Annotated in this window: 101 protein-coding genes, 1 tRNA gene and 1 pseudogene (1 of these 103 only partly in view); 45 read left to right on the top strand and 58 right to left on the bottom strand. The window is 46.7% G+C overall.

The window, feature by feature from the left end:
- From ACYVE4_RS09510 to ACYVE4_RS09485, 6 genes are all read left to right on the top strand, one after another.
- Nucleotides 1–614, top strand: partial view of an iron-containing alcohol dehydrogenase family protein gene (locus tag ACYVE4_RS09510; RefSeq protein ID WP_461039361.1) — the 3' portion only. Its footprint begins 490 nt before the window's first position; 614 of the gene's 1,104 nt are visible here — the last part of the coding sequence; its start codon lies off the left edge, out of view; it ends in the stop codon at nt 612–614.
- 25 nt (nt 615–639) lie between these two features.
- Nucleotides 640–1,143 (top strand): signal peptidase II, encoded by a 504-nt coding sequence (gene lspA / locus ACYVE4_RS09505; RefSeq protein WP_461039359.1) that lies wholly within the window; start codon nt 640–642, stop codon nt 1,141–1,143.
- Nucleotides 1,144–1,157: 14 nt separating this feature from the next.
- Nucleotides 1,158–2,009 (top strand): 3-deoxy-8-phosphooctulonate synthase, encoded by an 852-nt coding sequence (gene kdsA, locus ACYVE4_RS09500; protein ID WP_461039357.1) that lies wholly within the window; start codon nt 1,158–1,160, stop codon nt 2,007–2,009.
- A 74-nt stretch (nt 2,010–2,083) separates the two neighbouring features.
- Nucleotides 2,084–2,794 carry a phosphatase gene (locus ACYVE4_RS09495; RefSeq protein WP_461039356.1) on the top strand — a complete coding sequence of 237 codons (711 nt, stop codon included), beginning with the start codon at nt 2,084–2,086 and terminating at the stop codon, nt 2,792–2,794.
- Nucleotide 2,795: 1 nt separating this feature from the next.
- Nucleotides 2,796–3,569 carry a 3-deoxy-manno-octulosonate cytidylyltransferase gene (kdsB, locus tag ACYVE4_RS09490; protein WP_461039354.1) on the top strand — a complete coding sequence of 258 codons (774 nt, stop codon included), beginning with the start codon at nt 2,796–2,798 and terminating at the stop codon, nt 3,567–3,569.
- 11 nt (nt 3,570–3,580) lie between these two features.
- Entirely contained in the window at nt 3,581–4,243 is a 663-nt protein-coding gene (locus tag ACYVE4_RS09485) for a thiamine diphosphokinase (RefSeq protein WP_461039352.1), read from the top strand.
- A gap of 345 nt (nt 4,244–4,588) precedes the next feature.
- On the opposite strand, the gene ACYVE4_RS09480 is transcribed toward ACYVE4_RS09485, so the two are convergent.
- Nucleotides 4,589–5,692, bottom strand: coding sequence for an acyltransferase family protein (locus tag ACYVE4_RS09480; RefSeq protein ID WP_461039351.1), 1,104 nt, complete (start codon nt 5,690–5,692; stop codon nt 4,589–4,591).
- Nucleotides 5,689–8,385, bottom strand: a complete 2,697-nt coding sequence (porU2, locus tag ACYVE4_RS09475) for a putative type IX secretion system sortase PorU2 (protein ID WP_461039349.1) — start codon at nt 8,383–8,385, stop codon at nt 5,689–5,691. The genes ACYVE4_RS09480 and porU2 overlap by 4 nt, the downstream gene beginning before the upstream one ends.
- Before the next feature lie 262 nt (nt 8,386–8,647).
- On the opposite strand from porU2, the gene ACYVE4_RS09470 reads away from it, so the two are divergent.
- Nucleotides 8,648–8,974 carry a hypothetical protein gene (locus ACYVE4_RS09470; protein WP_461039347.1) on the top strand — a complete coding sequence of 109 codons (327 nt, stop codon included), beginning with the start codon at nt 8,648–8,650 and terminating at the stop codon, nt 8,972–8,974.
- Nucleotides 8,975–9,063: 89 nt separating this feature from the next.
- Here ACYVE4_RS09470 and ACYVE4_RS09465 read toward each other — a convergent pair whose 3' ends face one another.
- Together ACYVE4_RS09465 and ACYVE4_RS09460 are read right to left on the bottom strand one after the other, a co-directional pair.
- A complete protein-coding gene (locus tag ACYVE4_RS09465) occupies nt 9,064–9,612 on the bottom strand; it encodes a YceI family protein (RefSeq protein ID WP_461039346.1) in 549 nt (182 codons plus the stop codon).
- A 92-nt stretch (nt 9,613–9,704) separates the two neighbouring features.
- Nucleotides 9,705–10,577: a pirin family protein gene (locus tag ACYVE4_RS09460; protein WP_461039344.1), complete on the bottom strand. Its 873-nt coding sequence runs from the start codon at nt 10,575–10,577 to the stop codon at nt 9,705–9,707.
- Nucleotides 10,578–10,738: 161 nt separating this feature from the next.
- Between ACYVE4_RS09460 and ACYVE4_RS09455 the strand changes: the two genes are divergently transcribed.
- From ACYVE4_RS09455 to ACYVE4_RS09445, 3 genes are all read left to right on the top strand, one after another.
- Nucleotides 10,739–11,095 (top strand): winged helix-turn-helix transcriptional regulator, encoded by a 357-nt coding sequence (locus tag ACYVE4_RS09455; protein ID WP_461039343.1) that lies wholly within the window; start codon nt 10,739–10,741, stop codon nt 11,093–11,095.
- A gap of 311 nt (nt 11,096–11,406) precedes the next feature.
- Nucleotides 11,407–11,814 carry a PadR family transcriptional regulator gene (locus tag ACYVE4_RS09450; protein WP_461039341.1) on the top strand — a complete coding sequence of 136 codons (408 nt, stop codon included), beginning with the start codon at nt 11,407–11,409 and terminating at the stop codon, nt 11,812–11,814.
- A 21-nt stretch (nt 11,815–11,835) separates the two neighbouring features.
- Entirely contained in the window at nt 11,836–14,346 is a 2,511-nt protein-coding gene (locus tag ACYVE4_RS09445) for a PspC domain-containing protein (protein WP_461039339.1), read from the top strand.
- Nucleotides 14,347–14,423: 77 nt separating this feature from the next.
- On the opposite strand, the gene ACYVE4_RS09440 is transcribed toward ACYVE4_RS09445, so the two are convergent.
- From ACYVE4_RS09440 to lepA, 5 genes are all read right to left on the bottom strand, one after another.
- Nucleotides 14,424–15,494, bottom strand: a complete 1,071-nt coding sequence (locus ACYVE4_RS09440; protein WP_461039337.1) for an AI-2E family transporter — start codon at nt 15,492–15,494, stop codon at nt 14,424–14,426.
- A 95-nt stretch (nt 15,495–15,589) separates the two neighbouring features.
- Nucleotides 15,590–16,972: an L-serine ammonia-lyase gene (locus ACYVE4_RS09435; RefSeq protein ID WP_461039336.1), complete on the bottom strand. Its 1,383-nt coding sequence runs from the start codon at nt 16,970–16,972 to the stop codon at nt 15,590–15,592.
- 27 nt (nt 16,973–16,999) lie between these two features.
- Complete coding sequence (locus ACYVE4_RS09430; protein WP_461039334.1) at nt 17,000–17,755, bottom strand: oxygenase MpaB family protein; 756 nt, start codon at nt 17,753–17,755, stop codon at nt 17,000–17,002.
- Between the two features lie 93 nt (nt 17,756–17,848).
- Nucleotides 17,849–18,577, bottom strand: coding sequence for an OmpA family protein (locus ACYVE4_RS09425; protein ID WP_461039333.1), 729 nt, complete (start codon nt 18,575–18,577; stop codon nt 17,849–17,851).
- A gap of 295 nt (nt 18,578–18,872) precedes the next feature.
- Nucleotides 18,873–20,660, bottom strand: a complete 1,788-nt coding sequence (gene lepA, locus ACYVE4_RS09420) for a translation elongation factor 4 (RefSeq protein WP_461039331.1) — start codon at nt 20,658–20,660, stop codon at nt 18,873–18,875.
- A gap of 487 nt (nt 20,661–21,147) precedes the next feature.
- On the opposite strand from lepA, the gene ACYVE4_RS09415 reads away from it, so the two are divergent.
- From ACYVE4_RS09415 to ACYVE4_RS09400, 4 genes are all read left to right on the top strand, one after another.
- On the top strand, nt 21,148–21,624 hold the full coding sequence (locus ACYVE4_RS09415; RefSeq protein ID WP_461039329.1) for an Lrp/AsnC ligand binding domain-containing protein: 477 nt from the start codon (nt 21,148–21,150) through the stop codon (nt 21,622–21,624).
- 119 nt (nt 21,625–21,743) lie between these two features.
- A complete protein-coding gene (hslV, locus tag ACYVE4_RS09410; RefSeq protein WP_461039328.1) occupies nt 21,744–22,283 on the top strand; it encodes an ATP-dependent protease subunit HslV in 540 nt (179 codons plus the stop codon).
- A 157-nt stretch (nt 22,284–22,440) separates the two neighbouring features.
- Nucleotides 22,441–23,919 (top strand): sensor histidine kinase, encoded by a 1,479-nt coding sequence (locus tag ACYVE4_RS09405; protein ID WP_461039327.1) that lies wholly within the window; start codon nt 22,441–22,443, stop codon nt 23,917–23,919.
- Entirely contained in the window at nt 23,873–24,337 is a 465-nt protein-coding gene (locus tag ACYVE4_RS09400) for a response regulator (protein WP_461039325.1), read from the top strand. Before ACYVE4_RS09405 ends, ACYVE4_RS09400 begins: the two co-directional genes overlap by 47 nt.
- A gap of 87 nt (nt 24,338–24,424) precedes the next feature.
- Here the strand turns inward: ACYVE4_RS09400 and dacB are convergent, their stop codons facing one another.
- Nucleotides 24,425–25,972, bottom strand: a complete 1,548-nt coding sequence (dacB, locus tag ACYVE4_RS09395; protein ID WP_461039323.1) for a D-alanyl-D-alanine carboxypeptidase/D-alanyl-D-alanine endopeptidase — start codon at nt 25,970–25,972, stop codon at nt 24,425–24,427.
- A 132-nt stretch (nt 25,973–26,104) separates the two neighbouring features.
- Between dacB and ACYVE4_RS09390 the strand changes: the two genes are divergently transcribed.
- The 4 genes from ACYVE4_RS09390 to ACYVE4_RS09375 all read left to right on the top strand — a co-directional run bounded on the left by ACYVE4_RS09390 (nt 26,105) and on the right by ACYVE4_RS09375 (nt 30,429).
- On the top strand, nt 26,105–27,535 hold the full coding sequence (locus ACYVE4_RS09390; protein ID WP_461039321.1) for an MBL fold metallo-hydrolase RNA specificity domain-containing protein: 1,431 nt from the start codon (nt 26,105–26,107) through the stop codon (nt 27,533–27,535).
- Between the two features lie 79 nt (nt 27,536–27,614).
- A complete protein-coding gene (locus ACYVE4_RS09385; RefSeq protein WP_461039320.1) occupies nt 27,615–28,568 on the top strand; it encodes an acetyl-CoA carboxylase carboxyltransferase subunit alpha in 954 nt (317 codons plus the stop codon).
- Nucleotides 28,569–28,590: 22 nt separating this feature from the next.
- Nucleotides 28,591–29,202, top strand: coding sequence for an HAD family hydrolase (locus ACYVE4_RS09380; RefSeq protein WP_461039319.1), 612 nt, complete (start codon nt 28,591–28,593; stop codon nt 29,200–29,202).
- Nucleotides 29,203–29,277: 75 nt separating this feature from the next.
- Nucleotides 29,278–30,429: a site-2 protease family protein gene (locus ACYVE4_RS09375; RefSeq protein ID WP_461039318.1), complete on the top strand. Its 1,152-nt coding sequence runs from the start codon at nt 29,278–29,280 to the stop codon at nt 30,427–30,429.
- A 218-nt stretch (nt 30,430–30,647) separates the two neighbouring features.
- Here ACYVE4_RS09375 and ACYVE4_RS09370 read toward each other — a convergent pair whose 3' ends face one another.
- From ACYVE4_RS09370 to ACYVE4_RS09340, 7 genes are all read right to left on the bottom strand, one after another.
- A complete protein-coding gene (locus ACYVE4_RS09370) occupies nt 30,648–32,621 on the bottom strand; it encodes a S9 family peptidase (protein WP_461039317.1) in 1,974 nt (657 codons plus the stop codon).
- 88 nt (nt 32,622–32,709) lie between these two features.
- Nucleotides 32,710–34,911 (bottom strand): FUSC family protein, encoded by a 2,202-nt coding sequence (locus ACYVE4_RS09365; RefSeq protein WP_461039316.1) that lies wholly within the window; start codon nt 34,909–34,911, stop codon nt 32,710–32,712.
- The gene (locus tag ACYVE4_RS09360; RefSeq protein WP_461039315.1) at nt 34,860–36,623 is read right to left on the bottom strand and encodes an ABC transporter ATP-binding protein; all 1,764 of its coding nucleotides are present in this window, start codon (nt 36,621–36,623) and stop codon (nt 34,860–34,862) included. Before ACYVE4_RS09360 ends, ACYVE4_RS09365 begins: the two co-directional genes overlap by 52 nt.
- A gap of 85 nt (nt 36,624–36,708) precedes the next feature.
- Complete coding sequence (locus tag ACYVE4_RS09355; RefSeq protein WP_461039314.1) at nt 36,709–37,143, bottom strand: ribose-5-phosphate isomerase; 435 nt, start codon at nt 37,141–37,143, stop codon at nt 36,709–36,711.
- A gap of 142 nt (nt 37,144–37,285) precedes the next feature.
- Nucleotides 37,286–37,699 (bottom strand): RidA family protein, encoded by a 414-nt coding sequence (locus ACYVE4_RS09350; RefSeq protein WP_461039313.1) that lies wholly within the window; start codon nt 37,697–37,699, stop codon nt 37,286–37,288.
- A gap of 176 nt (nt 37,700–37,875) precedes the next feature.
- The gene (locus tag ACYVE4_RS09345) at nt 37,876–38,286 is read right to left on the bottom strand and encodes a response regulator (RefSeq protein WP_461039312.1); all 411 of its coding nucleotides are present in this window, start codon (nt 38,284–38,286) and stop codon (nt 37,876–37,878) included.
- Nucleotides 38,252–39,415, bottom strand: coding sequence for a sensor histidine kinase (locus tag ACYVE4_RS09340; protein WP_461039311.1), 1,164 nt, complete (start codon nt 39,413–39,415; stop codon nt 38,252–38,254). Before ACYVE4_RS09340 ends, ACYVE4_RS09345 begins: the two co-directional genes overlap by 35 nt.
- Nucleotides 39,416–39,673: 258 nt before the next feature.
- Between ACYVE4_RS09340 and zwf the strand changes: the two genes are divergently transcribed.
- From zwf to pgl, 3 genes are read left to right on the top strand one after another with little or no spacing between them, the layout of a single operon-like run.
- On the top strand, nt 39,674–41,173 hold the full coding sequence (gene zwf / locus ACYVE4_RS09335) for a glucose-6-phosphate dehydrogenase (protein ID WP_461039310.1): 1,500 nt from the start codon (nt 39,674–39,676) through the stop codon (nt 41,171–41,173).
- Between the two features lie 5 nt (nt 41,174–41,178).
- Nucleotides 41,179–41,517: a cupin domain-containing protein gene (locus ACYVE4_RS09330; RefSeq protein ID WP_461039309.1), complete on the top strand. Its 339-nt coding sequence runs from the start codon at nt 41,179–41,181 to the stop codon at nt 41,515–41,517.
- Between the two features lie 11 nt (nt 41,518–41,528).
- Nucleotides 41,529–42,257 (top strand): 6-phosphogluconolactonase, encoded by a 729-nt coding sequence (gene pgl, locus ACYVE4_RS09325; RefSeq protein ID WP_461039307.1) that lies wholly within the window; start codon nt 41,529–41,531, stop codon nt 42,255–42,257.
- A 72-nt stretch (nt 42,258–42,329) separates the two neighbouring features.
- Here pgl and ACYVE4_RS09320 read toward each other — a convergent pair whose 3' ends face one another.
- The 5 genes from ACYVE4_RS09320 to ACYVE4_RS09300 all read right to left on the bottom strand — a co-directional run bounded on the left by ACYVE4_RS09320 (nt 42,330) and on the right by ACYVE4_RS09300 (nt 48,222).
- Nucleotides 42,330–42,527, bottom strand: coding sequence for a hypothetical protein (locus tag ACYVE4_RS09320; protein ID WP_461039305.1), 198 nt, complete (start codon nt 42,525–42,527; stop codon nt 42,330–42,332).
- Between the two features lie 136 nt (nt 42,528–42,663).
- Nucleotides 42,664–45,423, bottom strand: coding sequence for a CHAT domain-containing protein (locus ACYVE4_RS09315; protein WP_461039304.1), 2,760 nt, complete (start codon nt 45,421–45,423; stop codon nt 42,664–42,666).
- 65 nt (nt 45,424–45,488) lie between these two features.
- Nucleotides 45,489–46,886, bottom strand: a complete 1,398-nt coding sequence (locus ACYVE4_RS09310; RefSeq protein ID WP_461039303.1) for a S8 family peptidase — start codon at nt 46,884–46,886, stop codon at nt 45,489–45,491.
- 26 nt (nt 46,887–46,912) lie between these two features.
- Nucleotides 46,913–47,632, bottom strand: a complete 720-nt coding sequence (locus ACYVE4_RS09305; protein ID WP_461039302.1) for a tetratricopeptide repeat protein — start codon at nt 47,630–47,632, stop codon at nt 46,913–46,915.
- Entirely contained in the window at nt 47,629–48,222 is a 594-nt protein-coding gene (locus tag ACYVE4_RS09300) for an RNA polymerase sigma factor (protein ID WP_461039301.1), read from the bottom strand. Before ACYVE4_RS09300 ends, ACYVE4_RS09305 begins: the two co-directional genes overlap by 4 nt.
- A 285-nt stretch (nt 48,223–48,507) precedes the next feature.
- Between ACYVE4_RS09300 and ACYVE4_RS09295 the strand changes: the two genes are divergently transcribed.
- From ACYVE4_RS09295 to ACYVE4_RS09280, 4 genes are all read left to right on the top strand, one after another.
- On the top strand, nt 48,508–49,341 hold the full coding sequence (locus ACYVE4_RS09295; protein ID WP_461039299.1) for a PKD domain-containing protein: 834 nt from the start codon (nt 48,508–48,510) through the stop codon (nt 49,339–49,341).
- 41 nt (nt 49,342–49,382) lie between these two features.
- Entirely contained in the window at nt 49,383–49,754 is a 372-nt protein-coding gene (locus ACYVE4_RS09290; RefSeq protein WP_461039297.1) for a hypothetical protein, read from the top strand.
- 1 nt (nt 49,755) lies between these two features.
- Complete coding sequence (locus ACYVE4_RS09285; RefSeq protein ID WP_461039296.1) at nt 49,756–50,160, top strand: hypothetical protein; 405 nt, start codon at nt 49,756–49,758, stop codon at nt 50,158–50,160.
- A gap of 91 nt (nt 50,161–50,251) precedes the next feature.
- Entirely contained in the window at nt 50,252–51,964 is a 1,713-nt protein-coding gene (locus ACYVE4_RS09280) for an alpha/beta hydrolase (RefSeq protein WP_461039295.1), read from the top strand.
- A 6-nt stretch (nt 51,965–51,970) separates the two neighbouring features.
- On the opposite strand, the gene ACYVE4_RS09275 is transcribed toward ACYVE4_RS09280, so the two are convergent.
- Nucleotides 51,971–52,978: a cation diffusion facilitator family transporter gene (locus tag ACYVE4_RS09275; protein WP_461039293.1), complete on the bottom strand. Its 1,008-nt coding sequence runs from the start codon at nt 52,976–52,978 to the stop codon at nt 51,971–51,973.
- A 150-nt stretch (nt 52,979–53,128) separates the two neighbouring features.
- A complete protein-coding gene (locus ACYVE4_RS09270; protein WP_461039292.1) occupies nt 53,129–55,219 on the bottom strand; it encodes a glycoside hydrolase family 31 protein in 2,091 nt (696 codons plus the stop codon).
- A gap of 231 nt (nt 55,220–55,450) precedes the next feature.
- On the opposite strand from ACYVE4_RS09270, the gene ACYVE4_RS09265 reads away from it, so the two are divergent.
- On the top strand, nt 55,451–59,299 hold the full coding sequence (locus ACYVE4_RS09265) for a PVC-type heme-binding CxxCH protein (protein ID WP_461039291.1): 3,849 nt from the start codon (nt 55,451–55,453) through the stop codon (nt 59,297–59,299).
- 73 nt (nt 59,300–59,372) lie between these two features.
- On the opposite strand, the gene ACYVE4_RS09260 is transcribed toward ACYVE4_RS09265, so the two are convergent.
- Both ACYVE4_RS09260 and ACYVE4_RS09255 read right to left on the bottom strand, forming a co-directional pair.
- Nucleotides 59,373–61,193: a M61 family metallopeptidase gene (locus tag ACYVE4_RS09260; RefSeq protein ID WP_461039289.1), complete on the bottom strand. Its 1,821-nt coding sequence runs from the start codon at nt 61,191–61,193 to the stop codon at nt 59,373–59,375.
- 97 nt (nt 61,194–61,290) lie between these two features.
- Nucleotides 61,291–62,850 carry a M28 family metallopeptidase gene (locus ACYVE4_RS09255; RefSeq protein ID WP_461039288.1) on the bottom strand — a complete coding sequence of 520 codons (1,560 nt, stop codon included), beginning with the start codon at nt 62,848–62,850 and terminating at the stop codon, nt 61,291–61,293.
- A gap of 249 nt (nt 62,851–63,099) precedes the next feature.
- Between ACYVE4_RS09255 and ACYVE4_RS09250 the strand changes: the two genes are divergently transcribed.
- Together ACYVE4_RS09250 and ACYVE4_RS09245 are read left to right on the top strand one after the other, a co-directional pair.
- On the top strand, nt 63,100–63,648 hold the full coding sequence (locus ACYVE4_RS09250; protein WP_461039286.1) for an NUDIX domain-containing protein: 549 nt from the start codon (nt 63,100–63,102) through the stop codon (nt 63,646–63,648).
- Nucleotides 63,649–63,819: 171 nt separating this feature from the next.
- Complete coding sequence (locus tag ACYVE4_RS09245; RefSeq protein WP_461039284.1) at nt 63,820–64,458, top strand: LysE family translocator; 639 nt, start codon at nt 63,820–63,822, stop codon at nt 64,456–64,458.
- A 72-nt stretch (nt 64,459–64,530) separates the two neighbouring features.
- On the opposite strand, the gene ACYVE4_RS09240 is transcribed toward ACYVE4_RS09245, so the two are convergent.
- The 3 genes from ACYVE4_RS09240 to ACYVE4_RS09230 all read right to left on the bottom strand — a co-directional run bounded on the left by ACYVE4_RS09240 (nt 64,531) and on the right by ACYVE4_RS09230 (nt 67,932).
- Complete coding sequence (locus ACYVE4_RS09240; protein WP_461039282.1) at nt 64,531–66,078, bottom strand: GH3 family acyl-acid amido synthetase; 1,548 nt, start codon at nt 66,076–66,078, stop codon at nt 64,531–64,533.
- Nucleotides 66,079–66,156: 78 nt separating this feature from the next.
- Nucleotides 66,157–66,933 (bottom strand): 5'/3'-nucleotidase SurE, encoded by a 777-nt coding sequence (surE, locus tag ACYVE4_RS09235; protein WP_461039280.1) that lies wholly within the window; start codon nt 66,931–66,933, stop codon nt 66,157–66,159.
- 153 nt (nt 66,934–67,086) lie between these two features.
- Complete coding sequence (locus tag ACYVE4_RS09230; RefSeq protein WP_461039279.1) at nt 67,087–67,932, bottom strand: AraC family transcriptional regulator; 846 nt, start codon at nt 67,930–67,932, stop codon at nt 67,087–67,089.
- Nucleotides 67,933–68,090: 158 nt separating this feature from the next.
- Between ACYVE4_RS09230 and ACYVE4_RS09225 the strand changes: the two genes are divergently transcribed.
- From ACYVE4_RS09225 to ACYVE4_RS09215, 3 genes are all read left to right on the top strand, one after another.
- Complete coding sequence (locus tag ACYVE4_RS09225) at nt 68,091–69,080, top strand: phytanoyl-CoA dioxygenase family protein (protein ID WP_461039277.1); 990 nt, start codon at nt 68,091–68,093, stop codon at nt 69,078–69,080.
- Nucleotides 69,081–69,257: 177 nt separating this feature from the next.
- The gene (locus ACYVE4_RS09220; RefSeq protein WP_461039275.1) at nt 69,258–70,163 is read left to right on the top strand and encodes a LysR substrate-binding domain-containing protein; all 906 of its coding nucleotides are present in this window, start codon (nt 69,258–69,260) and stop codon (nt 70,161–70,163) included.
- A gap of 63 nt (nt 70,164–70,226) precedes the next feature.
- The gene (locus tag ACYVE4_RS09215) at nt 70,227–71,420 is read left to right on the top strand and encodes a threonine synthase (protein ID WP_461039273.1); all 1,194 of its coding nucleotides are present in this window, start codon (nt 70,227–70,229) and stop codon (nt 71,418–71,420) included.
- Between the two features lie 6 nt (nt 71,421–71,426).
- Here ACYVE4_RS09215 and trhO read toward each other — a convergent pair whose 3' ends face one another.
- Nucleotides 71,427–72,398, bottom strand: a complete 972-nt coding sequence (trhO, locus tag ACYVE4_RS09210; protein ID WP_461039271.1) for an oxygen-dependent tRNA uridine(34) hydroxylase TrhO — start codon at nt 72,396–72,398, stop codon at nt 71,427–71,429.
- Nucleotides 72,399–72,592: 194 nt separating this feature from the next.
- Between trhO and ACYVE4_RS09205 the strand changes: the two genes are divergently transcribed.
- From ACYVE4_RS09205 to ACYVE4_RS09195, 3 genes are all read left to right on the top strand, one after another.
- Nucleotides 72,593–73,243, top strand: coding sequence for a deoxynucleoside kinase (locus ACYVE4_RS09205; protein ID WP_461039269.1), 651 nt, complete (start codon nt 72,593–72,595; stop codon nt 73,241–73,243).
- Between the two features lie 77 nt (nt 73,244–73,320).
- Nucleotides 73,321–73,392: transfer RNA gene (locus ACYVE4_RS09200), tRNA-Arg, on the top strand.
- A gap of 164 nt (nt 73,393–73,556) precedes the next feature.
- The gene (locus ACYVE4_RS09195; protein WP_461039267.1) at nt 73,557–73,763 is read left to right on the top strand and encodes a hypothetical protein; all 207 of its coding nucleotides are present in this window, start codon (nt 73,557–73,559) and stop codon (nt 73,761–73,763) included.
- 32 nt (nt 73,764–73,795) lie between these two features.
- Here the strand turns inward: ACYVE4_RS09195 and ACYVE4_RS09190 are convergent, their stop codons facing one another.
- From ACYVE4_RS09190 to ACYVE4_RS09180, 3 genes are all read right to left on the bottom strand, one after another.
- A complete protein-coding gene (locus tag ACYVE4_RS09190) occupies nt 73,796–74,131 on the bottom strand; it encodes a hypothetical protein (RefSeq protein WP_461039266.1) in 336 nt (111 codons plus the stop codon).
- A 635-nt stretch (nt 74,132–74,766) separates the two neighbouring features.
- Nucleotides 74,767–75,279 (bottom strand): hypothetical protein, encoded by a 513-nt coding sequence (locus tag ACYVE4_RS09185; RefSeq protein WP_461039264.1) that lies wholly within the window; start codon nt 75,277–75,279, stop codon nt 74,767–74,769.
- A 507-nt stretch (nt 75,280–75,786) separates the two neighbouring features.
- Nucleotides 75,787–76,938, bottom strand: a complete 1,152-nt coding sequence (locus tag ACYVE4_RS09180; protein ID WP_461039262.1) for an NAD(P)-binding domain-containing protein — start codon at nt 76,936–76,938, stop codon at nt 75,787–75,789.
- Between the two features lie 461 nt (nt 76,939–77,399).
- On the opposite strand from ACYVE4_RS09180, the gene ACYVE4_RS09175 reads away from it, so the two are divergent.
- Entirely contained in the window at nt 77,400–78,125 is a 726-nt protein-coding gene (locus ACYVE4_RS09175) for a DUF3891 family protein (protein WP_461039260.1), read from the top strand.
- A 198-nt stretch (nt 78,126–78,323) separates the two neighbouring features.
- Here the strand turns inward: ACYVE4_RS09175 and ACYVE4_RS09170 are convergent, their stop codons facing one another.
- From ACYVE4_RS09170 to ACYVE4_RS09160, 3 genes are all read right to left on the bottom strand, one after another.
- Nucleotides 78,324–79,376: a glycoside hydrolase family 43 protein gene (locus ACYVE4_RS09170; protein ID WP_461039258.1), complete on the bottom strand. Its 1,053-nt coding sequence runs from the start codon at nt 79,374–79,376 to the stop codon at nt 78,324–78,326.
- 111 nt (nt 79,377–79,487) lie between these two features.
- Entirely contained in the window at nt 79,488–81,011 is a 1,524-nt protein-coding gene (locus tag ACYVE4_RS09165) for a RagB/SusD family nutrient uptake outer membrane protein (protein ID WP_461039256.1), read from the bottom strand.
- 19 nt (nt 81,012–81,030) lie between these two features.
- Entirely contained in the window at nt 81,031–84,243 is a 3,213-nt protein-coding gene (locus ACYVE4_RS09160) for a SusC/RagA family TonB-linked outer membrane protein (RefSeq protein WP_461039254.1), read from the bottom strand.
- Nucleotides 84,244–84,818: 575 nt separating this feature from the next.
- Here ACYVE4_RS09160 and ACYVE4_RS09155 point away from each other — a divergent pair.
- Nucleotides 84,819–85,241 carry a DUF1810 domain-containing protein gene (locus ACYVE4_RS09155; RefSeq protein ID WP_461039252.1) on the top strand — a complete coding sequence of 141 codons (423 nt, stop codon included), beginning with the start codon at nt 84,819–84,821 and terminating at the stop codon, nt 85,239–85,241.
- A 145-nt stretch (nt 85,242–85,386) separates the two neighbouring features.
- Here the strand turns inward: ACYVE4_RS09155 and ACYVE4_RS09150 are convergent, their stop codons facing one another.
- The 9 genes from ACYVE4_RS09150 to ACYVE4_RS09110 form a co-directional block, all read right to left on the bottom strand.
- Complete coding sequence (locus ACYVE4_RS09150; RefSeq protein WP_461039250.1) at nt 85,387–85,581, bottom strand: SDR family NAD(P)-dependent oxidoreductase; 195 nt, start codon at nt 85,579–85,581, stop codon at nt 85,387–85,389.
- A 465-nt stretch (nt 85,582–86,046) separates the two neighbouring features.
- A complete protein-coding gene (locus ACYVE4_RS09145) occupies nt 86,047–87,477 on the bottom strand; it encodes a family 43 glycosylhydrolase (RefSeq protein ID WP_461039248.1) in 1,431 nt (476 codons plus the stop codon).
- A gap of 118 nt (nt 87,478–87,595) precedes the next feature.
- Complete coding sequence (locus tag ACYVE4_RS09140) at nt 87,596–88,354, bottom strand: acetylxylan esterase (protein WP_461039247.1); 759 nt, start codon at nt 88,352–88,354, stop codon at nt 87,596–87,598.
- 148 nt (nt 88,355–88,502) lie between these two features.
- Nucleotides 88,503–88,820 carry an AtuA-related protein gene (locus ACYVE4_RS09135; RefSeq protein WP_461039245.1) on the bottom strand — a complete coding sequence of 106 codons (318 nt, stop codon included), beginning with the start codon at nt 88,818–88,820 and terminating at the stop codon, nt 88,503–88,505.
- Nucleotides 88,817–90,139, bottom strand: coding sequence for an acyclic terpene utilization AtuA family protein (locus ACYVE4_RS09130; protein ID WP_461039243.1), 1,323 nt, complete (start codon nt 90,137–90,139; stop codon nt 88,817–88,819). The genes ACYVE4_RS09135 and ACYVE4_RS09130 overlap by 4 nt, the downstream gene beginning before the upstream one ends.
- A gap of 13 nt (nt 90,140–90,152) precedes the next feature.
- Nucleotides 90,153–91,448 carry a CitMHS family transporter gene (locus ACYVE4_RS09125; protein ID WP_461039241.1) on the bottom strand — a complete coding sequence of 432 codons (1,296 nt, stop codon included), beginning with the start codon at nt 91,446–91,448 and terminating at the stop codon, nt 90,153–90,155.
- 18 nt (nt 91,449–91,466) lie between these two features.
- Nucleotides 91,467–93,494, bottom strand: a complete 2,028-nt coding sequence (locus ACYVE4_RS09120) for an alpha/beta hydrolase domain-containing protein (RefSeq protein ID WP_461039239.1) — start codon at nt 93,492–93,494, stop codon at nt 91,467–91,469.
- A gap of 223 nt (nt 93,495–93,717) precedes the next feature.
- The gene (locus tag ACYVE4_RS09115; protein ID WP_461039237.1) at nt 93,718–95,331 is read right to left on the bottom strand and encodes a carboxylesterase/lipase family protein; all 1,614 of its coding nucleotides are present in this window, start codon (nt 95,329–95,331) and stop codon (nt 93,718–93,720) included.
- Nucleotides 95,332–95,391: 60 nt separating this feature from the next.
- Nucleotides 95,392–96,297, bottom strand: a complete 906-nt coding sequence (locus ACYVE4_RS09110) for an alpha/beta hydrolase (RefSeq protein ID WP_461039235.1) — start codon at nt 96,295–96,297, stop codon at nt 95,392–95,394.
- 242 nt (nt 96,298–96,539) lie between these two features.
- On the opposite strand from ACYVE4_RS09110, the gene ACYVE4_RS09105 reads away from it, so the two are divergent.
- A complete protein-coding gene (locus ACYVE4_RS09105) occupies nt 96,540–97,778 on the top strand; it encodes a hypothetical protein (protein ID WP_461039233.1) in 1,239 nt (412 codons plus the stop codon).
- A gap of 102 nt (nt 97,779–97,880) precedes the next feature.
- On the opposite strand, the gene ACYVE4_RS09100 is transcribed toward ACYVE4_RS09105, so the two are convergent.
- Nucleotides 97,881–98,621, bottom strand: coding sequence for a LytR/AlgR family response regulator transcription factor (locus ACYVE4_RS09100; protein ID WP_461039231.1), 741 nt, complete (start codon nt 98,619–98,621; stop codon nt 97,881–97,883).
- A complete protein-coding gene (locus ACYVE4_RS09095; protein ID WP_461039229.1) occupies nt 98,596–99,651 on the bottom strand; it encodes a sensor histidine kinase in 1,056 nt (351 codons plus the stop codon). Before ACYVE4_RS09095 ends, ACYVE4_RS09100 begins: the two co-directional genes overlap by 26 nt.
- 192 nt (nt 99,652–99,843) lie before the next feature.
- Between ACYVE4_RS09095 and ACYVE4_RS09090 the strand changes: the two genes are divergently transcribed.
- From ACYVE4_RS09090 to ACYVE4_RS09080, 3 genes are all read left to right on the top strand, one after another.
- Nucleotides 99,844–100,650, top strand: a complete 807-nt coding sequence (locus ACYVE4_RS09090; protein ID WP_461039227.1) for a hypothetical protein — start codon at nt 99,844–99,846, stop codon at nt 100,648–100,650.
- 38 nt (nt 100,651–100,688) lie between these two features.
- Nucleotides 100,689–101,846, top strand: a complete 1,158-nt coding sequence (locus tag ACYVE4_RS09085) for a DUF1624 domain-containing protein (protein WP_461039225.1) — start codon at nt 100,689–100,691, stop codon at nt 101,844–101,846.
- A 264-nt stretch (nt 101,847–102,110) separates the two neighbouring features.
- Nucleotides 102,111–102,680 carry a DJ-1/PfpI family protein gene (locus ACYVE4_RS09080; RefSeq protein ID WP_461039223.1) on the top strand — a complete coding sequence of 190 codons (570 nt, stop codon included), beginning with the start codon at nt 102,111–102,113 and terminating at the stop codon, nt 102,678–102,680.
- A 147-nt stretch (nt 102,681–102,827) separates the two neighbouring features.
- Here ACYVE4_RS09080 and ACYVE4_RS09075 read toward each other — a convergent pair whose 3' ends face one another.
- On the bottom strand, nt 102,828–103,616 hold the full coding sequence (locus tag ACYVE4_RS09075) for an alpha/beta hydrolase (protein ID WP_461039221.1): 789 nt from the start codon (nt 103,614–103,616) through the stop codon (nt 102,828–102,830).
- A 375-nt stretch (nt 103,617–103,991) separates the two neighbouring features.
- On the opposite strand from ACYVE4_RS09075, the gene ACYVE4_RS09070 reads away from it, so the two are divergent.
- Nucleotides 103,992–104,471: a hypothetical protein gene (locus ACYVE4_RS09070; protein WP_461039219.1), complete on the top strand. Its 480-nt coding sequence runs from the start codon at nt 103,992–103,994 to the stop codon at nt 104,469–104,471.
- A gap of 275 nt (nt 104,472–104,746) precedes the next feature.
- Nucleotides 104,747–105,037 (top strand): hypothetical protein, encoded by a 291-nt coding sequence (locus ACYVE4_RS09065; RefSeq protein ID WP_461039217.1) that lies wholly within the window; start codon nt 104,747–104,749, stop codon nt 105,035–105,037.
- 131 nt (nt 105,038–105,168) lie between these two features.
- On the opposite strand, the gene ACYVE4_RS09060 is transcribed toward ACYVE4_RS09065, so the two are convergent.
- The 8 genes and pseudogenes from ACYVE4_RS09060 to ACYVE4_RS09025 all read right to left on the bottom strand — a co-directional run bounded on the left by ACYVE4_RS09060 (nt 105,169) and on the right by ACYVE4_RS09025 (nt 110,932).
- Nucleotides 105,169–105,621, bottom strand: a complete 453-nt coding sequence (locus ACYVE4_RS09060) for a response regulator (protein ID WP_461039215.1) — start codon at nt 105,619–105,621, stop codon at nt 105,169–105,171.
- Nucleotides 105,622–106,114: 493 nt separating this feature from the next.
- Nucleotides 106,115–107,019, bottom strand: a pseudogene (locus ACYVE4_RS09055) (IS982 family transposase).
- A gap of 183 nt (nt 107,020–107,202) precedes the next feature.
- Nucleotides 107,203–108,303 carry a sensor histidine kinase gene (locus ACYVE4_RS09050; protein WP_461039213.1) on the bottom strand — a complete coding sequence of 367 codons (1,101 nt, stop codon included), beginning with the start codon at nt 108,301–108,303 and terminating at the stop codon, nt 107,203–107,205.
- Nucleotides 108,304–108,517: 214 nt separating this feature from the next.
- A complete protein-coding gene (locus ACYVE4_RS09045; RefSeq protein ID WP_461039211.1) occupies nt 108,518–108,880 on the bottom strand; it encodes a hypothetical protein in 363 nt (120 codons plus the stop codon).
- A 57-nt stretch (nt 108,881–108,937) separates the two neighbouring features.
- Complete coding sequence (locus ACYVE4_RS09040; protein ID WP_461039209.1) at nt 108,938–109,036, bottom strand: SUMF1/EgtB/PvdO family nonheme iron enzyme; 99 nt, start codon at nt 109,034–109,036, stop codon at nt 108,938–108,940.
- Between the two features lie 427 nt (nt 109,037–109,463).
- Nucleotides 109,464–109,883, bottom strand: a complete 420-nt coding sequence (locus ACYVE4_RS09035; protein ID WP_461039207.1) for a hypothetical protein — start codon at nt 109,881–109,883, stop codon at nt 109,464–109,466.
- Nucleotides 109,884–110,032: 149 nt separating this feature from the next.
- Nucleotides 110,033–110,404: a hypothetical protein gene (locus ACYVE4_RS09030; RefSeq protein WP_461039205.1), complete on the bottom strand. Its 372-nt coding sequence runs from the start codon at nt 110,402–110,404 to the stop codon at nt 110,033–110,035.
- A gap of 297 nt (nt 110,405–110,701) precedes the next feature.
- Nucleotides 110,702–110,932, bottom strand: a complete 231-nt coding sequence (locus ACYVE4_RS09025) for a hypothetical protein (protein ID WP_461039203.1) — start codon at nt 110,930–110,932, stop codon at nt 110,702–110,704.
- Nucleotides 110,933–111,289: 357 nt separating this feature from the next.
- Between ACYVE4_RS09025 and ACYVE4_RS09020 the strand changes: the two genes are divergently transcribed.
- A complete protein-coding gene (locus tag ACYVE4_RS09020) occupies nt 111,290–112,135 on the top strand; it encodes an outer membrane beta-barrel protein (protein ID WP_461039202.1) in 846 nt (281 codons plus the stop codon).
- Between the two features lie 138 nt (nt 112,136–112,273).
- Here the strand turns inward: ACYVE4_RS09020 and ACYVE4_RS09015 are convergent, their stop codons facing one another.
- On the bottom strand, nt 112,274–112,561 hold the full coding sequence (locus ACYVE4_RS09015; protein WP_461039200.1) for a hypothetical protein: 288 nt from the start codon (nt 112,559–112,561) through the stop codon (nt 112,274–112,276).
- Nucleotides 112,562–112,797: 236 nt separating this feature from the next.
- Here ACYVE4_RS09015 and ACYVE4_RS09010 point away from each other — a divergent pair, with 236 nt between their 5' ends.
- Complete coding sequence (locus tag ACYVE4_RS09010; RefSeq protein WP_461039198.1) at nt 112,798–112,953, top strand: hypothetical protein; 156 nt, start codon at nt 112,798–112,800, stop codon at nt 112,951–112,953.
- Between the two features lie 160 nt (nt 112,954–113,113).
- On the opposite strand, the gene ACYVE4_RS09005 is transcribed toward ACYVE4_RS09010, so the two are convergent.
- Complete coding sequence (locus ACYVE4_RS09005; protein ID WP_461039196.1) at nt 113,114–113,680, bottom strand: RNA polymerase sigma factor; 567 nt, start codon at nt 113,678–113,680, stop codon at nt 113,114–113,116.
- Nucleotides 113,681–113,932: 252 nt separating this feature from the next.
- Between ACYVE4_RS09005 and ACYVE4_RS09000 the strand changes: the two genes are divergently transcribed.
- A complete protein-coding gene (locus ACYVE4_RS09000) occupies nt 113,933–114,079 on the top strand; it encodes a hypothetical protein (protein WP_461039194.1) in 147 nt (48 codons plus the stop codon).
- The last annotated feature ends 1,264 nt before the right edge of the window (nt 114,080–115,343 follow it).

Below are 115,343 nucleotides of genomic sequence, written 5' to 3'. Positions count from 1 at the left end.
CAGTTAAAAAACTCGGTCTCAAATGTGAATGGACCGTTTTCAATCAGGTTATTCTCGATCCCGAATTGATTGCTTCGGTACCTCGCAACTGGTGGTTCTATACGGGTATGGATACCTATATTCACTGTGTAGAATCGGAGAATGGGCGGATGAACAATGCGTATTCCCACGCCTATGCGGAGCAGGCCATGAAACTTTGCCGGGAAGTTTATCTGGGCGATCAGTCAGGCCAAACGACTGAGAATGACGATAAATTGATGGTAGCTTCGCTAATGGGTGGATTGAGTCTGACCTATTCAGAAGTGGGTGTTTGCCATGCATTGAGTTACGGCCTATCGAAGATTTTAGGTACTCGGCACTGCTATGCCAACTGCCTGATCATGAATCATCTGGAGGATTACTACCCACAAGGGGTTGCTGAATTCAGACACATGGTGGCTTATCATCAGATTGATCTCCCACAAGGCTTATCGAAAGACTGGGACGATGACACCCTGACGAAAATGGCACACGTATCGTACAACCTGCCGCACATGTGGCTACACGCTATCGGCGACAATTGGCAGGACGTTATTACTATTGATCTGCTGAAAGACCTGTTTCGTCGGTTGTAAATAAAGCACCCTTGCTGGTAAAAGGATGAGAAACTGGATCAGAATCGCACTTATTGTGCTGGCCGTATCCGTAAATATCGGATGCGATCAGGTATCAAAAACGATTGTGCGGGATAAAGTGAATTATGGCGAAAGTATTCAGCTTTTGGATGATCACCTAATCCTTACGAAAGTTGAAAATTCGGGTGCGTTCCTGAGTTTAGGCGATGAATGGCCGCCATTGCTCAAGAATATGTTGCTTCTTATTCTGCCAATTGCCGCTATAATTCTAGGATTCATCTACCTGCTTGTTAAGTTCAACGCACCGCGCTTATTTGTCGTCGGAGCGAGTTTTATTATCGGGGGAGGGATTGGCAATCTGATCGACCGGATAATCTATGGGTCGGTGACGGATTTCCTGCATATCACTTTCGGAGTTTTTCAAACCGGTATCTTCAACATGGCTGATGTGTCGGTCATGGTTGGGGCCGGATGTATTCTGCTGAATTCGTTTCTGCAATCGCAGAAAGATGACGGCCAATTAACGTAAAACGGTAAAAATCAATGTCTCAGAAAATCGTTCGCGTTGGCGACATCGAGTGCGGGTCAGATGAGTTGTTTCTCATTTCGGGACCCTGCGTAATTGAAGACGAAAAAATCATGATGACAGTAGCCGAACAACTCCGGGAAATCCAGGAGCGTGTCGGTATCAAAATCATCTATAAATCATCGTTTCAGAAGGACAATCGTTCTAGTCTGAATTATTACAATGGCCCCGGTCTCGAAAAAGGAATTCAGACGCTGGCCAAAGTAAAAGAGCAATTCGGCTTCCCCTTGCTAACAGACGTGCATTATCCAGATCAATGTGCGCCCGTTGCTGAGGTAGTGGATGTCATTCAAATTCCGGCTTACCTGTGTATGCAAACCATGCTGGTTGTAGCGGCTGCCAAAACCGGACGCGTAGTCAATGTCAAACACGGCCAGTTCCTGGCGCCGGAGAATATGAAACATCCGGTCAAGAAAATTGAAGATTCGGGTAACGATCAAATTATTCTGACGGAGCGCGGCTATACATTCGGTTACAACGACTTAGTAGTGGACCCGCGCAGTTTCTACCACATGGCGCGCACTAATTATCCCGTTGTTTTTGATGTAACGCATGCCATTCGGAAATACGGTATTCCATCGGCCGATGCGAAAGGCGGAGCACGTGAATACCTGCCTGTATTGGCTCGTGCTGGTGTAGCGGCTGGTGTTGATGGACTATTTGTCGAAACCCACACCTGCCCTTCCGAAGCACTTTGCGATGCGGCCAGCCAGTTAGATATACGCTATCTGGAAGAGTTCCTGAAACCGCTGCTTGAGTTGCACGCTGTCGAAGTGAAATACCGAAATACGTTGCCAGAACTAGCTTAGTGATGTATTGTTGAAAGATATATGATGTATTTGCCAACTTATACATCATATATCTTTCAACATACATATTTTTTATGGTTGACATTGAAAAAATCTTCACCAATCTTGGTGGTCAATTTATAACGCCTGTTAATGAATTAGCCCAAAAACTGAAAAAAGTACGGGCTATCGTATTCGACTGGGATGGCGTATTCAACGATGGGGTCAAGACGGAAGGCGGTAGTAGTTCGTTTAGTGAGGTTGACTCAATGGGAACGAATCTGTTGCGATTCGGGCTTTGGCTACAGCATAAAGGCCAGTTGCCGATTGCGGCCGTTATCACTGGAGTAGACAACGCCTTGGCCGAAACCCTAGTACAGCGAGAACATTTTCATGCCTATTATGCACAGGCCAAGCATAAAATTGATGTACTCCATCACTTGTTGGACCAGCATCAGCTTCAACCTGATGAAGTCGCTTTTTTCTTCGACGATGCGCTTGATTTGTCAGTGGCCGAAAAAGCGGGTGTACGCATTATGATCCGTCGGAAAGCGAATCCGTTATTTATGAATTACGTCATAAATAACGGATTGACGGATTATATTACAGCGAATCAAAGTGGTCAGTTTGCCGTACGTGAAGCCACTGAACTCCTTTTAGGTTTATTAGGCCAATTTGAAACGGTCATGAACGAACGACTTCGTTACAAGCCTCTGTATGACCAATATTACCAGCAGCGACAGGCTATCGAATCAACATTCTGGCGAGTAGGTGCGGCCGGTCCAGAACAGAAAACATACCAATAAGATGATAATTGGAATCATTCCGGCCCGTTATGCGTCGACTCGATTTCCGGGGAAGCCACTGGTTGATATTGCGGGTAAATCCATGATTCAGCGCGTGCTGGAGCAAGTAAAGCAAGCGACGTCATTAGATAAAGTTGTTGTTGCAACGGACGATGAGCGAATTGCTGAAGCAGTTCGGAAACTGGGTGAAGAAGCGGTTATGACACGCACCGACCATCCGAGTGGAACCGATCGGTGTTGGGAGGCTTATGATCGACTTGTTGCGGAAGGGCTTGTGCCGAGTGGCAGTGATTATATTATTAACATTCAGGGCGATGAACCTTTTATTGATCCTATTCAGATTGACGAATTAGCTTCCATTCTGGATGGATCAGTTGAGTTGGCTACGCAAATGGCTTCCGTTGATTCGGCGGATGTCCTCCATGATCCAAAAGAGGCAAAAATTGTCATCAATAGCCGGAAGGAAGCGATTTATTTCAGTCGTGCAGCCGTTCCGTATCTGCGAAATATCGAGCTCAACCAATGGCATCTGCATCATACCTATCATCGACATGTGGGTATGTATGCCTACCGGGCCGATATACTCGAACGACTTACTCAATTGCCGCCTTCTGCACTAGAACAAGCGGAATCATTGGAGCAACTGCGCTGGTTAGAAGCTGGTTATCGGATTAAACTGATCGAAACAACGTACGAGAGTTACTGTGTCGATGAGCCTGACGATATTCGGAAAATTCTTCAAATTCCTTCAATAGCTTCCCGATTCGGTACCTAATTTGTTAGCCTATGTCATCACATCATATTGTTCGGGATAAACAGGAACCCGCACTATTGATCGCCAATGGTGAAGCTTGCCAGCCTGAATTGATCGGTCAGTTATTGGAGTGGAATCCGTTTGTCGTCGTGCTTGATAGTGCTGTTTGGCGAGTGTTTGAATTAGGTATCAAAGTCGATGTGTTGCTGGGTGATTTCGACCGGAATCTAGATTTGGATGCAATTCGTGAACAGCAGTATCCGCTGGAAATCATTCATACGCCCGATCAGGAAAAAACTGACTTGCAGAAAGGTATCGAATTGCTGATTGAGCGGGGCTTTCCGGCGGTTAACATTGTCTGGGCGACAGGTCGCCGGGCCGATCACACCCTTTTAAACCTGACTAGTATTGTACAATACAAAGAGCAGATTCGGATTGTGATGCTCGATGATTATTCCAAAATCTTTCCGCTCGTCGGCCGATTCGAGAAATGGTATGAGGCTGGTACAATCATTTCGCTTATTCCGGTAGGTACTGTAACGGGCTACACCTCAGTCGGTTTAAAATATAATCTACAAGACGCTACGCTCACGATTGGCCATCGTACCAGTGCGAATAATGAAGCTGCTGAAGATGGTTTTGTGAAAATCGAAGCGAAATCGGGCGATTTATTGATTATGGAATGTTGGGATTAAGGAAGGCGATAGAAACGATATTGGAATAGGATTTAAAAGTCAAGTTACTTTTAGGTTCAAGTAAAGTCAAATGGCCATAATTCACACGAACAGCCTTTGCTTTATGAATGAATCTGCCTTGAACCAACTGACAGTGAGTCAGCTAGCTGACTTTGCTCGTTCGTCGACTTTATTTTTAGCTGCAACGCATTGCAGAACGGCTAAGCTGGAATTATATTACATAGAAGGCCAGTTTATTGAACTTAGCTATCGCTTAAAAAAGCTTTCGCAGCAACCAGCAGATTGGCAATTATACTCGGCCAATCATTTTCCAAATACTTCTGCCAACACCAAATATCTGCACATTTATTTGCGACAGATCCAATTACCTATCTCCTTGTAGACTTTCTCGAAGTAGATGTGCAAGCCATGAGCAAGTGCGATCAGCATAAGAAAAAGTAACCAAGGTTGTGTTAGCCCTGCTTTTTGTAATCCCGTTGTAATAACTCCGTTATGAATCAGATAAAAAGCGTAAGAACTACGCCCTAAAGCTTGCATAATGGGTAAGGAAAGCCAATGATTAATACCCGAACTGCCGATCAATAAGCCCTGAAAAAACAAGCTGATTCCCAGAGGGAAAATGTAATTGTAGACAACAAACTCGTTCCAGAATGCGTAATAAGAATCGCGGTTGAGATAGGAAGCGATGGCTTGCCATAGTAGGCAAATAATGCTGATTATTAGCCCTGTATGTATAGGTTTTGAAAAGTCAGGAAGTTGCTTTTTATCCCATCGACGAGCCAGCTGCATACCCACAATAAAGTCAAAGCCTCGTCCAAAAAAAGTATAAAAAGCAATGAATTGGAGTTGCGTGAATAACTCACTTTTGCCTGAGCTTGATAGCCAGCAGAATAGTAGGCCAATACCCCACAGATAGGCAGTAAGTAAGAATATACCCCATCGTTTTAAGACAACAAACAGGAATGGAGCCAGCAGGTAAAAACAAATTTCGACGGTGAGGCTCCAGCTTTGTGGGATTCCACTAAACTTATAACTGGTAAATAATCCGTTTAATAACGTCAGATTAAGGATAGTTAGTCGCCAACTTATTGGTTGATTGAAAGCTATCCGCAAACTGATTGTCAACAGCAGAGTAATGAAGTATAGCGGAAAGATTCGATGAAAGCGCTCCGCTAAATATCGTCGCCAGGACCAGTTTTCCTGGGCAAAATACTCGTTTGCATAACGGTGATAGATCAAAAAGCCGCTAAGGACAAAAAAGACAGATACACCGATATAACCCTGATTAATTAACTGATGAGTGAAAGTGCCGGGTCGTGCTGGATTATGATGGTGCCAAAACACAAGGTAAGCGGCTACTGCCCGAATACCCGTTAAAGCCGGAATATAATCAGCAGATATCGTTCTTTTGAGCGATGATAACGACTGTGTAATAGAGGTTTGGATCAACGTGTAAATAAGATACGACCCTGTAGTCGGGCGCTCTGGTTGTCGCTAACTGGTGCGGATAAATCGATTGTTTCTGGAATGGTAAGTTTGTAGAAGTAAATCCCAGATGGTAATAGATTTCCTGAATTGTCACGTCCATTCCATACAAATTCGCTTTGTCCAGTATGGGGAGCGGTTGTGAGTTGTCTGACAATTCGCCCGGTTAAATCAGTAATGGTAAGTGTAAGCTTATCAGGGAGTTGATTGTGTATGAATTGTATCGAAAAACGCACCTGTTCTCGGAATGGGTTAGGGTACACAGTAAGCAAAAGCCGTTCTTGATTAGCTGTCGGATTTATCAGATCTGCTGGCAACTGTAAGGGAAATAATCGAATTGCTGGATCACCTTGTAACACCATTTGTTGACAGTTAGCTAACGTAAGCTTGTCAGCCGATTGGCTTAAAACACGCCGAATCGTTTCCTGCTGAATTTGCCCAATGGATTTGTATCGTTGTGTATTATCGGTTAGTAGCTGGTAAAAGGTAGTGGTGTACGGATGCATGATATCGGCGTATCCCAAATGGCTGTGTGCAATGGCAGCAATTGCTCCTCGGTTTGGGGCTAGAACCCAGTCGGTAGCAAGAGTAGGGCGACCAAAAAAGAAGTTGCCAATCGCGCAACCATTGATGAGTAGGAGTGGATATTTGCTTTTATTGTGATAACCTAATTGATCGTTGGTGCAGAGCCCTATTTCCAGATCAGTCGCGTCTAACCCCGAATGACCAAAGAAAGTTAGCAGGCGAACTCCTTCATTAACCGCTTGAACAACCGTAGATGATTCGACGGGATCAAGCGTTGTTTTACTTAATCTATGTACCTGCGCACCCAACGACGATTTAATAACCTGTTCCTGGTAGGCATCAACCAGGTGACGAAATAGATTGAGCTCACCAGCCGTCTGGCCACCACTGAGATGCAGGAATTTTTTCTGCCAAAGCGTATCAGAGGTTGGTTTTTCGTACTCCTTTACTTTCTCCAGGTAGTTGATAACTTCCTGTGGTGTAGCTGCATTAATCCGGCCAGTAGGCAGGGCAGGTACATCTGGTTCGCCATCAATTAACCCGGTGGTAAATGCACCATCGGAGCCTGGAAATCCAGCCGTCATCACCTGATCTAGCTCTGACTGGTGCGGATTTCGCCGGATTCCGGGCGTGCTTCGACTGCGACCTGCCAGCAGTAAAAACAAGGTGCCTTTCAGGTTTTGCCTGATCATTTGCCTGGTAAATCGCCGGATCGCTAATGGATGTCGCTCGCCATAGCTGTACTGATCAATCAATTGCTGCATCGTAACGGTCAGTGTGTCGTGACCTCCCCCGATTGCCGTAGCGCGATAAGCGGCATACGCCCGAACGGCATTTTGTACACTATCTCCCGTTGCTAATTGGCCGGGATTCATTAAGGCTTCGTGACTGATAATCAAATAAGTTGGTTTTCGATTCGACCAGTTAGTGAAGTGTACTGACTGAATACTGGGCACCATCGTTGGCGTACTTACGGCCAAAATAGTTCGACTAGTCTCCGTTTGATGAACGATCAGGCGGGCTGAATCGGCTGATAGCCAAGTGGCTCCAATACGGATAGGGGCGTTTGGATCGGTAATATCCCAGAAACTCGTGTTTGGTAATAAATCGGCTACTTCAAGTCGAGATCGTCCCACAGGATTGGCTTCGAGTCGAAGTATATGGAAGGGCGATTTGGTCAAAGTTAGTTTTTGCGGATACCGGAGTCGGATATACGAAACAGAATACGGATCGGTCGACGTGTAGTTGCCTCGCGAAACGGTTGAGACAACTAGTTGCCCATTCAAATTTACAGATGACCAACCCGCACTAAATTGACTGTGAGCTGTAATGTAGCCAGCAAATCGGATACTATCCTGAACGAACTGATTAAGCGTAGTCGGTCCAAGCAGATAATCGATACGATGATTGGTAATATCCCTTCCGATCAACTGGATATCTACTTGTGGATTCGGTCCATTTCGGATCGGATCAGTCAGTTGAAAGGCATTGTGGAATGGTTTGTTTATTTGCTGAATAATACCTGTGTATCCCTCACCGGCTTCGTAATAACTGGATTCCGACTTATTCGATAAACCAGCAGGCCATCCTGGATAATCATCCGTAAAAAGTCGTAATTCTTCAGCCCAGTGGTAGGTTTCCGGGGAAAGATTTGCAAACGCGGTATCCGTGTAAGCTTTCATTCGTCGACCAGGTTGCCCATCTAGTAGCCAGGTCAGAAAATAAGCCGTTGCATCGCTAAAAAGACTGTAATAGGTATGTGGCTGATCCTTGTGTGGTCGATAGAGTAATGAATCCTGTGTGCCATCATTCCGCTGCCCGAAGAATTCCAAATAATCCCTTGCATCGAACTGATTATCCTCTTCTCCGTCTACATAAATCGCCTGTTCGGTCCCCCGGTGAAACAACTGTAGGCTTTTGGGGTCAATTTGATCTATGGGAAATCCCCTTTGTTTCAACTGTGTTTTTGTAATTCGATAAAGCCCGGTTTGCGCTATAGGAATTTTATAATAGGTCTGGGTATAATTGATCCAGCGAGTCGGATCGGGGTCCTTGTCAATTACTTGAGAAGTTGCGGGTAATTGACTGATAGTTAGCAGAATAAATGATGCGTAAACGGTCGTGCGGAACATATAAAAATAAACTAATTCCGCTTAGACGATTACAAACGTCAATAAGTAACCTAGTCGGGAAAGCTATCAGGATATTGGCTTAAGAAATACGGGTTATTGGCTAAATCGTCTAACAATTTCGTATTTAGATTCGTTAATATGTAGCCAGGTTTTAAACTTCTCAGTTTATAAACCATAGCCAAATAACGATAATTGAGACAGAGAACGGCCATCTGACCATAGAACAGACCCGTATTTCCGTCGACTTTAATCCATAGACGCTATGAAAACGAACATGAAAGTATTGGCATTAGCGGGTTTATTGATTCCCGCCTTTTGTACCCTTGATGCAGATAAGGCCACAGCACAAGTACCCGGTCCCAGAAGGGTGGTTGTAGTTCCTAGCGCTCCGGCAGTGCGACAGGTATGGGTTCCGGGCCATTACGTCCGTCGAGGACGAGATTATATTTGGGTAAATGGTTTTTACCGGACAACTCCTGTTCAGTATGCCACCTATTCAAAACCAGCCCGATACAAAACCTGGAATCCCGGTTATTGGCGACAGACCAATCGCGGGCGAGTTTGGGTTGATGGATACTGGAGTTATTAAACACTTATAAAAAAAAGGTCCTGAGCTTAACTCAGGACCTTTTTTGTGTATAAAGTGGAACCTTTTACTATAATACGTATTGTTCGAGATTAAGCGAGTACAGCTTCGAGTTGTTTTACAAGCTGGAGTTCACTATGAATTTTTACTTCTTCACCCAACGCTAACCCCCCTGTTTCCAGCACACCATTAAAATTAATTCCAAAATCGGTACGGTTTAGTTTCCCTGTGACCGTAAAGCCAGCTCGTACACCACCCCATGGGTCTTTCGTAATACCACTGTATTCGACGGCCAATTTGACGGGTTTAGTAACCCCTTTCATCGTTAAATCACCATAGACAGAAAAGGTATCCTCATCCAGCTTCTCCACTTTGGTCGATTGAAAATTTAACTGGGGATAGGTTTCTGCTTCGAAAAAGTCTGAGTTGCGCAGGTGATGATCCCGTTGTTCATTATTCGTATGAATGGAAGCAATCTCTGCGGTAGCCCGTATCTGAGCCGTACTGAAGTCGTCATTCGTTGTGTCGACCTCCACCTGGAACTGTTGGAAAGAGCCCGATATATTGCTGATCATTAAGTGCTTGATCTTGAAACCTAATTCGCTGTGTGTGGGGTCAAGGACCCATTTGGAAGTTGCCATATTCTTGGAAAATTATTGACTTGAACTTGTTGAATAAATGCTTTAGAAATGGCAGGAAACAGAGTCGTTTCCTGCCGTAAATAGTGTAATGCTTACAGGAGAATCCGTTGTGCTGCCGGAACTGTCGAGATATGGTTCATTTTGCCCTGTCGGTAGTCCTGATAGAGCCGCCGAATGTCGTCTTGCGTATCACCAATGAAAGGGCCATGCGACACAATAGGATCTCCTTGCGGCTCTCCAGCGTATAAAATAATTCGGGCTCCGGCTTCACCGGCTGTCAGGCTGAGTTCACTCAACGTCTCTTTTGTATATTTATCCAGCCAGCCCACTTGATTCTGGCGTAAATCTTTGCTGTCATCGCCGACTTGTACATTGCCGTCAAGAGCATACAAAAAAGTGGTGTATGTGGCAGGAATGTGCTGTACCGTAGTCGCTCCGGGTTGTAGGCGGATATCAGCGATAATAAGCGGTGTATAATTCTTAATTGGCGAAGTAAGACCTGCCAGGGAACCACTGTAGACCTTTATTTCTACACCATTCTTTGTTATCGTGGGTACGTTCTTCAATTGAAGATCCTGCACTCGAGGCTCGGCCCAGCGATCTTTTTTGGGCAGATTCAGCCATAGTTGCAACAACCGCATCGACGCATTTCGCTCGATGGTTTCGGTATGGATGATACCACTCCCGGCAGTCATTAGCTGTAAATCTCCACCCGTCATTCGATGGGCACCGTCGCCCATTTCGCCTTCCAGCAGTAACGACACCGTTTCAAAACCGGCATGCGGATGAGGCCCTCCAGCTGGCAGAGCATCCTGTTTGTTAAGCTTGTCATCCATCAGAATAATAAATGGGTCGCTTTCCGCAAAACCGACCTGAATGACTGGGCTAGCCAAATGACCAGCACCTAAAAACCCCGGTTGAGTAGGAGGGGTATATATATTGACAAGTTTTCTATGAACGTTCATGGTATTTCGTGTTTAGAGAAGGCCGTAAATTTTGCCTTCATTGATGATGCAAATTTACGTCGTATACTATACATTTGTAAGTACTATACTCTAGTATAGCCCTATACTCCAGTATAGTGAACTTTGCAAAATTGTCAGTTGAATAATGCTGTTTACATAGTATGGAAGCTACAGAACTAAAGCATGAAGAGTGTGTCAGTATTTTGCGCCCTGTACGGGATGCCCTAGACGTATTGAACGGCAAATGGAAACTGCCGATCATTGTGGCGCTCACCTTTGGGGAGAAACGGTTTGGCGAAATTGCTAAAGAGGTACACGGAATTACCGATCGAATGCTCTCTAAAGAATTACGGGATATGGAAGTCAACGGGTTAGTGAAACGGACGGTGTATGATACTTACCCGGTCAAAGTCACCTATGCGCTAACTCCACATAGCCAAACTCTTGGTGGCGTTATTGAATCTCTCCGTAACTGGGGAGAACTACACCGGAGAAAGATACTTTCCGATGATCTGTAAGAGTAACCGCGGAGCTTTACTTATAGTATTGACTCGTCGTTCCTTCTGAAGTAGCGTACGATCGAACGACTGGAAATTAATACCGAAGCGGTGTTGAATGGAATTGATGACCATTCAACACCGCTTTTTTGCCATTGATACTGAAAAACAGATAAAAACTAAAAGGTACCTTGCATCGCATAGTACCTTTTAGTACCTTTGATGTATTAAATAGCGGAAGAGCGAAAGCGCCAATGAGTGATTTCGCAATAAGGTGTTCATAACTCCGTATCCACACTTTCGCTCGCTCACTTTTTCATCGAAAACGTAACATGAATATTGAAAACGCTCAAGTGCAAATGCGGAAGGGCATTCTGGAGTTCTGCATTTTGCACATCATATCGCGGGGCGAAGTTTATGCTTCCGATATGCTCGACGAGCTGACCTCCGCCCGAATCATGGTTGTGGAAGGTACCTTGTACCCACTATTGACCCGATTGAAAAATGCCGGTCTGCTCGATTATAAATGGGTAGAGTCTACATCTGGACCACCTCGTAAATATTACATTCTGACCGAATTAGGTCGCAGTTCGTTGGAAGCACTCGATGAAACCTGGCATGAGCTCGCCGAATCGGTAAAGGCAATTGTCGATAGAGCTGAACAGTATAAGAAACCGGCAAACGGTTCGACCCCGATTATACCAGTTCCCGATTCTACCAATCCATCCACCAACGCTTAACCTATTCGATTTTCAATAGCCATGAAAAAGACCATAAGTATCAATATAAGTGGCGTCATCTTCCATATCGAAGAGGATGGCTACGATAAACTGAAGAATTACCTGACGACCGTACAGCAGTATTTTTCGACCTACGAAGACAGTCAGGAAATTGTAACCGACATTGAAAATCGGATTGCTGAGAAGCTACTAGCTAAACTGAAAGCGGCTGATAAACAGGCGGTTTCGCTTGAGGATGTCAATGAACTGACGGCTGCTATGGGTACCGTTGCCGACTTTGAGGCCGTTGAAGAAGAAGAAGTTCTTGTGACCAGCGGTGGTCGTAATTCGGCATCAAGCATAGGGCAGGGGGCAAAGAACTCCGGACCTTATCAATCAACCAGTAACCCCATGCCCCATGCTCCAAGCACTACCTTCGAACCTCGTCGGCTGGTGCGTGATTTACGTCGGAAAACGCTGGGTGGCGTATGCGCTGGATTAGCTCACTACTTTAATATCGATGTAGTTTGGGTACGATTGATCTTCCTGGCTTTATTTTTAGCAATGCCTCCATTGGGGCAGGAATTTGGTGCGGGTGTATCTGGTTTTACGTTTATCGTTTATATCGCCATGTGGATCGCCTTGCCAGGTGTCACTACGATTGAGGATGATAAAACCGTCAAGAAATTTTTTCGAAACCCCGAAAATAAAGTACTGGGTGGGGTAGCTTCTGGGATTGCCGCTTATTTTGGGGTCGATACGGGTGTTATTCGGTTATTGTTTGTATTGGGGATTGTCTTCTTTGGCGTTGGATTTCTCTTCTATATTGTGCTCTGGATGATTGCTCCGCAGGCCAATACACTAACGGAGAAGATGGAAATGCAGGGCCAACCCATTACTCTTTCCAACATCGAACACAGCATCAAGCAGAATCTGAATATCCATGACTTGCCGAATAGCGAAAGTACGTTGACACGCATTCTGCTGTTTCCGTTCCGTGCTATTGCTACCATAATTGGTGGATTAGGCAGCGCCTTAGGTCCTTTAATGACGGGCGTTATGGGGATTATCCGAATTTTTGCCGGTGTTCTTCTACTGGTTATAGCGTTCTCATTGATGGTTGCCTGTCTGGCTGCTCTGGGAGCTGCGTTGGGGATCAATCAATTTGGTCCTGGCGGTGATTTCCCTCCGTTTGAGTTTATTCGCGCTGAAGTAACAGCTCCTATGGTTTTATCTGCTTTTCTGGTTGGCTTTATTCCGGCATTTGGATTGGCTATTCTGGGTATCATGTTGATTACCATGCGAAATGTAATTACCAGCCGAACTGCGCTTACCGTTGGCGGTGTATGGCTGGTAGCCTTGGTGATCCTTGGCGGTACCGTTACGCCCGTAATTTCGAGTTTCCAACGTCGGGGAACGGTTGAAGAAACCAAAGTGCTGAATGTGCCAGCGCGCATCCCGACATTCGATATGAAAAACGTCGAAAACGATGCGGATTGGCGCCCATCGATCGATCTGAAAGGGTACGAAGGAGCAACACTCAATCTGGTACAGTATTTCCGATCTCAGGGACGTACGCGAGCTGAAGCCCAGGCAAATGCCCGCCAGATCAAGTATGTATACACTATTAAAGATTCGACGGTTTATTTCGATGAAACGCTGGAATTAGCTCCTAAAGCTCATTTTCGTGGGCAGGATCTGGATATGGATCTGATGATTCCCTACGAAAAACCATTCCGTATGACGAGGGAATTTGCTCGGTTTGTTCGAAATGAATTCGGTGGAAAAGAGATCGATCGGATGGAGTCGAGCATCTGGCAATTCACGAAAGCCGATGGGTTGGTATGTATCAACTACCCACGTGAAAAAGATCGCGATTACAACGACGAAGACGACGATGTAACGGACCTGACTGAAGATGTGCAAAGTGCCGTAACGAATGAACTGGGTGATGATTTCGATCACATTGGCGATCATACCCGGCAGTTTAACGTGCGTGAATTCTCGAAAGTAGATGTAGGTGGAGCCTTCGTCGTTCGCTTCCGGAAGGGCGACAGTTACAAAGTGGTTGCTGATGGGCGTGAAAAAGACCTGGATGATATCGAAGTAAACATTGAAGGAGATAAATTGAAAGTGTCACTTGATAAAAAAGGTATCTTCAACTGGAAAAATCGGAAACGGATTGGTCTGACAATTACAATTCCTAAATCGATTGAAGAACTACAGTTAACAGGTGCTTCAAAAGCAAGCCTGACGGGTTTCGAACACTACGATCATTTGACGATTGGCATGAGCGGGGCCTGCCGTACGGTCTTCGACGGCGACGTAAATCGACTTGATCTTGATCTGACCGGTGCATCAAACGCCGTATTGCGTGGACGTGTCAGTGATCTGGATGCTGAACTAAGTGGTGCCTGCAAACTCGAAGCCAACAGCATGCATATCGACCGAGCAAAGGTTGATGCGAATGGTGCCAGCCACGCCGATTTCGGGCACGTCGGCACGCTGGATTCCAATACATCAGGAGCGAGTAAGGTATCGAGGGGAGAATAGAATGATTGAATAGTTGACTGATAGAATGATTGAACAGGTTTTGCGCCAGCTATTCAATCATTCTATCAGTCAACTATTCAATCATTATCTTTTTCTGCTTCCTTCTCTATTTTTTCTTCCGCCAGAGCGACTTCCTTTTCAAGTTTTTTGTTTTCGCGCTCAAATACGTGAATCAAAACAATAAAGTAGGAGAGAAGAAGTGGGCCAATGACTAAGCCAAGGATGCCGAAAATAGGGACGCCAAGTACTATGCCTGCCAGCGTAATCAGTGGATGAATATCACCCATTCGCTTGGCAAGCATAATCCGCAGCAGGTTATCAATGTTGATAATCACAATCACTCCCACCAATAGAATGCCAACGCCCTGGCCGGTATTCCCCTGCGACAGTTGAATGAGTCCGGCAGGGCCCCAGACAAGCGGAGTTCCCAGGATCGGAATAAAGGCGAGAAAGAAGCCGACCGTTCCCCAAAAACCAGCATCGGGGACCCCAAAAATCCATAAGGTTAATCCAGTTAGAACACCCTGCACCAGACTGACTAACGCCTGTCCAAGTACATTTGCATTCACGTTGTTTTTTAGCGATTCGCCCAGTTCTTTTTGTGTGTCAGCTTTGAAAGGAAGGTATTTCTTCAGCCCCTTCTGGAATAATTCCTGCTGGACGAACATAAAGTAGAGCGCGAAAAACATTAACCCCAAAATGACGATAAAATCCAGCGCTCCACCCGCAATCGAAGGGAGAAGTCGACTGGCGTAAGAACCCGCCTGTTGAGCAAGTGTCCGGATGTTTTGCGGGCTAGTAATCTGATAACCAATAAGATCTTCAAGCCGTTTTACCAGCTTCATAATCTCGTCTGTATGTTGGCTATAGTACTGAATTCGCCCAACCAGCATTAAACTTAAGGTCAGAAAGGGCATAATGATGACGACAAACGAGAAGATAATCAGAAGGGTAACCACCAGTGGGCGATTCCATTTTCGTTTGAGTGCCAGCGCCGTAAACCAGGGACGGAATACTACATATAAAATACCTGCACCCAAAAAGGCAGAGATATAACCGCTCAATCCATAAATAATGAAACCCGCAATAATAATCAGACTGGTGATCAGCAGAACCCGCTGTTGCTGGGGGGTATAAATATTGGTCATAATGTATAGCTGTACTGTATAAATGTACAGAACTGCATTAAAAACTCATTAACCAGTGCGAATTGTTTAGATTGAAGACTGTGCCTAACAGAATACTAACATTCTGTCGCGCTTAAGGCTAGCCCGGCTTCCGATGTCTCTTTGTATTTTGTCGACATATCGCGACCGGTTGCTTTCATTACTTTGATCACCGCGTCGAGAGAAATTTTCTGAAATGAAGCTGCTCCTGAAGTAGCCAGTAAATACGCATTGTAGGCTTTTACAGCTCCCATGGCGTTCCGTTCGATACAGGGAATTTGCACATAACCGCCAATAGGATCGCAGGTCATGCCCAAGTGGTGTTCGATGGCAATTTCGGCGGCTGCTTCAATTGGGCCAATTTGTGGGACTTCCTGAGCGCATCGGGTCAAAAAAGCGGCTCCCATGGCTGAGGCCGTTCCGACTTCACCCATGCACCCCATTTCAGCTCCTGAAATACTAGCGTTTTGTTTGACCAGAAACCCAATAACTGCTGCCGCTAACATGCCTGCCCGTAGCGTGGCGCGGTCGTAATGGAAATGATGTTTGGCCAGATACGTAAGCCCCGGAATAACGCCCGATGCGCCTGATGTAGGTGCTGTAACGACGATGCCGCCAGCCGCATTTTCTTCTGAAGCCGCTAAGCAATAGGCATTTAAGAAGATCAGGAAGCTATCTGACGATTGACTCATTTCCTTCGCCTGCTGGAATAGGATTGGTGCTTTTCGGCTCAATTTAATCGAGCCGGGGAGGGTGCCCTTGTGCCGTAATCCGCGCCGGACGGCTTTGTGCATAAAGTCCAGAATTTGGTCGAGACGAGCATTTACTTCCGCCCGACTGCGATCCGTCAGGGTCATTTCATTAGCCATCAACACCTCATCTAACGTCAGATTATGGCTAGTTAGCTGAGTTTTTAGTTCGGCCATGGTGCTGTACGGATAAGGTACGGATTGGTTGCTGACCACGGTTTCTGGTTCACCTTTTCGAAGAATAAATCCACCCCCAATAGAATAGTATTCTTCTTCCATCAACGGCTCTGTTCCTGCCATTAATGTCAACACCATCGTGTTTGCATAAGGAGAATCATAACGTTTCTTCTCGAAGTGAAGATCCCCAGACTTAACTTCAAGGGTTTGACTACCAACGGGAACAGGATAGTTTACCGACGCATCCCGGAGCAGTTTGAGGAGCGCATCGGGATCGGTCGTTTCCGGTTGCCAGCCCAACAAACCCGCTACAATCGCCCGGTCGGTGCCGTGACCTTTGCCAGTTGCACTTAAGGAGCCATAAAGATGAATATGAATCTCCGTTGCTCGTTGCTGAACATCGGCTGGAAGGTGAGAAAGCCGCTGCCGAAAGTCGAAAGCGGCTTTCATTGGACCAATGGTATGCGAGCTCGACGGTCCCGGTCCAACTTTAAACAGGTCGAAAACGGACGTAGTGATGGGTGAAGTAGTCATTGTTGATGAAATGCCGTAAACTGACAACTATTTGTCTAAGGCTCGAATTTGTTCCAGATAGGCTGTGGGTAAGAGAATCCGTTGTACAACCGACCGTAGTCCGACGGCATTCAACAAGCCATATAAGCCAATCGAATACGTGAGCAACGGCTTTTGTGGCAACTCCAGCAACCGACTTACCTGCTTCGGTACAAGTATTCCCTGTACCTGTCGAAGCAAATCATATCGCCAGTTCCCCAACTCTTCCTTGTATCGCTGGAACAATTTATCAGTAAACTCACTGTGAACCAAATCGCGGTTCAGGTGAACCTCCCGGTCAACTCGCCAATCGGCATACGTAGTTGGCAGATCGGGGACACGCATCCCTGCGCCAACCTCCCGAAAGGTGCTAAACAATTCGTTGCGCTCAGAATCGGTGAGAGGACGTTTCAGGAGTTCATAGGCTCGTTCGGAATAATCGATGAGCATGTAGAGCACATCGCGGTATGCCCAATCAGGAATTTGATAACCCCGTTTTTGCTCGACTCCCTGATGAATTGCGCCCATTCGGGAAATGGCCTGTCGGGCTTTATCATCAGGCGTAAACACAATTTCCTGGGCGTATCGAACTGTTGAAAACAGGCGCCCAATAGGATCGGCGGGGAGTTTACCAGTATAAAATAGCCAGTCAACGGCTCGGTTCAGGGCGAATTCTGCGGCTGATCCCGCAAAAACTAATAAGATTACGTCGGCATCGCCCCAAATCTGGCGAACGATAGAACCGGGTGTTACGAAATAGTTCATTAGCAGTCGATAGTCAACAGTCGGTAGTCAATAGCACTGTTGGTTATGCATCAGCTACTGTCGGCTGACAACTATTGACTATCGACTATAAACTTACATTGCTAATACAACGAATTCAACGCGTCGGTTCTTTCGTTTGTTTTCTTCTGTATCGTTGGGAGCAACTGGCCGTGTACTACCATAACCATTGTGTTGAATGCGTTTTTCGGGAACACCATTTCGAACGAGATAATTGGTAATAATTTTTGCCCTGTTTTCAGAGAGAGCCTGATTTAAACGACGATCACCGACATTATCCGTATGGCCAGCAATCTCGATGGTCATTTTTGGCGACGATATTATTGTCTTAGCCAACTTATCGAGTTGTGGATAGGATTCTGGGCGCAGCACATAACTACTCTGATCGAAATACACATTATCGAGTTTGACGGCCTGATTAACCTGCAAATTCCGGAAAACACTATCAGCTTTGGGATCTTCTTTTTCGAGTCGAACGGTATAGCCATAATCAGGACACGTATCGCAGGAGACAACCATCAGTTCTTCGGTTTCGTAGTAACCGGGCGAATAGGTAATAACATTCAGCGTATCAGTACGGGTCAGCGTAAAGGAGAAGGGCTTATCTAAAGTACTCTTACCCACAAATTTCTTCTTCGCCTGTTTTGCCTGAATCGTAAATTCAGCCGATAGAGATGCCGATGTTTTATCATCGACTGCCGAAATCATGAACACGGTTTGCTGTTTGTTTACGGTAACTGTTTTCTGTCCGTATAGGGTTGACAGCGTGAAAAAACAGATGATTAAAAGAAATAGCGTACGCATTTATTGAAACGGTTAGTTGGGTATACTAACCGCATTACAAAAAAAATGCCGCTTTTTCGTAAGCGGCTTTGGGCATTGCCTGATAGTAAGGTTACGAATTATAAAACCGCTTGACAATTTCACCCGCATTCGATAGTATCCAGATAGGGTGATACGGTTAATTGATTCTATCAACTCTTCACCTAGGTATTGGTAGTCATCAGGTTTGCCTGATAAGTTGGGTGATTCTTAAGCATAGTTTCAGCAGTCGGACTTTTTCACTAAAAAGCCAGCCCATTTCTGAGCCGGCCTTGAGTTAATTTATCTTCAATACTGCCATAAATGCTTCCTGCGGAATTTCGACGTTACCTACTTGCCGCATTCGTTTCTTACCTTTTTTCTGCTTGTCGAGCAGTTTACGCTTACGGGAAATATCACCACCATAACACTTGGCCAATACGTCTTTGCGTAGAGCGCTCAGGGTTTCGCGGGCAATGATCTTCTGACCAATAGCTGCCTGAATCGCGATTTCAAACTGTTGGCGAGGAATTAATTCCTTTAGTTTTTCGCACAGTTTTTTACCCCATTCATACGATTTCGAACGGTGAACGATGGCCGAGAGTGCATCGACCTTGTCACCGTTTAGCATCACGTCGAGTTTCACCATGTCTGATTCGCGGTTGTCCATAAACTCGTAGTCGAGGGAGGCATACCCCCGTGATATCGTTTTGAGTTTATCGAAAAAGTCGAACACGACTTCGGCCAAGGGCATTTCGAACTGAAGTTCAACACGCTCAGCAGTCAGATATACCTGATTTTTTAGGATACTCCGCTTATCCATGCAGAGGCTCATAATCCCACCGACATACTCCGCCTTTGAGATGATCTGAGCCCGGATAAACGGTTCCTCAATATAGTCGATCAGGTTAGGCTCGGGCATGTCAGCGGGGGCCGATACCTGAATATCCTGTCCTTTAGTAGTCATCACCTCGAAACGCACTGATGGCACCGTCGTAATCACGGTCATGTCGAATTCGCGCTCCAGACGCTCCTGTACAATTTCCATGTGGAGCATGCCGAGGAAGCCACATCGGAAACCAAAGCCCAAAGCCGCCGATGTTTCAGGCTCCCATACGAGAGCCGCATCGTTGAGCTGGAGCTTTTCCATGGCGTCCCGAAGGTCTTCGAATTCGCTGGTTTCTACCGGATAAATACCGGCAAATACCATCGGTTTTACTTCGGAGAAACCCTGAATAGCCGCACTGGCGGGATTTTCGATTGTTGTAACGGTATCGCCAACTTTTACTTCTTTGGCCACTTTAATGCCCGAAATCAGGTAGCCTACATCGCCACACTCAATCACATCTTTTGGCTCCTGGGTCAAGCGGAGTGTGCCAATTTCATCAGCGATGTATTCTTTGCCGGTGTTCATGAACTTTACCTTATCGCCCTTGCGAATGCGGCCGTTCTTGACCCGGAAAATAACCTCGATACCCCGGTATGAATTGAAATGTGAATCGAAAATTAACGCTTGCAACGGACCCGTTGGATCGCCTTTAGGGGCTGGAATCCGCTCGACAATAGCGGCTAGAATTTCAGGAACGCCAATGCCTTCTTTTCCCGACGCTGGAATAATATCATCCCGATCGCACCCAAGAAGGTCTACCATCTCGTCCTTAATTTCTTCGGGCATAGCACCCGGTAGATCGATCTTGTTCAGGACAGGTATAATTACCAGGTCGTTGTTTAGGGCCAGATACAGATTCGAAATCGTCTGAGCCTCAGTTCCCTGCGACGCATCGACCAGAAGTAACGCGCCTTCACAGGCGGCAATTGACCGCGAAACCTCATACGAAAAGTCAACGTGTCCTGGTGTATCAATCAGGTTTAAGGTATATAGCTCACCTTTGTGCATGTAGTCCATCTGGATGGCGTGGCTCTTGATGGTAATGCCACGTTCACGCTCCAGATCCATATCGTCGAGCAATTGGGCCTGCATGTCGCGGGCGCCTACGGTCTTGGTGAACTCTAATAATCGATCGGCCAGGGTGCTTTTACCGTGGTCGATATGGGCAATAATGCAAAAATTACGGATATGTTTCACGTTGGAATAACGGAGGATTCTGCTAACTAAAGGGCAAAAATACGCAAAAAAGTCGGGCTTGGGGAAGAAACAAACCAGCTCTGAAAAAACAAACGCCGGACTCATCGGGGAGCCGGCGTGTTCAATTACACTTCATCAACAAACTAAAAACCAAATGCTGTAGGAGGGGGACTCGAACCGCCCACGGTGCAGTTAGCTACAGTACAACTCTGGTGGTCAACCCCAGTCGCCACGAGGGCGGCATTATGCTGCGTTTATCCTTTATCACCACCCCCGAGACAGGAGGGCACGTCTGCCAATTTCGACATCCTACAGTGTGAGAAAAAAGCCAAGAAGACCGGCGTGTGACCCCGCTCGATCAACTTGACAATACAAAGATAGATCAAGATGTATATTCATTGCAAATTTCACATAAAATTTTCGTAAAATTTACAATTCGTTTAAAATTGACGTAGTTTTGTTATGCTTCATCAAATAAATCGCGGAAATGGCCGAAAAAAATTTAGAAATTGATAATACCGACCTGAAAATCCTGAGTTTGCTCATGCAGGATGCCAACATGGCGTACACCGAAATAGGCAAACGTATTTTCGTATCAGGCGGCACAGTCCATGTTCGAATGAACAAACTTCGGCAAATGGGTATTGTTCGAGGCTCTCAACTGGTTATTGACCACGCCAAACTGGGTTGGGATATCAGCGCCTTTCTCGGAATTTATTTAGATAAAAGCTCTTTATACGAAGAAGTTTCCAAGCAATTGGAAAAAATACCAGAGGTAGTCAACGTGCATTATACCACAGGGATTTACAGCATTTTTGCCAAAATCGTTTGTCGGGATACGCAGCATTTACGCGAAGTACTCCACGATAAAATTCAGAAAGTGTCTGGTATTCAGCGCACTGAAACATTTATTTCGCTCGAAGAAAGCATCAATCGGTCGATTCCATTTGCGGAAGAAGAATAGCATAGGGCATAGGTTTGGGGCATAGGGTACAATAAGAGTAAATTGTTTTACCCTATGCCCTATGCCATTGAACCCTAAACCAGCTTACTCGCGTTATACCCTCCAATAACTCAAATTTCATGCAACCTAAAATTCACGCAACAACCGTGGTTGGCATTCGGCACAACGGCCACGTAGCACTGGGTGCCGATGGGCAGGCTACCATGGGTAACACGGTTGCCAAGAGTAATGTCCGGAAAGTACGTGTGCTGATGGGCGGTAAAATACTGGCCGGATTTGCAGGCTCAACAGCCGATGCGTTTACCCTGATTGAACGCTTTGAAGAAAAACTAAATGCCTACGGTGGCAATCTCAAACGGGCCGCTATCGAACTGGCAAAAGATTGGCGGACAGATCGTTATCTGCGTAAACTGGAAGCTATGCTGATCGTGGCTTCTAAAGAAGATCTCTTAATTGTATCTGGAACAGGTGATGTGATCGAGCCTGATTACGACATTGCAGCAATTGGGTCTGGCGGTATGTATGCTCAGTCGGCGGCAATTGCCTTGAAAAAACATGCAACCGAGCTTTCGGCGGAGGAAATGGTTCGGGAGAGTTTACACATTGCAGCAGATGTATGTATCTATACGAACCATAATTTGGTAGTCGAATCGTTATAACATTATAGAGTGCGATTTGCGAAGGATAAATTGCGAAGCGGTTACGATTTCTTCGATTTCCGTCTAATCAATACCCTAAACAGTTACTTCCAAATCGCCTTCGCGTTGGGCTTATTTTCTACCTTTGTCATTAATAGTTGGCCGAACAGTAAACGTTATGAAGATTACCTCCCGATTTGCTCCTAGCCTGATGAACCGACGGATTGCCCTCGGCTTCATTGTAGCTATGGTCATGATTTCGTCGGGGTTTATCATCTCGTTTTACAGCTATAACCAATATAGTGAGGATACCGAGCGAGTTCGACATACCTATGAAGTAACGAGTACGATCGAACGAATTTTATCTCTTGTGAAAGATGTAGAAACGAGCTCCCGTGGCTACATTATAACAGGGGATACGACCTATCTGCTTCCTTATCGAGAGGCCTTAGTGACGCTGCCAGTTGAGCTGAACAAATTGCAACTTCTGGCGAATGACAATCGACTGCAGATTCAGCGACGAATCACGCTGAAACAATTGATTGAGGAAAAGTTAGCCATTACAAAAATTCGACTCGGAACGGGGATTGCCGATAAAAATAATCTGGCCGTTAGTGCCGAAAGCAAACGGCGTATGGACGCAATTCGGTGGCATGTGACTGTCATGGTCGATACGGAGCGCGAGCTAATGGGAATGCGTAACCGATTGGCAGCAAGGTCGTTCCGGAATACGCTTGGGATAACTTTTGCCCTCTCGCTGCTTACATTTCTGGCCTTAGTCATCTCGTATCGTTTGCTGGAACAGGAACTTACCCATCGGCAGGAGACAGAGGATCAGCTACGCGATTACGAAGCGCAACTGAAGGGACAAATCCGGCAGTTGGAAACCTCCAACGAGGAGTTGGAGCGATTTGCGTTCGTGGCCAGTCATGATTTGCAGGAACCGCTTCGGAAAATTCAGTCCTTTTCGAATCTGATTACGGATCGATACAGCAATCTGTTCGATGAGGACAGTATGATGTTTATGGGCAAGATTTCCCATTCTGCCGAACGCATGTCCAAGCTCATTAAAGATTTATTGAATTTTTCGCGCATTTCCAATCATCAGGAAAATTTCAAATCGGTGCCTTTGGGTGATATTGTTCAGCGGATTCTGGATGACCAGGAATTACGAATTAAAGGACTGGATATACAGCTTGAAGTAGGTGAATTGCCTGTTGTTCAGGCTGTTCCAAGTCAGATGGATCACCTGTTTAATAACCTCATCTCAAACGCGCTGAAATTTACCCGGCCCGGCGTTCAGCCCTTGCTACGCATTCAATCGAAACCTGTTGATGGCGACGACTATGCTGAACTAGTTCCTGGCAGACCTTATTTTGAAATTACAATTGAAGATAACGGAATCGGGTTTGAGGAGAAATATTTAGAACACATCTTTAAAGTTTTTCAGCGATTACATGGCAAAACCGCTTTTGAAGGAACCGGCATCGGGCTGGCGATTTGTAAGCGGGTGGTAATGCGGCATCATGGGTACATTACAGCCCGAAGCTTGCCTAACCAGGGAACGACTTTTGTGGTCGTTTTGCCAGAAAGCCAATCTATACAACATTATGACAGACCAACTTCAGCCGAAACCTATTCATATCCTGCTGGTTGACGACGACGAGGACGACCGCTATCTGACGCGCGAGGCTTTTCATCAGCACTACCCTGCCAGCCGCATTTCGTTTGCTGAAGATGGGGAGGATTTACTGAATTTCCTGAAATACGAAGGCCGTTACGCACAGGCGACTCACTCGTTGCCCGAGCTAATCCTGCTAGATTTGAATATGCCTCGTAAAGACGGCCGGGAGGTGCTGCGTGAGATAAAGGGGAACGAACAATTTCGGCATATTCCGATTATCGTTTTAACGACTTCCGATGCCAAGGAAGATGTAGAGACATCCTATTTCAACGGTGCTAACAGCTTCATTACCAAACCCTCTACGTTTCAACGACTAAGCGAAGTAACAAGAGCTATTGGCCAATACTGGTTCAGTGTTGTCACCGTCTGCGAGCATCCGGAAGAAGATTAGCACAGGGCATGGGGGTAAGAGCAGAGGGGTTAGTAAGAGAAGTATATTTCACCCTTTGCCCTTACCCCCGTGCTCTGTACCATGAACCTATTCACTCCCTTTCAACCCAACCAGATTCACAAAAATCTTTTCTAGCTCGTTGGTAACAGCGCGATTTTGGCCGGGGGTGAATTTGTTGACGAGAACGCAGAAACTCATCAGTTCCCCGTCGCTGGCGGTAAAATAGCCCGCATACGCTCGAACTCCCTCTATAGATCCACTTTTGGCTCGAATATTTCCGGCTGCGGCTGTTCCTCGAGCCAGTGTTCGAACGGTACCAGTCTGGCCAATAATCGGAATTGTTTCGTAAAACTGAGGAAATACTTTTTCGCGCCCTACAGCACTCAGAATACCGGTCATGTTGTTGGCAGTGAGGGCGCCAACGGTCGATAACCCACTGCCATCTTTAATCCGGAACCCGTCCAGATTAACTCCTTTCGTTTTCCAGTAGGTTATCAAGGCTTCCAGACTAGACTCGGTGGATTTAACTGTTTTATTGAGAGCTAAGGCAGTGGTGCGCAGCAAAGCTTCGGCATAGAGATTTATGCTCTGAAAGTTGGTTTGCTGAATCAACTCAGTTAGTACTGGCGATTTATGCTGATGAATAACAATTCGCTTACCTAAGGTTTGTGTTGTGTTCGGTAGGCCACCGCCAATGGAAACAGGCTGAGTGCTAATTGTTATGTTGTGTTGAATTAGTTGATTTTGAAGCGCATAGGCTGCAAAGTAAGCCGGGTCAGGTAAGGCTCCTTTCACACTGAACTCATTGGCTGGCTCACCCATCGGTACTTTGCCCGTTAACCACTGTTGATTCAGAAATGGCATTCCATATATATTCACCTGATCACCTGTATTGGCAGCGTCGGTCGTAACGGTGTTGCGGAATGATAAATAGGGAAGAAGTGGGTCAGTGCGCAGCACACTCGTTGGCGCGTTCATCGACTTGCCAGGACGGAAAAAGACCCGGTATAGATTTTCATTGATATTCAGAGCACTTAAACTGGCACCATAGTAATTTCCCAAATCCCCAAAAGGCCAGGTATCGGGCGTAGTCAGATCGTCGTACAGGCTGGCATCACCAATAACCATTCCCTGAATCCGACGAATACCGGCTGATTTAATCGCATCTGTCCAACTTTTCAATAAGGCGGTTAAGTCCGAATAATTCACAAATCGCCAACTCCCTAGCGAGGGATCGCCTGAACCCCGAATATAGAGATTACCTGTCAGTACACTGTCTTTGATCGAACCATCGTACTCTAACGTGGTAGTATACGTATAATTGCTTCCCAACACAGCTAAAGCGGTTGCGGTTGTAATTAATTTTAGTGTAGAAGCTGAGGGCAGGCTCAAACGGGAATTGTATCCGATCAACTCTTCTGCATCGCGCACCCGACGGACGGATAGAGCAACCGTTCCGAATCGGACAGATGAACTGGACTGAAACGATTCTATTTGCCTGATCAGACGTTGAGTAGCTACAGAATCGGCAGTGCGTTGAGACTGTGCCAACACAGCAGACGAAGCAGAATAGATAAATAGATAAAGGCTGAAAAGGACGGACTGATAAAGTGAAAACCGGGGAATAAAGCGCATTTCGGAACAGTTAGGCGATTCGGAGGCTATTTCTTACCTTTGCAAACTTACGAAATACGATCCATCCAGTTTGCGTTTAGCCACCTTCACAAAACGACGAAATAAGGAATACGGATTAGTTAAAGTTGTAGCATGAAATTATCATTTCTGGGGGCAGCCCGGCAGGTTACCGGTAGTATGTACCTGTTAGAGCTGGAGGATGATTATCGCATCCTGATCGACTGTGGTTCGGATATGGAGCGATCTCATTCGAACGGTCAGGCGGCCCCTGCCGTGACTCATCCGGGGTTTTTTCCGTTTGAGCCTTCCAGCATTAATCTGGTTCTACTGACCCACGCACATGTAGACCATTCCGGCAATTTGCCCAATCTCTTTCGCGAAGGATACGAAGGCCAAATCCTCTGTACAGAACCTACGTTTGCCCTAACCAATGTATTGCTTAAAGATGCTGCGTCACTGAATCAAAAACGTATTAACGAACTGAACGCCAGCAAGAAACAGCGCGTAAAAGATCGGCAGATTCAGATGCAGAAAGATTTGTTTCTGGAGCGACAGGTTCGGGAGTCGATGGAAAACGTAGTGCCTATTGCGTTTAATCGAAAATTCCGGGTTGCGGATAACGTCGATGTTACGTTTATACCCGCTGGACACCTGCTTGGCGCAGCGCATATTCTGATTAATGTTGTTGAGGGAGGAGAGCGAAAAAGTATCTGTTTTTCAGGTGATATAGGTCGTAAAAATTACCCACTTTTAGTGGACCCCGCTCCGGTTCCTCCCGTCGATTATTTGATTTGTGAGAGTACATACGGAAATCGATTGCACGACATCCATCAAACGCCCGAAGATGTTCTGGCGGATGTCATCCAACGAACGTGCATCGATATTCCAGGGCGACTCATCATTCCATCATTCAGTGTGGGCCGAACACAGGCCTTACTTTATACGCTCAATCGACTCTATACTGAGCGAGATTTTCCTCCCATACGAGTATTCTCTGACAGCCCGATGGCCTTCGAGAGTTCGAAGATTTACATGCAGCATACAAGGATGCTCAATGCGGAGGCCCGAGAATTTTATAAAGAAAATGAAACCTTGTTCGACTTTGAGAACTTTCAGTTTCTAGAGTCATCGAAAGCCAGTAAAGCAGTTTCCAACTTTAACGAACCTTGTATTATTATCTCGTCATCGGGTATGGTGCAGGGTGGGCGAGTCGAGTATCACGTAGCGGAGAATATCAGCAATCCGTATGCTACAATTCTGATCATCGGTTTCTGTGCAGAAGGAACACTTGGCTGGCGATTATTGAATGGACAACAAACGCTGAGTATCAAGGGTAAAGACCATCAGGTACTGGCCCGGATTGAAAAAGTTGATGTATTTAGCGGTCACGGTGATCGCAACGATCTTGTAAATTTTGTGGGAATGCAATCGCCCGAAACGCTCAAATCTGTCTTTTTAGTTCATGGCGAGTACGAGAGCATGGAATCCTTCAAAGCCACTCTGGCCGAAGAAGGCTATCCGCAGGTGATTATCCCGAAGAAAGGAGAGACATTCGAGTTATAAAGTTGAAGGGTTATAAAGTTGTTGGCGCGCCAGATAAACTTTATAACCCTTCAACTTTATAACTCTATAACGCAACCAAATGAGAACGTATCTTGATTTTGAAAAACCAATTGCCGACCTGGAAGCACGGCTGGAAGAGACGAAAAAGTTAGCACAGACTAGCAACGTTGATGTAAGCGAAGCGGTTGCGATTCTTGAGCAAAGCATTGATAAACTCCGACAGGAGATTTTCCAGAACCTGACGCGCTGGCAGCGGGTTCAACTGTCGCGCCATCCGGATCGCCCCTATACACTCGATTATATTTCGCTGATGTGCGATCAGTTTATCGAGTTGCATGGAGATCGCACGGTTCGTGATGATCCAGCGATGGTTGGTGGTTTTTGCGAACTGGGTGATCAAACCGTAATGATCATTGGTCAGCAGAAAGGCCGGAATACCAAGCAACGTCAGCATCGTAATTTTGGAATGCCTAACCCGGAAGGGTATCGCAAGGCGTTGCGGCTAATGAAACTGGCCGAAAAATTCAATAAGCCGATCATTACGATGATTGATACGCCGGGTGCATATCCGGGACTGGAAGCCGAAGAACGTGGTCAGGGGGAAGCTATAGCCCGTAACCTGAAAGAGATGTTCATGCTTACGGTTCCAGTGATTTGTATTATTATTGGCGAAGGCGCATCAGGTGGGGCTTTGGGAATTGCCATCGGCGACCGGGTACTGATGCTCGAAAATACCTGGTACTCAGTTATCTCGCCTGAAAACTGCTCAACGATCCTCTGGCGAAGCTGGAATTTCAAAGAGCAGGCCGCCGAAGCCATGAAATTGACCGCCCGCGATATGGAGCTCAATAAATTGGTCGACGGAATTGTGGAAGAGCCTGTTGGCGGAGCCCATAATAACCATCAGGCCATGGCTAATCATCTGAAGGAAGTCATCCTAAATCTGCTAAGTGAATTGAACGCCATGTCGCCCGAAGAACGTATTGATCAGCGCATCGAGAAATTCTGCGAAATGGGTGTCGTTGTTGAATAAAGCAGTTGACTTAATAAATCTTGTGAAAAACCTCATTTTCGACCTTGGCGATGTTATCATCCCAATTGATCTGACGGCTCCCGTTCGGAATTTTGCGATGCTGGCCAATCTACCTGAAGACGAAGTTCGGGCAATCTGGAAACAGCACGACATTTTTAAGAATTACGAAACCGGCCTTGTCGACGATACTGAATTTCGGGCGCACGTTCGGCGTTTGCTGAAGAATGATGCCTGGGCTGATGAAGTGATCGACACTGCCTGGAATACCGTGTTGCTCGACCTTCCCGTCGAACGAATTGAGCGGATTAAAGAACTGGCGAAAACGCATCGACTGTTTCTGCTGAGTAATACGAGTCCTATCCATATCCGACAGGTAAACCGCATACTAACCAGCCTGAATCAGCCAACGCTGGAAGATCTTTTCGAGCGTGTGTATTATTCTTACGATGTCCGGATGATGAAACCGTCGCCGGAAATTTATCAGCATGTTCTGACAGACGCTGATTTGATTGCGTCAGAAACAGCGTTTTTCGACGATAATGCCGCGAACATCCAGGCAGCTGCCACGTTAGGTATTCAGGCTGTACATGTGCAGCCTCCCAAGACAATTCTAGATTATTTAAAAGATGTATGAAGTATGAAATGGGATGTATGATTTCTTTCGAGATAATACATCCCATTTTATACTTCATACATCCTGGCATCATTCATGAGTCCACGCACGCGCACGTACCTCCTGCATGGAGGTCTTTTTTTAATTACACTCATCACAACCACACTAGCTGGGGCAGAGTGGATGTTTGGCCGATTATTTATTCCGTTTGAAGGTATGACACCGTTAGGCTGGAAAGAATTTGTGGCTGGGTTTCAGTTTTCAATTCCCTTTCTGGCGATTTTGACGGTACATGAATTTGGCCATTATTTCACGGCGAAAGCGAACCGGGTGCGTGTAACGCTTCCCTATTATATTCCGCTCTGGTTTGGGATAGGACAAAGTATTGGTACGCTGGGAGCATTTATTCGGATTCAGGATTACATCAATAGCCGCCGGAAGTATTTCGATATCGGTATTGCTGGTCCGCTGGCCGGATTTGCACTGGCTTTAGTTGTCTTGTGGTATGGTTTCTCTCATCTGCCGCCACCTGAATTTATTTTTACCATTCATCCAGAATATCAGAAATGGGGTCTGGATTATGGAAAATATGCGTTTCAGAATTTACCCGAGGGAGCTGCAATTGGGCTGGGAGACAACCTGTTATTTAGTTTTTTCAAAACATATGTCGCTGATCCGGCGCGTGTGCCGCATCCATACGAGATGATTCACTATCCGTATATCCTGGCGGGTTATCTGGCGCTTTTTTTTACGTCCCTCAACCTCATTCCAATTGGGCAATTAGATGGTGGCCATATCCTTTATGCCTTGATTGGTCGTAGACGATTTCAATGGGTAGCGCCTGCCTTGTTTATCGTGTTTGCGTTTTATGCTGGTTTGGGACTCTATAAGCCAACGGATTTTGCCGTTCCTTCAGACGAACTATTCTTTTCGCAGCTAGGGTATTTCGCGCTTTACGTATTCTTTTTGTACCTGGCGTTCGCTCGAATCAGCGAAAATAACACCACTTCATTACTGATAACCCTTAGCATAGTGGCTGCCCAGTTGTTGGTATCCTGGGGCTGGCCAGCGATTAAAGGCTACTCCGGATTTTTGGTATTTGTATTCGTTCTTGGTCGGTTTCTGGGTGTTTATCATCCGGAAACGGAGTTGGAAGAACCGCTGGATCTGAAACGCCAGATCATGGGTTGGGTAGCCTTGGTTATCTTCATTTTGTGCTTTAGCCCAAAGCCGTTTCTCATCTCGTAAATGGTCTACAGGATAGCTTTGGACAGCCAAAACTGTGTTATAACAGATGTTAAAAAAGTATGTTAGTTAGTAACACTTTCATTTATTAAGCGGGGTGGGTTTGAAAAATTGCTAAATAGTTTTTCAAACCCACCCTGTCTTTTTAAAGGAAATATAACATTTCTTAAAAACTAGGAGCTTGAATATGGTAAATAATTACCACGTGCAGCCAGTCGATTTTACAGCGTTTCTTCCCAGATATATTTGCTGAACCATCGGTAATTTTCTTCCATTACCTGCCGCATCGATTTTGGCTTGGTGATGCCATGTCCGAACCCTTTATAAACGACCATTTTTACCGGAACTCCTTTGTCTTCCAGCGCGAGACGAAGCTCATAAGCGTTGGCAATAGGCACTCGTTTATCTAATTCACCATGCTGAATCAGCGTGGGTGTCTTGGCACGGCTAACGTAGGAAATCGGTGATGTTTTCTGATAAATATCGGCATTGTCCCACGGAGTACCTTGTAGGTATTGGCGCGTAAATGGAGTGATGTCGGTGTTCTGATAATAGGTAGCCCAGTTTGAAATTCCGGCCCCAACCGAAGTGGCTTTAAACCGATCGCTGTAGGTTGTGATGAACGCTGAAATATAGCCGCCCTGACTCCAACCCATCGCACCCACTTTGTCTTTATCAACCATACCTTTGCCAATCAAATAATCGACGCCCGAAATCACATCGTCGTAATCCCCCAAGCCTAAATTCTTCACGTTCAACGCTCGGAATTTACTGCCATAACCAGCTGATCCTCGATAGTTTGGACGTAGAACAAGCGCACCCTTGGCCGTGAACTGTTCCACCGGGTAATACCGATCCGCCGTTACCGAAGGCAGATCGATACCCGTTGGACCGCCGTGAATAACAACCAGTAAAGGATATTTTCGGGCTGGGTCATAATTAGCTGGTTTAATCAAAATGCCCTCGATAAGATTACCATCGACCGATTTCCAGCTAACTACTTCTCGTGTCGCTAGTTTAAATGGTGCAAGTTGAGCACCCATATCCGTCAGCGTTTTTGCGGCAAATGATTGGACAGGGGAGGTTCGTATTTCGGCGTATTGATTAGGTAAAGCCCCCACAAAGGCCATTTGCCGACCATCTTTGCTAAACGAAAACTGACTGGCGATCAGGTTGTCAGGTTTTGTCAGGCGTTCCGTTTTTAACGTCGTTGGGTCCAGACGGAACAAGTGGGCGGCCGTTTTCTGAAATCCGCTGAATAAAATACCATCGGGTGTCCATTCCAGTAGATTCGCGTTTTCATCGAATGTGTTGGAGAGTATTTTCGGCGTTCCGCCCGTAGCGGGAACGGTGGCAATCAGGCGGTTCGTGTAGAAATAATATTCATTTTCATTGGCTGTGACAAATGCAATTTGTTTTCCATCGGGTGACCAAACCGGGTCTTGATCGGGTCCTTTCAACGAAACGATTTTGTGCGTTACCGTATCCCCAAGAGTTAGTACGTAGAGGTCCGACGTATGGCCGTTTATTAGATCCGGATTTTTCGACGCATCGAACGCAATCTTTTTTCCGTCGGGCGAAACCACGAAACTACCAACCGAAAAGCCAATGCCCTTGGTCAACGGTTTCGGTTTAGCTGGTTTTTCGTTTATTAAACTATCAAGTAGATACAGATGGATCATCTTATAATCATCGCGTACGACTTCATAATCGCTGTATTTATCCTTCCGGTCTTTGTCTGATTTCGCATCGGGAACGGTAGCCGAGAATACGATCTGCTTTCCTGTTGGGGACCATTTAAATGAGGTGACGCCCGTTTCAAACTTGGTCAGTGGACGTGACTCACCGCCTGTTGGACTGATCAGATACAATTGTGATTTATCGTCACGGGTAGATAAAAACGCCAGCCATTTGCCATCCGGCGACCAGGCTGGACTACTATTTGATTTTTTAGAATTCGTAAGCTGAAATCGTTCGCTAGTTGTCGTATTGACCAGCCAGATGTCAGTATCGTAAGCGTTTTCGTCCCAGTTGGTTCGGGTAAGGGTATACGCAACCCATTTTCCATCGGGAGATAACTGTGGATTCGAGACATTTTTCATCGAAATCGACTGATCGATGGTCGGGGCTTGTGCCTGAGCGACTTGAGTAGAAATAATACAGAGTAGTAAACAGAGGAAGTACAGTGATTTCATGTGGGAAGTGATTGATAATAAGCCTAAATCCCCTGAAAATAATGATCTTTTACAAGAGTTGAAAACGGGCAGGGAAAAGAGAAAATGATTAGCGTTTGGCGCGTTCTGCCAATTTGCTGATGTCGCTGCTAATCTGCTGAATAAATAATAATTGCTCCTGTAACGATGGATCGAGTGCAGTAGGAGTAGATACTGTAACTTCTGGAGGTGTTGAGTCTGGAACCGGTTTTTCAACGGTTGGATCTAACCGGCGCAAGCCTTCTGTCAACGTAAACAGCGCGCGTTTAATTGGGCGTAATACCGTCGCTGGCTGACCTTTGGCTTCTCCCGAAAGCCGGGATGATGTGATTGTGGCTACATTGGCCGAAAGCACATGATTGAGAACCACAAATTCATAGATGAGCTTTTCGTTGCGTTGCTTATGCTTGGGTTCCGAAATCATTCGCTCAAAAGCCGCACTTAGGTTTGCCGACGTTACGTACACATCTTTCCGAGCCAGTTTATACTCTACCAAATTAATTGGCCGGCCAGAAAGACTGTCAAGGAGGATCTGAACGTAGCGGACGTTAGCTTTCAATACATCCTTCATCGGTTTCAAAAGTTGGTCTGATTCCCATTGTGGAAAAAGCAGATACCCCGCTAATAAAGCAATAACGCCCCCCAGAAACGTATCAAATAATCGTTCTTCAGCCACGCCCAGATAGCTGATACCCAGAAAGCTAAAGAGAATCAGTACAAAAGGCGTCACGCAAATGACCATCACAATGTAATAGGTTCGCTGCGTACTATAAGTACCGAGCATGAACAGTACCATGAACCAGAAGTGGACAGTTTTATCGGCGATAAAGGTTAGAATAAGAACACCCATCAGGCCACCGGCAAACGTGCCAATAATCCGTTCGATATTCCGCTGTTTGGTCAAACTAAAGGCTGGTTTCAGAATGACAGCAATTGTCAGTAATACCCAATAGCTATGGTGGCCGTAGGGGAGGAGTTTGGTGAGTACAAAACCCAGAAGCATAGCGATCGACACCCGCGCCGAGTGCCGGAAGGCCGATGAATCAAGAGTAAGGTTTTCCCGGAATGATTTCAGGTCGATGTTCTGGTGTGACACAAATCGACCATATTCCATCGGCTCTTCACCGATTGACTCAATTGTTGGTAAGGCCAGGTTATTTTCCAGCGTCGTAAGGCGTTGGTTCACTGTGCGTAAACTGACCAGTACTTTTTTCAGTACGAGAGTACTGCCTTCTTTATCGCCAAGCGCATCGATACGGCGTTTCAATCGATCCAGTGCCGTAATCATATCGACTGACTTATGGGGCGGAAGTGGGACTGGTGACTGAATGGCTAAGCCGATGTGATCCAGTGATACCGATAATTGCCGGACGATACGGGAAATTTTATCTAAAATACCTGTGTGACCAAATCGTTCACGAATGGATTTATAGTCATAATACATAGCCGTAATCTGTTCGTACAGATCGACTACGTCCACAAACGTAAGCAATAACAATCGTCCAGTCCGGGTCGATTCAGTGACGATGCGTCGACTTTTAAACAGGACTTCCCGCACCGCATCCTGTTTTTCGCTGACTACGACCTGCTGGGTAATTAAATGTCGGTAGTCCTCGTCCAGATCACTCGAAATTCGGTAGAAATCGGCCTTGATTGACATCAATTTGGCCATTTCGTGAATACATTGCCCGAGTGCCTGCTGAGCAAGTCGATAAGGCTGCAGCCGCGATACTAACAAACTAATAGCAGTGTACCAGAGTCCCCCGACTAAGACATATACGCTTTCATAAACAACGCCAGTCGCATCGAGTGGTCGGTCCAACATCAGAATCATGATCAGTACGGCTGCTGTTCCGACGGATGTAGCCCGATTGCCGTAGATAGCAAACATGGAGAAGAAAAAGCTGAGCAACAGGATTTCAACGCCCATGACATACGGATTCATCCGGGCAAATCCCGTAATGAGGGTAATCAAAAACGCAAATAATAGGCTGACTACCATACCGTTGCGCCGGTGCATAACCGGGCCTGGTGCATCGCTGATACTGACGTTCAGAGCACCTAACGACATGGCCAGACCTATCTGGAGTTGCCCAAACTGCATGAGCAGCACAGAGGGAAATAATACGGAGAGCGTGGTGCGTAACCCGTCAGAGAAATACTGACTGGACAAGAAATAACTGACTTGTCGGGCGGGTTTATTCATGCGGGAAACTGTACTTAACTCGCTGTAACGACGCTCGATTTTCGCTCGCCAATCTGTTGCCGCCACATGGCGTAGTAAAGCCCTTTCTGGGCGAGTAGCGCGTCATGGTTACCGGTCTCAACAATCTTGCCTTTTTCAAGAACGAAAATCGTATTGGCGTGCATAATGGTCGAAAGTCGGTGCGCAATCAGCACTGTAATCTGCTCATTCAGTGCTGATACGCTCCGCACAGTGGCAGTGATTTCCTCCTCTGTAAGCGAATCCAGCGCCGAAGTGGCTTCGTCAAAGATCAATAATCGTGGATGTCTGACCAAAGCCCTTGCTATCGAAAGTCGTTGTTTTTCTCCGCCGGACATTTTCAGACCGCCTTCTCCAATAGGGGTATCGAGTCCTTTTTCGGAGCGTGCTAACAAATGTTCGCAGGCCGCTTTATCCAAGGCATCGTACATTTCGGCTTCGGTCGCGTCGGGTTTGACAAATAACAGATTTTCGCGAATGGTACCGGAAAATAAATGCGTATCCTGTGTTACAAAACCAATTTGCCGACGCATCGGATTGAATCGAATGTCTTTGGTCGAGATGTCGTTATAATAAATTTCGCCAGCACCGGGCCGATACAACCCCACCAGCAATTTGACCATGGTAGATTTGCCTGAACCGGATGGACCTACAAACGCAATCGTATCGCCCAGAGTGGCGTCGAACGAAACCCCGTCAATGGCATTCTGATTCGCACCTTTGTGACGGAAAATCACATCGTCAAAGCGGAGATGCTCAATAGGACCGACTTCAATTGGCGATTCGGGATTGCGTTCGATAGGTTTCTGCATGAGGCTCTCGAAGCTGTTCAGACCAGCTTCGGCTTCTCGATAAGCCAGAATGATATTTCCCAAATCCTGCAACGGATTGAAGATCGACACCGAGATAAATTGCATGGATATCAACTCTCCTGTACTCAGGACATTACGGAAAATTAGCCAGAGAAGCGTAAATAACACGGATTGTTTCAGGACGTTCAACGTAGTACTTTGCCAAAACGTCAGCAGTCGAACACGACGTACTTTCGTCATTTCCAACTCGAAAATTTTGGCGGTCAATCCCTTCAGTCGGCGTATTTCGGGAAATGTGAGCCCCAAACTTTTGATTAGTTCAATGTTGCGCAACGACTCGGTAATAATGCCCGACAGCATTGCCGTTTCGCGGTTGATAAATCTCTGAGTCGTTTTAATCTGCTTGCTGAGCAATCCTGTCAATCCGCCGAGCAGCAAAACTCCAATTAAAAATACGGGGATGAGCGCCCAATGTTTCGTGATGGCATACCAGATCAGAAACCCCATGCCGACAATGGACGAAAACAGAACGTTGACAAACGAGTTGATAAACCTCTCGGTATCTGTGCGAACCTTTTGCAGAGTCGAGAGTGTAGCGCCACTGCTCTGATCGCCAAATTCCTGATAGGATAAACGCAGCGTTTGTTTTAGTCCAGCATCGAAAATGTCGGTACCAAATCTCTGAACGACCAGGCGAGTGAAATACTCCTGAAACGCTTTGGTTATATTCGACAGGATCGCTACGCCAACAGCTATCGCCAGCAATTTCAGTACACCCGATACTTTCTCTGATTCCGTTTTCTGACCGGGATGAGTCGCGTACTGATCGATGATTTTACCGAAAATAATCGGATCGACTAGTGCTAGAATCTGGGCGATACCAGCTAATGCTAAGGCTGTTAGAGCCAGCCAGCGATAAGGCTTCAGGTATTGCCACAGAATCCGCATAGGTTTTTATGTGTGATATAGGATGTATGAAGTATGAGGTGTTGTTCATCGTCTTAGGACATACTCCTACATCATATATACTGCATCAATAAGTATCTAACTCTTGAATTCGTGCCAAATGTCGGCCTCCTTCGAAGGGTGTATCCAGCCAGATTTGGACAAGTTTCAGCGCGGTTTCCTGCGACATCATGCGCTCGCCCAGTGAAATTACATTAGCATCATTATGTTGGCGGCAAAGCCGGGCCGATTCTTCATTCCAGCACAAACCCGCACGAACCCCTCGAACCCGGTTAGCCGCAATCGCTTCGCCATTTCCCGATCCGCCTAATACTACACCACGTTCTACTTCACCAGCCGCAACAGCTTCGGCCACAGGACGAATGAACAATGGATAATCGACAGAAGGTGTGGCTGCGTAGGTACCTTTATCAGTAACCTCGTGGCCAAGATCGATGAGCATTTGTTTGATGGCTTCTTTGTACTGGAAACCGGCATGATCGGAGCCGATGGCAATTTTCATTGGTAAATCTGGATTAGTAAAAAATGAGTTGTTCCAAGTTTCTGGCTCAAAGTTATAGCTTTACTATTCGTTTAAGACAGTAATAAGGAGAAAATGATCGGGCGAAACAGTCGTACGAAATTCGAATAACAGGAAATTGAAGCTATTGATTTTCGCTTTTGAAAGCAACAGCTTCAATTTCCACTAAATAATCAGGATTGGCTAAACCGACAACGATAGCTGCAGAAATAACAGGTGGATGTTTCAGCTTTTTTATGAAACTCTGAGCGCCTTCAAACCCCTTTCGTACATCCTGACCTTGTACAATATAAATTGCCAATTTAACTAAGTCGTCTACCGTTGCCCCGCAGGAATTTAAAGCGGTTTCAATGTTTTTTAATACATATTCCGTTTGTAAAGTGATATCCCCTTTACCGATTATTTCCAAGTCTTTTGTGATGGCATTTTGACCACCAATATAAATTGTACTGCCAGTTCCTTTTGTAATAGCAACTTGAGAAAAAGCCGGGTTTTTCAGTAATTCGTCAGGACTGAAAAATTCTATGTTTCCGTTCATCTTTTATGGAGATTGTTATACGAAGGCTGATGAATTCCTGTATAACAACAATCAACCTGGTAATCTTGTTGAAGCGCAATGCATAGTATCTAATGCAAAAACGTAGCGTATAGGGTTCGAATCAACTAACCATACAGGCTACGTTTTCAATAAACAGTACATAGACAAATGACTGACTATGTACTGTCGTGCTGATCGACAATTGCTTGTAGCATATCCACAGTGAGAGGTTTGGCGTAATAGCCTTTAATATCGGGAAAAAGGGCTGCCCGTTTGGTATCGCGCGGGTTGAGCGATGTTGTCAGAATCAATACAGCTAAACGCACTTTAAGGTCATCATTAAGCTGCTGATAGTGTTCCAGAAACTCAAAACCGTTCATGCCTGGCAGATTAATATCCGTCAGAATCAAATCTGGACGAAGGTAATCCGGATGCGAGGTATTGGTTAGGTACTGCAGTGCTTGTAGGGCGGTTTCTGTAGTCCGGATGTGATCGCAAAGGCCTGAGTCTTCGATGATTAGTTTGTGTAAGAAAATATCGTCCGGATCATCGTCAACCAGTAGAATACACTGAATGGGTCTGGGCATAATGATGCGTAGTTTTAATTTCTTTCGGTAACGTAAAGTAAAACGTAGAACCTTCTCCGGGCGTACTCTCTACCCAAATTTGTCCGCCATAAATATGAACAACTTTTTTACATGTAGCTAAGCCGATGCCTGTACCGGAATATTCATTACGTCCATGCAGCCGTTGGAAGATCTGAAAAACCCGGTCGAAGTATTGCTGATCGATTCCAATGCCATTGTCGCGAACCGCAAAACAAAACTGATCGTCTTCATTAATTGCTCGAACTATAATATGCGGACTTACAGTTAGTTGACGGTATTTTAGGCTATTCGCAATCAAGTTCTGGAACACTTGTTTCAGGTCAGTATAATGAGCCGTTATGGAGGGAAGTCTACCCACATCGAAACGGGCGTTGGTATCCTCTATTTCTTCCTGTAATTCTTCCAGAACCTCGGCAACGATCTGATTTAAATCCACCTGAGTAAAGGCAACTTCGGTACCTACGCGTGAAAAATTGAGCAGATCATTAATTAACGCTCGCATTCGCTCAGCGGCATTTGCCGATGTCGCAATGAGCCTGTTGGCGTCATCTGACAACTGAGGGCCGTATTTCTGTTTGAGAAGTGTTAGGTAATTGCTGATGGTTTTCAGGGGCGACTGCAGGTCATGCGAAGCCACATAAGCAAATTGTTGAAGTTCTTCGTTGGAGCGAGTTAATTCCAGCACAGCCTGCTGACGAAATGATAATTCACGTTCATATTCTTTGGATGTTCGCAGGCCAACCGCTTCGTTAAAATAATAAAATAAAGCAATGACTGTAGCAACGGAGACAATACCAGTAATGAACCGAACCAGCGCACTTATTCGATAAATTGGAATCCAGAAAATTGCAGCATCGAGTAAGTGAGTAAGGCCGCATAGCAGGATAAACGCACCAAAAAGCCAGAAAACGCCCGGCAGAGGAATGCCTTTTTTAACGAAAAGGTAGCGGACTAATACGAGCGGGATTACCATGTAGGCCAACCAGATCATCAGATCTGAGATGATGTAAAGCCAACCATGAAAATCAGTCCAACGGCCGCAATACCAACGGGGTGGCCAGTCGCTTGAATCGGTGAGTTTGCTGAAAAACTCAAATAGTTGTTCCATACATTCCTATTAAAAATAGCTGTAGAGGAAGGAAGCTATTTTTTGTCGTTACGAATGAGTAATTTTTAATCTTAAAAGTAATATCTGACTGAAATAAAATTGGTCAGAGTGAACAAAAAAGTTAGTCACGTTGGTTTTGGGGAGTAAATACAAAGGTCATGCCGATTTTTAGCACTGCCTTATTTAGTTCAAACTTGCTCCACAAGTCAGTGGCCGGTAACTTGCGCCGGTTTTGATGTAGCCATAGCTCAATTTCTAATGATTCCAGCGACTAATCAGCGTTCTTCAGCTACCATCCTGTTTATTTTCGGTGGTAGTGGCGATTTGAATCTTCGTAAGCTTACTCCCGCGCTCTATAATTTATACCTCGATAATTACCTGTCTGAACGATTTTCGGTAGTCGGGTTAGGGCGTAGTGAATACTCTGATGAGTCGTTTCGGGAGCGACTTCTGGAAGGAGTTCAGTCCTTTTCACGACGTAAAGACGGTCTTGACGATTCGTGGAAGACTTTTTCGCCCTCTATCTCATACCTCCAGATGGATGCGGGAGATAGTGCCGCCTACTCAAAATTGTCGGATTTTGTTGCGACGAAAGAAAAGGAGTGGGGGGTGCAGGCAAATGTTGTATTTTACCTGGCCGTAGCTCCCCAACTGGTGCCTGGTATTGCGACCAACCTTGGTAAATTAGAGTTATGTGGCGACAAATCGCGGGTACGTATCGTGGTTGAGAAACCGTTCGGACGGGATTTAAAAACGGCGCAGGAACTCAATACGCTGCTGGGTGGGCTGTTTGCTGAAGAGCAGATTTACCGAATCGATCATTATTTAGGGAAAGAAACAGTCCAGAATATTCTGGCACTACGGTTTGCCAATTCACTTTTCGAGCCCATCTGGAATCGTCGTTATGTTGATTATGTGCAGATCACAGCGGCCGAAACCGTAGGACTCGAAGGACGCGGTGGGTATTACGAAGGATCGGGCGCTCTGCGTGATATGATCCAGAACCATTTGCTGCAAATGTTGTGTATGGTGGCAACCGAAGCGCCTATTTCGTTCGATGCCAATGAGGTTCGAAACAAAAAAGTAGATGTGCTGAACGCCATTCGACGGATCAAACCCGAGGAAGTTAAGGATATCGCCGTTCGAGGGCAGTACGGTCCCAGCGAAAAAGATGGTAAACCAATTCCCGGTTATCGGCAGGAGGAAGGGGTGAATCCAGAGTCGACAACGGAAACGTTTGCTGAGGTAAAATTATTTGTCGACAACTGGCGATGGGAGGATGTGCCGTTTTATCTTCGAACAGGTAAATCATTACCTGAAAAAGCAACAGTCATCACGATCCAGTTTAAACCAGCTCCCTATTACGCATTTCCTGAAGAAGCGACACACACCTGGCAACCGAACCGACTTACTATTGGCATTCAGCCGGGTATGGACGTTCGGCTTCGTTTTCAGACCAAACGGCCCGGTCAAACACTGGCCATCGATCCGGTCGAAATGGTATTCAGTTATAAAGATGCATATGCCGGGCAGGAGCCGGAAGCCTACGAAACGCTGTTGCTCGACGTGATGACCGGTGATGCTACATTGTTTATGCGGGCCGATCAGGTTGAAGCTGCCTGGAAAGTAGTTACGCCAATTCTGGAAGTCTGGGAATCTGAAAAACCCGATTTCCCCAATTACGAACCTGGTTCCTGGGGCCCCGAAGCCGCCACGCAACTCGTCGAAAAGGACGGATTTCAATGGATGATGAAATAAAAACTATGACCCAACTCGAAGCCTTATTTGTTGATGATCAAAACCTCCCCTGGGAGGTAGTTGGTGAAGGTGTGAAGCGTAAAATCATGACCTACGATGCTAATTTGATGATGGTGAAAGTTGCCTTTGAGACAGGCGGTATTGGTACGCCCCATTCGCACTATCATACCCAGATGAGTTACGTAGCTAGTGGCGCATTTGACATTACGATCGGTGACGAAACCCGGACTGTTCGGACGGGCGACGCTTATTATATTCCGCCAAATGTCTGGCACGGAGCCGTTTGTGTCGAGGCTGGTATGCTGGTCGATCTGTTTACTCCCATGCGGGAAGATTTCGTGTAATTAGTTTAGCTATGCAACTCATCGTTAAAAAGAACCCGGCCGATCTGGCCAAATCGGCCGCTGACTTTATTGCGAAACGCATTAAAGAAGTCCTGAAAAAACAGGATCGATTTACAATAGCTCTGTCGGGAGGAAGTACGCCAAAAGCCCTGCACGAACTGCTGGCCAAATCGCCCTATGTCGAACAGATTCCATGGATACAATTGCACGTATTCTGGGGTGATGAACGCTACGTTCCTATCGATGACCCGCAAAGCAATGCAGGCATGGCTTATGACACACTATTGGGACATGTTTATACGCCCGAATCACAAATTCACGTCTGGCGTACGGATTTGGAACCCGATGCGGCAGCCGCTGATTATGACCGGATTCTGCATGATTATTTTGGCGAAACCGGCCCTACATTCGATCTGGTTTTGCTAGGTATGGGCGACGATGGACATACGCTTTCACTATTCCCCGGTACCGAAGTTGTGCATGAGCAAACTGCCTGGACCAAAGCGTATTTCCTGGATCAGCAATCCATGTACCGCCTGACTTTGACAGCACCAATTGTCAATCGGGCATCCTGTGTGGCATTTTTAGTGGCTGGGCTGAAAAAAGCAGAACCCCTTAAAGAAGTTCTAGAAGGAGAGTATAATCCCGATAAATATCCGTCGCAGGTAATTAAACCCACTGACGGTGAACTCGTTTGGCTGGTTGATGAAAAAGCAGCTGAGTTGCTCAAAAAAGCTTGATTCTGAGTTGATTCTACATGAAAAAAGCGCTCTAATCCGAGCGCTTTTTTTATGATCCCAACGAGAAAGCAATTACTTAATCGTGTCTTTCTTGGTTGTATCCGTTGCCATCGTCGCGCTCGAATCCATTTTCATAGAGCTAGAATCGGTCGTCATCGTTGACGAAGAATCCGTTACCGTTGTCGATGTCTCAGTTGTTTCTGTTTTTGTGCTAGAGCAAGCGGTTGCTAAAGCTAACATTGAGAGAAGGAAGAAAGCAGATTTTGCCATGTCAGTGTAAATTGAGGTTGTTATTTTTCTCTTAATTCATAAAAGCTAAAAAAGTAACCCACACAATTTAGAATTTGTTTAACCGGCTCTTGTGTCTAAGGTACAGACGGTTAGAATGTAAGTTGATTTTGCCTCATTAAGCCGTCGCGCTATAACGATTCTGCTTACGATACCACCATGAAGCAACTGCTAAGATGAGTACAAAAAAACCTATTCCCCAGATTGCCAGATTAGTACCCTTGGGAAGAGCATCCGTATTGCCGAGCAAAAGCAACCCTGCCCATCGATAAGGTAACTGGCCCGACAGGTCAGAACTGGCTAAATATTCCTGTTTGGCTTGCTGGAGAGCCAGGTCTTTCGGAAGTCCATCCGCCAGTTTGGTGTAAAACCGCTCAGTCAGATCGTAAGTAGCCTGACTTTCTACATTCCAGAGAGTCGTCAGAACACTGGGGACACCAAGTGAAGCAAACCCTCGAGCCAGGCTGAATACCCCTTCTCCACGCTGATTGGCACCAATTCCTGTTTTACACGCAGACAATCCAACTAACTCGATCGAGAGCAGTTCTGAAGTTGTCAGGTCAGATAGTCGAAGGGCGGAATCAGCAAAAAACAGGGATGGCTCTATCGCTGTACTATCCGCTTCAGCATGAGTAAATAACTGAATGATACGATGGTTGCTGGCTTGCTGACCGAATGCCTGACGGGTAGCTTCCCGTCCGGTTAACAGCGTTGGAGACGAGAATCGGCTACCGATACGTTTTAACGATTCGTCGGAGCCGGTCAACGAAAGCTGATGTAAGCTGGCTGAAAACTGTACTGGAGCAACACCTAAAAACGTGCCTTTTCGGCTGAACCACGCATTCGTAGTTGTTTCCCGAAACAGACGATTGACAGAATAAGCATAGCTGAATGCAAATTGATTCACCAGAAAATCAGGCCGATTGGCTGAGACACTAAGTGCATCGAATGGCAGTAACACACCATCTGGTGAGATAATTACCCGTCCTGGTTTCAGTGATAACGGTGCTAAAAGCTGCTGATAGAGTTGATTTGAGATTTTCAGATACTGGATAAACTGCTGATTTTGTGCATCTGGATTGGCGTTTAGGGCTAATAGCTCACTGGCTGCTTTTGTGTATGCGGGAGCTGATACTTGTATTCGCTTTGTGCTGGTTGGGGAGATGCTTAATGCGAATAGTGTGCTGTCGCCCACGAAATAAGTGACCAACGATGCATTACGTTTCGCCAGTTGTTCCTGTACCTGAGCAAGTGAAATTACCTGATTGTCATATTTATAGCGATAATAGGCTGGGTTACTACGCTCTACCTGTCGTATAAACGTTTCCTGCTCTTCCTGCCCGATCCGCAAACTATCAAGAGCCTTTGTGTAGGCTGGGGTATTCGGTTTTTCATTGGCTAATTTTGTCTGCCAGTCTGTAACGTGCTGACGAAATTGTTGTTCTTTTCGCGCCTGATCAGGCGACAACTGACGATTGGCGCCTAACTCGTTAAGTTTGTCATTGAGTAACACCGCGCGGCTTTTTTCGATAAACCGATAAGCGCTGGCATCATCATTAAGTCGGAAACAGGTTTCGATAGCCTGTTCATAGAGTCGGTGAGTCTTGTCGCGCCAGAATAATTTCGATTGCTGGCCTGTATGTTCCCAGCGCATAAAGTCGACCATCGAATCGGCTAACGCATAGGTTTTCAGAGCGTTCTGGAGCCGTACCCGATCGTTGCCTATGGTTTTAGCCCAATCCAGCCAGGTGTCGGCTTTGTTCAGTACGGTAGAAAATAGATACTCTTTCTGAAGAATAATTTTAACCGCATTGGCGGTGGGGTTTATAGACAGATTTTTGGCCGTAAACTGGATAGAATGGGCGCGAAATGCTTCCTGAAACAGCGAAAGAGCCTGTTGGTAGTTTTTTTGCTCTTTCTGAATAACCCCGATGTTATCAATAATCCGGGCGCGATCGTTGGAATCGTCAACATACGTTAGTGCCTGATTATAGAGTTGGAGAGCTTTAGGAAAGTTGTTTAACTTAATTTGGTAGAGATATCCTAAGTTCGTGAGCGTTTGGGCACAACCATATCGTGATTTTGTCTGCTCATAAATCGCAAATGCTTTCTGATAATCGGCGATAGCTACAGCATACAGGTTGAGTGCTTTGTGAACATCGGCACCCAGCGAGAGGATGTAGGCGAACAGGGGTGGGTCGTTCAGCGACTGAATAAATTGGGTAGATTCGTTCAGAACCGTTTCTGCCTTTATATACTGTTTCATTTCCAGTAAAGCCTGAACCTGTTGTCCCTGATTTTGGGCTATTTGGGCTGGGCTATTCGCTTGTTTGGCCATCTGAGCGCCCTGTTCGGCGGTTAGGTTAGCTTTTTCGTAATCGCCCTGAAGAAAGTACAGCAGCGCTTTTTGCCCAAGAGCAATAGCTCCCACATACAACCGGGCCGGGTAGCGTTTGGCGACGAAAATAGCCTGGTCGTAAGCCGAAATCGCTTCAGCATACCTGCTCTGTTCAGTCAGTATCTTCCCCAGATTGTTATAACTGTTTGCCAGATTAGCCTCGCTGGTTAGTGCTGATGGGCGACTATTGACCGAAATGGCCTGCTTCGTATAATACTCTGATTTTGGAAAGTTTCGCTCGCGCATGTAGATACGCCCCAGCAGGTGAAGCACCCGGGCATAAACCGAATCGTTGGTGGCCCGGCATTGGACAGATTGGTTGGCTAACTGAGTAGCGGCCTTTATGATGGCCGGGTTAGTCGGCAGTTTTTCTATGTCCAGGAGTTTGGTGTACACGGCTTGCCGGTCAGGGCATTGGGCGGCCACAGGAAAAACCGGTTTCAGAAAAACACAAAGTACAAGCAGTAAACGAGTTCTCATAGTGAATACTAACAGGTAAAGGCGACCTAAGCCGCCTTCACGTTTATAGAAATAACTTGCTCCTTTTACGGTCGTGAGCGCGGAGGATGCGAAAGGAAGTATTTGTCTCCTTTCACCTGGCCTCCCCCTGTTCCGGTATGCATTTGATCAAGCAAATCGTTGCGATCGCTTGAGGGGTTTTCTGAGAGTAGCAAGGCTAATCGACCGGTTAAAACGGGGGCTGCGTAGGATGTACCAAAAATTCGCAAAGTTTGCCTGTCATGATTATCAGGTGCATCCAATAAAAAGCGCCCTTCCGTCAGGTTGTTGCCGGTAGTATCGGCCTTTATACCCAGCACAAGGTCTTTGCCGTAATTCTGGCGGGTTGATGCCGTTACGAGACCAGAACTTGTTGTTAGAACTGTAGTGGCTACCAGCAGTTTATCATATTGAGAATTTTTACAAAACGCAGCTGGGTAAAATTCGAGTTGCATCGAATTCAGATCACGATTAACATTGGCCGGTTCACTTGCCGTACGATTTCCAGCAGCCGTTACGATCCAGACACCATCTTTAAGTGCTTTTTTGATATACTTTTCGAATATCTTTTCTGCCTGGCCATAGTAACCTAAACTCATGTTGAATACCTTAATTCCGTTTTTTCGGGCGGTTTCCATCGCGCATAGCAAACTAAACAAATCGCCTTTCTTATTATTCCCCAGCACCCGCATAGGTATAATCTTCGGAGCGTGGTTGCTGCCAATAAACTGTTTTGCCAGCATGTAAGATACGCGCGAACCATGATGGACCTGGCTACCGTCATCTGTATCAGTTTGTTCGGTTCTGTCGGACACAAAATTCCAGCCCGACGTGCTTGACTTGCCAGTATCTAAACTAGTGCTTTTAGGTGTGCACAGATAAGTTGTTTCAGATGAAAATTTCGCTGAAACGTAATTCCTGTTCAGGCCCGAATCAAATACGGCTATTTTAATTGAAGCAGGGGTAGTGTCAGGAAGAGTTTCCAGATTGCCGTATAATTTTTGAGTAGCATCGTTTAACCCGTCTTCATCATCAAAGGGCGAAAGAGGATAGTTTATGCCAATTTGAGTTAATCCCGGTATAGCTATCTCACCTTCTGTTTCGGTAGTTCCAGTTGGTGGTTTGGCCGCCAAATCGCCCCCATGCTCGTAGATAGTCCAGTTTCGGGGAAACGTAATGCTTGCCAGATTAATATCGCAGGAGCAGGTCTGGATTTTAACAGAATCTTTAGTGAATGTATGAAATCTATTCAGAATCAGTTGTAGGATTGTATTTTCATCAATTGGTACATTGGTCTGGACGTTGACCGAATTTAAGGGGGGGAGTTTTTTAGAGCCTTCGCCATTGTTTTCATTGCTGTTGGTACAGCAAAGCAATAAAAAGGGCATAAACAGACAAAGAATGCTCAACAGGAGCAGCCGTAGAGGTAAACGAGTGTGGTGCATTGTGGGACTGGTTAGAATGGATTTTTTTAGAACTCGTCAATTAATTCGTTTGCCGCTTTTTTGCCTTCCAGATTCTGGTCGATAACCGTTTGGAGCAACTGCCTGGCGGTAGCTTTATCGTCAGATTGGGATCGTTTCAAATGAGTCAGCGCTTCATAGAACAGGCCCGGATTGGCCCGTAAATCGGTGCGCTGACTCAGGCGGTGAAACTGGTTAATTGCTTGGTCGTAATTACCCTGACGTAGGGAAACAAGGCCTGCTAATTTTAGTAGCTCGGCATTTGTAGAATCCCGTTGTTGCTGATCTTTCACGATCGCTTCGGCCTCAGCAAATTGTCCGTCATTATAGGCTTGCCGGGCCAGTTGCAGACTGTCGGCCTGAGTGCCCAATGTGACCGAGAGCGTAGTGAGATTTGTCTGGATGTACTGATCGGCCAATTGCTCGGCAGACGGTTGTTTGGGCCAGAATAGAAAGAAACCCAGTGCTAGTGCTACGCAGGCCGCAGCCGCGTAGGTGATTGGTGCCCAGACTGTTCGACGGCTCTCCGTTTCTTGTTTACGGATCGTTTCCCAGGCTTCGGTTCGTTGGGCAAGTGCCTCCGTACGGGCAACCTGTTTGGCCTGAATATAAAAAGCAACAGCTTCAGCTAATTCAGGATCGGCTACGATTTGTTGCTCGAAGCGCGCTTTCTCAACGTCTGGCAATCGACCCGCAAAATAATTCTCTATGTTGTCCAGGTCGTTCATTTTTTTGTCAGATTATAAGCTTCCCGCAAGCGTTCCAGACAGCGTAATCGACTCGTTTTGGCGACAGACGATGTGTTGTATCCCATTTGTTGAGCAATTTCTTCATCAGAATAACCTTCTCCCCAGGCCAGCAGCATTTGCTGACATTTTTCGCCGAGGTTGCGTAATTGACCATGCAAGTGTTCCTGATCGCCCTGTTCCATTAAGTGCTGCACAATGGATCGGGCAGAATCAGGTAATTGCAGCAGCGAATCATCGAGTGAAGCGGCCTGATGGACCTGCTCCCGATTAGTCGTTTTTTTTCGGATCAGGTCAACACATTTGTTCGTAAAAATCTGAGTGATATAGGTTTTAAGTTCCGATTTACCTTCGAAACGCCCGTTTCTGATGTGCTCGATAACGGCCAGTATCGTATCCGAATAGGCCGTCGCGCAGTCGTCTTCAACAAGTTGGTGCTTACGAACACCAGCGCGGATCAGAAATAGATATTTGGCGTAAAGACGATTTTCGGCGATTTGTCGTGTTGCACCATTTACTCGCAGTCCAGCGATAATGTCAGAATCTGGCAAGTGTCTGGTAAAGAAGCCCATGGGTGCGGTGTTAGGGCCGAAAAGTACGAGAAAATTGGGGTATTCAAAAAAAAATCAAAAAACGTGTTTCCCTACCCAGGCATACCTGCGACTAAAAAAGCGATCGATCAGAATAAACCGCTTTCCGCTACGATTCCACAATGATATGAAATACGTTTTATGGTGATTTTTTGTTTAGCAGTGTCTTGATAATCAATGGTTAAGCTTGTTGAGTGATTCCGCTATAACGTATAACGTTCATTCGTTTTTTATCTAATCTCCAAACAATAAACTTTTCATTTGGTCATGATAACACGATTAACATTAATCCACACGTTTGTTATTGCCATTACACTACTAACAAGCGCTTGTAAAGACAAAGAAACGGCGACACCATCCATCGCGGGTGAGTTCTCTTTTTCTGCTCCTAATAGTGATTTTAGAGCGCCAGCAGAAATCGCCTTTACTGCCTCCGACGACGTTGCTGATGCTACTTACCTCTGGAGCTTTGGCGATAATACGACTAGCACCGAAAAATCGCCGAAAAAAGTGTATACGACGGGTGGTATCCGTACGGTAACGCTAACTGTAAAATCGGGCGATCAAACGAAAACAGTCAATAAAACGATTGAAATTCAGGCTCCTTATACCAAAGTAAGGATCATGAAGACAACCATTCTGAAAGCTTCACCGGCCTATCCAGATGGAACAGGTTGGGATATAACAAATACGTCCGACATATACCGATCGGGAGGACCAGACGTGTACATCCTGGGTCGATTCGACGGTGATACCTATGAATCATACTACAACAGTATCAAAACCAATATTACCAGCGCCAATCTGACCAATGGTAGTGTTTCCTGGGATCACTCGCCTAACGGTTTTCTGGTGGCTTCGACGGAGGCCAGATTAAAAGTACCGATCAAATTTTACCTACGGGATGCTGATGAAAATTCGACATTATGGGGGGCGAGTTATGAATCGATGGGGGTAGCTCAACTCCTGTTTAGCGACCTGACAACTATAGGTAATAAGTACCCTGCTTCAGTCGAAGTATCGGGCATCAGTACGGCAACGGGTAATGCCAAATACCTGAATGACAACCTGAAACTGAAATTTGATCTGAAATGGGAGTGATTGTAAAAAGGGTAATCAATTAAACCAAATCATATAAAACCATGAAAGAAAACGAAATGATTCAGTCACCGAAGTTTGAAGTGAACTTAGGAGGTGTTGACCTGAGCGAAAAACAAGCGCAGGAACTGGAAAAAGCTATCCAGCAAACGACTCTGCAATTTCTGGCAAAGCTGGACAATGGACACGCCGGTGATATTCTAGCCTATAAACCGAACCCAGACGACGATGGAACAGGACCCGTAGTTGGTCCATTCCCAGGTGTCGGACCATTCCGACGACCTAAGTGGTGGTTTGGCTGGATTGTCTGGAAGCAACCAAAGGTTGGTCAATTCGTTCAGCTTGATCGTCTGAGAGCCAGTATACCCGATTTTGCGATGAACGGTACCTTTGAGAAGCCTCAAATCAGATTTTGATATGAACTCCGTTCCAAAATCTATGTGTCCTAGTGCCGCTCCCAAAGAAGGAGCGGTACTATTGGGTATTGTAAAGCAGAATGGAGAAGTTGCCCTGCTTGAACAACGTATAGAGATCGACGGTAGCTTTATCGAAACGGCCCGAAATGGACGTGATCTCGGTCAACGGTTCCGTTTTGCCAATACCTGTGCGACCAAAGGTTGCGGCAATTGGTCGGGACATCATTGCATGGTGCTCGATATAGCTCGCCAATTGGCTCATATAGAGCCAATTGCTACTGCAGAATTGCCCGCTTGTAGCATCCGCGCTACGTGCCGTTGGTTTATGCAGGATGGTGGGGAGGCATGCCGAATTTGCCCCAAAATCAATACGGGACTTATTGAAATCGATGGACAGGAAGCCTGACTGAGAAATTCGTTTGTAAGAAATGTGGAGTTATCGTTGATGATCCTCAAATTCAGTATATTCCCTGCTGAAAATCAACCTGAACTTCATCATGAAATACGCTCTGCTTGTTCTGCTAGGTCTGTTTACGATTTCAGCCTATTCACAAACCACTTTCTCGATCTCATTTTCTGCGGCACAATCCGCCAAACCGCTTGATGGACGTGTATTGCTGATTCTGGCTAAAACCGACAAAACCGAACCTCGTTCGCAGGTAAGCGATGGCGTACAAACGGCGCAACTGTTTGGTATTGACGTGAACGAATTAAAACCCGGCCAGGCTGCCACAATTGATGCCAGCATATTTGGTTATCCCAAACGAAGCTTGAAAGAACTCGCTCCCGGAGATTATTATGTGCAGGCCGTATTGCATAGATACGAAATCTTCCATCGGAAAGACGGTCACGTAGTTAAGCTGCCGATGGATCGGGGAGAAGGACAGAACTGGCGTGTGGCTCCTGGAAATCTGTTTAGTAAACCGCAGAAGATTACGCTGAAAGCGGGTGGAAAACAATCGATTGTAGTGGTGATGAATCAGGTGAATCCACCGATTGAGGAACCCAAAGACACGAAATTTATAAAGCATATTAAAATTCAGAGCAAACGGCTGACGGAATTCTGGGGCCGACCGATGTATCTGGGTGCACACGTCCTGCTGCCGGCCGGTTTCGATGAGCATCCCGAAGCGCGTTATCCGCTTTGTATTTTTCACGGCCATTTTCCGGCTGATTTTGCCGGTTTCAGTGAAACGCCACCGCCCGCCAACATGGATACGACCGATTATATCGAACGGTTTCATATTCATGGGTATAAGAAAATTGTGGCGCAGGAAGCCTATGATTTCTACAAGAAATGGACGAGTAAAGATTTTCCCCGGATGCTGATCATTGAGATCCAGCACGCGAATCAATTTTATGACGATTCGTACGCAGTCAATTCCGAAAATCTTGGTCCCTACGGCGATGCGATTATGTATGAGTTGCTACCCGAAATTGAAAAACGTTTTCGAGGAATTGGGCAGGGGTGGGCACGGTTTACCTATGGCGGATCTACAGGCGGTTGGGAGGCTTTAGCGGCTCAGGTATTCTATCCCGACGAATTCAATGGATGTTTTGCCGCCTGTCCAGACCCGATCGCGTTCGACGCATATACCAACTTCAGTATCTACAAAGATAAAAATGCGTATTATACCGAAGGCCCATTTCGACGGACGCCCCGACCGGGCCAGCGTAATTATTTGGGCCAAGTGTCATGGACGGTGGAGGAAACAAATCATCGTGAGTTAGTGATCGGTACGCATACGCGTTCGGGCGATCAGTTTGACATTTGGGAAGCCGTTTTCTCGCCTGTAGGTGCGGATGGGTACCCAAAACGAATCTGGAATAAGCTAACCGGCGAAATCGATAAAAATGTAGCTGAGTACTGGCGGGAGCATTATGATCTGATGCATATTCTGAAACGCGATTGGAAAACGCTTGGCCCAAAAGTGACAGGTAAGATTCATATTTACTGCGGTGATATGGACAATTACTATCTGAACAACGCGGTGTATTTGATGGAGGATTTCCTAAAAAGTGTGAAGAATCCGCCCGCAGTTAGCGAAGTTGCTTACGGCGACCGTGCCGAACATTGCTGGAACGGCGATCCGACGCAGCCTAACTACATCAGTCGACTACGATATAATACCATGTATGTGGAAAAAATCCTGAAACGGATTGAAGCAAATCATCCTGCTAATGCTGATCTGAAAAGTTGGCGGTATTAGCCAGCATTAAAGCCCTGGCATGGTTAGCGGTATAAAATGCTTTTGGTTCAACGGAAGATTTTCAGCCGTCCATACTACTTCGTTAATAAACGCTGAACCGCGAACGGGGCAATTGGCTACGTGACAATAATGGCAGCAATCCTGAACGCAGGGATCGGTATGTACGAAAATTTCGACTTCGGCCTGAAATCCTTCTTTGAGAGTATCCTCAAAGTGGTGGACTTCATCGTGAACTTTACTGAGTTCCCAGTAGTAGGGTAGCGTCAGATGGCAGTCGATATGCAGGTCGGCACCGTATTTTTGCACACGCAGGTTATGTACGTCAATCCAGTTCCGGTCACGGTGGGTATTGAGTAAATTCACTACCCGATGAAGCGTTGGTACATCAGCTTCATCCATCAACCGGGCTACCGATTGGCGGGTAATCTGGAATCCATTATAAATAATCACGATGGAAAGTACAAGTGACAGTGTACTATCAATCCAATGTTGACCCGTCAGCCATACCAGCCCTATGCCGATCATGACGACAACACTACTGAAGGTATCGGTAAGCAGATGTTTGCCGTCGGCGGTTAAAGCCGCTGAGTCTGTCTCCCGACCGGATCGAATTAGCATCCAGCCAACAAAGGCGTTAGCAGCCGCAGTAACACCGACGAGAACAAACCCCCAATCCAGATTACTTAGCGTTTTCGGTTCGAAAAAACTAAGAATCGCCTGCCAGATAATCACCAATCCGGCGGAGAGAATCATGGCACCCTCGAAACCCGACGAGAGAAACTCGATTTTACCGTGGCCGTAGGGGTGATTCTGATCGGCAGGCTGACCCGCTAAATAAATGCTGTAAAAGGCAAATCCACTAGCGATTACATTCACAATAGACTCTACAGCATCAGACAGAATAGCCGTAGAGTATGTTAAAAAATAAGCTGTGAATTTGAGAATCAGCAGGACAATACTAAGCCCCAGCGAGATGCCCATCCAGCGGTATTTCGTTTGTTGACTGGCATTCATCAAAGCCTGATAAAATAGCGTTATAAACGACAAAGATACGGATTGTCGACCGATCCCGGACCGATCAGGACGGTATAGGACGCAGATTTTTATGATTTTGATGATGGACTCTAATCCGCTTTAATCATAAAAATTACATAAATCCCGGTCCTATTTTGTCATAAACTCCCAAGCGATGGAAGTGTAATGAAAAGCCTGATTTCGGACCGGCTTCCACGAACCAACCAACTCTCCTTTGTTATTCTTTTTGACTTCTAAGGGTGTCCAGGTGTATGCACCATTTTCGTAGTCAAACGTTTCTCCGTCGTCATCATAAAGCGCCCAATTCGCTTCGGATCTGCCATAAACTCGAACTGTTAACGGCAATTTCTCGTCTTTACGAGGTGTATGCAATACAGGTGGAATCATGGGGATGATTCCACCTTCTTTCACGAATAATGGAATAGTTGCAAGTCCGGGTGTAATCGAAATGACTTCGGATTCTCCAGCCAGTCTCCCCGTGTAGAAATCATACCATTTTCCCGGCGGAAGCACAACGTTGCGGGTTTTCTCTCCGGCAAACAGGGGTGCTACCAGCAAATAATCGCCGACCATAAACTGGTCATGAATATCTTTTCGGGTTGCCATCGCGTATGGATTATCCGTCGAATTCAACTGAGCAACAGTTGAATTCGCATCGAACGAAAATCCATCGACCAGATTCATGGCTCGGATTGGCGGTTTCCCTTCGAAATGATATTGCGCGAACGTAGTATACAGATACGGCAGCAGTTGCATACGGAGCAACATGACGGCCTTTACGTCCTGCGCCACATCGGGAAATGTCCAGGGCTTGGTGCCGTCGGCCCAGGCATTGAGCATGGCCATTGGCGAAAAGCAAACCGTCAGCATCCGGCGAAGCCACTCTTCCGACGTTTTGGATGAACGGGCTTCCGGCGTCCATAATACACCCGCAAAACTGCTGCTACAGAGTGCCGTAATGAAATCGCGGTGGTCGTAATAATCGTTATAGATTACGTAAGGCATGGCCGACGCACCGGCATTAGAACCCCGCACTAGGCCGTAGGTCCGTTGATTGCGTTGGCGGAACCAATCGGCTGTCATTTTTTGGAATTGCAATCCATAAATCTGCCGCATCTGTTCGGCATTGATGCCAGACGGAAAAGTCGCCACGTCGGGCCAGAGCCAATGATCGTACCCATCAACTTCATCCACTTTGTAGCCTGAAATGCCAACGGAAAGATGCTGTTTTGAAAACAGATCTTTGTATAAATCGCGGGCTGGTGCCATCGTAAAATCAGGTACGCGACCCACCCAAACCATATGCGAACCTGTGTAGGGAAGTACACGTTTGAAAATGGGTGAGTGCGATGATACATAAGGGTTTATCCAGAGATTAGCACGAATATTTTTCTGTGCTAACTTATCCAGAAATGCCTTTGGTTGCGGAAAACGTGTGCTGTCCCAGACAAAGCTATTTGGGTAGGAGTGCGATTGCCAGCCTGGTTCCAAGCCAACGAAACTCAATGGATAGCCCTTCGCTTCAAACTCGGCTACTTCCTGCAAAACCTTTTCATCCGTAAATAGCGTGGGCGTTCGATGCGTAAACCCCAGTCCCCATTTGGGGGGTAATGTGCCTCCTCCACAATAAAGATTATACCGCTGAACCACTTCCATTGTTGTTGCTCCGGCAAATACGTAAACCTCTGTTCCAGAAGCCGGTATCACAACCTCGACCGCGTCGGAATAGGGCTGGGCACTCCAGTCGCGTTGGGTGTTGCGGTCTTTTTCGGGAGGTATTTCCGGGCTGTCTCTTCGAACGCCCGTTCCGGCATATACCGTAATATATCTGGCTGAATTAACCAGCACACCATACCCCAAACTCGACACGTAAAACGGGACCGGTGCGTGTGTGCGTCCGTTGTCTTTGCCATTGTAATGATCGACATGCAGCGTTTTGATGGTGCCCCGTTGTTGGACAGATTTAAAATTCAGCCCTAAACCGAACAGTTGTTCGCCTTTTTTCAGCGGAAATCGTAAATAGGTTTTGTTATCAGTCTGTTGGTGAACACTTTCAGTTAACGAAGCCGGAAACGATCTGTCGCCCAACTTTTTCAATCCATCCAGACGAGGGTTTATTTCCGCTACGGATAAAGGAGAAATTGTTTCGGGAGTACCAGCAACAGTTTTCCAGATACCCGGAGCCACCAACGTCCATTGAAACGCTGCCTGTTGGGCCATGGCGGATAATGATCCTATAAAAACTAGAATCCAGCAACTAGTAAATCGGAGGGATAACAAACTCATTTCAATGGTGAATTTCTGGTAGACACCTCAAAAAGCCATTTTCCGGAAAATTTAATCACAGCAGCAACCGCGCTATCTGACGCATGAGTAAAGCAGAAGGTACTGTATGCTTCTTTTATAAAATCAATCGACCGTTTTCCTGAACCGTATTAATCGTTGTCCGCTATGAAGCTCTCCATATTGTTTTTGGGGCTGGTATTTCTCTCATTCGCGTATTCACTTCGGCCGGTTACCGATATAGCCGGCGAGTTTACACCGTTAGCTGATAAACCGTTGTTGATCAGGGAAGATAAGGCTGCGCAAACAATCGCTGTGTATCGATCTGGGCAAACAACGCCTATTCTGACGCAAGTCGCTAAATCCGATTTTCGACCATATCTACACCCAATTGTATCACCTGATGGAAAAGGTATTTTGACCGAATACAGTCCGGGTCACCACAAGCATCAGACGGGCCTGTATTGGGGATTTACCCGCGTTAACGGTCGCGATTATTTCCATCATCCACAGGGGGATTATTGGCGTCGGGTGTCGGCGAAAGTAGTTGAGAGCAAAGGCAAAACCGTCAAGTGGCAAACGGTTTATGACTTGCTCGATTCAACAGGAAAAGCAGTGATGACCGAAACGCAGAACTGGTCGATGCGGGAACAGAATGGTAAATACGTGCTCGATCTGGAGTGGAATGGCGATGCGCATACCGATATTACCATTGGCAAATACGACTACGGTGGACTGTTCCTGCGTATGCCCTGGAAAGAGGGTATTCCCGGAGAAGTCGTCAATGCAGCCCGGCAACGGAACGAAAAAGCCGAAGGTCAATCCGCACCCTGGGTTGATGTGGGGATGCAGGTAGAAGGTCGCACTGATCTTGCGCACATCGCCATTTTCGATCATTCGCAGAATCGCAATTATCCAACCCCCTGGCGAGTCGATTCCCAACTTGGAATTGGTCCTGCACGGGCGCGTAAAGGCGACTGGTCGATCAAAAAAGGCGCAACGGAGATTCTAAAACACCAGATTGTGGTGTATACCGGAAAGCTGAACGATGTGGAAATGACCAAAATGTATGGCGAGTTTACCGGCAATAAATCAGACTATACGACCTCTTCTCTTTGGGCCGTTGCGCAGCGGGAAGGCCGAGAAGCTAAATTCCTGACCCCTGGTGAAGCCGTTGCTGCCATGACCATATCGAATGGCTATAAGGTTAACGTCTGGGCTTCAGAACCGATGATGACGCAACCCATGGCGTTTTGCTGGGACGACCGTGGCCGGCTCTGGATTGCTGAAAATCGCGATTACGAATCACGGGGAAAAGGGTTTTCCAATGCAGGCGACAGCCGGATTTTGATTTTAGAAGATACCGATCACGACGGCGTAGCAGACACCCGTAAGGTATTTATGGAAGGACTTGCTTTTCCGGCGGCTATTGCTGTGGGAATGGGTGGGGTGTTCGTCGGTGCTCCGCCAAACCTGCTGTTTATTCCAGACAAAAACGGCGATGACAAAGCAGACGTAGACGATATTGAAGTACGACTGACAGGCTGGGGAATTCGCGATCGACACGAAACACTCAACAGTTTGCACTGGGGGCCGGATGGCTGGCTCTATGGCTGTCAGGGGTTTGCCACGCCTTCAAAAGTGCGTAAACCAACGGGGAAAGGGCGATTATATCGACACAAAGACCCATTTCCGGAAGACCTGCTACAGGGCGAAGGGACAGACATTAATGGTGGAGTTTGGCGGTATCATCCTATCAAAGATCGCTTCGAAGTGGTAGCTCATGGATTCAGCAATCCGTGGGGGATCGACTACGATGCCAAAGGGCAACTCTTTATTACGGCCTGCGTGATTCCTCATTTGTGGCATATTATTCCGGGAGGTATTTACCATCGACAGGGTGGTCAGCATTTCAATCCATACGTTTATAACGACATCAAAACTATTGCTGACCATAGTCACCGTTCGGCACATGGTGGAGCCAGAATATATCAGTCCGATGCTTTTCCGAAGGAGCAGAAAGGGCGAATTTTTATGGCAAATATTCACGAACACGGGATTCTGACTGACATTTTGGAGTCGAAAGGATCGGGATTTGTAGGGCATCACGGCGAGGATTTCATGATGGCTAATAACGCTCAATGGGTCGGTTTTAGCCTCGAAATTGGGCCCGATGGTGGACTTTACGCCCTAGATTGGCACGATGCGGACATTTGTGGTTCTGATGTATTGAATCAGGAAACAGGCCGTATTTTTCGGATTATGCCCACAAACTCCCAGGCGCAAAATTGGCCGGATCGATATACTGATTTGAGTAAACTCAGCGATGAACAATTGGTAAATCTGCAAATGAGTCCGAGCGATTGGCACACTCGTCGGGCACGAATTATTTTGCAGGGTCGAGCCGCTAAAGGCAAGCTAAATGCCGCAGCCATTGCCAGTCTACGAGCCATTTATCAGCCGAATGAGGAATCAACAAATCCAGATCTCCGGCTTCGGGCCATGTGGGCATTGCACACAACTGGAAATTTGTCGCCTGAACAACTGAAAACGGCTTTGTCGGACAAGGAACCGCACGTTCGCGCCTGGGCGATCCAGTTGTTGTGTGAAGATAAAAGTCCTTCGCCGGATGTATTGGCCGAGTTTAGCACGATGGCTCGACAGGATCGATCGCCTGTCGTACGACTCTACCTTGCATCGGCCATGCAGCGGATCGATCAAGCTAATCGCTGGTCGTTGGCTGAAGGTTTGCTAACCCACGCAGAAGATGCCGCTGACCATAATTTGCCTAAACTCATCTGGTTTGGATTGGAGCCTCTTGTCAAGGAGAATACCGCTCGTGCACTTGAACTGTCTACGAAAAGCCAGATTCCGATGGTCACGCAGTTTATTGCTCGTCGAGCCGTGGACGGACAGGCGATTGACGCCTTAGTGGCAACGATTGGTAAATTGCCAAAGAATCGGCTGAATTTACTGGAAGGCATGCGCGATGGGGTGGAAGGACGTTACGATCTAATTGCACCCGCCAACTGGAAAACAGTGTATGCCAAACTAAAAACGGATGCTATTTCGGCCAAACTGGCTTCAGAAATTGCCGGACAATTTGGTGGAACGGAAATGGCTGCCAAATCGCTAACGCTGCTAAAAGATACGAAACTCCCCTTGGAAAGCCGACGGAAAGCGTTGCAGACACTGGCTTTGCAACAGCGTCCTGAGCTGGTTAAAGAATTGCCTGATCTACTAAACCACAGTGATTTACGGACTGATGCAATCCGGGCTATTGCCAGCTACGATAACGAACCATTAGGGAAACTCTTGCTTGAGCGCTATCCAGGTTTTAGCTCCGCTGAGAAAACCGAAACGATTCAAACATTGGCTTCTCGTCCGAAATATGGCTGGCAACTGACGCAGGCCATCGCCAAAAATACCATTCCCAAACGTGATGTGCCTACCTATGTAGCCCGTCAGTTACGCCGGGTTGTGGGGAGTGGTTTTGTCGAAGTTTGGGGACCAATTGATCACGTAGCGCTCGATGAAAAAGCCTATGCCCGCTATCGAAATTTGCTGACCGATGAAGCCGTTTCCAATTCAAATCCAACCAAAGGGCGACAGGTATTTTTGAAGACTTGTGGTCCTTGCCATAAGATGTACGGAGAAGGCGGCATTATTGGCCCTGAATTGACTGGCTCCAACCGGGCCAATCTGGATTATCTACTTGGTAACATTCTAGACCCCAGCGCTGAAATTCAGGACGATTATAAAATGGTTGTTGTTACTACCCGCGATGGAAGAACGTATGTCGGTAATGTCGCTAAAGAAAATGAACGGCAACTGACCTTGCGCGTAATCGGACAGGATGCTGTTGTGGTTAATAAAGCGGATATTCAATCGAGAGAAGTGAACCCAGCGTCTATGATGCCGACAGGTTTGCTTGATCCGCTCTCCGAAAGCGAAATTAAAGATTTGGTCGCCTTCCTGCGTACAACAACGCAGGTGAAAACGTCGGCAAAAAAATGAGTGATTTTCGTTTAAACCTCAAAGGTCTCCAAGACCTTTGAGGTTTAATCAGAAGATTAGACCGCAAACGGCACTATTTAACCACCTTAGCACCCAGCCAATTATCTCGAAATTTCTGTAACTCTGGCGTGATTGACAGAGCTGCTTTCTCATACAACTGAACGGAAATGGCTGGATTCTCTTCCAGGGTAATTGAGGCAGTTTTCGGTTCGCCCCGGTGCGTATAGCTGATCTGAACGACTTCGCCAGGCTTATGCTGATCGAGAATCGATGAAATGTCCGTGAGCTTCGATACGGTCTTACCCGCGAATGAGGAAATGACATCATCAATATCCAATCCTGCTTTATAGAGAGGTGTATCTCGAACGGTATTATTGGTAATTGTCAAGCCCTTATCCGTTTCTGAATAGCGAACGGTACCCATCCAGGCTTTGCCTTCCTGCGCTTTTTTAAGCGTGAGTCCTGCTTTAGCCAGCAACGATGCATAGTCGATAGACTCGTGGCCGTAGATGTATTTGTCGAAAAAGGAACGAGCAAAATCGGGCGTTGTCATCTGGGCCAAAACCATTTGCAAACCACTGACCGTATAAGGCTGTTCTGTCTTACCAAATCGTCTCCAAACGGCCTGCATATACGCATCTAGCGAAATACCTCGCTGACGTAATTCCAGATCCAGTGCCAATGCTACGGCAGCGCCATAGAAGTAGTAAGAAGTAAACATATTGACGTAATTCGACTTATCAATCGATACGCCCGCATCGACAAATACGGCGTGGCAACTGGCATCAATGGGTGAATAATACGTGCCACCTGGCGTCAGTTGCTTACTTGAAATAATGCCTGTTAGGGTATTCATATATTCGTCAACGGGTGTAAAGCCTGCCCTGACGAGTAGTAACTCACCATAATATTGTGTAAAGCCCTCGGCAAACCAGAGTTCATAACTCATGTTGCTCTTCTCGAAATTGAAGGGTTCCAGCGTTTTAGGCCGAATTCGCTCTACATTCCAGGAGTGGAAAAACTCGTGAGCAAACACGCCCAGTACGCGTTCTGGTCCGGTAAAGGCAATGGGAACGGCAATCATGGTCGAATTACGATGCTCCATACCGTCACCCCGTACGTAGGGATTCAGGTTTGCAAGAAATGTATAATTGCCATAATCGTATGTCGGAAATTCGCCATAAACCGCTTTCGCCTGATCGACAATACGAGCAATTTTCTTCGCAAAATGATCAGCCGTAGAGTCAGGAACGGCGGCTTCCAGCGCTACCCGAAACGTAATCGACTTGCCATCGGTGTTCGTTCGTTGCCATTCTTTCACATTCAGTTTGCCAATTTTTGTTGGCGAATCCATGAAGTATTGCAGATCGCGGGCCGTGTACGTAAAACGGTCGGCAGTTGGGACAAGCTGCGTAGCTACGACACCCATGTTTTCGTCTGGCAGATTAAATTTTACGTCAATTGGACGTTTATCAAAACCTTTAATCCACATGAATGTAGCGGGCATATTCAGATGAATACTCTGTGGATCAATGCCCATGTAGGTACCATCAGGGTAATTTCCGTACAATGTGTAGGTCAGCTTTACGGTGCCTTTGTGCGTTGGAACGGTATAAACGTCACCCTCCGTCCGGGTAACTTTTAAAGGCTGGTCCTGCCCATCGGTTGCCATGACATTGTATACATTCTTTCCAAATTCATGAGTAGCGTAACGCCCTGGAGATGAGCGACTCATTCGGAAAACGGCAGCTTGCTTTGGCAACTGATTAACCGTCAGTGTTATCTGTGCTTCGTGGTGAACAGCATTTGGGAAAGACACTTCGTATTTGATGCTCTGGGCAATGCTTACGCGGACGAGTAAAACGGCAAGGATAAAGCAACTGGTAACTTTCATGTTGACAAAGATTCGTTCTGGAAAAGGCAAAAATAGTTCACGCCGACACGTGATGCGAAACCGCTGCGTATCGGCGTGAAAAAGATTATCTACAGGCTTACCGTGCTGCCTGAGCGGCTGGTGCTTTGCGCGGAAGTTTCTGATCGCGCATGGCTGCATTATAGACAAAGCTGGCAACAACCGTAGCGGCCTGTTTCAGGTCGTCGGGTTGCAGGTGATCATACGTATCCATGTTTGTATGGTGCGTACGCGTATTGTATTCAATTGGGTCCTGAATGAACTGGAAACCCGGTAATCCCACACGATCGAACGAAAGATGGTCGGTTCCGCCGGTATTTCTGGGCGTAATGGTCGTTGCGCCCAGATCGTTGAATGACTTCAGCCATTGCGCAAAAATTGGCCCGGCTGCCTGATTTCCTTGTAAATAAACCCCGCGAATTTTTCCCGTTCCGTTATCGACATTGAAATATGCGGCAATATTTTCACCGTCTTTCGTCAGCTTGCCAGATGCATCGGCGAGGTGATTATTGACATAATTTTTCGAACCGTGTAAACCTTGCTCTTCACCACTCCAGAGTGCAATGCGAATAGTGCGTCGTGGTTTAACGCCAATGGTTTTCAGAATTCGAACCGCTTCCATCATCACCGAACTACCTGCGGCATTATCAGTGGCTCCCGTAGCGGCATGCCATGAATCGAAGTGAGCACCCAGCATTACAACTTCATCCTTCAACTTCGGATCAGTGCCTGGAATTTCGGCCAGTATATTATAACCTTTGGTATCGTCGGTGAAGAACTTCGTTTTTACATCGATGTCCAGCTTGACGGGAACCCCTGCTTTCATCAATCGGCAAAGTGTCAGGTAATCCTCAACGGCGATTGTAAGATCAGCCAGATCATCGGGAGTAGCGCCCAGAGCAGCATTGGCATAGTCGCCACTCACGAACAACGTACCATCAATGCTGTTTTGCGTTGTGTTGAGAATGCCCAAGGCACCTTCCTGTTTGGCCAGTTTACGCATTTTCTGGTTGAAAGCATTCTGTGTACGCATCGCCAACATCCGGCTGCGGAAGGTCGTATCGCCACCGGCACGTGGGCTGGGAGCGGACTCGCCCGCCATTTTCTGCAATTCATCGTCGGTGAACCGAGCCGCATCTGCTTTGAAAGTTGGCGGTATTTTGTAAGATTGATCGATCAGAATAACCTTATTTTTCAGCTTACTGCGGTAGCTTTCCATCGCTGTTGTGTCGGTGGAGCTGATGTATAGAATGTCGGCCGACTGTAATTTGGCGGTACTGCCGCTCCAGGCTCTCGGTACGGCAATAATTGATTTATAATAAGGCGCTGTCATCGCCAGATAACTACGTTCGACAGCCCAGCCTTTGCCCCATTCTCCCCAGGCTTCCAGACGGGCATTTTGTAGACCCCACCCGGCCAATTTGCCTTTTGCCCAATTGGCGGCTTTCATAAAACCGGGTCCCTGAAGACGCGGGCCGTTTACGTCGGTTAGGTAAAACGCGGTTTCCATGACCTGCGAATGTTGCAGGCCTTCGTCCCGAATTTTCTGGATGGTCGCCATGTCCAGTTTTTCGTCCTGTCCATGAGCGAGCAGCGTACCACCCAGAAATAAGCTAGTTAAGAGTAGTTTGTTGTGCATAAAATAGAGTTGATTGAGGAAGTCGAAGATAACCGATTCGGTATGAGAGACTATCGTTCAGGATTCATCTTTTAATTAAAATCTCATTAAGTCTTTTTAAAATACAATAGAGTTGCTATCAAAAGAGAATTCGGTGTTGACTTTAAAAACATACGTATTACCAATACTTGAAAGCGGCTAACTTTGCGACCTTTTGGAGAAATTGTGAGCGTCAGATAAAAAAGCCGTTTCTCTAGAACGTTCGTTTATATGGATACAACCGAAAATCCCTGGCAGACGCTGAATTCGTCGGTCAAATATGAAAATCCCTGGCTCGCGATTCGTCATGAAGATGTGATTACGCCGGCCGGAACGCCCGGAATATACGGGGTTGTTAGTTTCAAGAATAAAGCCATCGGCGTGGTGCCGATTGATGAGGAAGGAAATACCTATCTGGTCGGACAATATCGCTACCCATTGAACGAATATTCGTGGGAAATACCGGAAGGAGGTTCCCCACTAGGCACCGATCCGCTTGACTCAGCGAAGCGAGAGTTAAAAGAAGAAACGGGGTTGACAGCAAAGTCCTGGACAAAAATTGCTCGAATCCATACCTCCAACTCCGCTACCGATGAAGAAGGCTTTCTCTACGTTGCCGAAGGGCTGGAGCAAGGAGAACATGCGCCCGAGGAAACCGAAGAATTACGCGTCTGGAAACTCCCGTTGGCCGAAGCTGTCAAGATGGTCATGTCGAGCCGAATCACTGATTCGCTGAGCGTTAGCGCCCTGCTGATGGTAGCTCGATTGCGGGGGATATAACAGTTATAGTCTTATCTAGTTGTAGAGTTGTAGCGTTTCAGCGTTGTAAAGTAGACAGGAAAGCAGTAATCACTTAAGAAAACTGTATAACTGTTCAACCGCACCGTGGGCCGACCTACAACTTTTTACCGCTACAACTGTTCAACCATACAACTTTATAACATCAGTACCGTGTTCTTACCCATTCTCTTAGGTTTTTTACTCGGCGTTGCGCTTTGCCTGACATTCGGCACAGTGTTCTTTGCACTGATTCAGAATAGTGTCGATAATGGATTTCGCTCTGGATTTAAAATGGTGCTGGGTGTCATTGCTGGCGATATTATATTCGTTATTGCCGCATTAATCGGCACATCGTTTATTCCAAAAGTGCAGGGTTTTGAGAATATTATGGCGGCTGTGGGCGTAATCTTTCTGGTTGCTTTGGGCATTGTGAACATTACAAAAGGAACACCCCGGCTGGCTTATCCGAAAACCCGATTCGGTAATTTTGTCTACTATTTCACAACCGGCTTTTTCCTGAACGCCCTTAATCCCGTCAATTTTGTGGCCTGGGTAGCGATTGTAGCCTACATTCGCTCGCACCTGCATTATTCAGATGCTCAACAGTATGGGTTTATGACGGCTGCTCTGCTTGGTATTTTTGTAACCGAAAATTTACTGGCCTATTACGCTAACCGACTTAAACGACTATTCACTCCCCGCGTTGTACAGATTTTCAATCGTGTAACGGGGGTCGTCTTTTTTATCGGAGCCATCAACATCGCCTACAACCGACTACTTGAGCCGCTCTCTAAAGCTATAGATTGGTGAATCTAGTGATAAACGATGAGTGATGAGTAGGCTGACGCATTAATAGTACTCTTGCGTCAGCCTACTCATTACTCATCGTTTATCACTAATAAAGCTTTCCCACTCCTGAATCAGCCCCTTCTTCAGGACTCTTGGGAATTTGTGTTGGCCACCCATTTTCCCTCGTGATTCCATCCAATTGTAAAAGGTTTTGGCCGGGAGAACGCTTACGGTGATGTCTTTTAGGGCGTGGCGACGCTCGACGGCGTAATCGTCGTTCAATTCTTTAAGCTTGGCATCAAGGCGATTACAGAAGTCAGTCGCATCTACTTTATCGTCTGTTCCGATGTACCAGTTATGGGCAAAAAGCGTATCATGCGAAACGCCCGCAACCGTGAATTCGCGAATCGAAATATCCAGTTCGTCGGAAACCATTTCGATCGCCTTATTCATGTTATCGACTGAAAGGTGTTCGCCACACAGACTCAGAAAATGCTTGGTACGTCCCGTAATGATGATTTCAGCCCGTTTTTTGTCAACGAATTTAATTGTATCCCCAATGAGATAGCGCCAAGTGCCCGAACAGGTCGACATGAGAAGGGCGTATTCTTTGCCCTCCTTGATGTCATCAATCATGAAGGTTTCCGGGTTATCTGTCAGTTCGCCATCGGGCGAGAAGTTCTGTTCGTTGAAGGGAATGAATTCAAAAAACAGCCCGTTGTTGAGCACTAGTTGCATTCCCTCGGCGTTGGGATGCGTTTGGAAAGCAATAAATCCTTCTGAAGCCAGATACGTCTCGATATACGTAATCGGGTGGGCGAGAAGTTTCTCAAAACCAGCCCGATACGGTTCAAACGATACACCGCCATGGCAGAATACCATCAGATTCGGCCAAATGTCGTGAATGGTTTTTACGTTGTACCGAGCAATAATTTTCTCCATGAGCAACTGAATCCAGGCCGGTACACCGACTACGTAGCCAATGTCCCAATCGGCAGCCTGCTCCGTAATTTCATCTAGTTTCAACGCCCAATCTCGCTCCTGGGCAATTTCTCGACCAGGTTTATAGAATCGCTGAAACCAGAATGGAATCTGACTGGCTGTGATCCCACTTAAATCACCTTCAAAATGCCCTGCCCGAGCATTTAAATTCGTGCTGCCACCGAGCATCAGATAGCCCTTTTCGTAGAGTGTAGCGGGTAAGTTTTGGTATTTGCCAAGGGTGAGAATCTGTCGGATGCTGGTGCGTTGAATTGCTTTCGACATGGCCTTCGTTACCGGAATATACTTCGTAGAGGCTTCGGATGTTCCAGAACTCAAGGCGAAATACTTTACCCGACCGGGCCAGGTTACGTTTCGATCTCCATTCAATGTTCGTTTCCACCAGTTATCGAACATCTTGTTGTAATCGTGGATGGGGACGTTTTTTTTGAACTTCTCGTAAAACTCATTATCGGTACCAAACTCGACGGCACGCAATAATTCGTCGAAATGATAAGTTACTCCGAAATCCGTAAACTGCGCTTTCTGAATTAGTTTACGAAAAACTTTTCGTTGTTGACGTAGTGGGCTGGTTTTTCGCAACCGAACGGCGTTCGTAAGCCGTATGCCGCTTTTCAAAAGACTTCCTAAGAGAGCCATGCTTGAAGGATGAATTATGAATGATGAGTGATGAATAGCTAGTAAAATCATTCATCACTCATCATTCATCATTTACAATTACAACTTCCAGTTTTTCAATTCGTCCATCATGCTGTAGGCGGTCAGGTCGTACTGACAGGGAACAACTGATGTGTAGTTATTTGCCAGGGCATATTCGTCGGTATCCTCGGCGTGGGAGTCGAAGTTGACAAAATCGCCCGCCAGCCAGAAATACCGGCGACCGTGTGGATCGCGTCGCTCGTCGAATACTTCCTGCCATTTCGCGTTGGCCTGTCGACAGATGCGAATGCCTTTCAGTGGTTCGGCACCACGGGCTGGAAAATTGACATTTAGCGCGGTTCCGGGTTTCATGCCCTGCTCTAATACATTACGAGCAATAGCCAGAATATGTTCGTGTGCGTGCGTAAAATCAGGTTGCCGACTGAAGTCACCCAGCGAGAAGCCGATGGCTGGAATGCCTTCGATAGCCGCTTCAATAGCCGCCGACATAGTGCCTGAATAAAGAATACTAATGGACGAATTACTACCATGATTGATGCCACTAACCACTAAATCTGGAACACGATCTTTCAACACATGGTGCTTTGCCAACTTGACACAATCGGCTGGGGTGCCCGAGCATTCGTAGGCCGGTACGTCGCCATAAATATCGGAGGGATAGAGCCGGATAGGATTGGCAATCGTAATAGCATGGCCCATTCCCGACTGAGGACTGTTTGGAGCCACGACAACCACTGTACCCAGTTGTTTCATTAATTCAACCAGTGTGCGGATGCCGTTAGCGGTAATACCGTCGTCGTTCGTAACTAAAATCAGAGGTTTCTGGTCGGACATAAAAAGTAAGTGATGAGTGATGAACGATAAGTGATGAACAGCGGGCCGTTCATCACTTATCGTTCATCACTCATCGTTAAATTCCATGCAATACTACGCAAATAGGGTGGAAGGAGTAGATGAAATTTATAGGTAGGTGGGTGGGAAGGTTACTCACGAGTGATGGTTCTTTTTGAATTGCAATGGGTTTTGGCCAGTTACGCGCCTGAAAATTTTATTGAAATAGGATAGACTGTCGAATCCACTGGCAAAGCAGGCTTCGGTTACGTTATGATCGAGCAGTAGTAATTGCTGAGCCTGGTGAATACGATATTGGTTTAGGAACTGCGTGAATGTCAGGTGGGTCATACGTTTGAAATAATGACAGAAAGCCGCTTTCGTCAGGTTAGCTACGTTGGCTATTTCGATAATATCGATTTGACGCTGGTAGTTTTCTTCGATAAATTGGTACACGCGTTGAAGGCGCTGCTGTTCCTTCAATTTATACGCATTACTGACTGGCTTCCCATTCAATAAGGTTTGTTCTGTACTAAGTGCCAACTGATGAAAGATTGTGAGTAAGGACATCAACCGCTCAAAGGGTGGGAGAGTAGGTAATGCTTCGAGTTGTTTGCCTACGCGTTGTTTGGTTTCACCATGAAACGATATACCTGTGCGAGCCAGCTCAAAGAGCCGGGTAATGGCCGCAAATTCTGGCGCTTTCAAAAACTGATCACCCAGAAACGATTCTTTGAGCTGCACAACTACTTTTCGGTGATCAGTCCGAACACCGTAATCAAAATTCAGGTGCGGAATATTAGGGCCAATAAAAACTAAATCGCTGCCTTCGTAGCGTGAAATATGATCGCCAACGTGTCGGGTTCCGTTGGCACCTGTGATATACACAATCTCATATTCCGGGTGATAATGCCACAGAAAAACGTCACTCAGCCGGGGCGTTTCCAGAATATGAAACGAACTATCTACGTCGGGACTGATTTCTTCAAACGCAATACGCATGTTTCTCTCGATAAAATTTGCTCACTATTTCTGAATTCAATAGATAATAAGAAGTATTACAGCAATATAGTGCAAAAAAAGGACAGTATTGATGTGGAAATAGCCTGATGGGTTAGGCTAACTTTGTTTCAATAAAAAAGGTAAAAAATCCTAAACGTATGGAAACAATGCAGCCTACCATGGCTCCGACCATGATTCCCGACAACGCCCATAAAGACATTCCAGGAAATCCATCAACAGCCACTAGCAGCAAAATTGGCCTGAACGACCGATCAAATAAGAAATCGCTTCGATTACTATCGGAAGAAGACTGGACGTTCTGGAAGGATAACGGATATATTGTGATCAAGCAGGCTGTACCCAAGGAACAGGCACAACGACTGGCCAATTTTCTGTGGGAATTTGAAGAAAAAAATCCTGATGATCCGACTACTTGGTATGCCCCACCGCGTGCCGAAATGAAGATGAAGGAGCTGACCAATAGTGGTATGGTTGAATTATACAACCATCAATATGAATGGGATAATCGGCAATATCCCCGCGTATACGATGCTTTTGTTGACATCTGGGGAACAGAAAAACTATGGGTTACAATTGATCGGGCAAACCTGAACTTCCCCGTTCGGCCTGGTCATGAATTCAAAGGGTTTATTCACTGGGATTATGATCCGGAAACACGCCCGCAGAATGTGCAGGGTGTACTGGCCCTGGCCGATCAGACCGACGAAAATATGGGTGGATTTCAGTGCATTCCCGAGTTGTACCGCACCTATGATACCTGGAAACTAACCCAACCCGCCGATCGTGACCATTTCAAACCAGATACAACCGGATTTGAGTTCGACAAAGTGAAAATGGAAGCGGGCGACCTGTTGATTTTTAACAGTACTCAGCCACACGGTATTCGTCCGAACCTATCGAAGGACAAGGTGCGGATTGCGCAATACATTTCGATGATGCCCGCACAGGAAGAAAACGAAGCATTGCGGCAATGGCGGATTGCATCCTGGCGTGATCGGCAAGCTCCCGAAGGCTACGCTTTCCCCGGCGATCCACGAAACTGGGAAAAAGAACGCTATCAGACCGCCGAACTCTCTCCACTTGGCCGTAAACTGTTAGGGCTGGATAGCTGGGAAACGGAATTGTGATCCCCGTGTCTGTGTCCTCACAGACACCTATGCGTCAGCAAAAATTACCTGCCGGAAAGGTGTCTGTGAGGACACAGACACGGGGATTTGCTTGGGTTGTGGGAGCATCCAGTGCTCAAAAAATAAGTTTGTTGGGTTATCTTTGACGTTGTTTCGTAATGGAACAGCTAACCCAATATGCTTTCCTCCCGGCACCAGATTTTTTTAGAAGTCGCTCGTTTGCTGAGTTTTACCAAGGCGAGTCAGACGTTGTTTCTGAGTCAGTCGGCTATTAGCAAGCACATTAAATCGCTGGAGTATTTTTATAAGACAGGACTGTTTGAACGACACGGCACGAGCATCAGCTTAACTCCTGCCGGACAGGCTTTATACACGAAATTGCTGGAAGCCGGGCAGTTGCAGGAAGAACTACATCAAGAACTGCAACAGATCAATGAGAACTTTCTGCCGCCAACCAAACTTGCCGTTGGCTCCAGTACTACCATTAGTTTGTATGTGTTGCCGCCTGTATTATCGGCTTATCTTCAACGGTATCCGCACATTCAGATCAACGTATTAAACCGCAATTCGAACAATATCCAGAATGCCCTGCTGGCGCATGATATTGACGTTGGTATTGTGGAGGCCATGTCGCAAATCAACACGCTGACTTATACGCCCTTTATGACCGACGATGTGCTGGCTGTTTGCTCTGCCAAAAGCCCGTTTCGAGAACGTATTCTATCGCTCAGTGATTTACCTACTATTCCGCTGGCGATTCGGGAAAATGGTTCTGGGACATTGGCGGTCATCGAAGCTGAATTGGCGAAACGGGGTCTTGGGCTGCCTTCTCTGCGGATTTTGATTCGGCTGGGCGGTACAGAAGCGCTCAAGAATTTTGTACTGGCCGATACCTGCCTGGCTTTTTTACCAAAACGAGCGATTCTAAAAGAGCTGGTCGCTGGTGAATTGGTCGAGGTACCCATCCGCGATCTGATGATACAGCGCACATTCTATTTTATCCAGCGAAAAGGCACCGAAAATAATCGGCTGGTGAGTGCCTTTATCCAATTTACACAGCGATATTATTCCAAAACGGAATAACTCATCTCGAATCGGTATTTGCTTCATGGGTTGGTAACCGAGATTTTTCGGAAAAATACAACCATGAACGTCGCCATCACCTCATCACTTTTAGGAAATCTGCATTGTTCGCAATGCGGAACAACTCACGAACCATTCATTCGTCAGACTGTCTCAATCTGCTGCCAGGCACCGCTGCTTTGTGACTATATTCTGGACATAGGCAGTGTATTGCAGGGAGATCTCCTGACGCGTCCTAAATCGCTTTGGCGATATGAAGAGTTGTTGCCTGTTATTCAGCCTGAAAATCAGATTAGTTTAGGCGAAGGATTTACACCCATTTTGCCGCTCAAGCGGCTGGGAGAACGATACAATCTAACACAACTGGCGCTGAAGGATGAAGGATTGAATCCAACAGGTTCGTTTAAAGCGAGAGGCTTGTCGATGGCAATTTCGAAAGCTAAAGAGAATGGCGAACGGGCATGTATTATTCCAACGGCTGGAAATGCGGGCGTGGCGATGTCAGCCTACTGTGCCCGGGCGGGTCTGGAAGCCATAGTGGTAATGCCGCGTCATACGCCCGATGCATTTAAGGAAGAATGTATTGGATATGGTGCTCGGCTGATTGAGGTCGACGGGTTGATTAATGATTGTGCAGTGAAGGTTAAGGAACTCAATCAAGATGGAGCCTTTTTTGATGTATCGACGCTGAAAGAACCGTATCGGTTAGAAGGTAAGAAAACGATGGGCTTTGAGATTGCCGAACAGCTGAATTGGCAATTGCCCGACGTAATCATGTATCCAACGGGTGGTGGTACTGGCCTGATAGGTATTTGGAAAGCCTTTCACGAAATGAAAGCACTCGGCTGGCTTCCGAACGATCAACCGCTCCCTCGCATGGTGGCTGTACAAGCCGAGCGGTGTGCCCCCATCGTTGCTACCTGGCAGGGAGAACAACACAACAGTAAACAGTACAATGGTCAGCCGACAATTGCCAATGGGTTGGCAGTGCCACGTCCGCTAGGCGAACCACTGATTCTGAATACGTTAGTAGAATCTGATGGTACCGCTGTGGCAGTAGCTGAACAGGATATGCTGGAAAGTGTGAGCGAGTTGGCCCGCCAGGAAGGAATGTTTGTTGCCCCGGAAGGTGGAGCCATTTGGGCCGCAACCAAGAAGCTGCTTCGGCAAGGTTGGCTCCGTCCAGATGAGCATGTTTTACTCCTGAATACGGGTTCCGGTCAGAAATATCTCGACAACATCAAAGGGAACTGGTAGGCGCTCCTACAAACTTACTTCCGTTTTTTGGCCTTTCCGGCTCTTGAATCCCTGCAGGGGCGAATAGCTCTGGGTCACTTTACCGTAGTACCCTGTGCCGTCGTACTCACGTAGATTTGGATCGGCTTTGCAGTCGTCGGTGCAGGTGCCCTGGTGTTCAAGGCCGCAAGCTTCGCACATCGTAAAGTGATTGTTGCAAGCTGGACTGGCGCAATTTACCATTCGGCTCGTAGGGGTACCGCACCGATGGCAGGTGGATAATACAACGGGATTGACATGATTGACAGGTACGGTAACGCGATTGTCGAATACGTAGCACTCGCCATCGAAATCTTCGCCACCAGCTTCCATACCGTATTTGATAATGCCGCCGTGGAGTTGATAGACATTCTCAAACCCCTGTGATAACAGATAGGCCGAAGCTTTTTCGCATTTGATACCGCCTGTGCAATAGGTAACAATCTTTTTCCCGGAGCCTTTCAGGTGCTCGATTTCAGCGATGTGTTCAGGTAGTTCGCGGAGGTTTTCCATGTCGAACGTAATAGCCCCTTTGAATTTACCAACCGAATGCTCATAGTTCGAGCGCATATCGACCAGCACGACATCAGGATCGTTTTTGAGTTGACGAAACTCTTCCGGCTCAACATGGATGCCCGTTTGTATGAGTGGATCGACCAGAAATTCTGAATGGACAATCTCCGGTTTGACCCGTACGTGTAGTTTCTGAAACGTATGTCCGTCAGATTCATCAATCTTAAATTCAACTCCCGCAAAACGTGGATCATTGCGGAGCGTTTCCATATACGCTTCGCAATCGGAAGTCAAGCCCGAAACGGTGCCATTAAGTCCTTCGGGCGCTACAATGATGCGTCCCAGTAGATTCAGATTCAGGCACAGCAAATGATGCTCCTCCCGATACTGTTCAGGGTTCGCGATGGGAGAATAAATATAGTATAAAAGAACGCGGTACGGTTTCATAGTTGACAGGCGAACGAGTAAACTTGTGAACAGAGTTCCCTCAATGATTCATTCCTACTTACAAAATTAACTCAAAACAGTCGATAGTCATCAGTCGTTTGTAAAGGAGTGATGAATGATAAGCTATAAGATATGAGTAGCTGTCGCTCGCTCTTTATTGTTCATCGCTCATAACTCATCGTTCATCACTCCTTATGCATATCGCGATAACGGGAAATATCGGAGCGGGGAAGACTACACTGGCCGAAATGCTGGCCGCTCATTACGGCTGGGAAGTACTGTATGAAGCCGTGGAAGGGAATCCGTATCTGGCTGACTTCTACGCCGATATGCCGCGATGGTCGTTCAACTTACAGATCTTTTTTCTGAATAGTCGATTCGCCCAGATGAAGAAAATTATTGATAGTCAGCAATTGGCGCAGGAGCAATTGCTTAAACCACGCGCTATGATTCAGGACCGGACGATTTATGAGGATGCGGCCATTTTCGCCCGAAACCTTCATAAGCGTGGCGATATGACCGAACGCGACTACCAGACGTATCGGCAGGTATTCGAGAATATGATGAGTCTGGTCCGGCCACCTGACCTGATGATTTACCTCAAAGCCGATCTGCCCCGGTTACGCCAGCGAATCCAGAAAAGAGGTCGATCGTTCGAGCAGTCGATCAGCGATGAATACCTGAATGACCTGAACCAGCTTTACGAAGAATTTGCTGTTTCCTACGAGTTAGGGCCCCTGTTGACGCTAGATATGAATACGCTAGATTATGTAGCTCGACCTGGTGATTTTCAGAAAGTAATCGAGTTGTTAAATGGCACGCTGAACCAGCCCGATGAAAAATAAAAATTGCGTTTTACTGAATTGATTGCGCCTGCTGGCTTGAAATCAGGAAAATAGGATTACTTTTGCAAACCGGATACGGCTTTATGGTGTAATGGATAGCATCACAGTCTTCGGAACTGTTGGTTGGGGTTCGAGTCCCTATAAAGCCACAAAATATGTCAAAAAGCCCTCATACATAGCGTATAGGGCTTTTTTGATGTCTAGTCTAAAAGCATACCTGATATTTATAGCACCACTCACTACTTATTTCTTTGACGGTGTAAACGGAATAGAAACTAATCTGACATTCCTTAAATTCAATTAGCCCGAGAGAATGAAAAGTTGGTATTTGATCTTGTGGCGACTCGCTGATGGCCCGACCGGGGAGTACCTGCGCTGGATTGTGATTGTTATTGCTGCTTATCTGTGTATTCGGCTGGGAATCCATATGGATGAGTATGATCAACTTATCCAGCAAGGGAAAATTACTTTCCAGGTCGATACGGTTCATACGATCAGGAAGATGATTCTGGGTAGATAAAACTCTAATATACTCCCATACATTACATAATTTTACTTCCAGAGTGTCCTGGCTAAGCGCTCTTTGTACAATGCGATTCGATCTTCTTTAGATCCGTAGTTCGCCAGTTCTAAGTCTTGTATAGCAGCCCATTCCCGGTCGGAAGTTGCAGCTGCGAAGGCCTCAAATTGCATTTCTCTCACCAACCAATCGAGCAGATAGTGCTTATTATTGACAAATCCTTTTACGAGTAAAGAACCATAAATTAGACGAGCTTGGTCAGTATTGATGGTAGAGGCCTGTAATTGGAGGTATGCATTCCTTAGGGCATCATATCGCCCCGTCATAGCACCCCAAAAACCGACCAGCGGCTGGCAGATGGAAGTCAAAACGAGGTAGGCTCTCTTTTTTGATCGAGTAGGTACGTTCTTAATATTATGCTTTGACTGATGATCAGGCAGGTATGTTATCTCATTCGTTAATACCATCTTTCTTACGTATTGAGCGCTTGATTTTCAGCTATTTGGAGCCTATTAGTGAAAAATACCTGGATTAGGTGTGCAGTTATTACTGACTGATTTGTTACTAATTTAGCCTATTTATAAATGAATAATATAATAATATATTAAATGGTAAAATATTAGTAAGTGCCAGAGGTATTAAGGTTTTTTTATTGTTGTTGAGAAAAGCAGATGGGTTTAGTCCAAATATTTCCATCTTAAGCATAGACTTTCCACAGAAATAAAAACCCCTAACCAGTGATGGCAGGGGCTTTTTTATTATAACAGGTTGACTACTCTACTAAGGTTGATGCGTAATCAAATTTTATACTATCTGTAATACTGAACATACCAGTGGCTGTAGCGATCACCAACGTCCAGGTGTCTGGCACAAGGTCTGTAAACCTAATGCGTTCTTGTTTCATGATAGTGGCCGGGATAGTTATAAAAACTTTCCTCAATGCCATAACAACGCGTAAAAACTAAATGTTTTCTGTGCGTAGCTGGATAGAATGACCGCTTGTTTAGGTATTAGCAGATTGCACCTGTTCAAAAGGTTGGGTTGAATCACTTGCTATTTTCAACTCATCACGCATCATCGCCTGATTGACAATAAGAATGAGTAAATCCGTGGATAACAGCAACATAAAAGCAAGGACACTCAATAGAAATTGCCCAGTACTAAACATCCATATGAAAACCACTAGGAAAGCCAATGCATTTAGACAAAGAAAAGGAAAAAGATAGAAGGTAAGTTTTTGAAGGAGTAACACCCTGATAGGTTGAGAAGACTTATTGGGTGATGATTCAACCACAACCTGATAAAAACGATACCGGCAAACTTCACATTGAAAGCGTTGCAGAGGGAGAAAACCTAGCAGATGCCGGACGATCATCGGGCGCGGAATCCGATCAGGGGAGCGGTCACCGCAGGCAGGACATTTCCACCCAAAAGTAATTTTTCGAAACAGCAGAAATACGGCTATGGCCGAAACAACAATCAGCAGGAACGCTTGCAGTTGAAAAGGAATAGTCATGATGGTTAAGTAAGTAGATACGGAAGGCTGGTCCAAAAAGACCTTGTAAGGCCTAATTTAACGAGTTGGGACTAATTAGCTATTAACGAAAAATGAAAAAAGTAAACATTCTTTCTTCAATCCAACTGGATACCTGATAAACCCAACATATGTAATGCAACTCGAATCAAAAACAACTGCGAGACAGATCGTTTGTTGTTCACACTGGAGAAAATTGGTGAAAGCTCTACTAAAAACCCGGCTCTAGGGGCCGGGAGTTTCAGGGCAAGTTGCCGAATAATTAAATTAACTAATCGAATGGTCTGATCCCTCAGTGGGGCTGTACATTTGGGTATTAAAGTTCAAGTTACGATTACAGACCCTTACCGATTGGTGAGGGTTTTGTTTTATGGAGTATGTCGGGGGATAACGAAATGACCGGAAAAAGCTGGCAACAAATGTTATTTTAGAGAACTGAATGTTTTTCTGAATGATGACCGAATAGTGACTAAGCTAGTATGTACGCCCTTAGACTGGGGTACTTAGCAGAGCCTGCCCGATCAAGTGGGCAGTAGTACGGACTCCGACGGTAAACCCAAAAAAGGGACCAAAGCTCTGACCCGCTGCAAAGCTACTGAAGTACAGGCCGGGAATGCTACTTTGAAACTGATGGTCCAGCAAGGGAGACCCGGTTAAGGTCTTCAGCGCTGCCTGAATAGATTCAGAAAGAAACGGTAGGTGAGCTACATTGACCTGATAACCCGTTGCCAGAATGATCGCATCAATGGCCAGTTGCTGGCCAGAGTTTAACCCGACCTGGAGTGAATCATCAGGCTTTTGGCTTACCTGTACGACCTCCGTGCGCGGGTAAAGACTGACCCCCGGCTGACAAATACGCTTTTCAAGCCAAGGTTCCAGCTTCAGACGTCCTTCTGCCCATAATTTGTAGCGATACGATTGCTGTTGCTGGGCTGATAAACGACTAAACCAATCTGGTTGACTAGCCATTTGCTCGACAATTGTTTCGACCCATGACCAGTCTGCTTCTTCAAAACGGGGCGTGTCGTGCCGATAACTGATGTGAACATGCCGGGCACCAGCTTCCCGCAGTAAAGCGGCTGACTCAAAGGCACTCTGCCGACCACCAATTACTAAAACCCGCTTATCTTGATAGGCGCTCATTGTAACCGCATTGCAGCTGTGCTGAAAACGGCCCGCTGGTAAGAGGGATACCAGTTCAGGAGGGGAAAATGCAAAATGAGCGAAGCCAGTAGCCAGCACAACGTTTTGCGCCTGAATAGTATGGCCGTTCGCTAACTCGGCGGTAAACAAGCCCGCATCGTGGCTTAAACGTTGGACATAAGCGGGTGTGACGGGGATGTTGGCCTGTTGACGGAACCAGTCTACATAAGCAATATACTGCTCCCGTGAAATGGGGACTGTCGACTGCCGGAGTGGATCGTGCAACGCCAGGAAAGCATCAATTGTCCACTGGTGATCAGGATCAATGTACCAGTTGGCATTCGAGCGGAGTAACATTCCCTCTGGCATCTGGTTTTGCCAGAACTCCATGGGTTTGCCAACGAGTTGGTAATCATATCCCCGTCGCTGTAAATAAGCGGCCAAACCAAGACCAAATGGGCCAGCGCCAACAATGAGGGTACGGGTTGAGTGCTTCATGAGCTGATGTTTATGGTTGATCCAGGGGGCTTAAACTGATAAAATCATGGGTAGCCCAGCAAGGAATAAACCCACTTCTTCCGATTCGAAGCAATATAAGAAATTTGCCCTTTGTGAATTTTAGGCGTCAATGCATTCAGGAAAATAACGTTCAGCTTACTGAATGGCTTAGGGTCTGTCGGGGCTCCAAGGCCGTTTGTCGACTATTATCCCAACCTGTTTCCATTGTTCGCGCTTCCATTGTCATTGCCTTTATGATTGCCTGACTGAGCGGAGTTGTAACCCGTAAACGAATAAGGGTACGAACCCCTATAGCTAAAGGCTTAGCCAGAAGAGACCGTTACCTAGTTATTGATACAATCAACGATTTTGGCCTGACATTTATATCGGCATTGCAGTTGTATGTGGGTAGTCCTATGCCCAGTACAGATAGGCATATGGATACTTCTAGTTCATTACGTATGCTAACTACCCAAAACGAATCTGGCTGGCAGCTCATTCATCAGCCTGCTCATGGTTTACTTGCTTTACAACTCGCCTTAGCCTGGAAGATTGATAAACGCCCAATCCATTGGACTGAAACGATCATCGCTGTCGCTGAGCATGACGACGGACAAGTGGCCTGGGAAGGTCGAAATCATTTAACGGTTTCAGGCGCTCCGCTTCATTTCAAACTGGTTGATTATTCGCTGGAGCAGTGCCGGAATCTTATTCAGATTGGCCTGCAAAAAAGCCGCTGGAATGCCTTATTGATGTCGATGCATACGTCGTTTCTATATGAGCCCAAACGAGGAAGCAGTCAACAGTTGGATACGTTTTTAGAGCAGCAATTGGCCAATCAGACGCAATGGCGAAAAGAAACGAAATCGACGAAAGCTGAATCCGAGTATGCGTATGGCTTCCTGCAATGGTGCGATGCCTTATCCTTGATTCTGTGTCAGCAGCAAATTCCTCCTGAAGAGCGACGAATTGAAGTGAGCGTGGGACCAGATGGAGTATCTTATTTTCTGTATCAGCGGACCGACGGTTCATTAGCTCTCGATCCCTGGCCGTATGAGCAATCTAGTGTTGAGGTGCACGTTGAGACATTTCAACTGAATCAACTTGTTTTTAAATCGGATCATCAGCTTTACCAGGCCATTCAGGAGGCTCCTGTAATGATCCAGCGGTGGGAGTTCAGACAGTAACTAACTTAATGTAATCCAGACAAGGGCATGGTTTCCCAACCAGGAACTTGTCGATCAACACCAGCGTCAACCAACAGCTCTGGCAACCCTTTTCTCACCAATAAATGATCGATACGCAACCCGGCATTTCGCAGAAAAGCGTCTGTGGGTCTTTAAGTTTAAAGGGCAATATGTTGACCGATAAACTCCTAAGATTTTTTACTCACCCGAAGGGCGTTTGAGGTATTCGGTCAAATTAACGGGTGCCCCAAAATCGGGCGATCCGTCTGCTTTCCAGCTAAACGGCTGCATTCGGGCAGATCGAAAATCTCCACAACCCTGTCCGGGGGCTGCGTTCGCGTGATAAACCAGCCAGTTCTCTTTGGAGTCCGGTGTAGTGAAAAAACTGTTGTGGCCCACTCCGTAGACACTGCCACTCGCATACGGACCAAAAACAGGATTCTGCGCTTTTGTCCACGATGTTTGAGTAACAAGATTAGCGCTTGCATCTGCCGAAAGCTGACCCAACGCGTATTGATCCGTACCGCAGAAACTAGCTGAATAAATCAGAAACACTTTGTTGGCGTGGGTTAGAAATTCGGGCGCTTCATTGACCGGAAATCCTTGTTTTTCCCAGGCCAGCTCCGGTGTCGACACCCGGATACGTGTACCTTCGGCGGTGTAGGGGTTTGTTAGTTTACAGATATAAATATGTTGCGAGCCACCAAGGTCGTTTTCCCAGCCCGACCATGCGAAATAAAGTTGGCCATTCAGTTGTCCCAACGTACCATCGATCGCCCATTTATTGTCGGGTAGATTCAGTTGCCCCCGGTCGGTCCAGGTGCCGGTGGTTGGATCAGCCGCTTTGTTTTCGAGCACAAACATACGGTGCGTAGCATCGACACCATTGTTGTCAGCAGCATAGTAGATATACCAGACACCGTTGACGTTATGAAGTTCAGGTGCCCAAATATCGCGCGAGTTTGGCCCGGTGGCAGGCGGTGTCCATACTGTAACCGGTCTGACCGTACTCAGGCGACTCATCGCAGCGGTTTTATAAATGCGTAGGCTGTTGCCAGTGGTATGCATTACGTAGTAAAATCCGTCTTTATAGATCACCCAGGGATCGGGAGCGGGAGAGAGGATAGGGTTCTTAAATTTCCCCACCGTATCAACCGAAGTGACGGGTGGCGTCGGCGTAGTAACTGACGTATCGCTTGATTTGCAGGCGATTGTTAAGGCTATCAGAAATAGAAAAAGGTAATTTTTCATCGTTGGGGAAAAGACTTCGAAGCCGCGTGATGGGAGTATCCCGTATCCTCGGTCTGTGTCCTCACAGACCGAGGATACGGGATACGGTAACGTCAATAATTCACCGCCTAATCAATAATTCGGATTTTGCGTCAGGTTTGGGTTCAGGTCGCGGTCGAGTTGGGGGATGGGCAGCAATTCACTTTTCCCCTTTACGAACGTTGAGAAAGCCGGATCACGACTGGCTAATTGCGGCCCCAGATCACCCCAACGCGCCAGGTCGTTCCAGCGGTGGCCTTCTCCCGATAATTCCGTTACCCGTTCGTGTTTGAGTTGGGCTAAGAATTGTGCTTGCGTTAAGCCAGGCATGACCGTGGTGAGCCTGGGCAAGCCAGCCCGTTGCCGTACCTGGTCAACGTAGGTGTACGCCTGCGTTGTTTTGCCGGTGGCGTTCAAAGCTTCAGCGTACATCAGTAACACATCGGCATAACGAATATACCGCCAGTTGTTGGGCGAACGGTAGCCTTCTTCATTTTTCCAGTGGTCATTCTGAAACTTGCGGAACCATACACGTTTGTTATCACGTCCGTACCGCTGGGTGAATGTTTGTCCATAAATCAGCGTCGAATCCGGGCCTTTTACGTTGGTCGAGTCGAAGAGAAACGACACTTCCAGACGAGGGTCGCGGGCGCCGTTCGTTGTTTTCTCGTAGAATTCACGGGTAGGCCATCGCTGCGCTTCTCCATCCGACCAGCCAATCCCGCTTGGTCCGAAAAACTGCGCTATCGATGTTCCGTAATTTTGATTCGGCGTCTGGCTATCATCGTCGGTATTCTCCGCGGTGTTGATTTGAAACTGCCATTCGAAGACTGACTCTTTGTTGTTTTCGCTGGTAATCAAAAAGTTGTCGCGGTAGCTGGGCGTCAGCGAATAAATGGCTTTGCCGTCACCCTCCACCAGCCATTGCAAAGGCGTTAGTGATTCGGTGTATTTCTGTTGCTGCATCTGGGCTTTGGCCAGCAGGGCATAAGCCGCACCTTTGGTAGCTCGACCAATATCACCACCGTTGTAAGTCGTTGGTAGCACGGCAGCAGCATCGGTCAGGTCTTTCTCGATCTGTGCCCATACCTGAGCCGTCGTTGCTGAAGCTGGTTTATCGCCTACTACCGACGTTTGTAGGATCAACGGTACATTCCCCCACAGCGTAACTAAGTGGTAATAATACATCGCTCGTAGAAACTTAGCCTCACCTATATAGCGGTTGCGCAACGTAGCGTCCATCGGTATATTCGGTACGTTGTCAATCACCTGGTTAGCCCTATTCACACCGATGTAATTGTCATTCCATACGGCCACGGCATTACCATAATTATAGTCTGTGATCAGAAACTGATCCATGTTGTTCACAATGTCGGTGGCCGGGCTCTGGCTACGTCCTTCATCGGATCGGATGATGTAATAAAACAGCATCCAGCGGGAAATACCGCCCCGGTGCGTAGTACTGTATACCGCATTGACACCCGCCAGCGCATCGGCATCGGTTTTCCAGAACGACTGAGCCGTCAACTGGTTAGGATTCACAATATTCAGATTTCGGTCGCAGGCTGTCAGTAGCGAAATTGCTGCCAGTCCCAGACAGATACATATATTTTTCATGATAGAGATGCGTTATGGATTAAAAATCACCGGTTATACCTACAGAAATCACACGGGGCGAAGGCCAGTGCCCGTTATCGACTCCGCGCTCCTGAATATTGGCTCCTGTTACGTCCGGATCAAGCCCCGAATAACTGGTGACCGTAAATAGATTCTGACCACTCACATACAGCCGCACATTGCGAACACTTAGTTTGGTGAGCAGCGTTTTCTGGAAAGTATAGCCTACTTCCACATTGCGGAGACGGACGTACGACGCATTTTCGAGCCAGCGATCGGTGTAGGAAAAATTGTTGGAAATAATTCCCTGATCGCCCGCTTCGAGGCCGATACGTGGATCGCTGGTGTTGGTATTCGTCGATGACCACGGACTAACATCTGCCCGGAAGTTCGTATTCTGGTAGGTATCCAGACTCCGCCGGACGTCGTTGTACACCGTGTAGCCAAACACGCCGATCAACTGCACGTTCAGGCTAAACGGGCCGTAGCTGCCATTAAACTGGGCACCCGCCTGAAGTTTTGGCCAGGGAGAGCCCACAAATTGCCGGTCGTCGTTCTGGGTGATCTGTCCATCGCCGTTGGTGTCCACGTAACGAATGTCGCCGGGTTTGGCGTTAGGCTGAATCAGCGACCCATTCGGACCTTTGTAGTTATTGACCTCTTCCTGCGTCTGAAAAATACCCGCTGTTTTCAGTACGTACCACTGCCCAACGGGCAGGCCGACCTGCGAGCGGGTGTTGCCACTCTGGATATAATTGATGTTCTGCCCCTGATTACCGACGTTCTCAATCCGGTTGTTGATGGTCGTGAAATTGCCTGATACATCCCATTTGAACGGGTGCTCGTTGTTGCGATACGTTAGCGAAAATTCAATGCCCTGATTACGAATCGAGGCCGTATTTACATAGGGATTTCCCTGAAGATTACCCAAATAGCCCGGTACGGCCAGATTCAGAATGGCATCCGACGATAGCGAATTGTAGTAATTAATCTCAGTTGAAATACGGTTGTTGAGGAAGCTGGCCGTTACGCCGTAATTCTGCGACAACCGTTGCTCCCAACGCAGATCGGGATTAGCTAATTGGGCCTGATAAGCCCCCACGTTAGACGTTTGATCGACACCGAAAATGGCGCGGGGATTATTGTTGATAAAGGCTGTGTACGGAAACGAGCCCAGTGTTGGCACCACAATCCCGAGTTTTCCATAGGAGGCACTGATTTTCAGGTCCGAAATCCAGGGAGCCTGGAAAAACTTCTCCTCACTAATACGCCAGGCTCCGGCAATAGATGGAAAAAATCCCGTGCGGTAGTTGGCCCCAAATCGAGAATCCTGATCGACCCGGCCCGTCAGCGTTAGCAGATACCTGTCATTGTAGGCGTAATTAATCCGGCCCAAGTAGCCCAGAATCCGGTAATCGGTTCCGGTGCCGCCAGCGGAGTTTGAGATACCCGTTGCGGCATCGATCGTATTGAAATATTGCCCGCCGGATGTCGCCAGGTTCGTTCGGGAGCCAGCTGTGTTATCCCGCCGGGCGGTTTGTTGGCTAAGCCCGACAACGCCGTTGATGCTGTGCAGGCCAAATGCTTTGTTGAAATTCAGCGTGTGCTCGAACAACAGACTGTAATAGCGGGATCGGTCTTCGCCAACCGAGCTAGGTACCGGCGATGCACTGTATTGATAGACACCGAGTTGACGCAGGTTTTGCGTATAATCGAAACTCACTTCCAGACCCGCATTGGCGCGGTAGGTCAGCCAGTCGGTTAGCTTAACGTCCAGGTAAGCATTGCCGACCGCCTTGGCAAAATTGCTTTTGGCCGTCGACAGATTACGCGCGGCTACGGGGTTAAACGCGTAGGTAATCGCATCGGGGTTTGTACCGATACCGTAGCCGCTCGGGTTACTGGCGTTGACGTAGCGTGGGTCCTGCACCGGAATCACGGGCAGCATTCCGGCCATGTCATAAATTGGGTTGATACCGCCGGGTGGATTCTGAATGTTCGAATTGGTCAGTACGACGTTCTCGCCGACCGTAAAGCGGCCTAACTGGCTTTTCGTGTTGATACGCAGACTCGCCCGGTCAAAATTGCTAACGATCACGTAGCCATCGTTTTTAAAGTAACTGGCTGAAATCAAATAGGAGCCGGTTTTGGTGCCACCCGACAAGGTCAGGTTGTAATCCTGCAAACTGCCCGTGTGTAAGACCTGATCCTGCCAATCGGTGTTGATGTTGGGGTTAAACGTACCCGTTGCTACGCTGGCGGGGGGTGTTTGGCCGGAGTTCTGATACTGCTGGCGTTGCAGAGCGGCAAAGGCAGAAGCATCGGTCACATTCCAGCGTTTGTAGATGTTCTGTGTTCCATATTTGGCCGAAAACGACACGCGAATGGGGCCTTCCTTTCCCTGCTTGGTGGTAATGATAACAACGCCATTGGCCGCTCTGGACCCATAAATAGCTGCTGCCGACGCATCTTTCAAGACCTGAATCGACTCAATATCATCATTGTTGATCGTCGGGTTCGCATCGGCAATCATCCCATCAATAACGTAAAGCGGATCCGTATTCAGGAAACTGGCAACCCCCCGAATCTGAATCGACGCTTGCTGACCGGGTACACCCGTATTCCGTACCGTTACTCCCGGCGATAACCCCTGAATGGATTCGGCGAGGGAGTTGGCCGTTACTTTGTTAGATTGAGCCGGATTGATTACGTCGTTGGCACCCGTTACGTCCCGCTTGCGAACCGTTTGGTAGCCAATGACAACCACTTCATTGAGCGACCTGGCATCTGGAACCAGTTTAATACTGACGGTTGTGGTGTTGGCTATGGATACGTCCTGCGATGTGTAGCCCACACTTGATACCGTAAGCGTAGTAGCATTATCGGCAACGTTTAGCGAGAAATTGCCGCTCGCATCAGTCGTAGTACCGTTTTGTCGGTCCAGCGTTCCGGTACCTTTTTCAAGGATCGATGCCCCCGGCAATCCAGTGTTGTTTTCGTCAAGAACCTGACCCGTAATTCGTTTCACTACCGTCTGTGAGCGTAGGGTAGAATAGGATACAGGAGCCATCAGAGCATGGTTCTGTCGCAATGCTTTTGTGGCCTGTGCCATCTGTAGGCCGTCGAATCTGGAGTTGTCCTGCGTCAGTTGTTGAGCCGTTGATGGCTGGACAACGCAGTTCAGGCCGAATCCCAGTAAGAAGGCGGATAAGGGTACGTACCGATTTTTCATAAAAGTTGAGCAATTTGTTGATAGGGTAATTTGTTAATTGGACTGGGGCGCTGATGGTCTGGCTGTTTGCAAGTAGTACAAGACAGATGGTTAGGTACGCCCGAATATCTCAGACGGAGTACTGATGAAAAAGATACTATTGCAATTGAATTAAACGATTTTTTTTGCTGCATACAGTTGAGATACTCTTGCCTGAGCGTAAAAAATCAAGCTTGCATCAATCCTGCTGTGGACAGATCGCCAAAAAGCTAATCTTTACCGAATCGCAGCCGCTCTATAATGCACTCACTGAGTAACTGTTTGCTCCAGAAGGTCGTTGATAAGGTTAATGAGAAGTGAGGGAAAGGCCAATCTTAAGCTGATTTGGATGAGCTTGAATAGGTGTCTAGCGTAAGGATTAGCTAGATTAGGGGCATCATTGAAGAAATTAGGGGCTTTTTCGATGGTACTACTTAAGTTCGGAAGCCTTAATGGGAATACACCATTCCCGTATTTAACTTAGCGACAATCCTTCACAAAGCCTAATTGACTAACCAAATAGGGCATCGGCCTTTGTTCACTTTGCCAGGAAAACTATGAATGACTTAAATCGATTTGTAGACGCTCAAGCTTCATCCTATGGGCAAGCCTTAGCCGAAATTCGCAACGGCCAAAAGCAAACGCATTGGATGTGGTATATCTTCCCTCAGCTAGCCGGATTAGGCTTCAGTCAAATGGCCCAATATTATGCTATTGCCGATGTAGCGGAAGCCAAGGAGTACTTAGCCCACCCCGTATTGGGTAGCCGACTCATTGAAATCTCCCAGGCGCTGCTAGGAGTTGAGGGGAAAACAGCTCATCAAATTATGGGTAGCCCGGACGATCTAAAACTGAAATCGAGTATGACTCTGTTTAACTTTGTCAAACCCACGGAGCCTGTCTTTCAGCAGATCTTAACGAAATATTATCAGGGAGAGACGGATAGTAAAACACTGACTTTGTTAGGTGAAAACTTATAGATAGCTATCCCTTTATTATTTGTTAAAGAATTACCTCTGATTCCTGGCTTGCCATTCATAGTCAAAAACTTTTGACTTCTCAACCAAGTCTACTAGGGAAGTGGCTTACCATCACGAAAGAAACCTCCGGTAGGCCCATTATCCGCTAACAAGGCAGCCCATACGATGCTGGTAGTACCCTCCGATACAGGTCGAGCCCCAGCGCTTCGCCACCCTCAAACGTGGCCGTAAAACCGGGGCATACTGCATTAATCAGAACACCTGTATCCGATTCTTCGTGGGCTAATTTCGCTGTCAAGCCGTTTACCGCCGTTTTGGCGATAGTGTAACTAGTACCCATTTGATTTTTCGAGAGCTAATAAATGAGTTCATGACCGCTGTTTAATCTGGGTTTGGCAGTGAAGCTGTCATAGTAAATCTACTAAAATTCCAGGTAGGCTAACTTCCTCGATAGTAATTCTACGAAAATAGGCCCGAAAGCGAGGAATCATTGGATCCGCAAGTGTTTATCCGATAAAACATGCTCCGCCGTTGAATCTGACTCAACACTTGACTACCGGCCAACATACGCAGCTGTTTTTTTTGGGTAATGAGATAGTAATTTATGCTACATTGTTATGCTGGTTTGTCTTTTTAGGTGGTGGTTCATTGAGTACTCCTTTCAGTTGTTGCTTGAATGAGGGTTTCTAACCTAAGGTGCGCTTTTCGCTGAATTAACGGCACTAAATCCTCATCGATGAACAGAACATTGAATTGAGAACCAATAGACGACGATCCTCACAGCTTCAACGTGTAAAGGATAGCCTTAGGGAGTCCTAAAATTCCATTTCGAATTATCGCTGGTAAAATCAAATTCGGCCAGGGTCGGTGTGCTGTCCCCAGAAGATACCAGCGCTACTTTCTTTCCTGAATTTGGTACGACCTTTGGCATGATTCGGTAGGTGCCATCCGTCAATTGATCAATGCGCCATAACTGTTCGGGCGAGCCGGTAAAGGCCGGTACAGTGATGACTTCGGAATCGGCCGTGGCCGCTAAAGCCCGATTGCTTCCGGCCAGTACAATTTTATAATAGGGACCACCTAAATACCCGGTACTATCAGGTGCGTCGGTAATCGTCCATTGTTGATGGGGGCGGGACATGTAGTCACCTATTCGCAAACTGATGTTTCCTGTCGGCCAGTTTTTCATCACATCAGCTAATTGCTGAGCCGAAACAGGCTTGATAGGATCATTGTTGGGCTGGCCAAATCCCCGTGGTCCAACGGCCATTCGTGTAAAATCAACGGCCAGTTCTAAGCCATAGCCTCTTCGTACCGATTCAATTTCATACGTGCCTTCTTTAAACTTTTCGCCGGCAACCGGCCAGCCATCTTTCCAAACCACAGGAAGTATACCCAATACGCTACGGCCACCCTGCTCTAAATCAGCTTCATAATGGATAGACATTTTTTCAACGCCTTTCTCCAGAATGATATGGCCAAAATGTCCCGGTCCTATTAATCCGCCACGGGTGGCCACCACCATCTTTCCACCTCCCTGCAACATGCTTCTGCCGACATTATCGAGGTAAGGGCCGGTTATTTTTTTTGATCGACCTACTACCACATTATAGGTCGAGTTGGCTCCATCGCAGCAACTGCCATGCGTAGCCAGCAGGTAGTACCAACCGTCGCGGTAAACCAATGTACTGGCTTCGCAGACGATGGCGACATCCACGGGTTTATTACCTGCTTTGAGGCCGCCGGTTTTAGGGTCTAATTCGATTAGGCGGGTGAAGCCAAAATAGGTACCGTAGGTAAGCCAAAGGCGTCCGGTAGTTGGATCCAGCATCACACCGGGGTCAATGGCATCGTTCTCTTCATAGCCATCTGACGTAGCTACGACAACAGGTTCAGAATATTTAAAATCGGACGATTTGGGGTCCAGTGTCTTGTTCCACATGGTCAGAATAGCGCCTTTGTGGTTGGGCGAACCCCCGGTTGCGCCATAGATGACCAGATACCGATCCCCAAGTTTGATGACATCTGGAGCCGCTCCACCGCCCGGTCGCACCCCGCCACCATACCATGTCCAGCCATCGTTGGAAATTAATCCGCCACCGCCCGTGCCGAATGTATAATACTTACCGTCGCATTCGGTAACGGTTGAGGGATCATGAATAAAGGGCCTTCCGACCTGGGCTAGTAGGGTCTGTGTTATTACTAAGGCAAATAAGGCTGTCAGGTAGGATTTCATGAAATAGGTTTTTTGAATTGAGCCATTTTTGTCTTTCCGAGGAAGGACAAAAACGATCGTTTGAAGCTTATTTTAAACAATTAAGCTAACGCTCATTCTAAACAGGTTCTACAACCTGCTATTCGTAACGGATACTGAGATTTGTTACGGGCGATCCGTTTTCATCTAAAAAACGCATACAGAAATTAGCCATGCCCGGTCCGTTGATGACGGCTCCCCGGATGATATTCTTTCCCTTTTTCAGCGTCAAACGGGCCGAGGTACCATTATCAGCAATCATATCCCGGTCACCGGAAAGCAACAAGGCTTCCTGACCATTCAACCACCACATGCTGCCCGAATTACATCCAGCCGCCAGCCTGACGTTTTGGATTTCTTCAGGACAATCGACGACCGTAACCAGCCAGACAAGGATTCCGAATTTTGGCTGGTTAAGAGCATAGGTAAAATGGTATAAATTAACATTGAATGCCTTGCTGTCCAGTGCATACCATTTTAGTGTCTGGTTTCCAATGGTTACCGTTTCGCCATTTTTGGGAATTCGGGTATAATCACTGGAAAAATTATCGGTTGAAAAGGTTGTTCGGAGGTAATTGTCAGTGAAAATGTTATTCCGGACAATATCTTTCTTTACCGGTTCCAGCACCAGCCATCGTTGAATAAACCCCTGTGCATCCGGTGCTTTTTTGGCGGCAGAAGCCAGCGTAAAATGTTTGGAAAGGGTATGGGTCGTATCGCCTTTTATAGGGATGGGAGGGAGGGGTATTCGTTGCCCTGGACCTGGGCCCTGAGCAAAAGCAGTAAGGCAGCTTAGTTGTAACCCGGATAAAACGATAAACGATATAAACGGCAATACGTAATTGTATTTTCTGTTCATAGCCTATTCCATTCGTAAGAAGTAGAGTTTCTACTTAAAGCATAACTTGGCCCCTTCTACTGGACAATTCATGCTTTCAAAAACGGGTTTATAGTCGAAGGTATCTTTATTTCTTGCTCCCTAAATAAGAGTCAACGTGCTTATTTAGCTATAGCTCGTTGTCGATAAGCATCTCCAGCAGTGCGTAACTCAAGCTTTTACCGTGCGTGTCGATTGTCAGTGACGTGGTCACGCCACCGCTCAACGCCTGCTGGCAGACAAATTGGAGAGCGGGCAAGTTTGGTAATTCATAACGAGTGATTTCTCCTAAAACAATATCCCGAAGGTGATGACTAACAGCGGCAGCAGTTACCTTTTCGCATACTAACGGGTAATCCTCCGGTTTATAAGGAATCAGCGAGAGTATCAGCGTGTTACCTTTATCCCCCGCCCGACTATGGGCGATGTCATAAAGTTTGATGGTCATGATTGAAAGAGCGTAACTTGTGGATTGATTTGATCGCGGTCCAGGAGTGTCGATACAATACCGACCACTTCATGGACATATTTTCGGGCGCCACCACCACCCGCTGGGCCATTGGTGTAAAGCGCTTCGACTTCTTCGCCCACTAAAGCAGCCTGCCCACTAGTTGCCGCTTTACCAGCTACTCGAAGTCGAATTTCATACGGGTCTGGATGGTCTCCGAAGCTCGTTCGGTGAACGGATGTACTGCCCATGTAATCAATGCGAAGGTCCGTAAAGTGATCCTGCAATCGTTCCTGAATAATCGCTCCGGCCAGCTTCGCCCGGCCCAGCGCATTCGATCCCGCGTAGGAGATTTCCCCTTCGCCAACAAACCCAGCATCGTACCCTACACTCACCTTTAACGTATTTGGACGGGCTTTTCCTTGTCCGCCTGTCGCTTTCACTTGGTCAGGCCCAATTTCCTCCAGACGTACGTTTGTAAAATCGGCTACAACGTCGGGAGTCAGGTAGCGGCTTGGGTCCATGACTTCGTACAACAACTGCTCTTTGGCTGTCGCTATGCTTAACAATCCGCCTGTCCCAGCCACTTTACCAAATACGGCTGTGCCATCTGTCGATACATCAGCAAAAGGATGCCCCAGATGGGCCATGTCTGGAATGTCTTTCTTGCCCGGATCGGCAAAATAACCACCCGTCAACTGGCCCGCACATTCCAGCAAATGCCCAATGACCGTAGCCTGTCCAATCCGATCTGCAGCGTCCAGCGACCAGCCAAACTCGTGAACTATCGGCGCAACAAATAGCGATGGATCGGCCACGCGACCGGTGATGATAATGTTGGCGCCAGTTGCCAAAGCAGGTAAAATGGCGTCGGCACCTAGGTAAGCGTTTGCCGAAATTAATGGCCCGGTTTCCCGTAAAGGTTTGCCTGTTTCCAGCGAAAGTTCATCGCCCGTAAGCTGGCTAAACACATCGTCACCCGTTACGACAGCCACCGTTATGGATAAGCCAAGACGCTTCGCGATGCCGACGATTACCTGAGCAGCCGCCAGCGGGTTCGCTGCCCCCATGTTGGTAATCAGACGAACGTTGTTGGCAAGTAAATGGGGTAATAAACGTTCGATACGACGTTCCAATAGCGGATCGTATCCCAATGCTGGATTTTGCCGTTTCCGTTTTTGCGCCAGTGCAATCGTTCGTTCAGCCAGACATTCCAATACCAGATAGTCTAATCGTCCCTGCTGCGCCAGGATACCTGCCGGTTCCAGTCGGTCGCCGGAAAAACCGGCTCCGCAGCCAATGCGAATGGGCCCTTTCATAGTATCTCGCTGTTCATACGTGAATTGATCCGGTAAGTAGCGCGGCCAGTGTCATCACGAGTGTCGTTCCGAAAGCCCATTTCAAAATGAATTTCTGATGATCGCCCAGATCGACTTCGGCTAAACCAACTAACAGGAACGTCGAAGCGGTAAGCGGACTTACTGGAAAACCGACCGTCATTTGGCCCAGCAACGCAGCCCGACCAATTTCAAGTGGATCGATACCAAACTGCGTAGCGGTCTGACTCAAAATCGGTACAACCCCAAAGTAATACGCATCCGGCGTAAACAGTAAACTGGCTGGCATACTGGTAATGGCTGTTAGCGTCGGCAACCAGGCTGCGTGTTGCTGGGGAATGAGCGAAACCAGGGAGGTTGCCATCGCGTCGATCATTTTCGACCCAGTCAGAATACCCGAAAATACTCCTGCCGCGAAGATCATACTCGACACCATAAAAATATTGTTCCCGTGACTCTTGAGTACGTTTTGCTGATCGGACAGTCTGGGGTAATTAATGAGCAGTGCGATAACGGCTGCTACGATAAATAAAGCGGGCGTAGGCACCCAGCCTTTCATTAACGTAACAATGAGGCCAATCGTTAGTAGTGCGTTGATCCAGAATAGCTTAGGGCGTCGTAACTGTTGCTGTTGTTCGGTTAAATTTTCGTGATGCGCATAGACCAGATCGGTAATACCTAATCGCTTACGCTCTTTCTGACCAAACCAGTAAGCCACAAAAAGCACCCAGCCAATTCCGGCGATGATGGCTGGAATGTTCGGATTGAATAACTGCGTAGCATCGGTCTTCAGGGTTGAAATCGCCCGCGCCGATGTGCCCGACCAGGGAACCAAGTGCAAGGGACCAACGCTTAACGCGACAATGCCAGACAAAATCAGTCGATTGATTTTCAGTTGTTTGTAAATAGGTAAGAAGGCCGACATCACAATCATAAACGTAGCCGTACCGTCGCCATCCAGATGGACAATCATAGTCAGAATAGCGGTTCCGACAATCACCTTGAGCGGATCGCCTTTGACGTACCGTATGATTCCGGCAATGATCGGGTCGAACAGGCCCGCATCGAGCATGGTCGCAAAATAGAGGACCGCGAACATGAGTAAAATACCCGTTGGCGCGACCTGTTTAATGCCCGCCAGAACCATTTCGCCCAGTTCTTTCGGGCTAAATCCGGCCAGTAACCCCATGACCAATGGCACCAAAACCAGCGCTGTAACAACCGACAATCGCTTGCTGATAATTAGCAACAGAAAAAGCCCAATCGTGGCAAATCCAAGGAGAGAAAGCATAGTGTAGGTTATGGATCTCTATTTCAATACATTACTTTTCTCGGTCATATTCACCTCGTTCTGAGCATCTTCGGTCGACAAAAAACCTTCTTTTACTAGTTCGTCGGCAGCCTTGCGTACAGCTTTTACGTACGCTTCGTGTGTTCCATACCGTTCCTCCAACGATAAGCGAGGATCGCCAGTAGCTATCCGCTCAGCCTTCGTTTTTTTGAACGGAATGAACATGCCATTTAGCGAGGCTAAATCGCCTTCACCGTAACCCGCTCGCCGTAATGCCCAGCCCGTATACGTGCCAAGTGGCACCCGCATGGTCGTATTTCGGATTCCCGCTATTTCATTACCATCCTGATCGACTTTCGGCACTAAAACCGCGTAGACGTTCTCCTTAACCACTTTGGGCGGCTCATTGGACACAATACCCGTGATGTAATGACTGTCAAACTCAGGGCCAAAATCGAGCAAGGGAACGTTGTTGAATTGACCATTATATACCACGCCTGGAATCGACGGCCAACCGATACTTTTTGCTTCGGGCAACACGAGAGTTAAGGCCTTCAACGTCGGGTAAGCGCTGGCAGGTGGTAGTTTATCCGTCATTACCCACTGTTCCAGCGCAATCAGTAAGGCCCGTAATGTCGGTTGGGTCGGGTTGTAGTTCATCTGGAAACCACTTAAAGGGTCCTGCGCGCCATTGGGCGAATGCTGAGTTCCGGTGATAAAGTAAATGCGGACGTTGTCAGGAATAGCCAAGTCTTTTTTACCCGCCGGATCGGTGGTCGGTAGCGACGCCCGTATTTGCCGGTATTCCGACGAACTGAGCGTTTGCATGATCTTTGGGCAATTGCCCATCGGTAAACAGGCTTCAAGAATCCCCCCGGTGATTCCCGAAACAGGATCTTTCGTGATCTGCCAGGTAAAGGGGGCTTCGTTACTGGGAAACAAATGATCTTCGTGTTGAAGGCCACCTCCGCCCGGTCTGCCGAAACGCACATTCAGCGAATTACGTCGAGTGGCAATATGTGCGTTAACGCCATCAAACACCCGCTTGCCGCTTTCATCCTGATTAAAGCCCAATTGCAGGAATGTCCGGCAAAAGTTACTACACTGCGATACGCCCTGTAGAATAGCCGCTCGAATCGGAATCGTCTGGTTATCAATCGACAACAGTGGATTTCGGTTACTGGCTTCGTCGGTGGTTGTGTTTCGCAGGAACGACGCGATATCCCGGATGGCGGCAAGTCCCAGACCCATCACGAGTGGATTTTTGGCCGTATATACTAACTCGTAGATGTAGTTCGGATCAAACCCGCCTTTAATGGAAAGTTGCGTCGTGCTGGGCGTGCCGGGGAAGGGTTTTGTCATACAATCTGAAAAAGCCCAATCACTATTCGGAATAGGAATGTGCGGATCGGCTTCGTGAACGCGCTTGGTAAGTTGAAGTCCGGTGTTGTCTAGGCTAACAGTTTCGTAGGGGTGATGCGTTGCTGCGCTAAACGGTCCACTGCTCAACAGCTGCGTTGGCGCAGGCATAAACACCTGGAATTCTGCGCGGACCTTCCCCGTAATTTCACGGCCATTTTCTGTCGCAACAGGGACCTTGATCGTCAGCCGAGAATTTCCAGCTAAAACGTCTCCCTGCCAGGCGCTCCACAGATATACGTAACCTCGTTTGAGCAGCGCCGTATCTGCCAGAAACACGTTTCCCCGATTAGGCAGACTAAGAAACAGCAGTCCGTTGCTCTTGCCAATATTGGTGGGGCGCAACAGAATGAACTCCGAGACGTATTCGACCAAACCTCGATTATTGCGAGGTGCCAGTTGCAAATCCTGAATGATTTTATTCGAAGCCAGGTTGGGATCTACTTCGCCATAAGCCTGTCCGTAAACGCGTTCGTACGTTCCGGCCGTGCCAAATGTTCGCCCTCCCGCGTAAGGTTCGGTTTTGGTAACGACTAGTTTTACAATCTTGGCCTGTACAGGAAAGCGCGAAAGAAACAGACCAACACTCAGAAAAACGAGTAAACAGAAGCTTCGACGAAAGGCCATGGAGAATAAAAATTAATTACAGACAGGCTTTAATGAACCTGTTTAAACGTTTAGTCACGAGTGGTTTTTGTCATTCTGAGGAACGAAGAATCTTAAGTATCCTCACTCTCAAATGTGGAAACTGTAAGATTCTTCGTTCCTCAGAATGACAAAAACACTCATTTACAACGTTTTTCCGAAAGTCTAAACAGATTTAACAATAGAAAATCCTGCCAAAACGCGTTTACATCTGTTTGCCGGCAGTCATCTGCAACAGCTCCTTATCCGGGTTGGCCTTTACCTGATTTACATTGTCAAAAATCATGGTGGCCCCGTTTTCTTCGGTGTATTGCGGCCAGGTCGGCAGGCCTTTGTGGTTCGGATTGCCGGTTCGGGCGAAGGCAATCCACGCCCGACTCATTTTATCGGCCAGCGTATGCGCTTCTTTACCACCGCCGGTCATTTCTTCACAACGATTGATGTTGTCGAACACAAACGGAATTTCCATACAGTGCATGGCTTTGTAGATGCCATCCATTACCGGCGACTGCCAGGTGAACAGATACATATACACCGGAGCCGCTCCCGGAATCGCTTTCGCATTCGCCTGCTTAACGGTGAGTGGCCGGAAGTTTAAGTCGATATCGATGTAGTCGGATGGCTTTACCGTTTCGGGATAAGCTTTTTTCACGGCAGCAAGATAAGCGTCGGTTTTATCACCATATTTCTTTTGTAGGTTGGCTTTTGCCCCTTCCATCGAGATGTTGCGAGAAGCCGGATTAAAGGGCGTAAACTCATTTTTTGTCGAACCAACCAGCAGTGGAATATCCTTAGAAAGGGCAATGGCCGCCGGTTCTGTCGGCTGATAGGGCAGTACATTCCCATCATGAATCGGTCCCCAACCTAATCCAAACGCTGGCTTTCCTTCCGCTTTCATCGCATCCGATACTTTTCGTAAGGCCTTTTTACCAGCTGCATTTAACCGCTCGTACGAGATTTTTTGGAGCGAATCGATCTGGTTAGGTTGCAGCTTTAGTTCGTCGAGCAGGGCCGCACTTACTTTCTTCATCAGATCACTTTCCGCAAAACTGGTTATATAGCTACCACTTTGCACGATGGCCTTCTGGAACAAGCCTTTTGCCGAAGGCGCATTCATCAGACTGGTTACTTTTCCGCCCCCGCCCGACTGACCAAAAATGGTTACGTTACCCGGATCACCGCCAAACTGCTCGATATTCTGGTTCACCCATTGCAACGCCGACACTAAATCCATCAGCCCCGCATTCGCCGAGTTTTTGTATTTCTCGCCGTAGCCCGACAAATCCAGGAAGCCCAGGATGTTCAGTCGGTGATTGACCGTCACAACCACTACGTCGCCCTTTTTTGTCAGATTTTCGCCATCGTACGAGGGTAACTCCACCGAGGACCCGGCTGTAAATCCGCCCCCATGCAGCCAGACCATAACTGGGCGCTTTTTAGCTTTACTGATTTCAGGCGTCCAGACGTTCAGGCTTAGACAGTTTTCGTTGGTATAACCCCAATTGTGCTGAAATGGAAATTCAATTTCATCATAGGTGCTCGTGGTTGGGTCCATCGGGCAAACGGGTCCGTACGTCATTGAGGAACGAACTCCCGTCCACGAATCGGGTTTCGAGGGAGCCATAAACCGCTCAGCCTTAGCGTAAGGAATACCTTTGAACGTAAACGTGCCATTGTGAATGTAACCCCGAACGTCACCTGATGCGGTCGAGACGGTGGCGATACCTTTGCCAGCTACAATCGGATCTTTGGCTTGCCCAACCGACAACAGAGGCACCGCGAGAATAAATAAAGACAGCAGGATTGGTTTGATTTGCATAAAGATTATAGGTTGGTAATTCGGTTTTAAACTAGTAGAAGCTCAGATAAAAAATTTACTCTAACGAACCATCACGCCATTTTCGCTCAACACCTTACTAAAAAATAGAACCTGATAGGGGAGCGAGTTTTGCCAATAGTCCCAGCTATGTCCACCGGGTCGTTCGGCATAATCGTGTGGCGTATTGTTGAATACCAGTCGACGGTGCAATTCCCGATTAGGCTCAATCAGAAAATCATCAACGCCACAATCGAAGACTAGTTTTAACCCATTGGTTTTTATTTTATCAGCCATACCTACGACCGAGTAAGCCGCCCAACCATCCGGCGATTGCGAAAAAGGGCCTAAAATCTTTTCAAACTCCCCTCGAATCCCCTTGGCTGCATCAGGCGTCAATTTCCAGGCATTCATATCCACGTTCAGGGCACCACTCATGCTGCCAGCCGCGCAGTAAAGCTCAGGATGGCGCGTAGCCATATACAGTGAACCGTAACCACCCATGGAAAGGCCAGTAATCACCCGCCCTTTGTTCGTCCGAATGGTCCGGTACGTATTGTCGATTTTGTCAATTACTTCCTTTGTCAGGTAGGTCTCAAACTGGCTGTCTTTTATGACTGGACTATCCAGATAATAACTGAAAATCTCTCCTTCTGGCAATACGATCAGGATGTTGTATTGGTCAGCAAGTCGGTGGAGAAGCGTTTTATCGGGCGTTTTGGTAATCCAGTCATTAAAATGACCGAAGCCGCCGTGGAGTAAATACAGTACTGGGTATGTCGTTTTACTTTTTTCAGTAGACTGGTACGAGTTAGGCAAAACAACAGCTGCCCGAAACGTTTTCTTCATAACCGCACTTGGGATATCCAGCGAATCTACTTTGGCCGCATATAAGGAAGAGGTTAGTAGGAAACTAACCAGAAAGACCACTTTTGGGAATAGAGTTTTCGTATAGGTCAAAACGAGCATAATTAGATTCAGTGCTAGCTTATTGCCAATGAGATGAATTGACGGACGTTCTTTTCTGTTGATTTATCGATATTCGTTTGGATAAAACGGAGAGTATGACAAATATAGACTTGCTCAACATTGAATCTTCTTGTCAAGCTTGGTTATAAGTGCGTTCCAAGCTTACTAAATGACTCGTATTTTTAGGAAAATTTAGTAAGCCTTAATTAAATTTTATAAACGCCTATCTGATAAACAGTTGAATGAAAATTAAGTCGGGGAAAGAGGAGATCACGTATTTACTTGGAAAAGTCATTGACACGTACCAATTGGCGACGGGTCAACAAATTATACGCAATACCAGCCCCAAAAACTACGAAGACATCGCGAAATTGCTCAGCTCAATCAGTTATGAATTGCCCAATACAGCTCACACGCTAAAACATGCATCCTATCCCCCCGATCCGAACCCCAGACAGGTAGACTATCCACATCGCAAGTATGACATTACGGGCGTTCAGGTAAAAGATGCGTATAACGGGCTCGTCGCCAATCCACGTCCGTTTCTGCTTGATGCCTGCTACATTTATTTGTACGGGGTTGGCCGCCAGGGTTTCGAGCAAAATCCACTGGATGATAACCTCATTGAGGGCGTCGATGCGTCGGTTAGAGTACGGCTCGATGAGCAGAAAGCGCTTCAGCAACAATTGGCAGACTGTCAGCAGGAAAACGAAACATTAACTCGTAGACTGAAGGATTCAGGTAGAAAAAAGACGATCGTCTGGCTAGGTAGCCTGCTTCTTGTTGTGATCTTACTGGTGCTGGTTAGCGCACGTTGGGTAGCCGAACGAAACGAGTGGACAACGATACGGCGTGACCTAAACATTCTTCCTTATCAACCAACCAAGGCCGAGATTGATAGCTTATCGGGTATTTGGCTGTATTATACGGGGGCTCCTCAGGCTCGGGTCAACGATCCCAATCGGTATCATCAGGTGGCTAATAATCTGGTGGAAATCACGTATAAGGATGGCTATTTCCTGTATTATCGGCACGGAGCCAATATTGATCATGTTGGCTATATGCAGTTTGAGTCACCGGGTTTGGTGTCGATTTACTCGCGGATCAAAAATGCTACGGGAAACGTAGAGTCGCCCATCCATGCGCTCTTACGACTGGATAAAGGCAAAAAGTATCTCACCAGCATTGCCACAACCTGGAGTTTCGATACGGGCGATGCCAACGAGATGATTGGGATTCGGAATGTCTTTATTAAGCAGGGAAAAGGCGGTTCACTCGAAGAAGTTACCAACACCCCTGAAAACGCAAATTGTCACTGCAAGATTATGAAATGGATTCAGTCTGCAAATCGAACAAAGACCTATCAACTACGCTATCGATTACTGGATACCTTGGCCAATGAACCGCTGAAAGAGTTGATCAACGAAAAAAGTATTCTTTTACGAGAACCTAAGGATGGTGCTATACTTACCCGTCCCTGAAGGAGATAGAAAAGTCTTTACCTATTTGGACAAACTGGGCAAGGCAGTAGATAGGACATCAGGTTGATTTGCCAAATGGATTTGGCTATTAGCATTCCTTTTTTAGCGATCAAACGTTACGAACGGTTGGTCTTTAAGGTTGCCAGATTGAAGCTTCCGGAAAAATGCACCTTTATATAACCTGCCCAGCGGCAGTGTTTGCTTCGCGAGATTGACCTGATCCGCGTTGTAACTGACGAGTTTATCCCAGGCAATAATAAACGACTTATGGATTCGGATGAACTTGTCGGCGGGTAATTTCTCCTCCATATAGCCTAATTTTTCGGATGCTACGTAAGATCTTTGGTTCGTATGTACCTTAATATAGTCAGCAAATCCCTCAATAAAAATGATGTCCTTCAGGAATAGTTTTGTCTGATCCCGGCCAACCTTAAAAAACATATACGTTTCTTCGTAAGGGCTGTAAATCTGAGAAGGTATTTCAGGGGTGTTATGATACTGCAGGTACTTTGATATGGCTCGCATGAACCGTTCCTGAGTGATGGGTTTGACTAAGTAATCTAAAACGTCTAAATCAAAGGCCGTGGCCGCGTACTCCCGGTAGGCAGTCGTGAGAATGATCTTGGGGCGGGTATTTAAACATCGGATCAACTCAAGACCTGACATTCTGGGCATCTGAATATCCAAGAAGGCTAGGTCAATCGGGTTTGTCTGCAGATACGTAAACGCATCGACTCCATTGGCTAGGGCGGCTGAAACGGTAAACCCGTTCAGATTGGAAAGATGCTCAATGAGCAGCGCTCTGGCCGGCGCTTCATCATCCACGATTAAGCAGTTCGTCATGTTTCAGCGTTTTAATCGTCAAACTAATCAGGTACGAATGGGGCTCATCAATAATGGTTAGCTCATGCGCATCCGGATAGAGTAATACCAATCTCTTTTTTACATTCGATAAGCCAATTCCCCCAATGGCTGATCCCGAAACAGGGCCTTGCTCATCCTTACTATTGGCGATCTTAACCGAAAATTGGCCGGTTTGTCTGGAAATATCAATACGAATCCAACTAAATCCCGGCGAACTAGCTACGCCATGTTTAAAGCTGTTCTCCACCAAAGGCAACAAAAGCAAAGGAGCGATCTGGAGATCATGGATAGGTGTATACCGATTAATCGACACGTCCAGTTTAGGACCATATCTGTTTTTTTGAAGTTCGATATAGTGTTCGATGTAGGCCATCTCAGTCGCTAAAGGCACTATCGCCTGATTGGCTTCGTATAAATTATATTCTAGAAAACCCGATAGATGCGCAATCAGCGAGGCCGTTTCGGGACTACTTGTCAGGGCCGTAGCATAGATATTATTTAACGTATTGAACACAAAATGGGGCTGGACCTGGGCTTTCAACAGGTCGAGTTCGGCCGTTGCTTTCTGCTGCACTAATTGATGAACTCGAATACGTTGCTCGTACCAGGATTGTATGAAGTAATACAAAGCGTATAAGCCGGTTATCGTGTATAAGTTAACCAGCTCGACCAGCATTTTTCCAGCCGAAAACAACGGCATATGCTGAGCTTGCGGAAAGTACTTCGGATAAAGAAGGTAATAATTGATGTAACGCCTGATCAGGAGCAAAACAAATGAACAGAGTACCAGATATACCCAATCTGCTAGTTTGCTGGTTTCAGCCAACCGCTTCTTAATAAAGAAATGGACGGTCAGCCAGGAAAAAAGAAAAGCGACAGGCAGGGCCATACAGGCGTTGATAAAGTAGCTGTCATAATCGCCGTATAGAGACGCCAGCCCTAACCACTGGTATAGGAAATACAGCAGCCAGAAAACGGTATTAAAGGCAACTTCTCTCGTTCGTTTCATGATCCGCCCATTCTTGCCTAAGGTAAGCGTTTTGACGGTAGGTGAACAACTAGGGTACACGATATTCGGTCAACAACCCGATTTTCCGGTAAACGGTATATATCGATGAATCGGGTTGTGTACAGACAATACGCCTGGGCGTGATGACTTGTCTCTACTTTTGAGTGTGCCTCAAGTAGCACCCAGATCATCATGAACCTATTAATACGAATTGGCCGGGCCTTCTATGCGGCTGCTCTGCTGGTGTATGGTTGTCAACAAATTTATTTTGGGACTTTCCGGGATGTATTTTTTTCGGTCTACCAAAATCACCTTCCTTTCCTGAACGTGTTGGCTTGGGTCTTCGGACTCTATCTGATTATTACCGGTATTTTACTGTTTGTATCCGGTGCAGGGAAAAAAGCGGCTCTACTGCTGGGAGCTATCTGGCTGTCGCTATTCCTGGGTACCCATATAACCTACGAGCTCATTTCAGAGCCTAATAAACTGTATCACTTAGGCTTGTGGACAACGCCGTTGAAGGAACTGGCCCTGGCTGGGGGAGCCTTTGTGGTAGCTTACTCGTTTGAGAAGCCGGTAAGCGGTAAGCTAGCGGTTCTGGAAAAAATCATGCCCTATGGCAATTTGTTTTTTCTCTACACCATGACCAGTTACGGTATTTCTCACATTATTTATGCGGAGTTTCTGGCTAATACCGTTCCCGACTGGATAGCTAACCACCTGTTTTGGGTAAATCTGACAGGAGTAGCCCTGACCGCTTCGGGCATCGCCATTATACTAGGCATACGAATCCGGATTATCGCCTTGTTGCTTTCTCTGATGATCTTTTTGTGGGTTTGGTTAGTCCATGTCCCCGGAGCTGTATCGGACCCAGGCGGAAATCGAGGCAATCTCCTGGCCAGTGCGTTTGACGCGCTGGCGTATAGTGGGGTAGCGTTACTGATTGGCCTCACCATGAAGCAGCAGAAATGGGTAGTCGACATCGAAAATTGGCGATGATACTCACTGGCGGATTGATCGGCGAAATACCTGGAAGCATGAAACGAAACAATAGCATTGATGTTATGCGCGGTTTGGTGATGATCATTATGGCCCTGGATCACGTTCGTGACCTGTTGCATACAACCTCGTTGTCGCAGTCACCTACGGACCTGACCACCACTACACCTGCCTTATTTTTTACCCGATGGGTCACCTATTTATGTGCACCGACTTTTGTATTTCTTTCCGGTACCTCCGCTTTTCTGTCCATGAGAGCGAAACAGGATATGGCCAATACAAGGCGTTTCCTGGCTTCAAGAGGTATCTGGTTGGTGCTGGTAGAGTTCAGCGTGGTCAATTTTGGCCTTTGGTTCGACCCAAACTTCGATGTTCTCATCTTTGAGGTGATTGCCGCCATTGGTGTTGGATTTCTTATCCTCAGCGCATTAGTAGGATTACCTCCCCGAATGATCGGGTTTATCGGAGGTATCATCGTCGCTTTTCATGGGTTGGTTACCTTGATTCCGGCTCCGGAAAGCTTACCTTTTAAAGTGCTGAGATCCCTTTTCTCGCCTATGGCTTTTCCGTATGAAGTCGGAAAACTGTTTCTGGTCGCCTACCCACCGATTCCCTGGCTCGGCATTATGCTTCTGGGTTACGGTACCGGCCATTTTTTTTCCTCACCCGAAAAGGTCCAACGGCGGATCTTTCTGAAGATAGGGGTACTATCGCTCGGCTTATTTGGTCTTTTAAGAGTGACTAACGGTTATGGTGATCCGGTTAACTGGTCTACTCAGAAGAATTGGCTCTACACGTTTCTCTCCTTTGTCAACGTGACCAAATATCCCCCCTCGCTGCAATTCTGTCTTCTTTTTCTGGGGATTATGTTTCTCATTCTTGCGCTCGTACAAGGCTTGAAAAATAACGGGATGGCTATATTGAGTGTGTATGGAAAAACGCCCCTTTTCTATTTCCTGGTGCACTGGTATTTGATCCACCCGCTTGTTTTTGTGATGGTCTTTCTGCAGGGATTCAGCCCTTCTGATCTGGTATTCGGCTCAAATTTCGGCCGACCGAAGGCGGGTAGCGGAGTGGAGTTATGGGTGATTTATTTGATTTGGGCCTTCATTGTCTTAGTCATGTACCCACTTTGTAAATGGTATGGAAACTATAAGGAGGAGCATAAAGAGCAGAAATGGCTACGCTATATATGAACCAATCCGACAAATCGTTGCGGCTTGTTGTTTTTCTTGTGCGCGATTGAGCGTAAACTTATAAGATCCTTCTTATTGGCGCTATTCACTCTTAGTTTATACCTTTTTTGGATTTTCTGGTCTATTGGCATCTCCAAAAAGCAGGTGGGCTTACCGCCTGACAAGCGATACAAGCTGACTGAGGATTGTTCCGACTTTACTGAGTTGCATGTTTTCTAGAATAATGCCTATATTTCCAGCTATTCCCCTTTAATCCTTACATCCATGAATCGCAAAATTCTGATCGTTACCGGTGATGGTGGCGAAAGTTACGAAACCCTCTATGCCGTTCACCGCTTTCAGGAGGAAGGTGATACACCTATGATTGCCGCCCCAGGCAAGCGCCGACTTAACCTGGTTATGCACGATTTTGAGCCTGGTTGGGATACCTATATCGAGCGGCCCGGCTATTGTCTGGCTTCAGACCTGGCGATAAACGATGTGCTTGTAGAGGATTACGATGCGATTTTATTGTTAGGTGGTCGCGCCCCCGAATACCTGCGTAATCATGCCTTGCTTTTGGAAGTAGTCCGCGAGTTTGATCGGCAGGGCAAATGGATCTTTGCGATTTGCCACGGTATTCAGATTTTGGTAACGGCTGGTTTGGCTGCTAACCGAAACGTAACGGCCTACGAACATGTCAGAACTGAAATTGAGATGGGAGGGGGGGTGTATGCTACCCAACAAGCCGTTCGTGACCAAAACATTGTTACTGGCCAAACCTGGCAATCGCACCCTGAATTCTATCGAGAAGTTTTTGCCTGTCTCAACGAAACAGAACTGGTGGAAAAGTAGGCAAGTTACAATGCCCCATCAGGCGTTTGCTGATGTTTACAGCAGTGCATCCGTCTCTTTAATGAATTGATGCCTAAAGTTTACTAACTACTTTCAATAAGTAAACGACCAGTCTCGCTGAACACTCGGCCCGGCTTCTCAAGTGAATTAACGGATACACTGATTAAAAAAGAGCAAGGTCTTGTCAATGTGCGTTTGCCAGTAGTCCCAGGCATGTGTTCCGGCAAACTCTTCGTAACTGTGCTCAATAGCATGGGCTGTCAGCGATTCATGCAGACTTCGGTTGGCGCCTAATAACGAATCGTCCTTACCACAGTCGAAGCGGAATGGGGGCAGGATTGCCCTGTTTTTCAGCAGCCAGTCCAGTACGCCATCCTGCTCCACCGCATCGCGTTGTAATGTGGCAAAATCGGCCACAAAATCACGCAATTGACTAAAATGCGTAATGGACGACAAACCACTGAAGCCCTGAAAAACCTGTGGATATTTAGCCCCCAGTCGCAAGGCGCCAAAGCCACCCATCGATAAGCCCGTAATAAAAACAGGTGAAGACACCGTAATGTCAGGAAATTGTTCCCGAACAACGTCGATGACATCTTCCATAATCCAGTTTTCATAGTTGTCTTCCCGGTGAGGGACATACCCCGACCCGTCCCCATAAAGTCCATCGGAAGGCATCACCAGTACCATTGGCCTAATCTGTCCTGTGCTGATAAGCGCCTGAGCTGTTTGATGAACGTGCCCCTGAGCCACCCAGGACCAATGGCTGCCATACACCCCATGTAACAGAATCACCAAAGGAATGTCAGACAGATCTTTAGCCTGATTCGGGTAATAAACCGTTAGGTCGGCCCGACGATGTATGGCGTTGCTTTTGACCGTGATAAAATACAGCTCCTCAAACGCAGCGATTCTGGTCGTGAAAAAACGGCTCATGATTAGAGAACTATGACGACTTTGGCGTTTCGGGCCGTGTGCATATCGGTAAAAGTACAACTATAGCGGCCCAATTTAACAAGGAAAAATTGCCCATTCCAGAGATAGTCAGCCCTCGGAGTAACTTTTGCAACCACCACTTGAGTTACGATGAGCCGGGCTGTCGGAGCGGTCATACGAAAGAAGTTACAGCCTCGTAGGGTCTGGTGAAGGCGATGCCATAGGTTAGTTGATTGCCTTTGTTTCGGACGCTGTGCTTACCAGACGTTTCGCCTTCAGTAACCAGTGAACTATCTTCTATGTAAAAAATGAAACTGCCTACAACCAATTTACCTCTTTCAGAATCATCTCACTATCGTTGTGAGGGAAAAATCTATGAGACATATAGTTTGGGTATTGACCAGCCTGTTGATAATTGGGCTAAGCGCCTGCAAAAACGATTTGCCAGTCGAGTTAGCCAATTCAGATTATTTAGTATTTGGTCATTTCTACGGGGAATGTGCGGGAGAAGGCTGCATTGAAATCTTCAAACTGGAACCAAATCGCCTGCTTGAGGATAAGCGAGACAGGTATCCTACGGCCACTGATTTTTATGCGGGAGACTTTGTTGCCTTACCTCAATCCCAGTTTGACAGCGTTCGTGATTTAGTCGATAGCTTTCCCGTTGCCTTGCAGAAGGAAAACAATCGGGTCATTGGCCAGCCAGACGCTGGAGATTGGGGTGGATTGTATATCGAATTACAGCATAAAGGAAGTCGCCAATTTTGGCTGATTGATCAGGCAAAGCAGCATGTACCTACTGAGTACCATGGCTTTATCGATAAGGTAAATCAAAAAATCAAGCTCTTGCGGTAGACCGTTTTAGGGCTATCCCCAGTTAAAGGTGTTATCCTGTCAGAAGTTATAGATTAGGTAAATTAGATCGTATGCATACGATCTAGTCCAAGGTGTATTTAGGATCACATTAGCCTGAACTTGATCGCCTTCTCCGCCGATTACATTGGATACGCCCAGATGAATCCAGGAATGGCGCACAGGTCCGACGGACTACCAGGTCATTTTCTAATAAACTTTTGTAAACCTGAAGCCTGATCGCCTGGTTAGCTCAGCAACTAAAGATCAATTAGATAATGAAAACGCAACAACAAATTAAATTAATGACTAAATACTGGCTATTTGGTGGCGGTGGAGCCGTGCTGTTAGGCAGCGGATTAGCCGTCTTACTCCAAGGCTCTAAGCTACGAGAAACCAAGACCAAGCCTTGGTTCTGGGTAAGTACCGGCGGATTTGCTTTGATTATGTCGGGCCTGAGTTTCATTGGTGATGCAAATCGGTTTCGGACTATGGTTGATGTCCTGGCAGAACTGGATAAGCCCAACAGTCCCCTTATTGACAAGGAAATATTTGTTTGTATACGATGACTTCTCGAATTTCTCGACCGAACATCACAGCCAGGTCAGGAGACTGAATTAATTACCCGAGCAACACTAAAAGAGTGGACAAGGCATAGTCTTAGTCCGCTCTTTTAGTGAAGTGTAATACCGCAGTATGCCTAGGCCTGTTTGACGTCCGTGAAGTAAAGCGTCGGGATTCTGGCCATCGTATACCAGTAGGTTCGTAACTCGCCTACATAGGTTCGCCACTCCGCAAGGCTGAAGGGCTTACTGGTAAAAGCATTTGCCCCCAGGGAATAAGCTTCGTCCATCTGTTCTCGACTCTGGCTGACCGATAACATAATCACGGGCAGCAAACGCCCCTGAGGGTGGTTGCGCAGCAGCTTGAGGAAATCTAAACCACTCGGACCCATCGCTAAGTCAATATCCAACAAGACCAGGCTAGGGCCAAAACCCCGTAAACGGTCCAGATAGTGAGCCGCTTCGGCAAAACTTTGAGCGTTAATGAACTGAGCTTCGGAGAATACCTCGGATGCCACTCGCTCGAGAATAGGGACGATGGCAGCGTCATCATCGACCACCAGGATGGGAAATGTACTCTTTACTTGCATGGTTTGGTATGGTTACGGTTTAAACCAAGGAGGCCAATCTGAATTGGTCCCTGGAGCTCGGCCTACGTATTGAATGAATTGTGACCGATGACAAGCCGGTTCGATGGCTGAATGATCATACTACAATCTTGTTGCCAATTTTATGCGCTTTCGGTTTTATTATTCATCTATCATAGCGATTCTTACGTCGAGTCGTTAAATATGTGAGGAGGTTGCATTAAAAAGTGCTGAATAAGTATAGCCCCGGCAGACGTCGGGGCTTTTTGTTGGCCATCCCCTGATCCGATCGGCTGCGATACGTGCAAACTAGCCAAGCACTCATCGGCTCTTAATGGTTTACTCCAATTAGCCCGTGGTTCTGGTTAACCCCAATAATCAGGTGGAATAACCCAAAATGGCACATCCGTTATAGGCCATCAGTGATTGACTTCGGAATTTTACGGAGCGAAAGCACTTCTGTAGATCAGTACCTAAACTGAACGTGAATAATGGATTAAGCTGTTAGCTGGCTGCCCGTTGCTGGAATGAACACCGAGGGCTTGTTGGGATAAAAACAGTAGGCAATTAAACCTGATAACACATGAGCAATGGCATTATAGGGATTGCGATGACAACTGTGGTCAATGTTAAATACGCTCATCAACAAGTCATTGACCGACTCAATCAAGGCCCGTTTGCGCAGCTTGAGTTTATGACTCATGGGTAGCAACTGATTCTTCATCTTAGTCCGTATTTTGGTGATCAGCTGCAGACCCCGCTCATAAAACGGCTCGAAGGGACTGCTCAAATACCCCTTATCCCCAATGCAGTGGCCTTGTAAGTGGTCCAACAGATAGGGCAAAACTTGATGATTATTGTCGGCTACATTACCCGGAGTCAATAAGAAACTCACGGGTTGACCTAACTGATTAATGAGCAGATGTACTTTCAGGCCAACGAACCAACCCGTCGAGCTTTTGCCCTGAGCGGCCACCCCGGCAAAGACCCGATGGGCATGAATCAGGCGGTTGTCGAAGACGGGTAGCTTTTTGGAGTCAATAAAATGGATTCCTGTCAACTGGCTTTGGCGGTGGCAACAATACTGTACATAGAGGAACAGGCCCGGCAGCACGCGGGTGATGGTGACCACAAAGCGTTCATAGCTAATGAGCTGGGGGCAATACGAAGCCAATTCGGTTTGGACCACTTAGCGATAGTAGTAGTCAAAGCACGTATAGCCTGAGTAATGGTAGAAAACCAGGATGCTCATTTGTTCGCTATGGCTGAGTTCGGGGGAAGTTTGGGGAGATTAAACAATCCGAGTTGGCGCTTGGCTTGCCAGGCTTAGAGGGTCAGGCAAAAATCATCAATGGAAACGAATAGCTCGATACGCTTATCTTTTGTATCTTGGGAGAGCATAGGGCGAAAGTTGTAGGCAAGTGATTCGACACCACAATATCCACAACTTCTCGCCCTTTTGTATTATAAGTGACTGTTAGTCAAAGCTTTAGTATCGATGGACAAGGGTGAAGGGTTGATTGGCAAGTGTTCAACGCGAGTAAGACTGCCGTTACTTGCACCAAATCCGGCTTTAGTGACTCTTTATTGATGAGCCATGTCTTGCGTATCCAGTTCCACCAGTGGAAGGGTGACACTAAAGATTTTGTCCGTTTCCTCAATGAGGACGGGCGTATGGGTAAATGAAGTGTAGCGGAGCGTAAGATTAGTTAGGCTTCGTTGAATAGTATCGACAATTCGGGTTTTGCGTTGGAGTGTATTCACGACCCGAATAGCCGACCCATCTACACTGGTTAGTTGAATAAGCAAGGGCTGGGTAGCAGACATCTGATTGTGCTTGAGCGCATTATCGATCAGTGTCTGTAAGCTTAGCGTAGGTAGAAGACCGGTTGAGTTGAGAGGGGCAGTAGGCAGTTCGAACCGTAGGCTATTACCATATCGGATTTGTAATAAGCGGGCATAGTTCTGAATAAACGTCAGTTCCTCTGGTAAGGTTACCAGCTCACGCCTAGTCGCCTGGAGGATGTACCGGTATACTTTAGAAAGGTCATCGACAAACCGCTCAGCCTCCGCTGTATCTTCCCCGACCAGAGCCGAAATAGAACTCAAACTATTGAATAGAAAATGGGGATTAAGTTGCTGTTTTAATTGATCATACTGCCGTTGCAAGGCTTCACGCTTCAACGATTGAATCTCCAACTGCTCTTCCTTCCAGTGTTTTTGTGCGTAAAACAAATTGATGACGATGCAAAAGAGGGTCACAAAAAAGAAGCATATCAAGCATAAGACCTGGAGTGCTTGCCAACTAAATGAACCTTGGAATAAGGTGAAACGAGTAAAAAAATAATACTCAATACAGGTATAACTTAAGGCGGTGCCATTCACCAAAATTGTCATGACCAGCGTCCGCTGAATCGTTTGTTGATAAGTGGGGTATTGAGCAATAATGTGTTTAATTAGCAGAGTCAGCGTTGTAATTGATACCACATATGAGACGAAACCGCAGATCGTCCCAACCAGAAAGACCGCAGGATCGGTCAAATAGCGTGGCCCAAAATTGACATAGCACCCGATTGGCAGCAGGACACTAGCCGCCAGTAAATGAAACCACCATTCCTGGCTGGAAAAAAGCGAGGGCCGGTATTTATTCACAACATTCACGAGGGGTAACAGCCTATTGGTCATCGTCATGGAAACAGTATGGAAATTTAGGTAGTTAAAAATAAGGTGATTTTGTCAGCACCGCAAATTCGCTCTTTACGTTAAGTCAAGCCTTGAGGGGTGGGCCCGCATTTTTCTGACTGGGTCATGTGATGGTATCGATTAGTCGTCGGCTTTAGCCTCGTTGGTGGACCACCTTTTTTTACTGCCTATTTTCTAGTCGGACCGCCGAAGCGGCTTACTTCAGCCACTGGTTGTTTGAGGGCTTCATTTTCGGATTTGATGGAGTGTACTTCGGGGGAGTTGCTTCCTGGGTAGTATCGCCCGCCAATGGCTTTTTACCGGCTTCTAAAAATTCCTTACCGCTTCGGCGTCCGATCCACCGATAATAAATGTTGGTACTGAATCCTTCTCGCCGACAGATCTCGGCCACCGACTGTTCGACCTGCAAGCCATCTAGGACAATGCGCCGGGTGGCCGGTACCAATCTTTTCTTCAGCGATATACTGTCGACGCGTCTGCCGTTGAATGTCTTTAATGATGGATAGGGAGGGTTTACGTTCAGCCACATTGCCCGACATATCATATAATCCCAATTCATTGGCCTCTTTTTGGCCAACAGAATGAGTAGTTGATCCGCTGTTGGCAAAAGTCCAGGCTACCGCATTGACATCATTACTACCTGCATGTCAAATTTCTCGCTCTTTGTGCCCCCTCTTGCGGCATACTCCCATTCTGCTTCTGTAGGCAATATCATTCTCATTGCCACCGATCGCAAACCTGCCGCCCTGCACCGTTACCATATCCGGCTCATGGATATTTCCAGTTGCACTGGTCGTCGTGACAGAATCAGCATTAACCGCGGCTGCGTTTTGTGATCTCTTCGGGTTGCCTTGTCCCCACCGGGTACAAGCCGCCGTTATAAGCAGAACTGCTATTGAAACATAGTTCATCATTGGATTTTTTGCCGGCGTTTCCGGCACTGCCCCCCATAATTCAGTGAAGCCACTTTTCTACTTCGTATGTTCGGGACAAATCGACTGTTGTGTCGAGTAAGCCGCTAAACAAGCTTGCAGACAGAACAGTCTAATTAGGCAGAGTGAATTATGAAACGCCCGAATTACGGGTGCGCACCTAGTGCTTTCAGGAGTTGACTACCTGTTATTTAAGTGGCAATGGGTACTCTACGGCCTATATCTTAAGATCAACCGGTTGTTAACGGTGGTAGCTACTCCTTCGTAAGTGATCCTTATTGGATACTGTGCTGTCAGGGCATCTTCATCCAACACTCGGATCCGATTGGCGTTCGGAATGAACACGTAATCCTCATCGACTTCAAGCACTCGATCCCCCGAACTGAGCCGAACGGTAGATTGATTAACCCCGAGGGGTAGCCTGATTTCATTGCCTGATTGGCTCTTGGATGGATAGAAAAATACAGTAGCCCACTGGGTTTGATTTGGACTAATATTAGGAGCGAGCTTAACGTGAGATCGTTGTTGAGCGGGAACCGAATCTGGCTTACTGGTAAAGGCCATTGAACGACCGAATGCCGATAACCCTGAAAGGGTGCTTAAGCATACTAGGATTAAACTAATTTTCATATCCGGATACAGGGCTATCGACTTTGGTGAAAAAGATGAATCGTACGTTTTTCTGTTGTACAATCATAGGATAGCCAAAGCACGAAACTTTGGGCAAACTACTGATTCCTCAAACGCCCGAATTTCGCGTGGCTTGTCGAACTTACCTGTTACTCCTCGTCGGTCAATGATCTACCGGTAACCATATAGTACAAGTCCGACTCGGATAGTTTAGCGAAAGACCCCGTTGTCCCTTGATGCACCGGTGCAACCTGATAGAGGGGGTTGTCGACCGAGTCGGTCGACAGCTTCTGAATGGCGTAGGTCCGCACCTGTTGAGCATCGATGGCTAAATCGACCTCGAACGAGAGGGGATCTTCTGTGATAATGGTAAGGCGACTTACGCACGCATTGGTGTTGGACATGACGGGCGTCTGTTCTCGATAAGCCATTGATAGGTAGCGAAGGATCGGGCTTTGGTTTTCCATAGTGGGGCCAATATACGCAGTAAAGTCTTGAGCGGATAGCAAACAAGTATACATTGATCTTGCTGTTTACCCGTGCACTAAAGCACTGGCCAAAACTAATCTGCCAAAAGACACAATTAAGGAGTTAATAGGGAGCTAAGACATTATTGAGCAAACCTGTGCTTAGCTGGGAGGGATTGTACCCGGAACCCGTAGCTATTACCGCCGTATGGGGTTGTAATACTATTAAAAAGGCAAAGCGGGTGGGGGATATTGACGATTGGCTAAAAGAGGGTAGAGTTCATCGATACCAGCGATGAATAATAACGGACTTGTGGCTTAGAGCCTGCTGTCATTGTCTGGGCGAAACAGTTAGTGCCGGACTTCATTGATCAGCCGCTGGTATAGATAAAGGCAGGCCTCAGCTTCTGTCGTAAATAGTACCAATCCTGTCTTACTGCCTCGTTCGCTATAGTATACTTCCCATCCGGCAGTGGTTTGATTCAAACAGTAAGCCTCGTGAGGTAGACCACCCGTCAAACAATAGGCATCGGTCGGCATACCAATCTGGGCTAATCGATTCGCTAACTCTTGTGAGTTCATCTTGATTTCAGTAAATAGGTAGTTTCCAGTTATTGGCTACTAGTCATTAATAGCTGGCTAAGATAAGTTTGAAATCGCGTTTTCGGATGAGTATCACAGCCAGGTTAGGAGGTTGGATTAATCAGCCATCTGTACTCTTATCCTGCATAAAGAGCAGAGCTAGGATCTTAAATGACATAGTCTGGCTATTTTTATCTAAAACTGGTGACCGGGCTAGCGGTTAACGACTTGGTTCTTGAGGAGCTTACCGACCAAGAGCACTACCTCAAGTTTGACTACCAAAATAGTTAGCCCTAACTATTGTCGCTCCTTGAGCAGTAAGCCAATTTTGAGCAATCAATCAACCCCGCTTCAAACATGAAAAAGGTGATGTTTGCCCTGATGATTGGCTTACTACCCAGCCTGAGCTGGGCACAAGTGCTGGGACCAGAGGTGCCTCAACGAACGCCGACTGACTTAGACAAAAAAATCAAGACATTCTTGCAAACTTCGATTGATCTGGTTAAGCAAAGCCTATTGAATCCCTCCTATGCGGGCACTCCGTACGCAGCGAATGCCCCTACGCCGGGCGATGTGCTCGCCTTGAACCTGGCTATTCAATTCCACAATCAGGGCTTAGTTGATCAGATACTTAATTATTACAAACCGAAGGCGGCTCGTCATTTAGAGCCTGCGGATGTAACGACCCTGTTAGCCAGCGGTCAACATCTGCCAGGGCCCACAATAGACCCGGATAAAGCGCCATTTCTAAGTCATATTTCGCTGCTATACGGCTTTCAACTCATCGGTAAAGGCAGTAAAACGACGTATACAGATGGGACATCCACTACCCGTATGACCTATTTGGAAGTCCCGGCCTACATCCTCTATAACCAGGATATGCCTAAACAAAGTGGGCGATTGTTCGGAGGAGTAGGTTTGTATCTTGCCTACGGGCTCTGGGGGAAAATCAACGACTCCGACAATTCATACACTGTTGCTGCTTTTGATAAGAATCTGGGCTATAAACGTTTCGATGCAGGACTAGCTTTCACGGCGGGCTATCAAATGGCCCAAGGCCTGCGACTGAGTCTAGCCTATGAGTTAGGTTTGGTCAATATTGATCCCAGTGCGAGCGATTATGACAAGCTCAAAAATCGGTCGCTGAGTCTTAATGTTGCCTATCCATTGCAGTCTCTAACGGCATTGGTAAAAAAGAAATAACCATTTTTATTAGCTAGTAACTTCTCGTTGAGAAGTACCCCTGGTAGCTGCCGAGTATCATAACTACGTGCTCAGGGTTGAAGTAGAGAAGGTATAACCAAAAGGTCTTTCCAATTGGAAAGACCTTTTGGTTATTAGTTAGGAGTTGGTTTTACTCCGCTTGGCTTTGCGCTCTTTTCGAGTAGCCTTGCTCATGGTTTGGCTCACTGGCTGGGTTGTCTGCATGCCATAAGAGGTTCCATTGTCAGCGCCAACAGCTCCCTGAGCATCCGAGGTACCACGGGGCGATGCTGACCCATTGGTCCCATTGCCTACCCCACTGTTCTTAGTTGTGCCATCCGTCACCGGAGTGGTGTTTTTAGTCTGGGCTTGAGCAGCCGTTAGCGTGACTACCAGGAGTCCGCCCATCATCAGGATCTTTTTCATGTGTTTTGTTGAGTAATCAACTTTGCAACTCTTAACGGATCAGTCTAGCTAAGTGTTAGATTAAAATGAGGCATAGGGATCAGCCCGGCCAACTTCTGCTTCGTGAAGGATTCTACAAAACGCTGGCTTTGGTTGGGGCTGGCGTTTTTTTGTTGGCAGCTTAAAACAGCCAACGTGTAGGAAGTGTAGAACGTGCAGGCTGAAAAACATTCATTTTTTTCTTGCCATCTTCGGGGATGGAAATTACGCCTGCACTTCTGGTCTATCTCGGCTTTACCGCTATTGCTGATCGGCCTGATACCTACGAGTACAAGGGTATTGCTGGTCGACTGGCAGAAGATATGGGTGAGTTTTACTTTCGGTTTTCTGCAAGCCAATCACCAAAGATGTAGACTTACGTTTTCTGTTGATGCTGATCGATTACCGGGCGGATGAATCACCTACCTCATTTGGGACTAACCTAAATTAGCTTGATCTTACTGACTCATTAAACCTTTTGGTTAATCCTGTGAAAAAATATCTTTTGTTAACCGCCTAGTTTGTAGGCTTTGGTTATCCATTAGATAGCCGGTCATGCAAGCGTTTGATCTTTTCCCGGCTTCGCTTCAGGCGCATCTTGACGGCACTGGCATTCAGCTTATACAAAACCGCTATTTCGTCAATACTCAGGTCGTCCTCATACTTTAATTTCAAGAAGGTACGCTCGTTAACGGATAGGGTTCCCATGGCTAGTCTCATCAACCAAAGCGTTTCTTCGAGTAATTGCTCTTCATCCGATCCGGCTAAATCGTAACCGTACGTCGTATCCATTGGTGTGAAAGGCAGCCGCTTGCTAATTCGTAGCTGATCCGCACAATAGTTAAATGAAATCGAATAAAGCCAGGTCGAGAAGCTGGACATTTGTTGAAATGCCCCCAGTTTATCAAATACTTTTAGAAAAATATCCTGGGTAAAGTCCTCGGCTTTTTCCGAATCATGAGTCATCGAAAAGCAGCGTTTGTAGACTTTACGCACATACCGATTGTAAAGAGATTCAAAGCATTGTTTGGGATGATTGGGTAAAATTTGACGGATGATTTCTTCGTCGGTTAGGGCGAAATGCCTGGTTGAGACGTACATGTTTCAGGGAGAAGATAAACAACGAGTTTAGTACATACGGATTTGGTGTACTGCTTCGATTTATCTGCTTGAATAATATAACAATAAATATATCAGATGGTATAGAAATGGGTCAATGTTATCAATGAATTGTATTTTAGTTCGTTACTCAGATCTTTAAAAGGGTATCATTAATGACCAACACTTACTATTAGGTAAAATTTAATTAAAGCGTTTTCCCTTGGTTCGTGTTACACTCTAAACGATCTTATTATGGCTCACATGGAAAAGAAAAACAAGACTGTAAAGAAAGTGGCGACAAAGGCCCCTAAAGTGCATGGCGCACCTAAAGTACCTCAATATCAGAAAAACGAATCCGGTTTTGGAAGTCTGATTCTAGCACCAAAACCAAAAAAATGACCAATCCCCTGAACGCGGGAAACATTTATTGGCGTAGGTATTATTCAGGACAACTCCCTTTTTACTAGCAAGGGCTAAGTCATTCGCCGATTCATCTCCTAGGGACTATTTCGTCTTACCTAACTAAACTATTGATGATGAGCCAACCCCAATACACCTCCATTCCAGATACCTCCGATACAAATTATTGGGAAGTAAAGCCGAAAGCTGGTAACGTCCGTAGTACCACATTTGTCCCCAGAGATAAGGAACTTCATCAACGTTTACGAGTACAAGCCTGGGCCGTTATTCAGGCAACCCTTTCGAAGAAAAACAGAAAGGTTACTAAATAACGTAGGTTAAAAACACCAACTATACGTTAGCTATACCAAGTGGGTGGTCAGTCCTTGGATTTGTTCTTCTCGTCTATATACGTGGGCTGAAGCGCAATAATGGATAGGATATTATCTGGTAATGTGTATACTGGTACAGTTTGCCAATATCTAAATTAATTCACGTATGCACAGGGACAGGACAGTAGAAGAGATTGACCACCAGATAGATAAGTACAGTCAGATACAGGTTGGCTTTGAACGAATGCTACTTAGTATTACCCAGCACGGAGAAGAACCTTCTCAAACAGATATGATCCTTTTCGACATAGCCAATGAGAATATATCCAGCTGCATCGATAAGATTGATCAGCTCAAGAGGTTACGTGAGAAATTGGTGTAGAATTATGAAACTACCCTATTAGTAAACGATTAGGGCATTCCATACTACTAAAGCCAAAACAAAACCCGGCCAAATGACGAGTCGGGGATGTAAGTACTAATCGTGTGATATGTAATGTAACATGCAATTGGCTAATTTGTTTAAAAGGAGTATGCCTTTCTCCATAAGAAAACGAGTCAAGCATTCCTCAGTAAATCCCACCACGCTCTTTTCTCAGAAACGAAGCCACTGGTATTTCTAATGTCGTTCCTGAATTGATTGGTTAATCTACGTCAGTAGCCATACCTAGCTGCTTCACCGCTTCCAGCATTTGACTAATTCAACGACATATGCCAATGTCGTTGATGGGAAAAGTGATAGGCCGATACGGATATGAAAGGTTGGCCCTTAGATTGGCTGAATACCCAACGGGTATATACGGTTTTCATAAGACTTGTCTATCAAAAGCTCGCAATAGCATCTTACTGTCGTCCTAGCAAATAGTGCTTTACTTAGCTTAATAATAGCTAGAGGAAATTTCTCCATGAGGGCCAATCGTAAATTCATCCTG

It is taken from the genome of Spirosoma harenae (genome assembly GCF_054776975.1).
This window is presented reverse-complemented; position numbering and strand designations above follow the sequence as displayed.

Coding starts and splice junctions, on each gene's coding strand:
- ACYVE4_RS09165 (WP_461039256.1), bottom strand. CDS start 81,011: ATGAAAAATATATGTATCTGTCTGGGACTGGCAGCAATTTCGCTACTG.
- ACYVE4_RS09495 (WP_461039356.1), top strand. CDS start 2,084: ATGGTTGACATTGAAAAAATCTTCACCAATCTTGGTGGTCAATTTATA.
- ACYVE4_RS09215 (WP_461039273.1), top strand. CDS start 70,227: ATGAACGTCGCCATCACCTCATCACTTTTAGGAAATCTGCATTGTTCG.
- ACYVE4_RS09295 (WP_461039299.1), top strand. CDS start 48,508: ATGATAACACGATTAACATTAATCCACACGTTTGTTATTGCCATTACA.
- lspA (WP_461039359.1), top strand. CDS start 640: ATGAGAAACTGGATCAGAATCGCACTTATTGTGCTGGCCGTATCCGTA.
- surE (WP_461039280.1), bottom strand. CDS start 66,933: ATGTCCGACCAGAAACCTCTGATTTTAGTTACGAACGACGACGGTATT.
- ACYVE4_RS09230 (WP_461039279.1), bottom strand. CDS start 67,932: ATGCGTATTGCGTTTGAAGAAATCAGTCCCGACGTAGATAGTTCGTTT.
- ACYVE4_RS09285 (WP_461039296.1), top strand. CDS start 49,756: ATGAACTCCGTTCCAAAATCTATGTGTCCTAGTGCCGCTCCCAAAGAA.
- ACYVE4_RS09005 (WP_461039196.1), bottom strand. CDS start 113,680: ATGTACGTCTCAACCAGGCATTTCGCCCTAACCGACGAAGAAATCATC.
- ACYVE4_RS09225 (WP_461039277.1), top strand. CDS start 68,091: ATGGAAACAATGCAGCCTACCATGGCTCCGACCATGATTCCCGACAAC.
- ACYVE4_RS09470 (WP_461039347.1), top strand. CDS start 8,648: ATGAAAACGAACATGAAAGTATTGGCATTAGCGGGTTTATTGATTCCC.
- ACYVE4_RS09355 (WP_461039314.1), bottom strand. CDS start 37,143: ATGAAAATTGCCATCGGCTCCGATCATGCCGGTTTCCAGTACAAAGAA.
- ACYVE4_RS09060 (WP_461039215.1), bottom strand. CDS start 105,621: ATGCAAGTAAAGAGTACATTTCCCATCCTGGTGGTCGATGATGACGCT.
- ACYVE4_RS09015 (WP_461039200.1), bottom strand. CDS start 112,561: ATGAAAAAGATCCTGATGATGGGCGGACTCCTGGTAGTCACGCTAACG.
- ACYVE4_RS09095 (WP_461039229.1), bottom strand. CDS start 99,651: ATGAAACGAACGAGAGAAGTTGCCTTTAATACCGTTTTCTGGCTGCTG.
- ACYVE4_RS09100 (WP_461039231.1), bottom strand. CDS start 98,621: ATGACGAACTGCTTAATCGTGGATGATGAAGCGCCGGCCAGAGCGCTG.
- ACYVE4_RS09010 (WP_461039198.1), top strand. CDS start 112,798: ATGGAAATTACGCCTGCACTTCTGGTCTATCTCGGCTTTACCGCTATT.
- ACYVE4_RS09360 (WP_461039315.1), bottom strand. CDS start 36,623: ATGCGGATTCTGTGGCAATACCTGAAGCCTTATCGCTGGCTGGCTCTA.
- ACYVE4_RS09415 (WP_461039329.1), top strand. CDS start 21,148: ATGGCCGAAAAAAATTTAGAAATTGATAATACCGACCTGAAAATCCTG.
- ACYVE4_RS09400 (WP_461039325.1), top strand. CDS start 23,873: ATGACAGACCAACTTCAGCCGAAACCTATTCATATCCTGCTGGTTGAC.
- ACYVE4_RS09370 (WP_461039317.1), bottom strand. CDS start 32,621: ATGAAATCACTGTACTTCCTCTGTTTACTACTCTGTATTATTTCTACT.
- kdsA (WP_461039357.1), top strand. CDS start 1,158: ATGTCTCAGAAAATCGTTCGCGTTGGCGACATCGAGTGCGGGTCAGAT.
- ACYVE4_RS09375 (WP_461039318.1), top strand. CDS start 29,278: ATGAGTCCACGCACGCGCACGTACCTCCTGCATGGAGGTCTTTTTTTA.
- ACYVE4_RS09305 (WP_461039302.1), bottom strand. CDS start 47,632: ATGAACGACCTGGACAACATAGAGAATTATTTTGCGGGTCGATTGCCA.
- ACYVE4_RS09450 (WP_461039341.1), top strand. CDS start 11,407: ATGAATATTGAAAACGCTCAAGTGCAAATGCGGAAGGGCATTCTGGAG.
- ACYVE4_RS09465 (WP_461039346.1), bottom strand. CDS start 9,612: ATGGCAACTTCCAAATGGGTCCTTGACCCCACACACAGCGAATTAGGT.
- ACYVE4_RS09080 (WP_461039223.1), top strand. CDS start 102,111: ATGAATCGCAAAATTCTGATCGTTACCGGTGATGGTGGCGAAAGTTAC.
- ACYVE4_RS09345 (WP_461039312.1), bottom strand. CDS start 38,286: ATGCCCAGACCCATTCAGTGTATTCTACTGGTTGACGATGATCCGGAC.
- ACYVE4_RS09425 (WP_461039333.1), bottom strand. CDS start 18,577: ATGCGTACGCTATTTCTTTTAATCATCTGTTTTTTCACGCTGTCAACC.
- hslV (WP_461039328.1), top strand. CDS start 21,744: ATGCAACCTAAAATTCACGCAACAACCGTGGTTGGCATTCGGCACAAC.
- ACYVE4_RS09070 (WP_461039219.1), top strand. CDS start 103,992: ATGAGACATATAGTTTGGGTATTGACCAGCCTGTTGATAATTGGGCTA.
- ACYVE4_RS09485 (WP_461039352.1), top strand. CDS start 3,581: ATGTCATCACATCATATTGTTCGGGATAAACAGGAACCCGCACTATTG.
- ACYVE4_RS09090 (WP_461039227.1), top strand. CDS start 99,844: ATGAACCTATTAATACGAATTGGCCGGGCCTTCTATGCGGCTGCTCTG.
- kdsB (WP_461039354.1), top strand. CDS start 2,796: ATGATAATTGGAATCATTCCGGCCCGTTATGCGTCGACTCGATTTCCG.
- ACYVE4_RS09145 (WP_461039248.1), bottom strand. CDS start 87,477: ATGAAATCCTACCTGACAGCCTTATTTGCCTTAGTAATAACACAGACC.
- ACYVE4_RS09050 (WP_461039213.1), bottom strand. CDS start 108,303: ATGACCAATAGGCTGTTACCCCTCGTGAATGTTGTGAATAAATACCGG.
- ACYVE4_RS09120 (WP_461039239.1), bottom strand. CDS start 93,494: ATGGCCTTTCGTCGAAGCTTCTGTTTACTCGTTTTTCTGAGTGTTGGT.
- ACYVE4_RS09250 (WP_461039286.1), top strand. CDS start 63,100: ATGGATACAACCGAAAATCCCTGGCAGACGCTGAATTCGTCGGTCAAA.
- ACYVE4_RS09135 (WP_461039245.1), bottom strand. CDS start 88,820: ATGACCATCAAACTTTATGACATCGCCCATAGTCGGGCGGGGGATAAA.
- pgl (WP_461039307.1), top strand. CDS start 41,529: ATGCAACTCATCGTTAAAAAGAACCCGGCCGATCTGGCCAAATCGGCC.
- ACYVE4_RS09150 (WP_461039250.1), bottom strand. CDS start 85,581: ATGGGTACTAGTTACACTATCGCCAAAACGGCGGTAAACGGCTTGACA.
- ACYVE4_RS09155 (WP_461039252.1), top strand. CDS start 84,819: ATGAATGACTTAAATCGATTTGTAGACGCTCAAGCTTCATCCTATGGG.
- ACYVE4_RS09160 (WP_461039254.1), bottom strand. CDS start 84,243: ATGAAAAATCGGTACGTACCCTTATCCGCCTTCTTACTGGGATTCGGC.
- ACYVE4_RS09265 (WP_461039291.1), top strand. CDS start 55,451: ATGAAGCTCTCCATATTGTTTTTGGGGCTGGTATTTCTCTCATTCGCG.
- ACYVE4_RS09445 (WP_461039339.1), top strand. CDS start 11,836: ATGAAAAAGACCATAAGTATCAATATAAGTGGCGTCATCTTCCATATC.
- ACYVE4_RS09460 (WP_461039344.1), bottom strand. CDS start 10,577: ATGAACGTTCATAGAAAACTTGTCAATATATATACCCCTCCTACTCAA.
- ACYVE4_RS09430 (WP_461039334.1), bottom strand. CDS start 17,755: ATGAACTATTTCGTAACACCCGGTTCTATCGTTCGCCAGATTTGGGGC.
- ACYVE4_RS09330 (WP_461039309.1), top strand. CDS start 41,179: ATGACCCAACTCGAAGCCTTATTTGTTGATGATCAAAACCTCCCCTGG.
- ACYVE4_RS09205 (WP_461039269.1), top strand. CDS start 72,593: ATGCATATCGCGATAACGGGAAATATCGGAGCGGGGAAGACTACACTG.
- ACYVE4_RS09035 (WP_461039207.1), bottom strand. CDS start 109,883: ATGAAAATTAGTTTAATCCTAGTATGCTTAAGCACCCTTTCAGGGTTA.
- ACYVE4_RS09435 (WP_461039336.1), bottom strand. CDS start 16,972: ATGACTACTTCACCCATCACTACGTCCGTTTTCGACCTGTTTAAAGTT.
- ACYVE4_RS09025 (WP_461039203.1), bottom strand. CDS start 110,932: ATGAACTCACAAGAGTTAGCGAATCGATTAGCCCAGATTGGTATGCCG.
- ACYVE4_RS09185 (WP_461039264.1), bottom strand. CDS start 75,279: ATGACTATTCCTTTTCAACTGCAAGCGTTCCTGCTGATTGTTGTTTCG.
- ACYVE4_RS09315 (WP_461039304.1), bottom strand. CDS start 45,423: ATGAGAACTCGTTTACTGCTTGTACTTTGTGTTTTTCTGAAACCGGTT.
- ACYVE4_RS09030 (WP_461039205.1), bottom strand. CDS start 110,404: ATGTATACTTGTTTGCTATCCGCTCAAGACTTTACTGCGTATATTGGC.
- ACYVE4_RS09455 (WP_461039343.1), top strand. CDS start 10,739: ATGGAAGCTACAGAACTAAAGCATGAAGAGTGTGTCAGTATTTTGCGC.
- ACYVE4_RS09290 (WP_461039297.1), top strand. CDS start 49,383: ATGAAAGAAAACGAAATGATTCAGTCACCGAAGTTTGAAGTGAACTTA.
- ACYVE4_RS09045 (WP_461039211.1), bottom strand. CDS start 108,880: ATGAATTGGGATTATATGATATGTCGGGCAATGTGGCTGAACGTAAAC.
- ACYVE4_RS09440 (WP_461039337.1), bottom strand. CDS start 15,494: ATGACCAATATTTATACCCCCCAGCAACAGCGGGTTCTGCTGATCACC.
- ACYVE4_RS09125 (WP_461039241.1), bottom strand. CDS start 91,448: ATGCTTTCTCTCCTTGGATTTGCCACGATTGGGCTTTTTCTGTTGCTA.
- ACYVE4_RS09040 (WP_461039209.1), bottom strand. CDS start 109,036: ATGATATTGCCTACAGAAGCAGAATGGGAGTATGCCGCAAGAGGGGGC.
- ACYVE4_RS09350 (WP_461039313.1), bottom strand. CDS start 37,699: ATGAACGGAAACATAGAATTTTTCAGTCCTGACGAATTACTGAAAAAC.
- ACYVE4_RS09280 (WP_461039295.1), top strand. CDS start 50,252: ATGAAATACGCTCTGCTTGTTCTGCTAGGTCTGTTTACGATTTCAGCC.
- ACYVE4_RS09240 (WP_461039282.1), bottom strand. CDS start 66,078: ATGGCTCTCTTAGGAAGTCTTTTGAAAAGCGGCATACGGCTTACGAAC.
- ACYVE4_RS09195 (WP_461039267.1), top strand. CDS start 73,557: ATGAAAAGTTGGTATTTGATCTTGTGGCGACTCGCTGATGGCCCGACC.
- ACYVE4_RS09405 (WP_461039327.1), top strand. CDS start 22,441: ATGAAGATTACCTCCCGATTTGCTCCTAGCCTGATGAACCGACGGATT.
- ACYVE4_RS09220 (WP_461039275.1), top strand. CDS start 69,258: ATGCTTTCCTCCCGGCACCAGATTTTTTTAGAAGTCGCTCGTTTGCTG.
- ACYVE4_RS09075 (WP_461039221.1), bottom strand. CDS start 103,616: ATGAGCCGTTTTTTCACGACCAGAATCGCTGCGTTTGAGGAGCTGTAT.
- ACYVE4_RS09300 (WP_461039301.1), bottom strand. CDS start 48,222: ATGGGCTTCTTTACCAGACACTTGCCAGATTCTGACATTATCGCTGGA.
- ACYVE4_RS09390 (WP_461039321.1), top strand. CDS start 26,105: ATGAAATTATCATTTCTGGGGGCAGCCCGGCAGGTTACCGGTAGTATG.
- ACYVE4_RS09065 (WP_461039217.1), top strand. CDS start 104,747: ATGAAAACGCAACAACAAATTAAATTAATGACTAAATACTGGCTATTT.
- ACYVE4_RS09085 (WP_461039225.1), top strand. CDS start 100,689: ATGAAACGAAACAATAGCATTGATGTTATGCGCGGTTTGGTGATGATC.
- ACYVE4_RS09320 (WP_461039305.1), bottom strand. CDS start 42,527: ATGGCAAAATCTGCTTTCTTCCTTCTCTCAATGTTAGCTTTAGCAACC.
- ACYVE4_RS09000 (WP_461039194.1), top strand. CDS start 113,933: ATGGCTCACATGGAAAAGAAAAACAAGACTGTAAAGAAAGTGGCGACA.
- ACYVE4_RS09020 (WP_461039202.1), top strand. CDS start 111,290: ATGAAAAAGGTGATGTTTGCCCTGATGATTGGCTTACTACCCAGCCTG.
- ACYVE4_RS09130 (WP_461039243.1), bottom strand. CDS start 90,139: ATGAAAGGGCCCATTCGCATTGGCTGCGGAGCCGGTTTTTCCGGCGAC.
- ACYVE4_RS09110 (WP_461039235.1), bottom strand. CDS start 96,297: ATGCTCGTTTTGACCTATACGAAAACTCTATTCCCAAAAGTGGTCTTT.
- ACYVE4_RS09170 (WP_461039258.1), bottom strand. CDS start 79,376: ATGAAAAATTACCTTTTTCTATTTCTGATAGCCTTAACAATCGCCTGC.
- ACYVE4_RS09340 (WP_461039311.1), bottom strand. CDS start 39,415: ATGGAACAACTATTTGAGTTTTTCAGCAAACTCACCGATTCAAGCGAC.
- ACYVE4_RS09260 (WP_461039289.1), bottom strand. CDS start 61,193: ATGAAAGTTACCAGTTGCTTTATCCTTGCCGTTTTACTCGTCCGCGTA.
- ACYVE4_RS09270 (WP_461039292.1), bottom strand. CDS start 55,219: ATGGCCCAACAGGCAGCGTTTCAATGGACGTTGGTGGCTCCGGGTATC.
- ACYVE4_RS09180 (WP_461039262.1), bottom strand. CDS start 76,938: ATGAAGCACTCAACCCGTACCCTCATTGTTGGCGCTGGCCCATTTGGT.
- ACYVE4_RS09255 (WP_461039288.1), bottom strand. CDS start 62,850: ATGCACAACAAACTACTCTTAACTAGCTTATTTCTGGGTGGTACGCTG.
- zwf (WP_461039310.1), top strand. CDS start 39,674: ATGATTCCAGCGACTAATCAGCGTTCTTCAGCTACCATCCTGTTTATT.
- ACYVE4_RS09105 (WP_461039233.1), top strand. CDS start 96,540: ATGAAAATTAAGTCGGGGAAAGAGGAGATCACGTATTTACTTGGAAAA.
- ACYVE4_RS09115 (WP_461039237.1), bottom strand. CDS start 95,331: ATGCAAATCAAACCAATCCTGCTGTCTTTATTTATTCTCGCGGTGCCT.
- ACYVE4_RS09310 (WP_461039303.1), bottom strand. CDS start 46,886: ATGCACCACACTCGTTTACCTCTACGGCTGCTCCTGTTGAGCATTCTT.
- ACYVE4_RS09175 (WP_461039260.1), top strand. CDS start 77,400: ATGCTAACTACCCAAAACGAATCTGGCTGGCAGCTCATTCATCAGCCT.
- trhO (WP_461039271.1), bottom strand. CDS start 72,398: ATGAAACCGTACCGCGTTCTTTTATACTATATTTATTCTCCCATCGCG.
- ACYVE4_RS09140 (WP_461039247.1), bottom strand. CDS start 88,354: ATGAACAGAAAATACAATTACGTATTGCCGTTTATATCGTTTATCGTT.
- ACYVE4_RS09385 (WP_461039320.1), top strand. CDS start 27,615: ATGAGAACGTATCTTGATTTTGAAAAACCAATTGCCGACCTGGAAGCA.
- ACYVE4_RS09275 (WP_461039293.1), bottom strand. CDS start 52,978: ATGAATGCCAGTCAACAAACGAAATACCGCTGGATGGGCATCTCGCTG.
- porU2 (WP_461039349.1), bottom strand. CDS start 8,385: ATGTTCCGCACGACCGTTTACGCATCATTTATTCTGCTAACTATCAGT.
- dacB (WP_461039323.1), bottom strand. CDS start 25,972: ATGCGCTTTATTCCCCGGTTTTCACTTTATCAGTCCGTCCTTTTCAGC.